General features: G+C 71.6%; 85 protein-coding genes, 2 tRNA genes and 2 pseudogenes (1 of these 89 running past the window's edge). 68 read left to right on the top strand and 21 right to left on the bottom strand.

The features are described 5' to 3' along the window. Window positions 1-358 precede the first annotated feature (358 nt). The 8 genes from rplU to ACH47Z_RS04350 all read left to right on the top strand — a co-directional run bounded on the left by rplU (window position 359) and on the right by ACH47Z_RS04350 (window position 7,818). Window positions 359-679, top strand: a complete 321-nt coding sequence (gene rplU, locus ACH47Z_RS04385; protein ID WP_009188585.1) for a 50S ribosomal protein L21 — start codon at window positions 359-361, stop codon at window positions 677-679. A gap of 14 nt (window positions 680-693) precedes the next feature. Next, window positions 694-948, top strand: a complete 255-nt coding sequence (gene rpmA / locus ACH47Z_RS04380) for a 50S ribosomal protein L27 (protein WP_023550764.1) — start codon at window positions 694-696, stop codon at window positions 946-948. 152 nt (window positions 949-1,100) lie between these two features. Continuing rightward, window positions 1,101-2,549, top strand: coding sequence for a GTPase ObgE (gene obgE / locus ACH47Z_RS04375; RefSeq protein WP_399070322.1), 1,449 nt, complete (start codon window positions 1,101-1,103; stop codon window positions 2,547-2,549). Between the two features lie 329 nt (window positions 2,550-2,878). After that, window positions 2,879-3,985: a glutamate 5-kinase gene (proB, locus tag ACH47Z_RS04370; RefSeq protein ID WP_399070382.1), complete on the top strand. Its 1,107-nt coding sequence runs from the start codon at window positions 2,879-2,881 to the stop codon at window positions 3,983-3,985. Window positions 3,986-4,106: 121 nt separating this feature from the next. After that, window positions 4,107-4,532, top strand: a complete 426-nt coding sequence (locus ACH47Z_RS04365) for a hypothetical protein (protein WP_399070319.1) — start codon at window positions 4,107-4,109, stop codon at window positions 4,530-4,532. Between the two features lie 99 nt (window positions 4,533-4,631). Continuing rightward, window positions 4,632-5,918, top strand: a complete 1,287-nt coding sequence (locus tag ACH47Z_RS04360; protein ID WP_399070317.1) for a glutamate-5-semialdehyde dehydrogenase — start codon at window positions 4,632-4,634, stop codon at window positions 5,916-5,918. 139 nt (window positions 5,919-6,057) lie between these two features. Continuing rightward, entirely contained in the window at window positions 6,058-6,657 is a 600-nt protein-coding gene (locus tag ACH47Z_RS04355) for a hypothetical protein (protein ID WP_399070315.1), read from the top strand. Window positions 6,658-6,747: 90 nt separating this feature from the next. Next, entirely contained in the window at window positions 6,748-7,818 is a 1,071-nt protein-coding gene (locus tag ACH47Z_RS04350) for a hypothetical protein (protein WP_399070314.1), read from the top strand. A gap of 21 nt (window positions 7,819-7,839) precedes the next feature. On the opposite strand, the gene ACH47Z_RS04345 is transcribed toward ACH47Z_RS04350, so the two are convergent. Continuing rightward, on the bottom strand, window positions 7,840-8,922 hold the full coding sequence (locus ACH47Z_RS04345; protein ID WP_399070312.1) for a M48 family metallopeptidase: 1,083 nt from the start codon (window positions 8,920-8,922) through the stop codon (window positions 7,840-7,842). 101 nt (window positions 8,923-9,023) lie between these two features. Between ACH47Z_RS04345 and ACH47Z_RS04340 the strand changes: the two genes are divergently transcribed. The 10 genes from ACH47Z_RS04340 to ACH47Z_RS04295 all read left to right on the top strand — a co-directional run bounded on the left by ACH47Z_RS04340 (window position 9,024) and on the right by ACH47Z_RS04295 (window position 14,217). Beyond that, window positions 9,024-9,188: a hypothetical protein gene (locus ACH47Z_RS04340; RefSeq protein ID WP_399070310.1), complete on the top strand. Its 165-nt coding sequence runs from the start codon at window positions 9,024-9,026 to the stop codon at window positions 9,186-9,188. Between the two features lie 142 nt (window positions 9,189-9,330). Next, window positions 9,331-9,486 (top strand): hypothetical protein, encoded by a 156-nt coding sequence (locus ACH47Z_RS04335; RefSeq protein ID WP_399070308.1) that lies wholly within the window; start codon window positions 9,331-9,333, stop codon window positions 9,484-9,486. 56 nt (window positions 9,487-9,542) lie between these two features. Next, window positions 9,543-10,238, top strand: coding sequence for a nicotinate-nucleotide adenylyltransferase (gene nadD, locus ACH47Z_RS04330; RefSeq protein WP_399070306.1), 696 nt, complete (start codon window positions 9,543-9,545; stop codon window positions 10,236-10,238). Window positions 10,239-10,254: 16 nt separating this feature from the next. Then, the gene (locus tag ACH47Z_RS04325; RefSeq protein ID WP_399070304.1) at window positions 10,255-11,988 is read left to right on the top strand and encodes an LCP family protein; all 1,734 of its coding nucleotides are present in this window, start codon (window positions 10,255-10,257) and stop codon (window positions 11,986-11,988) included. Window positions 11,989-12,089: 101 nt separating this feature from the next. Continuing rightward, the gene (gene rsfS / locus ACH47Z_RS04320; RefSeq protein WP_399070302.1) at window positions 12,090-12,533 is read left to right on the top strand and encodes a ribosome silencing factor; all 444 of its coding nucleotides are present in this window, start codon (window positions 12,090-12,092) and stop codon (window positions 12,531-12,533) included. Then, on the top strand, window positions 12,533-13,201 hold the full coding sequence (locus tag ACH47Z_RS04315) for a histidine phosphatase family protein (protein WP_399070300.1): 669 nt from the start codon (window positions 12,533-12,535) through the stop codon (window positions 13,199-13,201). Before rsfS ends, ACH47Z_RS04315 begins: the two co-directional genes overlap by 1 nt. Window positions 13,202-13,296: 95 nt before the next feature. After that, window positions 13,297-13,369 (top strand) — tRNA-Ala (locus tag ACH47Z_RS04310). A gap of 237 nt (window positions 13,370-13,606) precedes the next feature. After that, on the top strand, window positions 13,607-13,780 hold the full coding sequence (locus ACH47Z_RS04305; protein ID WP_399070298.1) for a hypothetical protein: 174 nt from the start codon (window positions 13,607-13,609) through the stop codon (window positions 13,778-13,780). Between the two features lie 3 nt (window positions 13,781-13,783). Then, on the top strand, window positions 13,784-14,017 hold the full coding sequence (locus ACH47Z_RS04300; protein WP_006136074.1) for a hypothetical protein: 234 nt from the start codon (window positions 13,784-13,786) through the stop codon (window positions 14,015-14,017). Between the two features lie 127 nt (window positions 14,018-14,144). Next, window positions 14,145-14,217 (top strand) — tRNA-Ala (locus ACH47Z_RS04295). A gap of 108 nt (window positions 14,218-14,325) precedes the next feature. Here ACH47Z_RS04295 and ACH47Z_RS04290 read toward each other — a convergent pair. Both ACH47Z_RS04290 and ACH47Z_RS04285 read right to left on the bottom strand, forming a co-directional pair. Beyond that, window positions 14,326-15,936, bottom strand: coding sequence for an NADH-ubiquinone oxidoreductase-F iron-sulfur binding region domain-containing protein (locus ACH47Z_RS04290; RefSeq protein WP_399070296.1), 1,611 nt, complete (start codon window positions 15,934-15,936; stop codon window positions 14,326-14,328). Continuing rightward, window positions 15,933-17,213, bottom strand: coding sequence for a cytochrome b/b6 domain-containing protein (locus tag ACH47Z_RS04285; RefSeq protein ID WP_399070293.1), 1,281 nt, complete (start codon window positions 17,211-17,213; stop codon window positions 15,933-15,935). Before ACH47Z_RS04285 ends, ACH47Z_RS04290 begins: the two co-directional genes overlap by 4 nt. A gap of 439 nt (window positions 17,214-17,652) precedes the next feature. Between ACH47Z_RS04285 and leuS the strand changes: the two genes are divergently transcribed. The 9 genes from leuS to holA all read left to right on the top strand — a co-directional run bounded on the left by leuS (window position 17,653) and on the right by holA (window position 29,351). Next, window positions 17,653-20,526 carry a leucine--tRNA ligase gene (gene leuS / locus ACH47Z_RS04280; protein WP_399070291.1) on the top strand — a complete coding sequence of 958 codons (2,874 nt, stop codon included), beginning with the start codon at window positions 17,653-17,655 and terminating at the stop codon, window positions 20,524-20,526. Between the two features lie 181 nt (window positions 20,527-20,707). Next, a complete protein-coding gene (locus ACH47Z_RS04275; protein WP_399070289.1) occupies window positions 20,708-21,364 on the top strand; it encodes a hypothetical protein in 657 nt (218 codons plus the stop codon). A gap of 72 nt (window positions 21,365-21,436) precedes the next feature. Continuing rightward, complete coding sequence (locus ACH47Z_RS04270) at window positions 21,437-22,282, top strand: DegV family protein (protein ID WP_399070286.1); 846 nt, start codon at window positions 21,437-21,439, stop codon at window positions 22,280-22,282. Between the two features lie 102 nt (window positions 22,283-22,384). Next, a complete protein-coding gene (locus tag ACH47Z_RS04265) occupies window positions 22,385-23,470 on the top strand; it encodes a helix-hairpin-helix domain-containing protein (protein ID WP_399070284.1) in 1,086 nt (361 codons plus the stop codon). Continuing rightward, complete coding sequence (locus ACH47Z_RS04260) at window positions 23,467-26,112, top strand: ComEC/Rec2 family competence protein (RefSeq protein WP_399070281.1); 2,646 nt, start codon at window positions 23,467-23,469, stop codon at window positions 26,110-26,112. Before ACH47Z_RS04265 ends, ACH47Z_RS04260 begins: the two co-directional genes overlap by 4 nt. A gap of 4 nt (window positions 26,113-26,116) precedes the next feature. Continuing rightward, window positions 26,117-26,953 (top strand): arylamine N-acetyltransferase, encoded by an 837-nt coding sequence (locus tag ACH47Z_RS04255; RefSeq protein ID WP_399070278.1) that lies wholly within the window; start codon window positions 26,117-26,119, stop codon window positions 26,951-26,953. Between the two features lie 126 nt (window positions 26,954-27,079). Further along, complete coding sequence (locus tag ACH47Z_RS04250; protein WP_399070276.1) at window positions 27,080-27,961, top strand: YceI family protein; 882 nt, start codon at window positions 27,080-27,082, stop codon at window positions 27,959-27,961. Between the two features lie 41 nt (window positions 27,962-28,002). Further along, entirely contained in the window at window positions 28,003-28,248 is a 246-nt protein-coding gene (locus ACH47Z_RS04245) for a hypothetical protein (protein ID WP_399070274.1), read from the top strand. 113 nt (window positions 28,249-28,361) lie between these two features. Beyond that, window positions 28,362-29,351, top strand: a complete 990-nt coding sequence (holA, locus tag ACH47Z_RS04240) for a DNA polymerase III subunit delta (RefSeq protein WP_399070272.1) — start codon at window positions 28,362-28,364, stop codon at window positions 29,349-29,351. Between the two features lie 190 nt (window positions 29,352-29,541). On the opposite strand, the gene rpsT is transcribed toward holA, so the two are convergent. Continuing rightward, window positions 29,542-29,808 carry a 30S ribosomal protein S20 gene (gene rpsT / locus ACH47Z_RS04235; protein ID WP_067006864.1) on the bottom strand — a complete coding sequence of 89 codons (267 nt, stop codon included), beginning with the start codon at window positions 29,806-29,808 and terminating at the stop codon, window positions 29,542-29,544. A gap of 226 nt (window positions 29,809-30,034) precedes the next feature. On the opposite strand from rpsT, the gene lepA reads away from it, so the two are divergent. The 5 genes from lepA to ACH47Z_RS04210 all read left to right on the top strand — a co-directional run bounded on the left by lepA (window position 30,035) and on the right by ACH47Z_RS04210 (window position 37,912). Beyond that, window positions 30,035-31,909 carry a translation elongation factor 4 gene (gene lepA / locus ACH47Z_RS04230; RefSeq protein ID WP_399070269.1) on the top strand — a complete coding sequence of 625 codons (1,875 nt, stop codon included), beginning with the start codon at window positions 30,035-30,037 and terminating at the stop codon, window positions 31,907-31,909. Between the two features lie 272 nt (window positions 31,910-32,181). Continuing rightward, a complete protein-coding gene (locus ACH47Z_RS04225; protein ID WP_399070267.1) occupies window positions 32,182-34,056 on the top strand; it encodes an AMP-dependent synthetase/ligase in 1,875 nt (624 codons plus the stop codon). A gap of 98 nt (window positions 34,057-34,154) precedes the next feature. Next, the gene (locus tag ACH47Z_RS04220) at window positions 34,155-35,975 is read left to right on the top strand and encodes a SpoIIE family protein phosphatase (protein ID WP_399070380.1); all 1,821 of its coding nucleotides are present in this window, start codon (window positions 34,155-34,157) and stop codon (window positions 35,973-35,975) included. A 26-nt stretch (window positions 35,976-36,001) separates the two neighbouring features. Beyond that, entirely contained in the window at window positions 36,002-37,234 is a 1,233-nt protein-coding gene (gene hemW, locus ACH47Z_RS04215; RefSeq protein ID WP_399070265.1) for a radical SAM family heme chaperone HemW, read from the top strand. A gap of 99 nt (window positions 37,235-37,333) precedes the next feature. Beyond that, window positions 37,334-37,912, top strand: a complete 579-nt coding sequence (locus ACH47Z_RS04210; protein WP_399070263.1) for a Uma2 family endonuclease — start codon at window positions 37,334-37,336, stop codon at window positions 37,910-37,912. Here ACH47Z_RS04210 and ACH47Z_RS04205 read toward each other — a convergent pair. Together ACH47Z_RS04205 and ACH47Z_RS04200 are read right to left on the bottom strand one after the other, a co-directional pair. After that, entirely contained in the window at window positions 37,890-38,705 is an 816-nt protein-coding gene (locus ACH47Z_RS04205) for a DUF3097 domain-containing protein (RefSeq protein WP_399070260.1), read from the bottom strand. The two genes, ACH47Z_RS04210 and ACH47Z_RS04205, sit on opposite strands and share 23 nt — an antisense overlap. A 34-nt stretch (window positions 38,706-38,739) precedes the next feature. Continuing rightward, on the bottom strand, window positions 38,740-39,462 hold the full coding sequence (locus tag ACH47Z_RS04200; RefSeq protein WP_399070258.1) for an MBL fold metallo-hydrolase: 723 nt from the start codon (window positions 39,460-39,462) through the stop codon (window positions 38,740-38,742). A gap of 170 nt (window positions 39,463-39,632) precedes the next feature. Between ACH47Z_RS04200 and hrcA the strand changes: the two genes are divergently transcribed. The 10 genes from hrcA (at window position 39,633) to ACH47Z_RS04150 (ending at window position 50,363) form a co-directional block, all read left to right on the top strand. Continuing rightward, window positions 39,633-40,649 carry a heat-inducible transcriptional repressor HrcA gene (gene hrcA / locus ACH47Z_RS04195; RefSeq protein ID WP_399070257.1) on the top strand — a complete coding sequence of 339 codons (1,017 nt, stop codon included), beginning with the start codon at window positions 39,633-39,635 and terminating at the stop codon, window positions 40,647-40,649. After that, complete coding sequence (gene dnaJ, locus ACH47Z_RS04190) at window positions 40,650-41,786, top strand: molecular chaperone DnaJ (RefSeq protein WP_399070255.1); 1,137 nt, start codon at window positions 40,650-40,652, stop codon at window positions 41,784-41,786. 226 nt (window positions 41,787-42,012) lie between these two features. After that, on the top strand, window positions 42,013-43,089 hold the full coding sequence (locus ACH47Z_RS04185) for a nitronate monooxygenase (protein ID WP_399070253.1): 1,077 nt from the start codon (window positions 42,013-42,015) through the stop codon (window positions 43,087-43,089). After that, entirely contained in the window at window positions 43,086-43,823 is a 738-nt protein-coding gene (locus tag ACH47Z_RS04180) for a 16S rRNA (uracil(1498)-N(3))-methyltransferase (RefSeq protein ID WP_399070251.1), read from the top strand. The genes ACH47Z_RS04185 and ACH47Z_RS04180 overlap by 4 nt, the downstream gene beginning before the upstream one ends. Window positions 43,824-43,843: 20 nt before the next feature. After that, a complete protein-coding gene (locus ACH47Z_RS04175) occupies window positions 43,844-44,236 on the top strand; it encodes a VOC family protein (RefSeq protein WP_399070249.1) in 393 nt (130 codons plus the stop codon). A gap of 42 nt (window positions 44,237-44,278) precedes the next feature. Continuing rightward, a complete protein-coding gene (locus ACH47Z_RS04170; protein ID WP_399070247.1) occupies window positions 44,279-44,734 on the top strand; it encodes a hypothetical protein in 456 nt (151 codons plus the stop codon). Between the two features lie 45 nt (window positions 44,735-44,779). Beyond that, window positions 44,780-48,022, top strand: coding sequence for a S41 family peptidase (locus ACH47Z_RS04165; protein ID WP_399070245.1), 3,243 nt, complete (start codon window positions 44,780-44,782; stop codon window positions 48,020-48,022). A gap of 50 nt (window positions 48,023-48,072) precedes the next feature. Then, window positions 48,073-48,426: a histidine triad nucleotide-binding protein gene (locus ACH47Z_RS04160; protein WP_399070243.1), complete on the top strand. Its 354-nt coding sequence runs from the start codon at window positions 48,073-48,075 to the stop codon at window positions 48,424-48,426. A 6-nt stretch (window positions 48,427-48,432) separates the two neighbouring features. Further along, a complete protein-coding gene (locus ACH47Z_RS04155; RefSeq protein ID WP_399070241.1) occupies window positions 48,433-49,338 on the top strand; it encodes a ribonuclease Z in 906 nt (301 codons plus the stop codon). A 20-nt stretch (window positions 49,339-49,358) separates the two neighbouring features. After that, window positions 49,359-50,363, top strand: a complete 1,005-nt coding sequence (locus tag ACH47Z_RS04150; RefSeq protein WP_399070239.1) for an adenosine deaminase — start codon at window positions 49,359-49,361, stop codon at window positions 50,361-50,363. On the opposite strand, the gene ACH47Z_RS04145 is transcribed toward ACH47Z_RS04150, so the two are convergent. Next, window positions 50,315-51,544: an MFS transporter gene (locus ACH47Z_RS04145; RefSeq protein WP_399070237.1), complete on the bottom strand. Its 1,230-nt coding sequence runs from the start codon at window positions 51,542-51,544 to the stop codon at window positions 50,315-50,317. The two genes, ACH47Z_RS04150 and ACH47Z_RS04145, sit on opposite strands and share 49 nt — an antisense overlap. Window positions 51,545-51,810: 266 nt before the next feature. Here ACH47Z_RS04145 and ACH47Z_RS04140 point away from each other — a divergent pair. From ACH47Z_RS04140 to ACH47Z_RS04110, 7 genes and pseudogenes are all read left to right on the top strand, one after another. Next, window positions 51,811-52,263: pseudogene (locus ACH47Z_RS04140) on the top strand (hypothetical protein); the annotation flags it as partial. Then, window positions 52,260-53,552 (top strand): glucarate dehydratase family protein, encoded by a 1,293-nt coding sequence (locus ACH47Z_RS04135; protein WP_399070235.1) that lies wholly within the window; start codon window positions 52,260-52,262, stop codon window positions 53,550-53,552. The pseudogene ACH47Z_RS04140 and the gene ACH47Z_RS04135, both read left to right, overlap by 4 nt. Before the next feature lie 75 nt (window positions 53,553-53,627). Next, a complete protein-coding gene (locus tag ACH47Z_RS04130; RefSeq protein ID WP_399070233.1) occupies window positions 53,628-54,785 on the top strand; it encodes a carbohydrate kinase family protein in 1,158 nt (385 codons plus the stop codon). 145 nt (window positions 54,786-54,930) lie between these two features. After that, window positions 54,931-55,998 (top strand): PhoH family protein, encoded by a 1,068-nt coding sequence (locus ACH47Z_RS04125; RefSeq protein WP_399070231.1) that lies wholly within the window; start codon window positions 54,931-54,933, stop codon window positions 55,996-55,998. A gap of 12 nt (window positions 55,999-56,010) precedes the next feature. Next, window positions 56,011-56,508 (top strand): rRNA maturation RNase YbeY, encoded by a 498-nt coding sequence (gene ybeY / locus ACH47Z_RS04120; protein WP_399070229.1) that lies wholly within the window; start codon window positions 56,011-56,013, stop codon window positions 56,506-56,508. Between the two features lie 16 nt (window positions 56,509-56,524). Next, window positions 56,525-57,811, top strand: coding sequence for a hemolysin family protein (locus tag ACH47Z_RS04115; protein WP_399070227.1), 1,287 nt, complete (start codon window positions 56,525-56,527; stop codon window positions 57,809-57,811). Then, window positions 57,808-58,167, top strand: a complete 360-nt coding sequence (locus ACH47Z_RS04110; protein WP_399070226.1) for an MmcQ/YjbR family DNA-binding protein — start codon at window positions 57,808-57,810, stop codon at window positions 58,165-58,167. The genes ACH47Z_RS04115 and ACH47Z_RS04110 overlap by 4 nt, the downstream gene beginning before the upstream one ends. Here ACH47Z_RS04110 and ACH47Z_RS04105 read toward each other — a convergent pair. Next, window positions 58,129-59,589 carry an MFS transporter gene (locus tag ACH47Z_RS04105; protein ID WP_399070224.1) on the bottom strand — a complete coding sequence of 487 codons (1,461 nt, stop codon included), beginning with the start codon at window positions 59,587-59,589 and terminating at the stop codon, window positions 58,129-58,131. The two genes, ACH47Z_RS04110 and ACH47Z_RS04105, sit on opposite strands and share 39 nt — an antisense overlap. 114 nt (window positions 59,590-59,703) lie before the next feature. Between ACH47Z_RS04105 and ACH47Z_RS04100 the strand changes: the two genes are divergently transcribed. Further along, the gene (locus ACH47Z_RS04100; protein WP_399070378.1) at window positions 59,704-60,564 is read left to right on the top strand and encodes a helix-turn-helix transcriptional regulator; all 861 of its coding nucleotides are present in this window, start codon (window positions 59,704-59,706) and stop codon (window positions 60,562-60,564) included. Between the two features lie 28 nt (window positions 60,565-60,592). Then, window positions 60,593-60,946, top strand: coding sequence for a cytidine deaminase (locus ACH47Z_RS04095; RefSeq protein WP_399070222.1), 354 nt, complete (start codon window positions 60,593-60,595; stop codon window positions 60,944-60,946). 52 nt (window positions 60,947-60,998) lie between these two features. Here ACH47Z_RS04095 and ACH47Z_RS04090 read toward each other — a convergent pair whose 3' ends face one another. Beyond that, complete coding sequence (locus ACH47Z_RS04090; RefSeq protein ID WP_399070220.1) at window positions 60,999-61,547, bottom strand: RBBP9/YdeN family alpha/beta hydrolase; 549 nt, start codon at window positions 61,545-61,547, stop codon at window positions 60,999-61,001. A gap of 123 nt (window positions 61,548-61,670) precedes the next feature. Between ACH47Z_RS04090 and ACH47Z_RS04085 the strand changes: the two genes are divergently transcribed. Then, window positions 61,671-62,126: an Lrp/AsnC family transcriptional regulator gene (locus ACH47Z_RS04085; RefSeq protein ID WP_399070218.1), complete on the top strand. Its 456-nt coding sequence runs from the start codon at window positions 61,671-61,673 to the stop codon at window positions 62,124-62,126. A gap of 16 nt (window positions 62,127-62,142) precedes the next feature. Here ACH47Z_RS04085 and ACH47Z_RS04080 read toward each other — a convergent pair whose 3' ends face one another. Beyond that, window positions 62,143-64,278 (bottom strand): hypothetical protein, encoded by a 2,136-nt coding sequence (locus tag ACH47Z_RS04080; protein ID WP_399070216.1) that lies wholly within the window; start codon window positions 64,276-64,278, stop codon window positions 62,143-62,145. A 324-nt stretch (window positions 64,279-64,602) separates the two neighbouring features. On the opposite strand from ACH47Z_RS04080, the gene ACH47Z_RS04075 reads away from it, so the two are divergent. The 3 genes from ACH47Z_RS04075 (at window position 64,603) to ACH47Z_RS04065 (ending at window position 67,699) form a co-directional block, all read left to right on the top strand. Then, window positions 64,603-65,079, top strand: a complete 477-nt coding sequence (locus ACH47Z_RS04075) for a hypothetical protein (RefSeq protein ID WP_399070215.1) — start codon at window positions 64,603-64,605, stop codon at window positions 65,077-65,079. 164 nt (window positions 65,080-65,243) lie between these two features. Continuing rightward, window positions 65,244-66,581: a beta-xylosidase gene (locus ACH47Z_RS04070; RefSeq protein WP_399070213.1), complete on the top strand. Its 1,338-nt coding sequence runs from the start codon at window positions 65,244-65,246 to the stop codon at window positions 66,579-66,581. Window positions 66,582-66,643: 62 nt separating this feature from the next. Continuing rightward, window positions 66,644-67,699: a WxL protein peptidoglycan domain-containing protein gene (locus ACH47Z_RS04065; protein ID WP_399070211.1), complete on the top strand. Its 1,056-nt coding sequence runs from the start codon at window positions 66,644-66,646 to the stop codon at window positions 67,697-67,699. On the opposite strand, the gene ACH47Z_RS04060 is transcribed toward ACH47Z_RS04065, so the two are convergent. Together ACH47Z_RS04060 and ACH47Z_RS04055 are read right to left on the bottom strand one after the other, a co-directional pair. Further along, complete coding sequence (locus ACH47Z_RS04060; protein WP_399070209.1) at window positions 67,593-67,931, bottom strand: P-II family nitrogen regulator; 339 nt, start codon at window positions 67,929-67,931, stop codon at window positions 67,593-67,595. The two genes, ACH47Z_RS04065 and ACH47Z_RS04060, sit on opposite strands and share 107 nt — an antisense overlap. After that, a complete protein-coding gene (locus ACH47Z_RS04055; RefSeq protein WP_399070208.1) occupies window positions 67,928-69,241 on the bottom strand; it encodes an ammonium transporter in 1,314 nt (437 codons plus the stop codon). The genes ACH47Z_RS04060 and ACH47Z_RS04055 overlap by 4 nt, the downstream gene beginning before the upstream one ends. Before the next feature lie 152 nt (window positions 69,242-69,393). Between ACH47Z_RS04055 and era the strand changes: the two genes are divergently transcribed. Next, window positions 69,394-70,347, top strand: a complete 954-nt coding sequence (gene era / locus ACH47Z_RS04050; RefSeq protein WP_399070207.1) for a GTPase Era — start codon at window positions 69,394-69,396, stop codon at window positions 70,345-70,347. Between the two features lie 170 nt (window positions 70,348-70,517). Here the strand turns inward: era and ACH47Z_RS04045 are convergent, their stop codons facing one another. Next, window positions 70,518-71,372: a helix-turn-helix transcriptional regulator gene (locus ACH47Z_RS04045; RefSeq protein ID WP_399070204.1), complete on the bottom strand. Its 855-nt coding sequence runs from the start codon at window positions 71,370-71,372 to the stop codon at window positions 70,518-70,520. Window positions 71,373-71,496: 124 nt separating this feature from the next. Here ACH47Z_RS04045 and ACH47Z_RS04040 point away from each other — a divergent pair, with 124 nt between their 5' ends. After that, window positions 71,497-72,354, top strand: coding sequence for an NAD-dependent epimerase/dehydratase family protein (locus ACH47Z_RS04040; RefSeq protein WP_399070202.1), 858 nt, complete (start codon window positions 71,497-71,499; stop codon window positions 72,352-72,354). Between the two features lie 18 nt (window positions 72,355-72,372). Here ACH47Z_RS04040 and ACH47Z_RS04035 read toward each other — a convergent pair whose 3' ends face one another. Genes ACH47Z_RS04035 through ACH47Z_RS04020 form a run of 4 tightly spaced genes read right to left on the bottom strand, consistent with a single transcriptional unit; the run spans window position 72,373 to window position 76,369 of the window. Further along, window positions 72,373-73,626, bottom strand: coding sequence for an MFS transporter (locus ACH47Z_RS04035; RefSeq protein WP_399070200.1), 1,254 nt, complete (start codon window positions 73,624-73,626; stop codon window positions 72,373-72,375). Further along, a complete protein-coding gene (locus tag ACH47Z_RS04030; RefSeq protein ID WP_399070198.1) occupies window positions 73,623-74,954 on the bottom strand; it encodes a GH1 family beta-glucosidase in 1,332 nt (443 codons plus the stop codon). Before ACH47Z_RS04030 ends, ACH47Z_RS04035 begins: the two co-directional genes overlap by 4 nt. Window positions 74,955-75,013: 59 nt before the next feature. Next, on the bottom strand, window positions 75,014-75,280 hold the full coding sequence (locus ACH47Z_RS04025) for a protealysin inhibitor emfourin (RefSeq protein ID WP_399070196.1): 267 nt from the start codon (window positions 75,278-75,280) through the stop codon (window positions 75,014-75,016). 21 nt (window positions 75,281-75,301) lie between these two features. Next, window positions 75,302-76,369, bottom strand: coding sequence for a M4 family metallopeptidase (locus tag ACH47Z_RS04020; RefSeq protein WP_399070193.1), 1,068 nt, complete (start codon window positions 76,367-76,369; stop codon window positions 75,302-75,304). 334 nt (window positions 76,370-76,703) lie between these two features. On the opposite strand from ACH47Z_RS04020, the gene leuA reads away from it, so the two are divergent. Together leuA and ACH47Z_RS04010 are read left to right on the top strand one after the other, a co-directional pair. Further along, complete coding sequence (gene leuA, locus ACH47Z_RS04015) at window positions 76,704-78,425, top strand: 2-isopropylmalate synthase (protein WP_399070191.1); 1,722 nt, start codon at window positions 76,704-76,706, stop codon at window positions 78,423-78,425. A 184-nt stretch (window positions 78,426-78,609) separates the two neighbouring features. Beyond that, on the top strand, window positions 78,610-79,302 hold the full coding sequence (locus tag ACH47Z_RS04010; protein WP_399070189.1) for a TerB family tellurite resistance protein: 693 nt from the start codon (window positions 78,610-78,612) through the stop codon (window positions 79,300-79,302). On the opposite strand, the gene ACH47Z_RS04005 is transcribed toward ACH47Z_RS04010, so the two are convergent. Together ACH47Z_RS04005 and ACH47Z_RS04000 are read right to left on the bottom strand one after the other, a co-directional pair. After that, window positions 79,289-79,942, bottom strand: a complete 654-nt coding sequence (locus ACH47Z_RS04005; protein WP_399070187.1) for a response regulator — start codon at window positions 79,940-79,942, stop codon at window positions 79,289-79,291. The two genes, ACH47Z_RS04010 and ACH47Z_RS04005, sit on opposite strands and share 14 nt — an antisense overlap. Continuing rightward, on the bottom strand, window positions 79,939-81,213 hold the full coding sequence (locus ACH47Z_RS04000; protein ID WP_399070184.1) for a sensor histidine kinase: 1,275 nt from the start codon (window positions 81,211-81,213) through the stop codon (window positions 79,939-79,941). Before ACH47Z_RS04000 ends, ACH47Z_RS04005 begins: the two co-directional genes overlap by 4 nt. Window positions 81,214-81,383: 170 nt before the next feature. On the opposite strand from ACH47Z_RS04000, the gene ACH47Z_RS03995 reads away from it, so the two are divergent. The 3 genes from ACH47Z_RS03995 (at window position 81,384) to ACH47Z_RS03985 (ending at window position 84,512) form a co-directional block, all read left to right on the top strand. Continuing rightward, entirely contained in the window at window positions 81,384-82,475 is a 1,092-nt protein-coding gene (locus ACH47Z_RS03995) for an ABC transporter permease (protein ID WP_399070182.1), read from the top strand. Beyond that, window positions 82,472-83,155, top strand: coding sequence for an ABC transporter ATP-binding protein (locus ACH47Z_RS03990; protein WP_399070180.1), 684 nt, complete (start codon window positions 82,472-82,474; stop codon window positions 83,153-83,155). Before ACH47Z_RS03995 ends, ACH47Z_RS03990 begins: the two co-directional genes overlap by 4 nt. A gap of 193 nt (window positions 83,156-83,348) precedes the next feature. Continuing rightward, the gene (locus tag ACH47Z_RS03985; protein WP_399070178.1) at window positions 83,349-84,512 is read left to right on the top strand and encodes an exo-alpha-sialidase; all 1,164 of its coding nucleotides are present in this window, start codon (window positions 83,349-83,351) and stop codon (window positions 84,510-84,512) included. On the opposite strand, the gene ACH47Z_RS03980 is transcribed toward ACH47Z_RS03985, so the two are convergent. Together ACH47Z_RS03980 and ACH47Z_RS03975 are read right to left on the bottom strand one after the other, a co-directional pair. Further along, entirely contained in the window at window positions 84,509-85,435 is a 927-nt protein-coding gene (locus ACH47Z_RS03980) for a dihydrodipicolinate synthase family protein (protein WP_399070176.1), read from the bottom strand. The genes ACH47Z_RS03985 and ACH47Z_RS03980 overlap by 4 nt on opposite strands. Continuing rightward, window positions 85,436-85,573, bottom strand: a pseudogene (locus ACH47Z_RS03975) (peptide ABC transporter ATP-binding protein); the annotation flags it as partial. 124 nt (window positions 85,574-85,697) lie between these two features. Here ACH47Z_RS03975 and ACH47Z_RS03970 point away from each other — a divergent pair. The 6 genes from ACH47Z_RS03970 to ACH47Z_RS03945 form a co-directional block, all read left to right on the top strand. Further along, on the top strand, window positions 85,698-86,339 hold the full coding sequence (locus ACH47Z_RS03970; protein WP_399070174.1) for a ScbR family autoregulator-binding transcription factor: 642 nt from the start codon (window positions 85,698-85,700) through the stop codon (window positions 86,337-86,339). 24 nt (window positions 86,340-86,363) lie between these two features. Beyond that, window positions 86,364-87,110, top strand: a complete 747-nt coding sequence (gene recO, locus ACH47Z_RS03965) for a DNA repair protein RecO (RefSeq protein WP_399070171.1) — start codon at window positions 86,364-86,366, stop codon at window positions 87,108-87,110. Window positions 87,111-87,128: 18 nt separating this feature from the next. Continuing rightward, window positions 87,129-87,989 (top strand): isoprenyl transferase, encoded by an 861-nt coding sequence (locus tag ACH47Z_RS03960; RefSeq protein WP_399070169.1) that lies wholly within the window; start codon window positions 87,129-87,131, stop codon window positions 87,987-87,989. Between the two features lie 54 nt (window positions 87,990-88,043). Next, complete coding sequence (locus tag ACH47Z_RS03955; protein WP_399070167.1) at window positions 88,044-88,553, top strand: hypothetical protein; 510 nt, start codon at window positions 88,044-88,046, stop codon at window positions 88,551-88,553. Window positions 88,554-88,693: 140 nt separating this feature from the next. After that, a complete protein-coding gene (locus tag ACH47Z_RS03950; protein WP_399070165.1) occupies window positions 88,694-89,065 on the top strand; it encodes a hypothetical protein in 372 nt (123 codons plus the stop codon). Window positions 89,066-89,088: 23 nt separating this feature from the next. Further along, window positions 89,089-89,097: the 5' portion of a hypothetical protein gene (locus ACH47Z_RS03945; protein WP_399070162.1), read on the top strand. Its footprint extends 126 nt past the window's final position; only the first 9 of its 135 coding nucleotides appear in the window; its start codon is at window positions 89,089-89,091; its stop codon lies off the right edge, out of view.

The raw sequence follows: 89,097 nt of genomic DNA, 5'->3' as shown, positions 1-89,097 counted from the left end.
ACCCCCCCCAGCCGGCGGCGCCGGCCCGGGCGGGGCCACAACCCCCCCCGGGGCCCCCCCCCCCCCGGGGGGGGGGGGGGGCCCCGGGGGGGGGGGGGGGGGGGGGGGGGCCCCGCCCCCACAGCGGTGGGGCCGGCCGTGCGCCGTTCCCGCGTGACCGCCCCCACACCCCCCAGGCCCGGTTTGACCCCCTCGGCCGGGCCCCGTAACCTTGACCGTCGGCGTGTCACTGAGCGCGCCACATCCCCGTAAACCTCTTCCTCCCGGACGCAAGGCTGGCCGGGAGAGGTCGCCCCGTGTGTTGTGGGCGGCTGGCCTGCGGGGGTGCCGGTTCTGAACGAGCGAAAGAGAGATCCGCGTGTACGCCATCGTGCGCAGCGGTGGTCGCCAGCACAAAGTTGCTGTCGGCGACATCGTTGAGGTTGACAAGATTTCCACTGCCAAGGTTGGCGACACGGTCGAGCTCTCGACCCTGCTCGTTGTCGACGGCGACGCCGTGACGAGCGACCCGTGGGTGCTCGCCGGCATCAAGGTCCAGGCCGAGGTCGTGGACCACCACAAGGGCCAGAAGATCGACATTCTGCGCTACAAGAACAAGACCGGCTACCGCCGTCGCCAGGGTCACCGTCAGCAGTACACGGCGATCAAGGTCACGTCCATCCCGACGGCCGCGAAGTAAAGAGGGACTGAGCAATGGCACACAAGAAGGGCGCATCGTCCACCCGGAACGGTCGCGACTCCAACGCCCAGCGGCTCGGCGTGAAGCGCTTCGGCGGTCAGGTCGTCAACGCGGGTGAGATCCTGGTCCGCCAGCGCGGCACCCACTTCCACCCTGGCGCCGGTGTCGGCCGTGGCGGCGACGACACGCTGTTCGCCCTCCAGGCCGGTGCGGTGGAGTTCGGTACCCACCGCGGCCGCAAGGTCGTGAACATCGTTCCGGTCGCCTGATCAAGGCTTAGACCGAACGTTCACTTCGCGAGGCGGACCTCACTTCCCGGTCGGGAAGGCGGGTCCGCCTCTCGCGTGTTAAGCGTGTTGAAGAGAAACACCCGTAACTCCCCCGGCCTTCGGCCGGGGGGACCCTCAGGAGGCACTGAACCATGACCACCTTCGTGGACCGCGTCGAACTGCACGTCGCCGCGGGTAACGGAGGCCACGGCTGTGCCTCCGTCCACCGTGAGAAGTTCAAGCCGCTCGGCGGCCCGGACGGCGGCAACGGCGGGCGCGGCGGCGACGTCATCCTCACCGTCGACCAGTCCGTGACCACGCTGCTCGACTACCACTACTCGCCGCACCGCAAAGCCACCAACGGCAAGCCCGGCGAGGGCGGCAACCGCTCCGGCAAGGACGGCGAGGACCTGGTCCTGCCGGTGCCGGACGGCACGGTCGTCCTCGACAAGGCGGGCAACGTGCTCGCCGACCTCGTCGGCCACGGCACGTCGTACATCGCCGCGCAGGGCGGCCGCGGCGGCCTCGGCAACGCGGCGCTCGCCTCCGCCCGCCGCAAGGCGCCCGGCTTCGCACTGCTGGGCGTGCCCGGGGACCTGCAGGACATCGTCCTGGAGCTGAAGACGGTCGCCGACGTGGCCCTGGTGGGCTACCCGAGCGCCGGCAAGTCCTCGCTGATCTCCGTGCTCAGCGCGGCCAAGCCGAAGATCGCCGACTACCCGTTCACGACCCTCGTGCCCAACCTCGGTGTCGTCACGGCCGGTTCGACCGTGTACACCATCGCCGACGTGCCCGGTCTGATCCCGGGCGCCAGCCAGGGCAAGGGCCTGGGGCTGGAGTTCCTGCGGCACGTGGAGCGGTGCAGTGTGCTGGTGCACGTGCTGGACACCGCGACCCTGGAGTCCGACCGTGACCCGCTCTCCGACCTCGACGTCATCGAGGAGGAGCTGCGCCAGTACGGCGGCCTCGGCAACCGGCCCCGGATCGTCGTCCTGAACAAGGTCGACGTGCCGGACGGCAAGGATCTCGCCGAGATGGTGCGCCCCGACCTGGAGGCGCGCGGCTACCGCGTCTTCGAGGTGTCGGCCGTCGCCCACATCGGGCTGCGCGAGCTGTCCTTCGCGCTCGGTGAGCTGGTCGGCACGGCGCGTGCCGCGAAGCCGAAGGAGGAGGCGACGCGGATCGTCATCCGGCCCAAGGCCGTGGACGACGCGGGCTTCACCGTCACCCGCGAGGAGGTCGGCGGCGAGCCGCTGTTCCGGGTGCGCGGCGAGAAGCCCGAACGCTGGGTCCGGCAGACCGACTTCAACAACGACGAGGCCGTCGGCTACCTCGCCGACCGGCTCAACCGCCTCGGTGTGGAAGAGCGGTTGATGAAGGCGGGCGCCCGGTCCGGCGACGGCGTCGCCATCGGTCCCGAGGAGAACGCGGTCGTCTTCGACTGGGAGCCGTCGGTCATGGCCGGCGCCGAGATGCTCGGCCGCCGTGGCGAGGACCACCGCTTCGACGCGCCCCGGCCGGCGACGCAGCGCCGCAAGGACAAGCAGGCCGAGCGGGACGAGGCGTCCCGCGAGTACGACGAGTTCGACCCGTTCGAGTAAGGCCCGGTCCGCCGCTGTCACGGTCTGGGGGCCACCGCCCCCGGACCCCCGCCTCGCCCTCGAACCGTGGGACTCGTCCCCGTCCCACCGCCGCGCGGTGCCCAGGCGCGGCGGCCCCCGCAACGTCGGCCGCGGCCGTACCGACGCCCGCTCTGCACCGGCGAGGACGCCTTCTTCATTCCGTGAGCGAATGGCTACCCTGCGCCTGTCCGGAGGCTGGACCGGGGCGCGCGGGGTGCGGTGCTTCGCGTAGATTGCCTGGCAGGCAGCCGGAACCGTGCGTGGGACCAGAGGGAACAGAGGGCAAGGTGGCAAGGGCAAGGCAGGCCGTGGGCGAGGCCCGCAGGATCGTCGTCAAGGTGGGCTCCTCGTCGCTGACCACCGCCGCCGGCGGCCTGGACGCCGACCGTGTCGACGCGCTGGTGGACGTACTCGCCAAGATCCGCAGCGGGGGAGAGCGGGAGATCGTCCTCGTCTCCTCCGGCGCCATCGCCGCCGGCCTCGCGCCGCTCGGTCTGCGCCGTCGGCCGAAGGACCTGGCCCGCCAGCAGGCCGCCGCCAGCGTCGGCCAGGGCCTGCTCGTCGCCCGCTACACCGCCTCCTTCGCCCGCTACGGCGTCCGCGTCGGCCAAGTCCTGCTGACGTCCGACGACATGAGCCGCCGCGCCCACCACCGCAACGCCTCCCGCACCCTCGACAAACTGCTCGCGATGGGCGCCTTCCCGATCGTCAACGAGAACGACACCGTCGCCACCGACGAGATCCGCTTCGGCGACAACGACCGCCTGGCCGCCCTCGTCGCCCACCTCGTCCACGCCGACCTGCTGGTTCTGCTGTCCGACATCGACGGTGTCTACGACGGCGACCCCAGCAAGCCCGGCACCTCGCGGATAGCGGAGGTGAAGGGTCCGCAGGACCTCGCGGGCGTGGAGATCGGCAGCGCGGGCAAGGCCGGCGTCGGCACCGGCGGCATGGTCACCAAGGTCGAGGCCGCCCGGATCGCGGCCGCCGCCGGCATCCCCGTCGTCCTCACCAGCGCCGTGCACGCGGCGGAGGCCCTGAGCGGCGGCGACACCGGCACCTTCTTCCACCCCACCGGCAAACGCTCCGGCGGCCGGCTGCTCTGGCTCCAGCACGCCTCCGCCCCGCAGGGCGCGCTGACCCTGGACGACGGCGCTGTCGAGGCCGTGGTCAAGGGCCGCAAGTCGCTGCTGCCTGCCGGGATCGCCGCCGTGGAGGGCGAGTTCAGCGCCGGTGACCCCGTCGAGCTGCGCGACACGGCGGGCCGCGCGGTGGCCCGGGGACTCGTCAACTTCGACGCCAAGGAGATCCCCCGGCTGATCGGGCGTTCGACCCGGGAGCTGGCCCGCGACCTGGGCCCGGCGTACGAACGCGAGGTCGTACACAGGGACGACCTGGTGCTGCTGCACTCGTAAAACAGGGCAGAACGACAGCCCCCGGTGGGGGACGTTCCGTAAAACCGCCCCGCAGAGCGATACGGCCTGCTCAACTTTGTCTCGGAGGCATGTTTTCGAGCGCTGGGTGAAGGAGGCCGTCGTGAGACGAGTGCGCCCTGGGGTGACAACCCGCGGTGCTCTGACGAGCGTCGCGGCCGGGGACGCCTACGAGGAGCCCAAGGACCTGCCCCGGCTGTGGCATGTCACCCTCAGCGTCTCCGGGCAGCAGGTCCCCCTGCCCGATCTGCGCCGGGCCCTGGAACAGCTGGCCCACGACCACCCCTTCCTTCTGACCAGCAGATACGCGACCGACCACGCCGAGATCCGGTACTGGGAGGAGGCCCGCGACCTGCACGACGCCGCGGCCGTCGCCCTGCGGCTGTGGGGCGAGCACCGGCAGAGCGCGGGCCTGCCGCCCTGGGAGATCGTCGGCCTGGAGGTCATCGACCGCGAGACCTACCACCACCGCATCGCCGAGGGCTACGGTCCGCCGCCCGCGACACCCGTAGGGGTCCACCCCTTCTGATCCCTCACAGGGATCCCTTATGGGTGTCTCTGTGGGCGTTTCATCTCGCGGTGTGGGACGTACGCTGAACCGCTCCGCACCGCGCACTACCCTTCCTGCATGACCACGCTCTCGCCGTACGACTCGATGTCCCCGGTCACCCAGGCCGCCTACCGGGCCAAGGCCGCCGCCGCCGACCTCGCGCCGCTGCCGCGCGCCGTGAAGGACGACGCGCTGCTCGCCATCGCCGACGCCCTGGAGGTCCGGACCGCCGAGATCGTCGAGGCCAACGCCAAGGACGTGGCCAAGGCCCGCGAGAACGGCACCAGCGAGTCCGTCGTCGACCGGCTCACCCTCACCCCCGAGCGGGTCCGCGCCATCGCCTCCGACGTCCGCGACGTCGCGAAGCTGCCCGACCCGGTCGGCGAGATCGTCCGCGGTTCCACCCTCCCCAACGGCATCGACCTGCGCCAGGTCCGCGTCCCGCTCGGCGTCGTCGGCATCATCTACGAGGCCCGGCCGAACGTGACCGTCGACGCCGCCGCCCTCTGCCTGAAGTCCGGCAACGCGGTGCTGCTGCGCGGCTCCGCCTCCGCCTACGAGTCCAACACCGCCCTCGTCCGCGTCATCCGCGACGCCGTCGGCGGCGCCGGGCTGCCCGCCGACGCCGTACAGCTCGTGCCCGGCGAGAGCCGCGACTCCGTGCGCGAGCTGATGCGCGCCCGCGGCCTGGTCGACGTCCTCATCCCGCGCGGCGGCGCCTCCCTGATCCAGACCGTGGTCAGCGAGTCCACCGTGCCCGTCATCGAGACCGGCACCGGCAACTGCCACGTCTACGTCGACGCCCACGCCGACATCGACATGGCGATCGACATCCTGATCAACTCCAAGGCCCAGCGGGTCAGCGTCTGCAACGCCGCCGAGACCCTCCTGGTCCACCAGGACATCGCCGCCGAGTTCCTGCCGCGCGCCCTGGACGCCCTCGCCGAGGCCGGCGTCACCGTGCACGCCGACGAGCGGGTCATGGCCTATGCCAAGGACTCCAAGGCGACGATCGTGGAGGCCGTGGCCGAGGACTGGGAGACCGAGTACCTCTCGTACGACATCGCCGCCGCCGTCGTCGACTCCCTCGACAAGGCCGTCGAGCACATCCGGCTGTGGACCTCCGGCCACACCGAGGCGATCGTCACCACCTCCCAGCAGGCCGCCCGCCGCTTCACCCAGCTGGTCGACTCCACCACCGTCGCCGTGAACGCCTCAACCCGCTTCACCGACGGCGGCCAGTTCGGCTTCGGCGCCGAGATCGGCATCTCCACCCAGAAGCTGCACGCCCGCGGCCCGATGGGCCTGCCGGAGCTGACCAGCACGAAGTACATCGTCACCGGCGACGGGCACGTACGCCCCTGAGACCGCCTCCAAGGTTCACCCGTTCGGCTGAACACCCCGGCTGCGGCCGTGTGTTCGGAACAGCCTCCTGAAGCGACGTCCGGACGGCGTCCGGAAACCGTCTCAACAGGCGGATGAATTTCCATACCGTCTGCCCAAATTGACCCCCCAGGTCTACTCTGGATGCGTGCCGGAGGACGTGGGGGGCACGCCGTTCCCTGACGGCTGGGAGCCCGACGACGACCACGACCACGGGGTGTCGGACGAAGAGTTCGCCTCCGTGGTCTTCGACGAGGCCTTCGTACAGGCGGCCACGGTCCATGAACCGACCGCCGTGGAACGCCTCCTGGCGGCCGCACAGGCCAGAGCCGAGGCCTCCGAGGCGGAGGCCCGCCGCGCCCGCGCCCGAGGCGAGCGCTACGACGACAAGTACGCCCCCGAGGGGACCGATCTCGGCCAAGATCGGGACGGCGACGAGCTGGACGGCACCTACGTCCTCGACGACGGTCACGGCCCCTTCGGCGGCCACGGCAGACAGGTCCGCTGGCACCGCCCCGTGGCCTGGGTGCTCGCCGTCGTGATGGGCATAGGCATGGTCGCCCTCGCCTTCGCCGCCGTCTACCGCGGCGGTTCCTCCGGCACCCGCGACCGAGTGCCCGCACCCGCCTCGACCGGCGTGGAACAGGGCAGCTCCGCCGTCCCCTCCCTCTCCGCCGACACGGCCCAGCCGGTCGCCTCCGCCGTCCCGCGCACCCCCTGAACGCGCCCGCCCGCGTCTTGGTGAGCACCTGTCAGAAGTTGTCGTGTACCAGGGCGTTTACCTGAGGCCCCTGAGACCTACTCTGAAAGTATGGGCGGGCCAGGAGACCCACCGGAGGGGACACCCGAGGGCGGCCCCGCAGGTGGCGAGGACGAGTACCGATCCGTCGTGTTCGACGAGTCGTTCGTCCGCGCTGCCCGTCTCCAGGAGTACTCCGCCGAGGAGCGGATGGCCGACCACGCGCCGGCCGTACGCCGCCGCCCCTCCGTGCAGCGCGGACTGACCCGGCAACTGCTGGTCCTCGTCGTGCTGTTCGCCGTCGCCCTGGGCACCGCGGTCTATCTGAGCGTCCACCACCCCTACGACACCCCGCAGGCCCGGCGCCCCGTGGACCCTCTGCGGATGACGGTGATCCCGCTCACCCCGACCGGCGCCGTGCCCGGCGCCGCCGACGCCGAGAGCCTGTACGCGCACAGCCCCGCCGCCCAGTTCGACATCGGCGCCGAGGGGATACCGCTGCCGGCGGCGCGCGGCACCGAGCACTTCTCCGACAGCCAGGTCGTGACCGCGCTCACCACCGCCAAGGACTACATCGTCCGCTCCGCGCTCTACCCCGAGGTGCTGACCGGCCGCCAGCTCAGCCCCGCCCGGGCGCTTCTCGACGCCGCCCAGCTCGACCAGTTCGACCAGAGCTTCGCCCACCCGGCGGCCGACGGCCGGCACGCCCCCACCGGCTGGCTGGTCCGCCTCGACCCCGCCCACGCCCAGCTCGCCGACGACCGCATCCGCGTCCAGGGCGACCTGCAGGCCGTCGAGACGGACCCGGACGCGCTGGAGGTCACCGCCGACCACACCCTGGTCTACGCCCTGCGCCCCGCCGGCAGCCCGTCCGGCGCGCAGATCTCCCTCTTCACCGTCCGCCGCGAGCTGACCTTCCGCTTCACCCACGACGACCTGCGCATCCACCAGGTCCAGTTGCTCACGTCCTACGTCCAGGCAGGGCCTCTCACCTGCGCCGAGGACTCCACGTCGTACCTGCGGCCGCTGCTGGCCGGGCAGACGGCCCGCAGCGGCGGACCGGCGGGCACCGATCCGTTCGCCACGGACAGCCCGGCCGCGCTGTGCGGGACGCTGGCCATGGGGGCTCAGCCCAAGGTGTGAGGGGCCGACGACTCGGGGCACCTACTCCGTGTCCTGCGGCCCCTCATGCGCCGGAGGCGGGCCGCTCCTGAAGCCGTCGAAGCCGCGCCGCACCCGGCCGCCCAGGTCGCCCGCGCCGCCCGCGAGGTCCGAGACCAGCTTCATCAGCGGGTCCTTGGAGCTCTTCACATCGCTGGCGTAGCTGGACGCCGACTCGCGGAAGGAGTCGCTGACCGAGGTGTCCTTGTCCTCGTCGCGCCGCGGATAGTGGCCGTCCATGATCCGCTGGAAGTCCCGGGACTCGGACCACTTCTTCAGCTCGGCCGCCCGGATCGCCGCGAAGGGGTGCGAGCGGGGCAGCACGTTCAGGATCTTCAGCACCGAGTCGCGCAGATCGCCCGCGGCGTCGTACTCCTCGGCCTGCTCCAGGAAGGCGTCCACGTTCATCTCGTGCAGATGGTTGCCACCCGCGATCTTCATCAGGCCGCGCATCGAGGCCTGCGCGTCCTGGCCCACCAGCAGACCCGCGCGGTCCGCGGACAGCTCCGACTTGCGGAACCACTCCCGCAGCGCCGTGATGATCGCCATGATCGCGAAGTTGCCCAGCGGGATCCAGGCGACCTTCAGCGCGAGGCTGGTCAGGAACAGCAGGATCGTGCGGTACACCGCGTGGCCGGACAGCGCGTGGCCCACCTCGTGGCCGACGACCGCGCGCATCTCCTCCTCGTCGAGGAGTTCCACGAGGCCCGTGGTGACCACGATGATCGGCTCGTCCAGGCCGATGCACATCGCGTTGGGCTGCGGGTCCTGGTTGACGTACATCGGCGGGACCTTCTCCAGGTCCAGGATGTAACAGGCGTCCAGGAGCATGTCGTGCAGGTGCTGGAACTGCCGCTCGGAGACGCGCACCGAGTCGGACAGGAACAGCAGCCTCAGGCTGCGCTCCGGAAGCAGCCCGCTGAGCGCCTTGAAGACCGTGTCGAATCCGCTCAGCTTGCGCAGCGCGACCAGGGCGGAGCGGTCGGCCGGATGCTCATAGGCACGCGAGGAGATCCCCGGGAAGCGCCTGCGCTGCCTGCTCGGCACGCGCTCGTGCCCCGTGTCCTGCTGGCCGTCGTCGGACATGTCTTCCCCCATGTACGTGTGAGTGCCACTGTGCCCCCGAGGCAGGGCCCAGCCTAGGCGGAGATACGGTGGACGGGCAGTACAGCCGAAGGAGTCCACCGATGGATCACCACCCCGCAGCCGCCTGGCTGACCGAGGCCGCCGCGAGCGCCGTCCAGCAGCACGGGTCGGGGAATCTGCTCCGCATCGTGCTGGTCGTGATGGTGCTGGGCTGCGCGCTGACCGCCTGGTTCCTGCTGCGCGGCTACAAGCGGAAGGACGACTGACGGCCGGCGAAAGTTCCCCGCCGGGCCCCGACGGACCTTCCCCCCGACCCCAACGGCGGAGTCGGCGTGATCGCCGCCGGGCCGCCCGCATACGATGAGCCGACATCTTTATCCCGCCCACACGCGTTAGGTCCTGCCGAAGATGAGCCTTCACAGCGCCGCAGCCCAGATGGTCACCCTCGCCGAAGCCGAGGGCGGCCACCACGACAGCCTCAACCCGCTGGTCACCGGCGGCGGCGCCTTCATCATCCTGCTGCTCCTGCTGTGGATCACCACCCGCTTCAACCGCGACCGCTGAGCCCGGACCCCGTCCCCGGCGGGAGGCTCCAGGCCGGGCCGGTAGGGTCTGCACGCATGGGAGAGCAGGACATGCCTACCGGTCCGGCGCACAAGAGCGACGAGAGCACCGGCGACACGGTGCAGCACCCGTCGTACCGGCCCTTCGGCGGCCCCGTGCGCACGGGCAAGCGACGCCTGGGCGTCATGGGCGGAACGTTTGACCCGATCCACCACGGGCACCTCGTGGCGGCCAGTGAGGTCGCCGCGCAGTTCCAGCTGGACGAGGTGGTGTTCGTGCCCACCGGCCAGCCGTGGCAGAAGTCCCACCGCAAGGTCTCCCCGGCCGAGGACCGCTATCTGATGACGGTCATCGCGACCGCCGAGAACCCCCAGTTCTCCGTCAGCCGCATCGACATCGACCGCGGCGGCCCCACCTACACTGTGGACACCCTGCGCGACCTGCGGGCCCTCAACCCCGACACCGACCTGTTCTTCATCACCGGCGCCGACGCCCTGGCCCAGCTGCTGACCTGGCGCGACAGCGAGGAGCTGTTCTCGCTCGCGCACTTCATCGGCGTCACCCGGCCCGGCCACCACTTGACCGACCCCGGCCTGCCGGAGGGCGGTGTCTCACTGGTCGAGGTGCCGGCGCTCGCCATCTCCTCCACGGACTGCCGCGCGAGAGTCGCCAAGGGAGACCCCATCTGGTACATGGTGCCGGACGGAGTCGTGCGCTACATCGACAAGCGCGAGCTGTACCGCGGCGAGTGAGCCGAGAGGGGCACCGGTGAACGACCGATACGACGCGGGTGACACCGGCTACGGTGCCGGCCCGTACGAGATCGTCGGCTACGACGAGTACGGCCGGCCCGTGTACCGGCAGATACCGGCACAGCCGTCTCCACAGTCACAGCAGTCACAGCAGGCTTCGCAGGCGACCTACGACCCGTACGCCCAGCAGCAGGGCTACGGCTACGACCCGTACGCCACCGGCCAGCAGCCGCCGGTGCCCTCCTACGACTCCGGGCAGCAGCAGGCGTACGACCCCTACGCCGCCCAGACCCCGTACGACCCCTACGGGACGACCGGCACCCAGCCCGTCGTCGGCTACGACCCCTACGGGCAGGCCGCGACCAGCGGGCAGCAGCCCCGGGTCGCCGGGCAGACCGCCTACATCCCGCAGCAGGCCGGCCCGGCGCAGCAGCCGAAGGCGGCCGACGAGCCCCGGGACGAGGGCGAACGGGACTACCGCACCGAGCAGTTCGCCTTCGTCGAGGACCCGGAGGGCGACTCCGAGGACGTCATCGACTGGCTGAACTTCACCGAGAACCGCACCGAGCGCCGCGAGGAGGCCAAACGCCGCGCCCGCAGCCGGCTGATCGCCCTGGTCGTCGTCCTCGCACTGGTCGCCGTCGGCGGCGTCGGCTACCTCTGGTACGCCGGAAAGCTGCCCGGCCTGTCCTCCGCCGGCTCCAAGCCCGGCGCGGCCACGCCCGTCGGCGCCCAGAAACGCGACGTGATCGTCGTCCACCTGCACAACACCGGCAAGGGCGGCACCTCCACGGCACTGCTGGTCGACAACACCACCACCAAGCAGGGCAGCACCGTGCTGCTGCCCAACAACCTCGCCCTGAGCGGCGACTCGGGCGCCACCACGACCCTCGCCAAGTCGGTGGACGGCGACGGCTCCTCGGGCACCCGCGACCAGCTCGGCACCGTGCTCGGCACCAACATCCAGGGCACCTGGCGCCTCGACACCCCCTATCTGCAGAACCTCGTCGACCTGGTCGGCAACATCGACATCGACACCAACGCCGACGTGCCCGACCCGGACGCCAAGAAGAAGGGCACCGAGCCGCTCGTCCACAAGGGCAGCCAGCAGACCCTCAGCGGCAAGATGGCCGTCGCCTACGCCACCTACCGCGCCTCCGGAGAGTCCGAGAACGCCCAGCTGGAGCGGTTCGGGCAGGTCATGCAGGGCGTGCTGCGCAAGCTGTCCTCCGACCCGTCGTCGGCGATCACCACCGTGCAGACCCTGGCGCAGATCCTCGACCCGCCGCTCACCGACAAGGACCTCGGGACCTTCCTCGCCAGGCTCGCCGACCTCGCCAAGAGCGGCGAGTACAAGACCGCCCTGCTGCCCGTGCAGACCGACGGCACGCTGAGCGCGCAGACCAGTGGCAGCGTGGTGAAGGACATCCTCGGCGGCACCGCGAAGAGCCCCGACGCCGGATCCGCGGTCCGGGTCTCGGTGCAGAACGCCACCGGTGTGAAGGACGACACCGAGAAGGCCCGCGTGGTGCTCCTCAACGGCGGCTTCACCTTCCTGGAGGGCGGCACCGCCGCCGGCACCCAGGCCGTCTCGAAGGTGCTCTACGCGGACGCCTCCGACAAGGAGAACGCCACCGAGGTCGCCAAGACCCTCGGTCTGCCGGCCGGCTCCGTGGCCAAGGGCACGGTCTCCTCGGGCGCCGACGTCTCGGTGGTCCTCGGCCAGGACTACAAGCCGTCCGCCTCCTGACTTCGGCGGGGGCACCCTGCGCGATCCGATAATCACGTGGGGTGCTCCGGGCGGTCCGTGAGACCCTTGATGTCAAACGACCGCCGAAGGAAAGCCGCGTAGTGACCGCCACCGACCGTTCCCTTGAGCTCATCAACAGCGCCGCCCAGGCGGCGGCCGACAAGCTCGCCCACGATGTCATCGCCTACGACGTCAGCGACGTGCTGTCGATCACGGACGCCTTCCTGCTGGCCTCCGCCCCGAACGACCGCCAGGTCAAGGCCATCGTCGACGAGATCGAGGAGCGCCTGCTGAAGGAACTCGGCGCCAAGCCGGTGCGCCGCGAGGGCGACCGCGAGGCCCGCTGGGTGCTGCTCGACTACGTCGACATCGTCGTCCACGTCCAGCACAGCGAGGAGCGGGTCTTCTACGCCCTGGAGCGGCTGTGGAAGGACTGCCCCGAGCTCGAGCTGCCCGCCGACGCCAGGGCCACCCGCGGCAAGGCCGAGGAGCACGCCAAGCTGCAGGCCGAGGAGGCCGCCGTGGAGCCGGGCGGGGAGTGGTGATGAGCGCCACCGGTGAGGTGACCGACCGCAGGAGCCGGGGCCGGCGCGTCATCCTGTGGCGGCACGGCCAGACGGCCTGGAACGTCGAGCGGCGCTTCCAGGGCAGCACGGACGTCGCGCTGACCGAGACCGGCCTCGGCCAGGCCCGCCGCGCCGCCCGGCTGCTGGCCTCCCTGAAGCCGGACGCGATCGTCTCCTCCGACCTGCGGCGGGCGGCGGACACGGCCGCCGAGCTGGCCACCCTCACCGGCCTCGACATCACCCGCGAGGAGGCCCTGCGCGAGACGTACGCGGGCGTGTGGCAAGGACTGACGCACGAGGAGATCATCGCCCGCCACGGCGAGGAGTACGCCGCCTGGAAGCGCGGCGAGCCGGTCCGCCGCGGCGGCGGCGAGCTGGAGACCGAGGTCGCCGACCGCGCCGCACCCGTCGTCCTGCGGCACGCCGAGAAGCTGCCCGAGGACGGCACGCTCGTCGTCGTCAGCCACGGCGGCACCATCCGCACCACCATCGGCCGGCTCCTCGGCCTGGAGGCCCAGCACTGGGAGAGCCTCGGCGGTCTGTCCAACTGCTGCTGGTCCGTGCTCGGCGAGGGCGCCCGCGGCTGGCGCCTGCTGGAGCACAACGCGGGCACCCTTCCGGAGCCCGTGCTCGGCGACGACACCTGAGCCGCCGTCGCCCCACCCCGACCCCGGATTTCACTTTCTGGCAGGTCACAGGCTAGAGTTCTTCTTGTTCGCCCCGCCGAGCGGGAAGAACGTAAGGGGCTATAGCTCAGTTGGTAGAGCGCCTGCATGGCATGCAGGAGGTCAGGAGTTCAATTCTCCTTAGCTCCACTGATCGACACTCTGTCGAGTGATCAAGATCGGTGATGAAGATCCCGTCCCCACCAGGGGGCGGGATCTTCTGCGTGCGGCTTGAGTCAGTCGGGGTCCCGCGCGCGTATACCTCTGCGGAGGCGCATCTCGGCAGCCGTGTCCGGACTGGTACTGAGGCGTCGCTGACCGTATTGCTCCAGCCGTGGCAGAATCAAACGGCCGGAAGGGGACGCGGCCCGACGGGAGGGAGTAGCGATGCCTGCGAGCATCCTCGAGGAGGGCGGCCACCTCCTCGGTGCGGCGTTGATACGGAACACGACCACCCGGCTCCTCTGCCCTTCCTGCGGTTCCGCGCATGTGGCCCAGGTCCTCGGCGACAACGGCGGAATCTCCTACGTGTGCACGGCCTGCGGCCACAGCTGGAGCTGATCGATGGGTGCACACAGGCGAAAGTGCGACTGGTGCGGGAGCGGTACGCCGATCGTCCGCGACATGGAGCCGATCAATCCCGACTACCAGTACTGGTGCGAGGAATGCGCGCGGGCGCTGATCATAAAAGGCGACCCGATCGAGACGTACCGGGAATTGGAGGGCGAGCCGATCTACGGCCGCCTTCTCGAAGAACACTGCACGCTCAAGCGGTTCTACTCCTTCGTGACGGCCTGACAGCTCCAGTGTCAAAACCGGACATAAGTACGCGTACGGGTGTGAACCTGAAACCGATTTTGCGCTACGGCCCTGGCCCTGTAATGTTTACGACGTCGCCGGGGAACCGGGCGAAACAACAAAACAAGGGGCTATAGCTCAGTTGGTAGAGCGCCTGCATGGCATGCAGGAGGTCAGGAGTTCAATTCTCCTTAGCTCCACAGAAGTCGAAGGCGGATCATCCGAAGGATGGTCCGCCTTCGGCGTGTTGTGCCGAACGCAGGGGGCGCCCCCACCCGGTCACAGGTGGGGGCGCCCCCTGCGTGTGCTCAGCGGCCGAGCGCCCGCCGGCCGCGGCCCTGGGAGAGGACCGGCAGGTTGCGCGACGGCGCCTGCCCGCGCGTGTCCTCCTCGAGGCGCAGGGCCAGCGCCGGGCAGCGGCGCACCGCGCGCAGCGCCTTGGCCTCCGCGTAACGCGGCACATTCGCCTGGGCGACGGTCGGGAAACCGTCGGCGCCGAGCTCGAACACCTCCGGCAGGATGTCGGCGCACAGCCCGTGGCCCCGGCACAGCGTCCAGTCGACGTAGATCTTCTGGCGGCTGCCGCCGGTCTCCTCGGGCTCCGCGCCGCCCGGGATGCCCGTAGGGGCCCTGCCCCCCTCGAAGAGCGGCAGAACGCCCTCCACGGGCCGTCCGCAGCCGTTTCCGAGCACATGGGCGGCCAGGTCGTCGGTGAACGCCTTGATGGTCGACTCCAGGAACATCGCCGAGCCGTCCGGATGTGAACAGGCGCCCCGGCGCTTGACGTTCTTCGCGACCTGCTTCAGCGCCTCCAGGGCGGCCGGCCCGCCGCCGTTGAGGATGTCCTCCATGCCGCGCGCGGCGGCGGGCAGTCCGAGGTAGCAGGGGCCGCACTGGCCGGCGCTCTCCTCGGCCAGCCACTGCGCCACCCGCAGCGACTCACCCAGCGGGCAGGTCTCCTGGCTGATCGGCAGGATCGCGCCCGCGCCCAGCGAACCGCCCACCGCGTCCAGCGAGTTGCGCGAGACGATCGCCTCGTTGACGGTCGCCGCGTCGATCCACTTGCCGTGGTAGCCGCCGGTCAGCACGCCCTGCGGCACCGGCGGGGCGCCCGCCAGCTGCAGCACGTAGCGCAGCGGCACGCCCGTGGGGACCTCGATCACCATCGGGCGGGCCACCGCGCCGGACACGGTGAGCATGACGGTGCCCGGCTCGTCGTACAGGCCGGTGTTGCCGTAGCGCTCGGGGCCGATGCGGGCGGCGATGGCCAGCTGCGCGAACGTCTCCGCGTTCGACAGCAGCGTGGGCGCGCCGCCGACACCGCTCTGCGAGGCGCTGATCTTGCGGCCGGGCGGGATCGCGGGGCCGCCGTCGACCGAGCGGATCAGCGACGCGGCGGCGCCGGTGACCATGCGCACCGGGTTGCGCTGCACCCACGCGCGTAGCGCCGATCTACGGCTGTTGCTCAGCCCGCGTTCGGCGAGCGCGGCCTCCATGGAGCGCTGCGTGGACTCGCGCGTGACGCCGATCACGAGGGTGCGCGCGCCGAGCGCCTCCGCGCACAGCAGCGCGCCGTCCAGGATCAGGTGCGGGGCGCGGTTGATCAGCACCGTGTCCTTGCGGCAGGCCGGTTCGTCCTCGCTGCCGTTGACCACGACGACCGGCCGCACCCCACGCTTGATCGCCGCCTCGGCGACCGAGCGCAGCTTCTTGTGGAAGGGGAAGCCGGCGCCGCCGCGGCCCTTGAGGTTGATGTTCTCGGCGAGCTGTGCGAGCTGTTCGCCGCCCAGAGGGTCGAGCGGCCCGTGCACCTTCAGGTGCATGGGCAGGTCGAGTCGTTCCACAAGGTCGAAGCCCGACGTGAGCTGGGGAAGGCCGACGACGCGGACTTCGGGGACGTCGGGCAGGGCCTCGTTCACTTAAAGCCTCCGGACGGCGTGTTCCAGGACTCGCCCGAACCCGGTGCGTCGAAGGACGCGCCGGGCAGCGTTTCGGTAGCGGGACCGTTGTTGTACGTGTCACTGGCGTTGTACGTGGCATAGCGGCCGTTTGTCTCACCGGTGTCGTACATGTCACTTCCGCCGTATCCGGACGTGCCGGGATTGCCATAGACGGGGATGGTGTGTCCGGTGTCCTGGAGCGGGTCGTACGCGGACGGTGGGGCCTCGCCGACCGGCGGCGGGGACGGGATCGGCCAGCTGCCCGAGGTGCTGGACGGGCCGTCCATGCGCGGGATGGCCTCCGTGGCCTGCAGGTCGAGGGGCAGGTCCATGCGGGCGGTCTGGCCGGCCGCGAACGGCTGCTGGGCGCCGCCGCGCGGGGACACCGCGCGGTAGGCGGCGGCGAAGCCGGACGCGGGCTGTGCGGCGGGGGCCGCGGGGGACTGGTACAGCGGCGCGGTGGGGGCGGCGGCCGCCTCGGGTTCGCGCCGGCGCTCGAAGCCCGGGAGCGTCGACTCGGCCACCCGGGAGCGGCTCGCGTCCAGTTCGTCGAGTCCGGGCCGCTCCGAGCTGCCGAACAGCGATACCAGGCGGTCGGCGACCCTGCGCTTGACCGGGCGCGGGGCGGAGCGCAGGGCGAGGGCCGCCATGACCCCGATCAGTGACAGCGCGTACAGGTAGGTGAAGAGCGGGCTCTTCACCGAGCGGCCCGCGTACAGGCCGTGGATCAGCGCCGCGCACCAGGACGGGTAGGCCAGCATGTGCATCGCGCGCCAGCGGGCGGCGACCGGGGCCGGGGTGGCGAAATTGCTGCGCAGGGCGCCGGTGACACCCACGAAGATCATCAGCAGGCCCGCCAGCGAGCCCAGTCCGATCAGGCCGCCGATTCCGGTGACACCGAGCGAAAACGGGATGATCGCGGCGATCAGCTGCGTGTGGCCGAGGGCGACCTTCGTGGTGATGTGCAGCAGGAGGAACGCGATCGAGGCGATGCCCAGCGTGCGGTGTACCGCCTGGCCGACGATCCGCTGGCGGATGTTCAGGAAGATCCGGTCCTGGGCGAACAGGCCCCAGATCACCGAGCAGCTGAGCGAGACCAGGGACATCACGCCCGCGCCGAAGTTCAGGAAATCTACGTACTGGTTGCCTCCGACCAGCACGCTCACGGGTATCAGCAGCAGGACGACGGCGGTCGCCACCCCATAGGCCGAGCGGCCCGGTTTGGGGAGGGAGCTGGTACTACGACGAGGGTTCATGGGGGCAACTCCGAGCAGTTTCGGGAAAGCGGTCCCGCTGCCGAACTCTAAGTGGTGCCATACCGATCGGTACGGGGTTTGAGTTATTGCGTTGTTATCAACCGGCAATATGACTTGGGCGGTGTCCCTTAGGGGACAGTACGCGATGTATTTTCTTGACCTTGGTTCAGTTTCGGCGGGCTTCCTGGCATGTCCACTAGGGATACGGACGCGCGTCGCGGCTTGCTCAAGGCCGTCGCGGCTCGCTCAGGGCCTGCGGTACCCTAGCGCCATGCGTGCCGTACGCCTTCTGCTTAGCGGGCCGCGCTGATCAGTACCGACCCCGGTCGAACCCCGTGGGGTCGGCATCGGCGCGGCGTCCCCTCCTGTGTGAGGGGTTTTTTCGTTTCTTTGGATGTCACAGCCGCAGGCAGAGACGATCGATGGAGCTTTGAGGATCATGAGCGAGACGAACCCCGCTGCCACGTCCGAGGTGGCAGCGCCGCACCGCTACACGGCCGCCCTGGCGGCCGAGATCGAGGCACGCTGGCAGGACTTCTGGGACGCCGACGGCACCTACGCGGCGCCGAACCCCGAGGGTGACCTGGCGGGCGACCCCGAGGTGGTCGCCCGGCCCAAGAAGTTCATCATGGACATGTTCCCGTACCCCTCCGGCGCGGGCCTGCACGTCGGCCACCCGCTGGGCTACATCGCGACCGACGTCTTCGCCCGCTTCCAGCGCATGACCGGGCACAACGTCCTGCACACCCTGGGCTTCGACGCCTTCGGCCTGCCTGCCGAGCAGTACGCCGTGCAGACCGGCACGCACCCGCGTGTCTCCACCGAGGCCAACATCGAGAACATGAAGGCCCAGCTGCGCCGGCTGGGCCTGGGCCACGACAAGCGCCGGTCCTTCGCCACGATCGACCCGGACTACTACAAGTGGACCCAGTGGATCTTCCTGCAGATCTTCAACTCCTGGTACGACGACGAGGCCCGCAAGGCCCGGCCGATCTCCGAGCTGATCGCCCGGTTCGAGTCCGGTGAGCGCGCGATTCCGGGCACCACGCGCGCGTGGAGCGAGCTGAGCGCCGCCGAGCGTGCCGACGTCCTGAGCGAGTACCGCCTGGCCTACGCCTCCGACGCGCCCGTCAACTGGTGCCCCGGCCTGGGCACCGTGCTGGCCAACGAGGAGGTCACCGCCGACGGCCGCTCCGAGCGCGGCAACTTCCCGGTCTTCAAGGCCAAGCTGCGTCAGTGGAACATGCGCATCACCGCCTACGCCGACCGGCTGCTGGAGGACCTGGAGGAGCTGGACTGGCCCGAGGCCATCAAGCTGCAGCAGCGCAACTGGATCGGCCGCAGCGAGGGCGCCCGCGTCGACTTCCCGATCGACGGCGAGAAGATCACGGTCTTCACCACCCGCCCCGACACCCTGTTCGGCGCGACCTACATGGTGCTGGCGCCCGAGCACCCGCTGGTCGAGAAGTTCACCCCGGCCGCCTGGCCCGAGGGCACGCACGCGGTGTGGACCGGCGGCCACGCGACCCCGGCCGAGGCCGTCGCCGCGTACCGCGCGCAGGCCGGCGCCAAGTCCGACGTGGAGCGGCAGGCCGAGGCCAAGGACAAGACCGGCGTGTTCACGGGCGCGTACGCGACCAACCCGGTCAACGGCGAGCGGATCCCGGTCTTCATCGCCGACTACGTGCTGATGGGCTACGGCACCGGCGCGATCATGGCCGTCCCCGCGGGCGACCAGCGCGACTTCGAGTTCGCGCGCGCCTTCGAGCTGCCGGTCCACTGCATCGTCGAGCCGACCGACGGCCGCGGCACCGACACCTCGACCTGGGAGACCGCCTTCGGGTCGTACGACGCGAAGATCATCAACTCCGCCAACGACGCCATCTCCCTGGACGGCCTGGGCGTCGCCGAGGCCAAGGCCCGCATCGCCGAGTGGCTGGCGGCGAACGGCATCGGCGAGGGCACCGTCAACTTCCGCCTGCGCGACTGGCTGTTCAGCCGCCAGCGCTACTGGGGCGAACCCTTCCCGATCGTCTACGACGAGGACGGCGTCGCCCACGCGCTGCCCGAGTCGATGCTGCCGCTGGAGCTGCCCGAGGTCGAGGACTACAGCCCGCGCACCTTCGACCCGGACGACGCGAACACCCAGCCCGAGACGCCGCTGTCGCGCAACGAGGAATGGGTCAACGTCACGCTGGACCTGGGCGACGGACCGAAGAAGTACCGCCGCGAGACCAACACGATGCCCAACTGGGCCGGTTCCTGCTGGTACGAGTTCCGCTACCTGGACCCGCACAACGACGGGCAGCTGGTCGCCCCCGGGATCGAGCAGTACTGGATGGGCCCGCGTGAGGGCCGCCCGCACGGCGGTGTCGACCTGTACGTCGGCGGCGCCGAGCACGCCGTGCTGCACCTGCTGTACGCGCGCTTCTGGTCCAAGGTCCTGTACGACCTGGGGCACGTCTCCTCCGCGGAGCCGTTCCACAAGCTGTTCAACCAGGGCATGATCCAGGCCTACGTCTACCGCGACAGTCGCGGCTTCCCGGTGCCCGCCGCCGAGGTCGAGGAGCTGGGCGGCGAGTACTTCTACCAGGGCGAGAAGGTCAGCCGCCTGCTGGGCAAGATGGGCAAGTCCCTGAAGAACGCGGTGACCCCGGACGAGATCTGCGCCGAGTACGGCGCCGACACCCTGCGCCTGTACGAGATGGCCATGGGCCCGCTGGACGTGTCCCGCCCGTGGGACACGCGCGCGGTGGTCGGCCAGTTCCGGCTGCTGCAGCGGCTGTGGCGCAACATCGTCGACGAGAACACCGGCGGGGTGACCGTGGTGGACGCGGCGCCCGACGAGGACACGCTGCGTGCCCTGCACAAGGCCATCGACGGCGTCCGCCAGGACCTGGAGAGCCTGCGCTTCAACACCGCCATCGCCAAGGTCACCGAGCTGAACAACCACCTGACCAAGGCCGGCACAGCGCTGCCGCGTTCGGTGGCCGAGCCGCTGGTGCTGATGGTGGCTCCGCTGGCCCCGCACATCGCCGAGGAGCTGTGGCGCAAGCTGGGCCACACCGACTCCGTCGTGCACCGGGACTTCCCGGTCGCCGACCCGGCCTACGTCGTGGACGAGACCGTGACCTGCGTCGTGCAGATCAAGGGCAAGGTCAAGGCCCGCCTGGAGGTGCCGCCGGCCATCTCCGAGGAGGAGCTGGAGAAGGTGGCGCTGGCCGACGAGGGCGTCGTCCGGGCGCTGGGCGGCGCGGACATCCGCAAGGTGATCGTGCGCGCGCCGAAGCTGGTGAACATCGTCACGGTGTGAATGACCACGGTCTGACGGCCACGGCCTGACGACCGGATGCCTGCCGTGGCGGGCATCGGCGTGGTCCCCTACGGGCAGACTCGGGGCAGGCTCGGGGTTCTTCCGGAACTCCGGGCCTGCCCGCTGCGTTTACCGTGGAAAGCGCAGCGGCGAGTGCCGCACCGGCCCGAGGAGGAGCGTCGTGGAAGCAGTCATCGCCGTGTTCGCCCTGCTCTTCCTGCTGTTCGTCGGCTTCGGCGTGTACGCCACGGTGAAGGCGGTCGGCGCGGCCAAGCGTGGAGTGGACCGCACGATCGAGCAGGCCCGGCGCACGGTCGAGGACCACACCCTGCGCGCGAAGTCCTTCGCCAAGGTAGGCCCCGCCGCCGAGATCGCCCAGCTGAGGCTCTCGCTGCGCACATCGATGCGCGCCACCCAGGAAGCGCTGCACACCGGTGTTGCCGAGGACGAGTCGCTGAAGGAGTCCCTCGGCCTCTTCGAGCGGCTCAGCGCCCACGGACACCAGTTGGACGCCGACCTCAGGCGCCTGGAGTCCGAGCCCGACCGGGCCGAGGTCAGAGAGCGGCTGGCCGAGCTGCGCAGCCGCACCGAGCGCATCACCAAGTCCGCCGACTCCCTGCGCTGGGCCGTCCGCGACCGGGCCCGCCGTTTCAACGACGACGACCTCGGCGCGCTCAGCGACCAGATCGGCATCGAGGCGGACGCCCTGCGTCACTGGACCCCGGCCGGTCCCGCCCCCGCCCCCGCCGAGGAGCCCGCTCCGCAGGCGATCACCCCGCCGTCGCCGCGCCCCGCCTACCCCTGGCAGAAGAAGCCCCGCCCCGAGAGCACCGCCTGAGCGGACCGCTCCGCTGCCGGACCTCAGGGGCCGGGCTGCCGCGCGCGAGCTACGGCAGGTAACCTCCAGCTCATGTCCCGCCATGTCGCGATCGTGACCGATTCAACGGCCTACCTGCCGCCACGGACGATGGAGCGTCATGACATCACCGCGGTACCGCTGACCGTGGTCCTCGGCGACGAGGCGCTCGAAGAGGGCACCGAGATCTCCACCCGCTCGCTGGCCCAGGCGTTGCAGAAGCGCCGTCCCGTCACAACGTCCCGGCCGAGCCCCGAGATGTTCGCGGAGACCTACCGCAGGGTCGCCGAGTCCGGCGCGAGCGGCATCGTCTCGCTGCATCTGTCCGCCGAGTTGTCCGGCACCTACGACGCGGCGGTCCTCGCGGCGCGCGAGGCACCGGTGCCGGTGCGGGTCGTGGACACCGGGATGGTCGCGATGGCCCTCGGCTTCTGCGCGCTCGCCGCGGCCGAGACGGCGGAGGCCGGCGGCACGGTGGACGAGGCCGTCACGGCCGCCGAGAAGCGCGCCGCGGGCACCTCCGCCTACTTCTACGTCGACACCCTCGACTATCTGCGCCGCGGCGGCCGCATCGGAGCCGCCCAGGCCCTCCTCGGCTCCGCACTCGCCGTCAAACCCCTGCTTCAGCTGGACGGTGGCCGTATCGAGCTGCTGGAGAAGGTCCGTACGGCGTCCAAGGCCATCGCACGCCTGGAGGAGCTGACGGCCGAACGGGCGGGCAGCGCCGAGGTCGACATCGCCGTCCACCATCTCGCCGCCCCCGAGCGCGCGGGCGCACTTGCCGACCGGCTGCGGGCACGGGTGCCGGGCCTGGCCGAGCTGCATGTGAGCGAGGTCGGAGCGGTGATCGGGGCGCACACGGGGCCGGGGCTGCTGGGAGCGGTGGTTTCGCCGCGCTGAGTCCTCACTCGTGTGGGTGGCGGAGTTTTCCACAACCGGGCGGTAGTACCCGGGAATTGACCGAGATCATCACGAATCGGCGAGGCGTTCCATCCTCGTCGCATGGCACTTCGATCACGTACACGCATTGCCTCCGCAAGCAGTGGCCCCGGGCGTGGGCCGGCCTCGGACGGACGCGTCCGGGGCCGTCGCGGCACGGAACACGACCGGGCCCGTCGTCGCCCGCCCGCGCAGGCCGAGGAACTGCGCCGGCGGGCGGAACTCCTCTTCGGTGAACGAGGCGTTCGGCGGCGGGAGTCGGACAACGGGCCGCCGGAGGCGGAGCGGTGCGCCGCGATGGCGACGGCGGCCACGGCTGCGACCGCGACGGTCACGGGTCCGGCGCACGGGCTGAGCCCGGCGAGCATCACCACGGCCGCCGACCCCGAACCGACCGTTTCCGCAGGCCCGTTGGAGCCGCCGGGCGGCGGCCCTGTCAGTACCGGCCGGCGGGAACGGGCCGGGCTGGCGTTGCGGGAGCGGATGCCGGTGTGGCTGCAGGCGCGGTGCGGGGTGGAACGGCGGGGAGTCGTGGCGCTCGCCGTGGTGCTCGTGATCGCCGCCGTGTTCGCGGTACAGCACTTCTGGGCGGGGCGGACCGAGTCCCTGAAGGCTCCTCAAGTGGTGCGTGCCGAGGCACCGTACGCCAAGAAGGGGCAGGACGCGAAGGCCGGGGCGAGTGCGCGTGCCTCGGCGCCGCCGGGCGGGGAGATCGTCGTGGACGTCAGCGGCAAGGTCCGCGCACCGGGGATCCGGCGGCTGCCGGCCGGTTCCCGGGTGGCCGACGCGCTGCGTGCCGCCGGCGGTGTCCGTCCGGGCGTGAGCACCGAGGGCCTCAACCGGGCCCGCTTCCTGGTCGACGGCGAACAGGTCGTCGTCGGCGCACCCGCCGGAGCGCCGGTCCCACCCGGGTCGGCGGACGGCACGGCCTCCGGGGCGGTGGGCGCGGGCCCCCGGGCCCCGGTCTCCCTCAACACGGCCACGGTGGACCAGCTCGACGCCCTGCCCGGAGTCGGTCCGGTGCTGGCCCGGCACATCATCGACTACCGCACGCAGCACGGCGGTTTCCGCTCGGTGGACGAGCTGCGTGAGGTCAACGGCATCGGTGACCGCCGCTTCGGCGATCTGCGCGAGCTGGTACGGCCATGAGCCACGCGACCGACCTGGGACCGCCCGGGGCTGCCGCAGGCGGTGGGCCCGAGGGGCGGGAGGCTTCGCGCGAGGTGCGGGGGACTTCGCACGGCGACCGCGCGGGACCGCTGGACCTGCGCCTGGTGCCACCCGCGCTCGCGGCCTGGGCCACGGCGGCCCTTACGCTGGACACACCGGCCGGCTGGACCGCCGCGTTGGCGGTGGTCTGCCTGGTGGGCGGGGTTGTGCTGCTGTCGGTACGGAAGTTCGGACGGGGCACCCGGGCCGGAGGGCCGGGACGGTCCGCGCGGGTGCTCGGGCGGTTCGCGTGGGCGCGGGCTTCGGTCGCCGCCGTGCTGCTCTGTGTCGCGGCGGCCGCCGCCTCCGCCGGGCTGCACGGGGCTGATGTGCGGCGCGGGCCGGTGCCCGAGCTGGCCCGGCGGTTCGCGACCGTGACCGCTGAGGTCGAGGTGAGCGATGATCCCTGGCTCAGCCGGCCGCGGGTGCGCGGCGATCACTCGGCGCCCGTGGCGGTGCTGGCACGGGCGGAGGTGCGGAGCGTCGAGGAGAGAGACGGCAGCCGGGTGCGGACGCGGAGCCCGGTGCTGCTGGTGGTCGACGGGGACGTCCCGGCACCGGAGGGAGCCGCCACACCGAACGGGGCTGCCCGTGCGGGCTCGGCGCGGAGCGCCTGGCTCGGGCTGTTGCCGTCCACACGGCTTCGGGTGGAGGGGCGGCTGGCGCCCGCGCTGACGGGTGGTGACCGGACCGCGGCCGTGTTGCGGGTGCGGCGGCGGCCGGGGCCGCGGGTCGTGGCGGGGCCCAGCGGGCCGCAGCGACTGGCGGGGCGGCTCAGGGCCGGGCTGCGGGAGGCGACGGACGGCCTGCCGGGGGACGCGCGGGCGCTGCTGCCCGGGCTGGTCGTCGGGGACACCGCGCGGATCACCCCCGAGCTGGACGAGGCGTTCAAGGAGACGGACCTGGCGCACACGCTCGCGGTGTCCGGCAGCAACCTCACGGTGCTGCTCGCGCTGCTCATCGGGCCGCCCGGGCTGGCCCAGCGGGCCGAGCGGCGCGGTCTGGCCCCGCGCCTCGGGCTCTCGCTGCGGGCGACCGCACTGACCGCCGGGGTGCTCACGCTGGGGTTCGTGATCGTCTGCCGGCCCGACCCCAGTGTGCTGCGGGCCGCCGCCTGTGGCGCGGTCGCGCTGCTCGCGCTGGCCACCGGGCGCCGCAGATCCCTGGTCCCGGCCCTGGCCACGGCCGTCCTGCTGCTGGTGCTTTACGACCCGTGGCTCGCCCGGAGTTACGGCTTCCTGCTCTCCGTGCTGGCCACCGGCGCGCTGCTCCTCCTGGCGCCGGGCTGGTGCGAGGCGCTGCACCGGCGCGGGCTGCCGCCGAGGCTCGCGGAGGGGCTGGCGGCCGCCGCCGCGGCGCAGGCGGTGTGCGCGCCGGTCGTGGCGGTGCTGTCGGCCCGGGTGAGCCTGGTCGCGGTGCCGTGCAACCTGCTGGCCGAGGCGGCGGTGGCACCGGCGACGGTGCTGGGATTCGCTGCGCTGGTGACGGCGCCCGTGGTGATGCCGGTGGCCAAGATGCTGGCCTGGTGCGCGAGTTGGCCCGCGGGGTGGATCGCCGGGGTCGCCCGGACCGGGGCGGCGCTGCCGGGTGCGGGCGTGGACTGGCCGGGAAGCTGGCCGGGCGCGCTGCTGCTCGCGACGGTCACCGTGGCCGTCGTTCTGGCCGGGCGGCGGTTGTCGCGGCACCCGTGGTGGTGCGGGCTGCTCGGGCTGCTGCTTCTGCTGGCGGTGGTGCGGCCGGCGCCGCTGACCCGGGTGATCACGGGCTGGCCGCCGCCGGGCTGGCGGTTCGCGATGTGCGATGTCGGGCAGGGCGACGCGACCGTGCTCGCGGCGGGCGACGGCGCCGGGGTGGTCGTGGACGCCGGACCCGATCCGGCGCCGGTCGACCGCTGTCTGCGGCAACTGGGCATCACACGCATCCCGCTGCTCGTCCTGACCCACTTCCACGCCGACCATGTGGCGGGACTGCCCGGTGTGCTGCGGGGCCGTTCGGTGGCCGCGATCGAGACGACCGGCTTCGAAGAGCCCGCCGACGAGGCCGAGTTCGTCAGAAAGGAGGCGGCGGCGCGGCACATCCCGGTCACCCGGGCCGTGGCCGGGGAGGAACGGCGTACCGGACCGCTCGCCTGGCGGGTGCTGTGGCCCCCACCGAGCGGCGGGGTGCCGTCGCCCCCGGGCGTCCCGGCGTGGCCGGGCCCGGCGCCGGAGCCGGACGGTCCGAACGACGCCAGCGTGGCGATGCTGGTCCGCACGGGCGGGCTGCGGCTGCTGCTGCTCGGCGACCTCGAACCCCCGGCTCAGCAGGCGCTGTTGCGGTCCCCGGCAGCGGCCGAGCTGGCCGGGGTGGACGTGCTGAAGGTGGCCCACCATGGCTCGGCCTACCAGGACCCGGAGCTGATCCGGCTCGCCGCTCCCCGGGTGGCCCTGATCTCCGTCGGCGCCGGCAACACCTACGGCCACCCGGCACCGGCGACCGTGGCCGCGCTGCGGGCGGGCGGCGCGCTGGTGCTGCGCACCGACCGGGACGGCGGGCTGGCGGTCGGCGGGACAGGCGGGGAGATGCGGGTGACGAGAGACTGAACGCATGAACCCACGCCAGGTCGACGCCTACCTCGACCGGATCGGGGCCGCGCGCCCACAGAGGCCCACCAGCGAGGCGCTGCGCGAGCTGCACCTGTGTCATCTGCGGACCGTCCCCTTCGAGAACCTGTCCATCCACCTCGGCGAGGAGATCGTGCTGGCGGAGGACCGGCTGCTGGACAAGGTGATCGGGGCCCGCCGGGGCGGCTTCTGCTACGAACTCAACGGCAGCTTCGGCGCGTTGCTCGCCGCGCTCGGCTACGAGGTCAAGCTCCTCGCGGCACGCGTCTACGGCGACGAGGGGCGGCTCGGCATCCCGTACGACCATCTCGCGCTGCGAGTGCGGACGGTGGAGGGGGACACCTGGCTCGTCGACGTCGGGTTCGGGGCGAACAGCCACTGTCCGCTGAGGTACGGGGAGCGCGGGGAGCAGGCCGACCCGGCCGGGGTGTTCCGGATCGTGGTCGCCGGACCGGATGCGGCGGGGGTGCGCGGCGACGGCCCGGCGGACGCCGGGGACCTGGACGTCGTACGCGACGGCGCACCGCAGTACCGGCTGGAGCCGCGGCCCCGGGTGCTCGGGGACTTCAGGGCCGGTGCCTGGTGGCACAGCACCTCGCCGCTGTCGCACTTCACAGGGTCGCTGGTGTGCTCACGGGTCGCCGAGGACGGAGGGAGGATCACGCTCAGCGGGCGCGCGCTGACGACGACGGCCGCCGACGGTACGCGCGAGACACGGGAGTTGGAGACGGACGAGGAGGTGCTGTCCGCGTACCGGGAGCGGTTCGGGATCGAGCTGGGCTGTGTTCCGACTGTGCGAAACCGGAACGCGGCCCGCTAATTCGACTCAGTTCCGGCGCATGTGCTGGATTCCCGCGATGTGGTCCCGTGTTGCCTCGAAAGCCGCATCGGTGATCGAATGAATCTTCGGCAACGGATGATGTCGAGACGTACAGGGGTGTCGTAGATGTTCGGCCGCTGGCTGGGTAACCGGACGAACCAGAAGCAACGGACGAGTTCCCTGGTGGCGGTCCAGACGCCCCCCGGTGCCGGAGTGCTCAGCTGCCGGGTGGTCGATCCGGTCAACGAGCCGGTCTCGGGCGCCGAGTGCACCGTCAGCGACACCATGGGCCGCAAGGTCATGTGCGGTGGCACGGACCCCTACGGGACGTTCATGGCGACGGTTCCGGCGGGGGAGTACCGGCTCGCCCTGTCGGCCGAGGGCTACACCCCCTACCGGACCACCGCGCTGGTCGGCGAGAACTCCCTCTCCTCGCTGGGCGACGTGACCCTCCAGGTGTCCCAGCCGCCCGAGCCGCCGGCGCCGGGCGACTGGGAGATCGAGCCCACGCACTCCTCGATCGGCTTCACCGCGCGGCACATCGGACTGGCCCGGATCCACGGACAGTTCACCTCCTTCGCCGGAGCGGTGCGGATCGGTGAGCGGGTGGAGCGGTCGGCGATGCACGTCGTGATCGACGCCGCGTCCATCGACACCGGGGTGCGGATGCGGGACGACCATCTGCGCTCGGCGGACTTCCTGGACGTGGAGCGGTTCCCGACGCTGGAGTTCTACAGCGACCGGTTCGTGCACAAGGGCGGCACCCGGTGGGCGGTCACCGGTGCGCTGTCGCTGCACGGGGTGACGCGCACGGTCACGCTCGACACCGAGTACCTCGGGCTCGGCAACGGCATGGAGGGCGAGGTCCGGGCCGCCTGCCGGGCCACCACCGAACTGCACCGGGACGACTTCACGGTCAGCTGGCAGTCCATGCTGGCGCGCGGCATCGCGGTCGTCGGGTCGAGCGTCCGGGTCGACCTCGACGTGCAGCTCGTGGCCAAGGGCTGACCTGGCGGTTCGCTTCCCGTGCGGTGCCGGAGAATGGCCGCGTGAGCGATGTGAGACATGTGCTGGTGCTGCCCGACCGGGATGCCGCCGAGGAGGCGGCCGAGGCGCTCGGCGAGCGGTTCGGCCTGGCCGAGGAGCCCCAGCTGGTCCGGGACGCCCTGGCCGGCGAGGACGACGCCGAGGACGCCCAGTGGCTGGTGGTCGTGCGGGACGAGGACGACCGGCTGGACCCGGCCGAACTGGACGCGTTCGCCGGGGAGTGGGACGGCTGGCGCGAGGAGCCGTGACCCCGACACCGATTCCGAGCCCCTGACCCCGAGACGGGCTCCGGGTCGGTTCGGGGACCGCTCAGGGTGCGCGGGACGCTTCGGTGTCAGTGCCGCGTGGGATGCTGTAAGCGATGGCCAGGAAGACTGCGAATGACGACCCTCTCGCCCCGGTGACCCTTGCCGTGGGCCAGGAGGACCTCCTGCTCGACCGTGCCGTGCAGGAGGTGGTGGCCGCCGCCAGGGCCGCCGACGCCGACACGGACGTACGCGACCTCACCCCGGACCAGTTGCAGCCCGGCACGCTTGCCGAGCTGACCAGTCCGTCGCTCTTCGCGGAGCGGAAAGTCGTGGTCGTACGCAACGCACAGGATCTTTCGGCCGACACCGTCAAGGACGTGAAGGCCTATCTGGGGTCCCCGGCCGAGGAGATCACGCTCGTGCTGCTGCACGCGGGCGGGGCCAAGGGCAAGGGCCTGCTGGACGCCGCGCGCAAGGCGGGGGCGCGGGAGGTGGCCTGCCCGAAGATGACCAAGCCGGCGGACCGGCTGGCCTTCGTGCGGCAGGAGTTCCGGGCGGTCGGGCGGTCGGCGACGCCCGAGGCGTGCCAGGTGCTGTGCGACGCCATCGGCAGCGATCTGCGCGAGCTGGCCTCGGCGGTGTCCCAGTTGGTCGCCGACGTGGAGGGGACGATCGACGAGGCGGTCGTCGGGCGGTACTACACCGGGCGGGCCGAGGCCTCCAGCTTCACGGTCGCCGACCGGGCCGTGGAGGGGCGTACGGCGGAGGCACTGGAGGCGCTGCGCTGGTCGCTGGCGACCGGGGTGGCGCCGGTGATGATCACCAGCGCGCTGGCGCAGGGCGTGCGGGCCATCGGAAAGCTCTCCTCCGCACGCGGGGGGCGGCCGGCGGACCTGGCTCGTGAGCTGGGGATGCCGCCGTGGAAGATCGACCGGGTGCGGCAGCAGATGAGGGGGTGGACGCCGGATGGAGTGGCCGTCGCGATGCGGGCTGTCGCCGAGGCCGACGCCGGGGTGAAGGGGGGCGGGGACGATCCCGAGTACGCGCTGGAGAAAGCGGTCGTGACCATCGCGCGTGCCGCCCGGTCGCGCGGGCGCGGGTAGGCGCCCGACACACCAAGAACCCCGCCACCCGCCCTGGGGAAGGGAAAGGTGTCGGGGTCCTGGGTTCAATCTGGTGAGCCCGTACCCGCGTGGCGAACGCAGGCCGCGTACAGGCTCGGGAGTGCCGGACGGGAGCGGATGAGAGAGGGCCCGCTCTGGGTCCTTCCGGCGGTCAGATCAAAGGGAAAGCTCAGCCCTTGAGGGACGTGACCTTGGAAGCAAGCGCCGACTTCTTGTTGGCGGCCTGGTTCTTGTGGATGACGCCCTTGGAGACGGCCTTGTCGAGCGCACGCGCGGCAGCGCGCTGCAGCTCGGTGGCCTTCTCGACGTCACCCGCGGCAGCGGCCTCGCGGGCCTTGCGGATCGCGGTCTTCAGGGAGGACTTGACGGCCTTGTTGCGCAGCCGAGCCTTCTCGTTGGTCTTGATCCGCTTGATCTGGGACTTGATGTTCGCCACGAAGGAGCCTTTTCAGGTTCTGGTGCGGGGCCGCACGGGTCCCGTACCGGTGATCCAAAATTTCTCTGACGTGCCTCGCGCCGAGAGGGCATGAGGCACAGCCATCTACAGTACCAGCGGCCCTGGTGGCGGCCCAAAACGGTCCCCGGTCCCTCCGCGTGGGACCATGGAGACTACGTATCGATCCGACCCGAGGCATAAGGCGCCTCAAGAGACAGGACCCTGCGTGCCCGCGACCCCTAACCATGTGCCCGAGCCGAGCCGTACCGCCCCGGCTCTGATCCGCAATTTCTGCATCATCGCGCACATCGACCACGGCAAGTCCACGCTCGCCGACCGGATGCTCCAGCTGACCGGTGTGGTCGAGCAGCGGCAGATGCGTGCTCAGTACCTCGACCGGATGGACATCGAGCGCGAGCGCGGCATCACGATCAAGTCCCAGGCGGTGCGTCTGCCCTGGGCCCCCACCGAGGGCCCCGACCAGGGCACGACCCACATCCTCAACATGATCGACACCCCGGGGCACGTCGACTTCACCTACGAGGTCTCGCGGTCGCTGGCCGCCTGCGAGGGGACCATCCTCCTCGTCGACGCCGCCCAGGGCATCGAGGCGCAGACCCTCGCCAACCTCTACCTGGCGATGGAGAACGACCTCACGATCATCCCCGTGCTGAACAAGATCGACCTCCCGGCCGCCCAGCCGGAGAAGTTCGCCGAGGAGCTGGCGAACCTGGTCGGCTGCGACCCGGAGGACGTCCTCAAGGTCTCCGCCAAGACCGGTCTCGGCGTCGACGCGCTGCTGAACAAGGTCGTCAAGGAGATCCCGGCGCCGGTCGGTGTCGCCGACGCGCCCGCCCGCGCGATGATCTTCGACTCCGTCTACGACTCCTACCGCGGTGTCGTGACGTACGTCCGTGTCATCGACGGCCAGCTCAACAAGCGCGAGCGCATCAAGATGATGTCCACCGGCGCCACCCACGAACTGCTGGAGATCGGCACCAACTCGCCCGAGATGCTCCCGGCCGACGGCCTCGGCGTCGGCGAGGTGGGCTACCTGATCACCGGCGTGAAGGACGTCCGCCAGTCCAAGGTCGGTGACACCGTCACCAGCCAGGTCAAGGGCGCCACGGAGGCCCTCGGCGGCTACAAGGACCCGAAGCCGATGGTCTTCTCGGGTCTGTATCCGCTCGACGGCTCCGACTACCCGGAGCTGCGCGAGGCCCTCGACAAGCTGCAGCTCAACGACGCCGCGCTGGTCTACGAGCCGGAGACCTCCGCCGCCCTCGGCTTCGGCTTCCGCGTCGGCTTCCTCGGCCTGCTGCACCTGGACGTGATCCGGGAGCGGCTGGAGCGCGAGTTCGGGCTCGACCTCATCGCCACCGCGCCCAACGTGGTCTACCGCGTGGTCATGGAGGACCGCAGCGAGCACATCGTCACCAACCCGAGCGAGTTCCCCGAGGGGAAGATCGGCGAGGTGTACGAGCCGGTCGTGCGCGCCACCATCCTGGCGCCCACCGAGTTCATCGGTTCGATCATGGAGCTGTGCCAGACCCGGCGCGGCACCCTGCTCGGCATGGACTACCTCTCCGAGGACCGGGTCGAGATCCGCTACACCCTCCCGCTCGCGGAGATCGTCTTCGACTTCTTCGACCAGCTGAAGTCCAAGACGCGCGGCTACGCCTCCCTCGACTACGAGCCCACCGGCGAGCAGACCTCCAGCCTGGTCAAGGTCGACATCCTGCTGCACGGTGACAAGGTGGACGCCTTCTCGGCGATCACCCACAAGGACGCCGCGTACGCGTACGGGGTGCGGCTCGTCGCCAAGCTGCGCGAGCTCATCCCGCGGCAGGCCTTCGAGGTGCCGATCCAGGCCGCCATCGGCTCCCGGGTCATCGCCCGCGAGACCATCCGCGCCATCCGCAAGGACGTCCTCGCCAAGTGCTACGGCGGTGACATCTCCCGTAAGCGGAAGCTGCTGGAGAAGCAGAAGGAAGGCAAGAAGCGGATGAAGATGGTGGGTTCCGTGGAGGTTCCGCAGGAGGCCTTCATCGCCGTCCTCTCCAGCGATGACAGCGCGGGGTCGGCCAAGGGCAAGAAGTAACCAGCGGTAACAACGGGTTACGTCCGCAAACCGGGCATGAAGGGGCTCGCCGTGCGAAAGCGCGGCGGGCCCCTACGCGTGCGTAGCGTCGCTCTGCGTGGACCGTCCCGGGAAACAGACAGGCCGATGCCCCTTACGCAGCGGCCGGTCGCGGCTTACTCTGATCCCTGCTCGATAGTTACTCGCGAGTTAAACAACAAGCGTGAGCCCCACCGTGAGTCAACCCAGCCGCACGTGAGCCAGCCGCACCGTCGCGGGCCCCGGAGGATGTCGTGAGCGACACACAGACCCTGATCGAGAACCGTCCGCCGTCCGTGGCGGCCCTCTTCCTGGAGCGCGTGGCGGCCACACCGGAGGCCGAGGCCTACCGCTATCCGGTGCCCGCCGCCTCCGGTCAGGGCCCCGACGAATGGAAGTCGCTGAGCTGGGCCCAGGCGGCCGAGCGGGTGTACGCGATCGCGGCCGGACTCATCGAACTGGGCCTGGAGCCCGAGCAGCGGGTGGCGCTCGCCTCGTCCACCCGCGCCGAGTGGATCCTCGCCGACCTCGGCATCATGTGCGCGGGCGGTGCGACGACCACCATCTACCCGCAGACCAACGCCGACGAGTCGGCCTTCATCCTCTCCGACTCCGAGAGCCGGGTGCTGATCGCCGAGGACGCCGCCCAGGTCGCCAAGGCCGTCGAGAAGCGCGCCGAGCTGCCCGAGCTGACCAAGGTCGTCGTCATCGACCCGGCCGGCGTCGAGACGGACGACTGGGTGACCACCCTCGCCGAGCTGGAGCAGCGCGGCGCCGCCTACCTGGAGACCCACCCCGAGCTGATCAAGGAGCGGGTCGGCGCGATCACCAAGGGCCAGCTCGCCACCCTCATCTACACCTCCGGCACCACTGGCCGCCCCAAGGGCGTCAGGCTCCCGCACGACAACTGGGCGTACATGGCGAAGGCGATCGCCGCGACCGGCCTGATCAGCGGCGAGGACGTGCAGTACCTGTGGCTGCCGCTCGCCCACGTTTTCGGCAAGGTCCTCACCTCCGGGCAGATCGAGGTCGGGCACGTCACCGCCGTCGACGGCCGCGTGGACAAGATCATCGAGAACCTGCCAGTGGTGCAGCCGACGTACATGGCGGCCGTGCCGCGCATCTTCGAGAAGGTCTACAACGGCGTCGCCGCCAAGGCCCGCGAGGGCGGCCCGGCCAAGTACAAGATCTTCCAGTGGGCCGCCGAGGTCTCCCGCGAGTACGCCAAGGTCAGCCAGGACAACTTCCGTCGCACCGGCAACCACGCCGTGCCCTTCGGCCTGGCCGCCAAGCACAAGGTCGCCGACACCCTCGTCTACGCCAAGCTCCGCGAGGCCTTCGGCGGCCGGCTGCGCGCCTGCGTCTCCGGCGCCTCCGCGCTCTCCCCCGAGATCGGCTACTTCTTCGCCGGCGCCGGCATCCACATCCTGGAGGGCTACGGCCTCACCGAGTCCTCCGCGGCCTCCTTCGTCAACCCCGGCGAGGCCTACCGCACCGGCACGGTCGGCAAGCCGCTGCCCGGCACCGAGGTGCGCATCGCCGACGACGGCGAGATCCTGCTGCGCGGCCCCGGGATCATGGAGGGCTACCACGGGCTGCCCGAGAAGAGCGCCGAGGTGCTGGAGTCCGACGGCTGGTTCCACACCGGCGACATCGGCGAGCTGTCGCCCGACGGCTATCTGCGCATCACCGACCGCAAGAAGGACCTCATCAAGACCTCCGGCGGCAAGTACGTCGCCCCGGCCGAGGTCGAGGGCCAGTTCAAGGCGGTCTGCCCGTACGTCTCCAACATCCTGGTGCACGGCGCCGACCGGAACTACTGCACCGCCCTCATCGCCCTCGACGAGATCGCCATCCTGGACTGGGCGAAGGAGAACGGGCTGGAGGGCAAGCCGTACGCCGAGATCGTCGCGGCGCCGCAGACCGTCGAGATGGTCGACGGGTATGTGCGGCAGCTCAACTCCGGGCTCCAGAAGTGGCAGACGATCAAGAAGTTCCGGCTGCTGCCCAGGGATCTCGACGTCGAGCACGGTGAGATCACGCCGAGCCTGAAGCTGAAGCGGCCCGTCGTGGAGCGGGAGTACAAGCACCTCATCGACGAGATGTACGCCGGGACGAGGGAGAAGTAGCGCGACAGTCACGGGCGTTCAAAAGTCGCCCCATTCTGGCCACTTCGATAACCCAGCGCGTCTGATCGCCCCCTGTCTGTCACCCTGGCCGCATGGACATGGCGGCCATACCCACGCAGCGGGAGAGCGAGCCCCGGCCCCGGGAGGGGCGGGGGCGGGCCGTGCTGCCCGGGAGTCCGCTGGCGCCCGGGGCGGCCCGGGCGCTGGTGCGGACCGCGCTGGGGCAGGTGCCCGAGGTCTCGCCCCGGCTGGTCGACGATGCCATGGCCGTCGTCAGTGAGCTGGTCACCAACGCCGTCGTGCACGCCGGTACGGATGTGGAGGTCGACTGGCGGACGGAGGAGACCGGCGCGTTCGTCGTGGAGGTGCGCGACCGGCATCCCTCGCGCCCCCCGCGCGACTCCGTCCGCGGCGAGGGGTCGTACGACGCGCACGAGCACGGGCGCGGGCTGCGGCTGGTCGCCACCCTCGCCGAGTCCTGGGGCGTGACGTACCGCGCCGGGACCAAGACCGTCTGGGCGCGGCTGCCCCCGGGCGGTGTCGACGACCCCGACGGACCGGCCCCCGGTCCCGCCCTGGAGGTCGCCGAGGATCTGGCCCCGCAGCCGCTGCGGGGCGACGGCGACGCCGACTGGCTCGGCCGGGGCGCGCTGTCCTTCCTGGCCGAGGCCTCCGACCTGCTCGCCGGACAGCTGGACGAGGGCCTCGTCACCGCCCTCACCGGCCAGCTCCTCGTGCCCCGGCTCGCCGACTGGTGCGCGGTGTGGCTGGAGGACGAGGCGAGCGCGCGCGGCGGCGCCGGCGGCGGGCCCGCCCGGGTCTGGCACACCTGCGAGGCCCGCGTCGAGGAACTGCACCGCACCCTCGAGAAGGAGCCGCCCGCCCGGAGCGACGGACCGCGCTCCGGCCCCGTGCCGTACCCCTGGCCCGGCGACGCGCTCGGCCCGCGCGGCGCCGACGGCACGGCGCTGGCGTACCGGCTGATCGCGGGCGGCCGGCCGCTCGGCACGCTGGTCATCGGCCGGTGCGGGCCCGCCGGGTTCCCCGACGAGGTCACCGGGCTCGTCGAGGACCTCGGCCGACGGGTGGCGCTCGCCATCGGCGCGGCCCGCCAGTACGCCCGCCAGGCCACGATCAGCGCCGTACTGCAACGCGGTCTGCTGCCCGGCGCGGTCGCCGAGATCCCCGGGATGACCAGCGCCCTCGTCTACGAGCCCTGCGACACGGGCGGACCCAGCGGCGACTTCTACGACGTGTTCCCCGCGGGTGACGGCCGCTGGTGCTTCGCCGTGGGCGACGTCCAGGGCAAGGGCCCGGAGGCGGCGGTCGTGATCGGCCTCGCCCGGCCCTGGCTCCGCCTCCTCGCCCGCGAGGGCTACCGCGTCGCCGACGTCCTCGACCGCCTCAACCAGCTCCTCCTGGACGACGCCACCGAGGCCGCCGACGCCGCCGCCCGCGCGCTGGTGGCGGTGGGCGGCCGCCCCGTGGCCGCAGGGGACGGCCCGCAGACCCGCTTCCTGTCCCTTCTGTACGGCGAGCTCACCCCCCACGAGGCCGGGGTCCGCTGCACGCTCGCCTCCGCCGGGCATCCGCTGCCGCTCGTCCTCGCCCCCGACGGCACGGTGCGTACGGCGGCCCGGCCGCAGACCCTGCTCGGCGTGATCGAGGACGAGACCTACACCAGCGAGACCCTCGAGCTGCGGCCCGGCGACAGCCTGCTGTGCGTCACCGACGGGGTGACCGAGCGGCGCTGCGGCTCCCGCCAGTTCGACGACGGCGACGGGCTCGCCCACGCCCTGTCCGGCTGCGCGGGCCTGAGCGCCGAGCGGATCGCGGACAGGATCCGCCGCCTGGTGCACGACTTCGGCGGCGGCCAGCCCGAGGACGATCTGGCGCTGCTGGTGCTCCAGGCCGAGTAACCGTCGTCGTACGGGACAATGGGGACATGCCTTCCGCACTCCCCGACGGCGAGCCCGTCCCCGCCGACGGCGCGCTTCCCGCGTCCGCGCTCGCCGGGGCCGCCGAGCGCCCCCTCGGCTTCTATCTGCACGTGCCGTACTGCGCGACCCGTTGCGGTTACTGCGACTTCAACACCTACACCGCGACCGAGCTGCGCGGCACGGGCGGGGTGCTGGCGTCCCGCGACAACTACGCGGACACCCTGACGGACGAGATCCGCCTCGCCCGGAAGGTGCTCGGCGACGACCCGCGCGAGGTCCGTACGGTCTTCGTCGGGGGCGGTACGCCGACGCTGCTGGCCGCCGAGGATCTCGTACGGATGCTGGGCGCGATCCGCGACGAGTTCGGCCTGGCGGCGGACGCGGAGGTGACGACGGAGGCGAACCCGGAGTCGGTGGACCCCGCGTACCTGTCGACGCTCCGGGAGGGCGGCTTCAACCGGATCTCCTTCGGCATGCAGAGCGCCAGGCAGCACGTGCTGAGGATCCTCGACCGGACCCACACCCCGGGCCGCCCCGAGGCGTGTGTGGCGGAGGCGAAGGCCGCGGGCTTCGAGCACGTCAACCTCGACCTGATCTACGGCACGCCGGGGGAGAGCGACGACGACTGGCGGGCCTCGCTGGAGGCGGCGATCGGCGCCGGGCCGGATCACATCAGCGCGTATGCCCTGATCGTCGAGGAGGGCACGCAGCTGGCTCGTCGTATCCGCCGGGGCGAGGTCCCGATGACCGACGACGACGTGCACGCCGACCGCTACCTGATCGCGGAGTCGGCGCTGTCGGAGGCGGGCTTCGACTGGTACGAGGTCTCCAACTGGGCCACCTCGGAGGCGGGCCGCTGCCTGCACAACGAGCTGTACTGGCGGGGGGCCGACTGGTGGGGGGCCGGTCCCGGGGCGCACTCGCACGTGGGTGGGGTGCGCTGGTGGAACGTCAAGCATCCCGGGGCGTACGCGGCGGCTCTCGCCTCCGGCCGCTCACCGGGGGCTGGCCGCGAGCTGCTGTCGGAGGAGGACCGGCGGGTGGAGCGGATCCTGCTGGAGCTGCGGCTGCGGGAGGGGGTTCCGCTGTCCCTGCTGAAGGAGGAGGGTCTGGCGGCTTCCCGGCGGGCGCTGGGGGAGGGGCTGCTCCAGGAAGGGCCGTACGAGGAGGGTCGGGCCGTGCTGACGCTGCGGGGGCGGTTGTTGGCGGATGCGGTGGTACGGGACCTGGTGGACTGATCACTCCGGCGAGTGCATCGCCCCGGAACTCCGGTTCGGTCCCTAACCTGGTTCGTAGGCTGCCGCTGACAGGACGCGGTGGACGTGGAGGCCACGGAGATGACCGTTGTGGACGAGCGTGGAATGGCTAAGTACCTCGACCAGTTCGAGCCTCCCGAGGGCGTCAAAGCTGAGCTTCTCCGGGGGGTAATCGTGATGATGGCCAGCCCCGATCTGGTGCACAACCTGATCGTGCTGCACACCGTACGGCAGATTCCGATGGACCGCTGGTATCCCATCCAGACCCAGGACGTCGACATTGTCGGAGAGGAGAGTGTGCCTATCCCGGACCTGATTGTCGCGGCGCCGGACGTGCTGCCCACCTCGGGGCATCTGCTGCCGTCAGGATTGGTCACGGCGGTCGTCGAGGTCGTCTCCAAGTCCAGCGTCCACCAGGACTACGTGGTCAAGCGCTCCATCTACGCGGCAGGAAAGATCCCCGCCTACCTCATCCTGGACCCGATCATGGCGCACTGCGTCCTGCTGACGAAGCCTGCGGGCCAGGGCGAGGACGCCGACTATCAGAGCCAGGAGATCGTCAAGTTCGGCGATCCGATCCCGCTGGAGATTCTGGGACTCGAACTGGACACCACCGAGTTCGGAACCTTCCCCAACGTCAGGCCCCACCGCTACCCGTGACGAAGTCGATCAGCTCCTCCACCCGCCCCAGCAGCTCCGGCTCCAGGTCCTTGTAGGAGCCCACCCGCTTCAGGATCGCCTGCCACACCGCCCCGGTGTTCTCAGAGGGCCAGCCCAGGGCGCGGCACACGCCCGTCTTCCAGTCCTGGCCGTGCGGGACCCTGGGCCACCCCGCGATCCCCAGGGACGACGGCTTCACCGCCGCCCAGATGTCGATGTACGGGTGGCCGACGACCAGCGCGTGTTCGCTCGTCACCGACTCGGCGATCCGCCACTCCTTCGTGCCCGGCACCAGGTGGTCCACGAGCACTCCCAACCGCGCGTCCGGTCCCGGCGCGAAGTCCGCGACGATCGACGGCAGATCGTCCACGCCCTCCAGGTACTCCACCACCACGCCCTCGACGCGCAGGTCGTCGCCCCAGACCTTCTCGACCAGTTCGGCGTCGTGCCGGCCCTCGACATAAATGCGGCCGGCGCGAGCTACACGCGCGCGTGCGCCGGGGACGGCGAGCGAGCCGGAGGCGGTACGGGCGGGTCGTACCGGACCAGCGGACGACGGTCGTACGAGCGTCACGACCCTGCCCTCCAGCAGGAAGCCGCGTGGCTCCAGTGGGAACACCCTGTGCTTGCCGAAGCGGTCCTCCAGGGTCACCGTGCCCGCCTCGCAGCGGATCACCGCCCCGCAGAAGCCGGTGCCGGGCTCCTCCACCACCAGGCCCGGCTCCGCCGGTACCTCCGGCGCAGGCTGCTGCTTCTTCCACGGCGGGGTCAGATCGGCGGAGTACTGGCGCATTCGGATGACCATAGGAGAAGTCACCTCCCCTCGCTCACGACACGCCGAAACGGGTCGCCAGCCGATCGCGTTGCCGGCGTACGAACCCCGCGTCCACCACCGCTCCGTGACCCGGCACGTACAGAGCGTCCTCACCGCCCAGCGACAGGAGCCGGTCGAGGGCGTCGGGCCAGCGGGACGGGACCGCGTCCGGGCCCGCCTGGGGTTCGCCGGACTCCTCGACCAGGTCGCCGCAGAAGACCACCTCCCGGTCGCCGGGGACGAGGACCGCCAGGTCGTTCGCCGTGTGACCCGGGCCCACGTTGGCCAGCAGGGCCTGGCGGGCGCCGCCCAGGTCCAGCGTCCACTCGCCGGAGACCTGGTGGCCGGGCGGCACCAGGGCGTCCGCCGCCTCGTCGGCCTCCCGCACCGGCAGACCGTTTCTGATCGCGTCCAGGCGCAGCTCCTCGCGCTCGTGGGTGATCACCGCGTCCACACCGACCGCCGCGTAGATCTCCGTCCCGGCGAACGCCGGCGCCCCGAAGACGTGGTCGAAATGGGGGTGTGTGAGCGCGAGATGGGTCACACGGCCGCCGGCCAGTTCCTCCGCCTGCGCCCGCAGCCGCGCGCCTTCGGCCAGACTCGAGCCGGCGTCCACCATGAGCGCCGTACCCTCGCCGAGGACCAGTCCCACAGTGCAGTCCCAGCCGGGCAGCCGACACCGGCCCACCCCGGCGGCCAGCCGCTCCCAGCCCAGCTCTTCCCAAGTCACCGTCATACCGCGACGCTAGCCTCACGAGCTGCCGGGACCGCACCGACCTTGCCCTGGGTGTACCCGACAGCCGTACACTGGGGCCGGGAATGCTGGCACTCGCATGGGAAGAGTGCCAGGCGGCCGGCCCGACGGACGAGCGGGGCGAGGGGACGACGTGCTGGAGGTGCGCGCGCATGCTGAGTGAACGCAGGCTTCAGGTGCTGCGCGCCATCGTCCAGGACTACGTCGGGACCGAGGAGCCGGTCGGGTCGAAGGCCCTGACCGAGCGGCACAACCTCGGGGTGTCCCCGGCGACCGTCCGCAACGACATGGCGGCCCTGGAGGACGAGGGGTTCATCGCCCAGCCGCACACCAGCGCCGGGCGGATCCCCACCGACAAGGGCTACCGGCTGTTCGTCGACAAGCTCGCGGGCGTGAAGCCGATGACGGCCCCCGAGCGACGGGCCATCCAGAACTTCCTCGAGGGCGCCGTCGATCTCGACGACGTCGTGGCCCGTACCGTACGGCTGCTCGCGCAGCTCACGCGGCAGGTCGCCGTCGTGCAGTACCCGTCCCTGACCCGGTCCACCGTCCGGCACGTGGAGCTGCTCTCGCTCGCCCCGGCGCGCGTGATGCTCGTGCTGATCACGGACACCGGCCGGGTCGAGCAGCGGATGGTGGACTGCCCGGCGCCGTTCGGCGAGGCCTCGCTGGCGGATCTGCGGGCGCGGCTGAACAGCAGGGTCGCGGGCCGCCGGTTCACGGACGTGCCGAGGCTGGTCGAGGACCTGCCGGAGGCTTTCGACCCCGAGGACCGCGGTACGGTCTCTATTGTGCTCTCCACTCTGCTGGAGACACTGGTCGAGGAGAACGAGGAGCGGCTGATGATCGGCGGCACCGCCAATCTCACCCGCTTCGGGCATGACTTTCCCCTCATGATCCGGCCGGTGCTCGAGGCGCTGGAGGAGCAGGTCGTGCTCCTCAAGCTGCTCGGCGAGGCGAAGGATCCGGGCGTGACCGTGCGCATCGGGCACGAGAACGCCCACGAGGGACTCAACTCCACCTCCGTCGTGTCGGTCGGCTACGGTTCGGGCGGCGAGGCGGTTGCCAAGCTCGGCGTGGTCGGACCGACCCGCATGGACTACCCGGGAACGATGGGAGCGGTACGCGCAGTGGCACGGTACGTCGGACAGATCCTGGCGGAGTCGTAAGTGGCCACGGACTACTACGCCGTTCTCGGCGTGCGCCGCGACGCGTCGCAGGATGAGATCAAGAAGGCGTTCCGTCGGCTCGCGCGCGAGCTGCACCCGGACGTCAACCCGGATCCGAAGACCCAGGAGCGGTTCAAGGAGATCAACGCCGCTTACGAGGTGCTGTCGGACCCGCAGAAGAAGCAGGTCTACGACCTCGGCGGCGACCCGCTCTCCGCGGCGGGCGGTGCGGGCGCGGGCGGTTTCGGGGCCGGTGGCTTCGGCAACTTCTCCGACATCATGGACGCGTTCTTCGGTACGGCGTCGCAGCGCGGGCCGCGCTCGCGCACCCGGCGCGGCCAGGACGCGATGATCCGCATCGAGGTCGAGCTGGACGAGGCGGCCTTCGGGACCACCAAGGACATCCAGGTCGACACCGCGGTCGTCTGCAACACCTGTAACGGTGAGGGCGCGGCGCCCGGTACGACCGCTCAGACGTGTGACATGTGCCGCGGCCGCGGTGAGGTGTCCCAGGTCACGCGGTCCTTCCTCGGTCAGGTCATGACCTCGCGGCCCTGCCCCCAGTGCCAGGGCTTCGGCACCGTCGTGCCGACCCCGTGCCCGGAGTGCGCCGGAGACGGCCGGGTCCGCTCACGGCGGACGCTGACCGTGAAGATCCCGGCCGGTGTCGACAACGGCACCCGGATCCAGCTCGCCGGTGAGGGCGAGGTCGGGCCGGGCGGCGGTCCCGCCGGTGACCTGTACGTCGAGATCCACGAGCTGCCGCACCCGATGTTCCAGCGGCGTGGTGACGACCTGCACTGCACGGTCACGATCCCGATGACCGCGGCCGCGCTCGGTACGAAGGTCCCGCTGGAGACCCTGGACGGCATGGAGGAGGTCGACATCCGGCCCGGCACCCAGTCCGGCCAGTCGATCCCGCTGCACAACCGGGGCGTCACGCATCTGCGCGGCGGCGGCCGGGGCGACCTGATCGTCCACGTCGAGGTACAGACCCCGACCAAGCTGGACCCCGAGCAGGAGCGGCTGCTGCGCGAGCTGGCCAAGCTGCGCGGCGAGGAGCGACCGCAGGGGCAGTTCCAGCCGGGGCAGCAGGGGTTGTTCTCGCGGCTGAAGGACGCGTTCAACGGGCGCTGACGCGCGGTGCTGCGGGGCGGCCGGGGGTCCGGGGGTTGGCCCCCCGGGCAGACACAGTCAGCCGGGGCAGCAGGGGTTGTTCTCGCGGCTGAAGGACGCGTTCAACGGGCGCTGAGCCATCGGCGGACAGGGGCGTACGGGGTGCACCGACACCCTGTATGCCCCTGTCCTATGCCATGGGAAGCCCGGATTCGGACTTGTTCGGAGGACGTGACAACATGCGGTCATGTCCTCCGCGCTGACCGATCTCTTCCCCCACCCGATCGTGCAGGCCCCCATGGCGGGCGGTGTCTCCGTCCCGCAGCTCGCCGCCGCCGTCTCCGAGGCCGGTGGTCTCGGGTTCCTCGCCGCCGGTTACAAGACCGCCGACGGGATGTACCAGGAGATCAAGCAGCTGAGGGGGCTCACGAGCCGGCCGTTCGGCGTGAACGTGTTCATGCCGCAGCCCGAGTACGCCGAGTCGGGCGCCGTCGAGATCTACGCCCACCAGCTGGCCGGCGAGGCCGCCTGGTACGAGACCGAGCTGGGCGACCCCGACAGCGGCCGGGACGACGGCTACGACGCCAAGCTCGCCGTACTCCTCGACAACCCGGTGCCGGTCGTCTCCTTCCACTTCGGCGTGCCGGGCCGCGACGTCCTCGACCGGCTGCGCCGGGCCGGCACCGTCACCCTGGTCACCGCCACCACCGCCGAGGAGGCCCGCGCGGTCGAGCGGGCCGGGGCGGACGCGGTGATCGCGCAGGGCGTGGAGGCCGGCGGTCATCAGGGGACGCACCGGGACCTGCCCGAGAACGACGGCTCCGGAACAGGCCTGCTGTCGCTGGTCGCGCAGCTCCGCGAGGCCGTGGGCATCCCGATCGTCGCCGCCGGCGGCATCATGCGCGGCAGTCAGATCGCCGCCGTCCTCGCGGCGGGCGCGAGCGCGGCCCAGCTGGGCACCGCCTTCCTCGCCACCCCCGAGTCCGGCGCCCACGCCCTGCACAAGCAGGCGCTGACCAACCCCCTGTTCGCACGCACCGAGTTGACCCGCGCCTTCTCCGGCCGGCCGGCGCGCGGACTGGTCAACCGCTTCCTGCGCGAGCACGGCCCGTACGCCCCCGCCGCCTACCCGGAGATCCACCACCTCACCTCGCCGCTGCGCAAGGCCGCCGCCAAGGCCGGGGACGCGCAGGGCATGGCACTGTGGGCGGGCCAGGGCCACCGGCTCGCCCGGGAGCAGCCGGCCGGGGAGCTGGTGGAGGTACTGGCGGCCGAACTCGCCGCCGCCCGGACAGCGTTGTCGGCCGGGGGTGACGGGCGATGACGGCACCGGTCTTCGTCGTCGACCAACTCGAGCGCGTGGGGCCGGAGTTCGTGCTCGAGGGCGCCGAGGGGCGGCACGCCGTGTCCGTGAAGCGGCTGCGCCCGGGTGAGGACGTGGTCCTCACCGACGGATACGGCCGCTGGGCCGAGGGCGTCGTCAAGGCCGCCGAGGGCAAGGACCGCCTCGTCGTGACGGTGGCGTCGGTCCACGAGGAGCCGGCCGTGGCCCCGCGTATCACCGTCGTCCAGGCCCTCCCCAAGGGTGACCGGGGCGAGGTCGCCGTCGAGACGATGACCGAGGTCGGCGTCGACGCGATCGTGCCCTGGCAGGCGTCGCGCTGCATCACCCAGTGGAAGGGCGAGCGCGGGCTGAAGGCGCTCGGCAAGTGGCGGGCCACCGCCCGCGAGGCCGGCAAGCAGTCCCGCCGGGTCCGCTTCCCGGAGGTCGCGGACGCGGCAACGACCAAGCAGGTCGGGGCACTTCTGGCCACGGCCGACTTCGCCGCCGTACTCCACGAGAGCGGCGAGGAGCGCCTCGCCACCGCCGAACTCCCCACGGACGGCGAGATCGTGCTGGTCGTCGGTCCCGAAGGGGGCGTCTCCCCGGAGGAGTTGGCGCTGTTCGCGGGGGCGGGTGCGAAGCCGTACGTCCTCGGCCCTACTGTGTTGCGTACATCCACCGCCGGTACCGCCGCCGCGGCCCTGCTGCTGGGCCGCACCGGCCGCTGGTCCTGACACACCTGGGGGGGAACACCGTGGAACTCGCCCAAGTCCGGCTCCTGGTCACCGACTTCGCCGCGTGCTACCGCTTCTACGCCGACGTCCTCGGCCTGAAGCCGCAGTCCGGCGCGACCGAGGGCCCGTACGAGAAGTTCAGCCCCCACGTGGGCTCCGCCGGGATCGCCCTGCAGGACCGGGTGATGATGGCCGAGATCCTGGACGAGCTGGGCGAGACGGCAACCGGCCACCGCTCCCTGGTCGTCCTGCGGGTCGACGACCTCGACGCCTACGTCTCGGAGATCACCTCCCGAGGCGCGGTCCTGGTTCACGGCCCGGCCCCCATGACCGAGCGCATGCGCGTGGCCCACCTCAAGGACCCGGAGGGCAACCTGGTGGAACTCCAGCAGTGGCTGCTGCTGCGGGGCTGACGGCTGAGCACCTCGCGGCGCCGGCCGCACATCAAACACGCCTTGGTCGGCTGTCAGCCCAGCGATCTCAACTCCTCCACCGCCGCCTGCACCACCGGTACGACCGCGACCGCCGCGCTGAAACGGCAGCATGTGGACGTCGGTTGGCTCTCCTGTACCGGCGGATGCGGCAAGGGGGCCTCGGCCGGCGGGACGCCGTCGCCGACCGAGACCACCGTCGTCTCCGTCCACTGTCAGGGGGAGACCAAGGACCGGCGGAAGATCGTCGTCGCCGGGGTGGTCACCAAGGCCGTCGACGGGGCCTGTGTGCGGGGGGACTTGACCGGCAGGGTCGGCGGGCGGCAGGTGTTCCATGTCAGCGGGCTCGGCGACTGCGATGCGACGGCCGTGCCCGGGCCCACCCACGAGCAGCCCACCGTCACGGTCACCGTCACACCAACCAGAGCCTCCCCTCCCCGCAAGGGCGACCCCACCTGCTGGCCCGCCCGGGGCAAGTGATCGAAACCCGGGCGGGGCGCGCCGGTCGCTGCGTACAGTGATGGGGTGACTCAGGGTGCTTCGACGGGCTATCTCCGATTCCCCCATCTGCGCGGCGACTTGATCGCGTTCGTCGCCGAGGACGACGTATGGCTCGCGCCCCTCGACGGCGGCCGCGCCTGGCGGGTCAGTGCCGACAACCGGCCCGTGACCCAGCCCCGGATATCCCCGGACGGGCGGTTCCTCGCCTGGACCTCCACCCGGGACGGCGCGCCCGAGGTGCATGTCGCCCCCGTCGACGGCGGCCCCGCCGAGCGGCTGACGTACTGGGGCAACCGCGCCACCGAGGTGCGCGGTTGGACCGCCGACGGACGCGTGCTCGCGCTCGGTGCGCAGGGCCGACCCAGTTCCCGTCACACCTGGGCGTACGCCGTCCCGCTGGACGGCGGCCCCGCCGAGATGCTGCCGTACGGCCCGGTCGGCGACGTGGCGTTCGGGCCGGCCACCGTGCTGCTGTCCGCGCCGATGGGCCTCGAGGCCGCGTACTGGAAGCGCTACCGGGGCGGTACGGCGGGCAAGCTGTGGATCGACCGGGAGGGGAGCGGGGAGTTCGTCCGGCTGCACGAGGACGTCGACGGGAACATCGAGTGTCCGGTGTGGGCGGGGACGGGGGTCCCCCCGCTCGAGCGAAGCCGAGAGTGGGGGAGGATCGCCTTTCTCTCCGACCACGAGGGCACCGGCGCCCTGTACTCCTCCCTCGCCGACGGCTCCGACCTGCGCCGCCACACGCCCCTCGAAGGCTTCTACGCCCGGCACGCGGCCGGTGACGGCACCCGGGTCGTCTACAGCGCGGCCGGTGAACTGTGGCTCCTGGACGACCTGGAGGGCGCCGAGCCGCGCCGGCTGGACGTGCGACTCGGCGGGCCTCGCGTCGATCTGCGGCCCCGTCCGGTCGACGCCACCCGTTGGTTCGGCGCGGCCTCCCCCGATCACACCGCGCGCGGCAGCGCCGTGTGCGTACGCGGCGGGATCCACTGGGTCACCCACCGCTCCGGTCCCGCCCGCGCCCTCGCCGCCACCCCCGGCGTCCGCTCCCGGAAGCCGCGCACCTTCCGTGCCGAGGGCGAGCAGTGGGTGGTGTGGGTGACGGACGCCGAGGGCGACGACGCCCTGGAGTTCGCCCCCGCGTCCGGCAACGTCCCCGGCGCCACCCCGCGCCGCCTCGCCGCCGGACAGCTCGGCCGGGTGCTGGAGCTGGCCGTGGCACCCGACGGCAGCCGGGCCGCCGTGGCCGCGCACGACGGCCGGCTGCTGCTGGTCGAGCGGGAGACCGGCGAGGTCCGCGAGGTCGACCGCTGCGACGACGGCGAGGTGGGCGGCCTCGCCTTCTCGCCCGACTCCGCCTGGCTCGCCTGGTCCCACCCCGGCCCCCGCCCGCTCTCCCAGCTCCGCCTCGCCCACACCACCGACCTGTCCGTCACCGAGGCGACCCCGCTCCGCTTCATGGACTACGCCCCCGCCTTCACCCTCGACGGCAAACACCTGGCGTTCCTGTCCAACCGCGCCTTCGACCCGGTCTACGACGAGCACGTCTTCGACCTGGCCTTCGTGGTCGGCGCCCGCCCGCACCTGATCACCCTGGCCGCCACCACCCCCTCGCCGTTCGGCCCGCAACGCCACGGCCGCCCCTTCGAGACCCCGGACAAGGACGAGACCCCCGACAGCGAGGGCACCCCCGCCACCCGCATCGACCTCGAGGGCCTCGCCGACCGCATCGTCCCCTTCCCGGTGGAAGCCGGCCGGTACGACACCCTCCGCGCCGCCAAGGACGGCGTCCTCTGGCTGCGCCACCCCGTGCACGGCGTCCTCGGCAGCGCCCGCGCCCACCCCGAGGACCCCGACCCGCACACCGAGCTGGAGCGCTACGACCTCGCCCAGCGGCGCCTGGAGCATCTCGCCTCCGACGCGGACCACTTCGAGGTCAGCGGCGACGGCAAACGCGTCCTGCTGTGGAGCGACGGCCGGCTCCGGGTCGTCCCCAGCGACCGCCGTACCGGCACCGACGACGACGGCGACAACAGCGTCACCGTCGACCTCGCCCGCGTCCGGCAGACCCTCGACCCGGCCGCCGAGTGGCGCCAGATGTACGACGAGACCGGCCGCCTCATGCGCGACCACTTCTGGCGCCCCGACCTGGGCGGCGCCGACTGGACGGGCGTCCTCGCCCGCTACCGCCCCCTCCTCTCCCGCCTGGCCACCCACAGCGACCTGACCGACCTCCTGTGGGAGGTGCAGGGCGAACTCGGCACCTCGCACGCCTACGTCGTCCCCTCCGGCGGCCGCGGCCGCGGCCGCGGCGCCCGGCACGGACTGCTCGGCGCCGACATCTCCCGCCATCCGGACGGCAGTTGGCGCGTCGACCGCATCCTCCCTTCGGAGACCTCCGACCCCGAAGCCCGCTCCCCGCTCGCCGCCCCCGGCGTCGCCGTCCGCCCGGGAGACGCGATCATCGCGGTGGCCGGCCACTCCGTCGACCCGGTCACGGGCCCCGGCCCGCTCCTCGTCGGCACGGCGGGCCACCCGGTGGAACTGACCATCTCCCCGGCGGGCGGCGGCGAACCCCGCCACACGGTCGTCGTCCCCATCGCCGACGAGGAACCCCTGCGCTACCACGACTGGGTCACAGGCCGCCGCGCCCACGTCCACACGGCCTCCGGCGGCCGCCTCGGCTACCTCCACATCCCCGACATGCAGGCCCCCGGCTGGGCCCAGATCCACCGGGACCTGCGTGTCGAGGTCGCCCGCGAGGGCCTGGTGGTCGACGTCCGCGAGAACCGCGGCGGCCACACCTCCCAGCTCGTGGTCGAGAAACTGGCCCGCCGTGTCATCGGCTGGGACGTCCCCCGCGGCATGCGCCCCACCAGCTACCCCCTCGACGCCCCGCGCGGCCCGGTCGTCGCCGTCGCCGACGAGTTCTCCGGCTCCGACGGCGACATCGTCAACGCGGCGATCAAGGCCCTCGGCATCGGCCCGGTCGTCGGCACCCGTACCTGGGGCGGAGTGATCGGCATCGACAGCCGCTACCACCTGATCGACGGCACCCTCGTCACTCAGCCGAAGTACGCGATGTGGCTGGAGGGTTACGGCTGGGACGTGGAGAACCGCGGGGTGGAGCCGGATGTGGAGGTCGTGCAGAGGCCACAGGACTGGGTGGCGGGGAGGGACGTCCAGCTGGACGAGGCGATCCGACTCGCGCTGGAGGCACTCGAGGAGCGGCCCGCGAAAACTCCGCCGGGAATGCGCACCTGATACGACTACGATGCACCGGTACTGATCACCAGCGTGGAGGAGGCACACGCATGGCCGGCGAACCGCAGGACGACTGCCTGTTCTGCAAGATCGTCGAAGGGCACATCCCCGCGACGATCGTCCGCGAGACGGAGACAACTGTCGCCTTCCGGGACATAAACCCCCAGGCGCCGACCCACATCCTGGTGATCCCCAAGGTTCACTACAAGAACGCGGCCGAGCTCGCCGCAGGCGCCCCGCAGGTGGCGGCCGATGTCCTGGCCGAGACCCAGGCCGTCGCCGACGAGGAAAAGCTCGAGAGCTACCGCGTCGTCTTCAACACCGGCAGCGGCGCCGGCCAGACCGTCTGGCACGCCCACGCGCACGTCCTCGGCGGCCGTGGCATGGAATGGCCTCCCGGGTAAACCACCGTGTCCGTACGTGAATTGGTGGTCCTCGGCACCGCCAGCCAGGTCCCGACCCGGCACCGCAACCACAACGGCTACCTGCTGCGGTGGGACGGCGAGGGCATCCTGTTCGACCCCGGCGAGGGCACACAGCGCCAGATGGTGCGCGCCGGGGTCGCCGCCCACGACCTGAACCGGATCTGCGTCACGCACTTCCACGGCGACCACTCCCTCGGCCTCGCCGGAGTCATCCAGCGGATCAACCTCGACCAGGTGCCGCACGAGGTCACCGCGCACTACCCGCGCTCCGGCCGGCGCTTCTTCGACCGCCTGCGGTACGCGACGGCCTACCGGGAGACGGTCGGCATCACCGAGGCACCGGTCGCCGCCGACGGCATCCTCGCGGTGACCCCGTCGTACACCCTGGAGGCCCGCAGGCTGTCGCACCCCGTGGAGTCCTACGGCTATCGCCTCATCGAGCCCGACGGCCGCCGCATGCTGCCCGACCGGCTCGCCGCGCACGGGATCAAGGGGCCGGACGTCGGCCGGCTGCAGCGCGACGGGCGGCTCGGGAGCGTGACGCTGGAGGACGTCAGCGAGGTCCGGCGCGGGCAGCGGTTCGCGTTCGTCATGGACACCCGGCTCTGCGACGGCGTCCACGCGCTCGCGGAGGGCTGCGACCTGCTCGTCATCGAGTCCACCTTCCTGGACGAGGACATCGAACTGGCCGTGGAACACGGTCACCTGACCGCCGGACAGGCCGCCGCCGTCGCCCGGGACGCGGGGGTGCGACACCTCGTGCTCACCCACTTCAGCCAGCGCTACTCCGAGCCGGAGGAGTTCGAGCGGCAGGCGCGGGCGGCAGGATTCGAGGGCGAGCTGACCGTGGCGCACGATCTGCTGCGGGTGCCGGTTCCGAAACGACGATAAAACCCCCGTACGATGCTTCGATGCCCCTCCCGAAAGCAGAACTGCACCTCCACATCGAAGGCACCCTGGAGCCGGAGCTGGCGTTCGAGCTCGCCGCCCGCAACGGTGTGACCCTCCCGTACGCGGACACGGACGAGCTTCGCAAGGCGTACGACTTCGAGGATCTCCAGTCCTTCCTGAACCTGTACTACGAGCTGATGGCCGTCCTGCGCACCGAGCAGGACTTCGCGGACCTGGCGAACGCCTACCTGGCCCGCGCCGCCGCGCAGGGCGTCCGGCACGCGGAGATCTTCTTCGACCCGCAGGCCCATCTCGCCCGGGGCGTGTCCATGGGCACGGTCGTGGAGGGGCTGTGGCGGGCGCTCGGCGACAGCGAGCGGAACCACGGGATCTCGACCAAGCTGATCCTGTGCTTCCTGCGTGACGAGTCCGCCGAGTCGGCCCTGGAGACACTGGAAGCCGCGGGGCCGTACCTCGACCGGATCACCGGCGTCGGGCTCGACTCCGCCGAGGTCGGGCATCCGCCGGTGAAGTTCCGCGAGGTGTACGAGGCGGCCGCCGCGCTCGGGCTGCGCCGCGTGGCGCACGCCGGTGAGGAGGGGCCGGCGGAGTACATCACCGAGGCGCTGGACGTGCTCGGCGTCGAGCGCGTCGACCACGGGCTGCGCTGCATGGAGGACCCGGCGCTGGTCGAGCGGCTGGTCCGGGAGCGGATCCCGCTCACCCTGTGCCCGCTGTCCAACGTCCGCCTGCGCACCGTCGGCACACTGGCCGACCACCCGCTGCCGGCCATGCTCGACGCCGGCCTCATGTGCACGGTCAACTCCGACGACCCGGCCTACTTCGGCGGCTACGCGGGCGACAACTTCACCGCCGTGCACCGGACCCTGGGCCTCACCGAGGACCGGCTGCGCGAGCTGGCCCGCAACTCCTTCCTCGCCTCCTTCCTGGAGGACGACGAGGAGCGCCGGGCCCGCTACCTCGCCGAGGTCGACGCGTACGAGTTCGGCGACGCGGTGTCGTAAGCGCGCTGTGCGGGTACGGCGGGCGTCTCCACCGGGAGTTCCACGACCGGCAGGGGGCGCCTGCCCGTCCGCAGCGCGACCGCCGTCATCGGTACGGCGATCAGCAGCAGCCCGGCGGCCAGCAGCTCGCCCATGACCGGGAAGCCGACCCCGGACGCCAGCACGCTCCCGGTCAGCGGGCCCGCCGCCGTGCCCAGCGAGGACGCCGAGCCGACCAGGACCGCCCAGCGGCCGCGCGGGTCGAGGGAGGCGGCGAGGCCGAGGACGTACGACAGCACGACCGGGTAGAGCAGGTTCCAGGAGATCTCGCCGGCCGCGAAGGACGGCAGGTCCCGCGCCGACGCGCTGAGCGCGACACAGCCCGCGATCAGGGCCGTACCGGCACCGATGGGCAGCGCCCGGCCCAGGCGCTGTCCGAGCACGCCCGCGCCCAGCACCCCGAGCAGCCCGACACCGAGCGCGACCGCGAACACCGCGCCGACGGTGACCTCGCTCAGGTGGGCCTGGGCGAGGCCGATACGGCCGCTCACGCCCCACAGGGAGTTCTGGACCAGGGACCAGCAGGGCATGGCGGCGGCCAGCAGCAGTCCGGCGCGGAGGTGGGGGAGCCGGCCGTACCCGGGGGCGGACGTGCGGGCCGGGGCCGTACGACCGGACAGGCGGCCGGTGAGCGGCCAGACGGCGAGCGCGGTGAGTGCGATCGCGGCCGGCGGCAGGCCGTGGCCGGCGCCGAGGTGGGGGATCGTCAGATACAGGGCGCCGGCGAGCGCGGAGACGCCGAGCAGGCCGAGCGTGGTGACCCGGTGCGGATCGCGTTGGGCCGCGATGCCGCTCGCCGCGACCGCGGTGATCGTGCCCGAGCCGAAGCCGCCGACCACCGCGCCCGCGACGACGGCCGGTACGACGCCGGTGAGGGCGGCGCCGCCGTAGCCGAGGAAGGCGAGCGCGAGGCCCGCGCGGGCGAGGGTGCGGGCGCCGATCCGCTCGACCCGGGACGCCAGCAGGAAGCCCGCCGCCGCCGAACTCAGCAGCAGAGCACTGCCGATGGCCCCGGCCTGGGTGGTGGTGAGCGGAAGCCCGCTGTTCAGTCTGCCGACGGTGGTCGGCAGCAGATAGGGGGCGAGATACCCCGCCGTGAACAGGGCGACGAGGGGCGGGGTGCGGCGGGCGGACACGGGCATTCCAGGCAGGAGGACAGGAGGAGAGAGGGGAGGCGAGCCAAGTTGTATCAAGCGGAAGGTTCGCGAAGAAAAGCGAGGTCGCGTGATCCGAGTCACTCTTTGGTTTGCCGGGTGTCGACGGGGGTAGCTGCTTTCTTCGGTAGCTGTTCTCATATGTAGACAGCATTCAGAAGGGGAGATGATGGCCATGGATGGCGATTCCGGTCCGCAGAACGGGGCACGGCGGCTGCGCGAGGGTATGGCGCAGGGTGTGCTGTCCATGTCGCCGGACGGTCGTCTCCATCGCCGTCGAAGAGGCGGCCGGGAAGGTGCCCGTCGTGGCCGGGACCGGGTACGGCTGGGCGCACGGCTTCCTCTTCTTCAACGGCGCCGCCACCGCCGAGATCCAGGCCCGCTCCCCCACGCTCGAACACGCTCGCGCGGGGGGACCCCCATCGCCACCGTCGGCGTCCCCGCCTACTCCTCCGCCGTCCACGCCTTCGCCCCCGAGATCGCCGGCGCCTTCTTCACCGCGCTCCAGGGCGAAGACCAGGGAACGGTTGAGAAACTGCTGCGGGAGTTCTACGTCCCCTTCATCGAACTGCGCGACCGCGTGCCCGGGTACGCCGTGTCCCTGGTGACCCGTCCGTGCCCCGCTCACCGACCCCGCGCCCGCCGACCTCGCCGACCTCAAGGCCCTGCTCACCGCCGGACTCGACCTCGTAGGAGCCGCCCTGTGACGACCCGTGACCTGACCATCACCGAGGTACGCCTGACACCGATCCTCGTGGCCGACCCGCCGCTGCTCAACACCCAGGGGGTGCACCAGCCGTACACCCCTCGCCTGATCGTGGAGATCGTCACCGCCGACGGGATCACCGGGCTCGGCGAGACCTACGGCGACACCAAGTACCTGGAACTGGCCCGCCCGCTGGCCGAGCGGCTCCCCGGCCGGTCGGTCATGGATGTGAACGGGCTGTTCACCCTCGACCTCGGTGTGGACGCGTCCAGGGTCGAGGGGCAGGTGGACGCGGGCGGACTGCGCGGGGTGCAGAGCGCCGACAAACTGCGGCTGTCCGTGCTCTCCGCCTTCGAGGTCGCCTGCCTCGATGCCCAGGGCAAGGCGCTCGGGCTGCCCGTGCACGCGCTGCTCGGCGGCAGGCTGCGCGACTCCGTCGAGTACAGCGCCTACCTGTTCTACAAGTGGGCCGGGCACCCGGCGGGCGTCCCGGCCGAGCCCGACGACTGGGGAGCCGCCCTCGACCCGGCCGGGGTGGTGGAGCAGGCCCGGCGGTTCAAGGAGCGCTACGGGTTCACCTCCTTCAAGCTCAAGGGCGGTGTCTTCCCGCCCGACGAGGAGATCGCGGCCGTACGCGCCCTCGCGGAGGCCTTCCCCGGACACCCGCTGCGCCTCGACCCCAACGGCGCCTGGTCCGTCGAGACCTCGCTGAAGGTGGCGAAGGAACTCGGCGACGTCCTCGAGTACCTGGAGGACCCGACGCTGGGCACCCCGGCGATGGCCGAGGTGTCCGCGGGGACGGACATTCCGCTGGCCACCAACATGTGCGTGACCACCTTCGGGGAGATCAAGGAGGCGTTCACGAAGGACGCCGTCCAGGTGGTCCTCTCCGACCACCACTACTGGGGCGGGCTGCGCAACACCCAGAAGCTCGCCGCGATCTGCGCGGCCTTCGGGGTCGGGGTGTCCATGCACTCCAACACCCACCTCGGCATCAGCCTCGCCGCGATGACCCAGGTCGCCGCCACCGTCCCGGGCCTGCACCACGCCTGCGACTCCCACTACCCGTGGCAGTCCGAGGACGTCCTCACCGAGCGGCCCGTCTTCGACGGCGGCCGGGTCGCGGTGACCGACGCGCCCGGACTCGGCGTCGAACTCGACCGGGACGAACTGGCCCGGCTGCACCGCCGGTGGGCCGAGGACGACGGCGCGCTGCGCGACCGGGACGACGCGGCGGCGATGCGCGTGGGTGAACCGGGGTGGCGGCAACCGGTGATGCCACGCTGGTAAGCCCTCGTACGCCCCTTGTACGGAGCGCTCCCTGGTGCACACTGGCCAGATCCGCACCACGTCAGGGAGCGCACCGTGACCGCCTCGCACACCCTCACCGGAGAGGAACCGGAACACCTCACCAGGGCAGCGCGCTGTCAGGCCCAGGTCGACCCGCTCGCCGGGCTGCGCACACCCGGCGACCCGCCCTGGGACGTCTACCTCACGGGCACGGTCTTCCTCGACATCATCTTCACCGGCCTGGACTCGGCGCCCGTGCGCGGCACCGAGTCCTGGGCCCGGGGCATGGGCTCCAGCCCCGGCGGGGTCGCCAACATGGCCACCGCGCTGGCCCGGCTCGGGCTGCGGACCTCCCTCGCCGCGGCCTTCGGTGACGACCACTACGGCGAGTACTGCTGGGACGCGCTCGCCCAGGGCGAGGGCATCGACCTGTCGGCCTCACGGACCGTGCCCGGCTGGCACTCGCCGGTGACGGTGTCGATGGCGTACGAGGGTGAGCGGACGATGGTGTCCCACGGGCACGAGCCGCCCCCCGAGGCCGCATTGATCCAAGAGGGCGCACCGGACTGCCCGCCTCACGCGCGTGCCGCCGTCGCCTCGCTGACGCCGGGTACGCGCGCGCCCTGGATCGCGCAGGCCGCCCGGAAGGGCACCCGGATCTTCGCCGACGTCGGCTGGGACGACACCGGGGCGTGGGATCTGGCGGGCCTCGCCGATCTGGAGCACTGCGAGGCGTTCCTGCCGAACGCGGAGGAGGCGAAGCGGTACACCGGGGCCGACTGTCCGCGGCTCGCCGCGCACGCCCTGACCGAGTACGTGCCGGTGGCCGTCGTGACGCTCGGGTCGGAGGGGGCGTACGCGGTGGACCGGCGGACCGGGGAGGCGGCCGAGGTGCCCGCGATCGCCGTGGAGGCGCTGGATCCGACCGGGGCGGGGGACGTCTTCGTCGCCGGGTTCGTGACCGGATCCCTGGCGGGGTGGCCGCTGGCCGACCGGCTGGCCTTCGCGGGGCTCACGGCGGCCCTGTCGGTGCAGGAGTTCGGGGGGTCCCTGTCGGCGCCGGGGTGGTCGGAGATCGGGGCGTGGTGGCGGCGCGTACAGGCCCTGCCGGGGCAGGACCCGGCGGCCTTGGAGAGGTACGCGTTTCTCGAGGGCCTGGTGCCGGAGGAGCTGGACCGGGCCTGGCCGCTGCGGCGGGCGGTGCCGACGATCGGGTTCCGTCGCTCGGGGTGACGGACGGGTGGGGTTGCCGCCGGCCGTGGAGGTCTGTGAAAAGCCCTACGGGCTTGTCAGCCCCCCGTCGTACCCTTGAATCGCGAGGCCGCCCTCAGCCAGGTGGCCGTGACGAGGAGGAAGCGCAGGCCTTCAGCGCCGGCCCATGACACAGACATCCACAGCTCACACCCCTTCGCAGGAGCAGGCGAGAGCGCAGTTCACGGTCCCCGCCCAGCACCCCATGGTGACCGTGCTGGGTTCCGGCGACTCTCTCCTGCGTGTGATCGAGAGGGCCTTCCCGGGGGCCGACATACACGTCCGGGGCAATGAGATCAGCGCGGCCGGCGACCCCAGCGACGTCGCCCTCATTTCGCGCGTGTTCGACGAGATGATGCTGGTGCTCCGCACCGGGCAGCCGATGACGGAGGACGCAGTGGAACGCTCGATCGCCATGCTCAAGGCGAGCGAGAACGGGACGAGCGACGGCCCGGAGACCCCGGCCCAGGTGCTGACGCAGAACATCCTGTCCTCGCGAGGCCGCACGATCCGCCCGAAGACCCTCAACCAGAAGCGGTACGTCGACGCGATCGACAAGCACACGATCGTCTTCGGCATCGGCCCCGCCGGTACCGGAAAGACCTACCTGGCCATGGCCAAGGCCGTCCAGGCCCTGCAGTCCAAGCAGGTGAACCGGATCATCCTGACCCGTCCCGCGGTCGAGGCCGGCGAGCGCCTCGGCTTCCTGCCGGGCACGCTCTACGAGAAGATCGACCCCTATCTGCGCCCGCTGTACGACGCGCTGCACGACATGCTCGACCCGGACTCCATCCCGCGGCTCATGGCCGCCGGGACCATCGAGGTCGCGCCGCTCGCGTACATGCGTGGTCGCACGCTCAACGACGCCTTCATCATCCTGGACGAGGCCCAGAACACGAGCCCCGAGCAGATGAAGATGTTCCTCACCCGCCTCGGCTTCGACTCGAAGATCGTCATCACCGGTGACGTGACCCAGGTCGACCTGCCGAACGGCACCAGGTCCGGTCTGCGGCAGGTGCAGGAGATCCTCGACGGCGTCGAGGACGTCCACTTCTCCCGGCTGTCCTCGCAGGACGTCGTACGGCACAAGCTGGTGGGCCGTATCGTCGACGCGTACGAGAAGTACGACGACTCGCACGGGACCCAGAACGGCATGCAGAAGAGCCGGGGCAAGTCCGGGCACAAGGGGAAGTAGACCAGCACGACCATGTCGATCGACGTCAACAACGAGTCCGGTACCGAGGTCGACGAGCAGGCGATCCTCGACATCGCCCGCTACGCGCTCGCGCGGATGCGCATCCACCCGCTCTCCGAGCTCTCGGTGATCGTCGTGGACGCCGACGCCATGGAGCAGCTGCACATCCAGTGGATGGACCTGCCGGGTCCGACCGATGTCATGTCGTTCCCGATGGACGAGCTGCGGCCGCCGTCGAAGGACGACGAGGAGCCGCCGCAGGGGCTGCTCGGCGACATCGTGCTGTGCCCGGAGGTCGCCGCCAAGCAGGGGGCGGAAGCCCCGACGCAGCACTCCATGGACGAGGAGCTCCAACTGCTCACCGTCCATGGCGTGCTGCACCTGCTCGGGTACGACCACGAGGAGCCCGACGAGAAGGCCGAGATGTTCGGGCTCCAGGCCGCCATCGTCGACGGATGGCGGGCCGAGCACGGGTTGACCGGCCCGTCGCCGGCGCCGACGGTCTCGTAAGCGGATCGGTCGTCCCATGTCCCCGCAGATCGTGATCGGCGCGATCGCGCTGGTCGTCGTCGCCTGGCTCGCCGCCTGCGCGGAGGCGGGCCTCGCGCGGGTGTCCACCTTCCGCGCCGAGGAGGCCGTCAAGTCCGGCCGGCGCGGCAGCGGCAAGCTCGCCCAGGTCGCCGCCGACCCCACCCGCTATCTCAACGTCGCCCTGCTGGTCCGCGTCGCCTGCGAGATGGCGGCCGCCGCCCTGGTGACGTACGCCTGCCTCCAGGAGTTCACCGCCACCTGGGAGGCGCTGCTGGTCGCCATCGGGGTCATGGTGCTCGTGTCGTACGTCGCCGTCGGCGTGTCGCCCCGCACCATCGGCCGCCAGCACCCCCTCAACACGGCGACCGTGGCGGCGTACGTGCTGCTGCCGCTCGCCCGCGTGATGGGCCCGATCCCGTCCCTGCTCATCCTCCTCGGTAACGCGCTGACGCCCGGCAAGGGCTTCCGGCGCGGCCCGTTCGCCTCCGAGGCGGAGCTGCGCGCGCTGGTCGACCTCGCCGAGAAGGAGTCGCTGATCGAGGACGAGGAGCGCCGCATGGTGCACTCGGTCTTCGAGCTCGGCGACACGCTCGTGCGCGAGGTGATGGTGCCGAGGACGGACCTCGTCGTCATCGAGCGGTACAAGACCATCCGGCAGGCGCTGACGCTGGCCCTGCGCTCGGGCTTCTCCCGGATACCGGTCACCGGCGAGAGCGAGGACGACATCGTCGGGATCGTGTACCTGAAGGACCTGGTCCGCAAGACGCACATCAGCCGGGACACCGAGAGCGACCTGGTCTCCACCGCCATGCGGCCCGCCGTCTTCGTGCCCGACACCAAGAACGCCGGCGACCTGCTGCGCGAGATGCAGAAGGAACGCAACCACGTCGCCGTCGTCATCGACGAGTACGGCGGCACCGCCGGCATCGTCACCATCGAGGACATCCTCGAGGAGATCGTCGGCGAGATCACCGACGAGTACGACCGTGAACTCCCGCCGGTCGAGGACCTCGGCGACGACCGCTTCCGGGTGACGGCCCGCCTCGACATCACCGACCTCGGCGAGCTGTACGGCCTGGAGGAGTACGACGACGAGGACGTGGAGACCGTCGGCGGACTGCTCGCCAAGGCCCTCGGCCGCGTCCCCATCGCGGGCGCGTCCGCGATGGTCGAACTGCCCGACGAACGCCGCCTGAAGCTCACCGCGGAGGCCGCCGCCGGCCGCCGGAACAAGATCGTGACGGTCCTGGTCGAGCCCACCGAGGAGGAGAAGTCCGAGTGAGCCCCGAGCAGTTGCGTGCCTTCTGTCTGTCCTTCAACGCGGCCGTGGAGGACTTCCCGTTCAACCCGGAGACCTCGGTGTTCAAGGTGCTGGGCAAGATGTTCGCGCTGACGAACCTGGGCGCGCGGCCCCTGACGATCAATCTCAAGTGCGACCCCGAGGACGCCGTACGGCTGCGGGACGAGCACGAGGGGCTGATCGTCCCCGGGTGGCACATGAACAAGCGGCACTGGAACACCGTGACGGTCGACGGGAAGCTCCCGGACCGGCTGGTCCGGGAGCTGATCGAGGACTCGTACGACCTGGTCGTCGCCGGTCTACCGCGAGCCGAGCGGCTGCGGCTCGACCGTCCGTGACCCGGTCCGTGACCTGAGGCCCAGGCCGACCAGGACGGCGGCCGCGAGGACCACGCCCGCGTCCAGGGCCAGGACCGTGTGGACGCCGCTCAGCAGGTCGTGGGACGTGGTGGCCAGCACGCCCAGCAGCGGGATGCCGATCGTGATGCCGACCTGCTGGGTGGAGGTCACCAGACCCGTGGCCAGGCCCTGCTCCTCGTCCGGGACGCCGGAGGTGACGGTCAGGCCGTACGAGATGATCGCGCCCAGGTGGAACATGCTGGCCAGGGACACCGCGGCCGTGGCCAGCCACACCGACCAGACGTGGGAGTTGAGCGGGAGCAGCGCCGCGATCAGCGCGCCCTGGCCGGTCAGCGAGCCCACCAGGGTACGGCGGGCGCCGAAACGGCCGATCACCTTCGGGGCGAGCGCGCCGGCGACGGCCGACAGCACGCCCTGGACACCGAAGACCAGGCCCGTCTCGAACGCCGACAGGCGCAGGATGTCCTGGAGGTACAGGGTCAGCACGAAGATCACCGTCGACATCATCGAGAAGGTGACCAGACCGCCCGCGTTGCCCCACGCCACCGTGCGCCGGCGCAGCATCGGCAGCGAGACCAGGGGCGACTGGCTGCGGGATTCGACGACCGTGAACGCGGCCAGCAGGAGCACACCCGCGATCAGCGTCGTGATGACGTCCGGGCGGGCGAAGCCGTGGTCGGCGGCCGTGGACAGGGCGTAGATCAGCGACAGCAGACCGGTGGTGACGGTGACCGCGCCGGGCACGTCCAGGCGCGGCCGCTGCGGGGTGCGCGACTCCGGCAGCAGACCCGGCGCCAGCGGCAGCACGACCAGCGCGGACAGGGTGAGCAGGGCCATCGTGGAGCGCCAGCCGAGTGCGTCGGTCAGCATCCCGCCCGCGACCATGCCGACCGTGTAGCCCAGCGACATCACCGTGCCGGCGATACCGAGGGCACGGTCGCGGGCCGGACCCTCCGGGAAGGTGGTGGTCAGCAGGGACATCGCGGTCGGGACGATCGCCGCGGCGCCGAGGCCCTGCAGGGCGCGTCCGGCGAGGAACGACGCCGGGTCCCAGGCCAGGGTCGCCAGCAGCGAGGCCGCGCCGAACACGGCGAGGCCGGTCAGGAACAGCTTGCGGCGGCCGTACAGGTCGCCGATCCGGCCGAAGAGGAGAAGGAAACCGCCGGACGGCAGCGCGAACGCGGTGACCGCCCACTGCAGCGCCGAGCGGCTCATGCCGAGGTCGGTGCCGAGCTCGGGCAGGGCCACGTTCAGGACGGAGAAGTCCAGCGCGACCATGAACTGGGCCGCGCACAGCACGAACAGGACGAGCTTGTCACGCGTCGACAACCGGGGCGGCCGGGGGGTGTCGAGCGGAGTGCCCGTGGTGGAGGTGGGTTGGGTGGTGGTGTCGATCGCCATGCCTAGAGCTTCGGGCCGGCGGAATACGGGTGGGGAGTCGGAACTTATGGTGGTGGTGGCACCACCAGACACGACGTGACGGGGGAGTGGCCGTACGTGCCTGCTGTTGAGGCGATGAGGAGTCATCGGCGCGACGAACTGCGGGAGTTCCTGATGAGCCGGCGCGCCCGGGTCAGCCCCGAGGAGGCCGGGCTGCCGGCGGGCGGGGGCCGGCGCCGTACGCCCGGACTGCGCCGCGAGGAGGTCGCCGTACTGGCCGGGGTGGGCGCCTCCTGGTACCAGTGGCTGGAGCAGGGGCGGGAGATCTCCGTCTCGCCGTCGGTGCTCGACGCCGTGGCCCGGGTGCTGCGGCTGAGCGACGCCGAGCGCCGGCATCTGTACCTGCTGGCCGGGATGAACCCGCCGACGCCCGAAGTGGCGCCGGAGAAGCGGCACATGTGCGACGGGCTGCGGCGGCTGATCGACGCCTGGATGCCATTCCCGGCGCACATCATGGACCTGTACTACAACTGCGTGATGTACAACGACGCGGCCGCGATCGTGCTCGGCATGCGGTCGGACATCACACAGAACTGCCTCATCGACTTCTTCACCGACCCGCTGTACCGCTCGCGCAGCCACAGCTGGGAGCGGAACGCGCGTACGGTCGTGGCGCAGTTCCGGGCCGCGTGTGCGGCGCGGCCGGACGATGAGGGGTTCCAGGCGGTGCTGGCCGAGGTGAGCGCGGCGAGCCCGGAGTTCGTGGCGCTGTGGGCCGAGCGGGACATCGAGGACCAGGGGCAGATCCGCAAGGAGCTGGACCATCCGCTGGCCGGGCTGCTGGTCGTGGAGTCCACGGCGCTGAAGGTCCCGGTCCGCCCGGATCTGTCGATCGTCCTGCACACCCCGCTGGACGAGGCGAACACCGCGGAGAAGCTGGAGTGGCTGGCGTCTCCGGAGGGGCGGCGGGGCGCGATGTACCCCGTGGCGGGGTGAACGGGGCCCGGCTTCGTATGCTCTGGGCATGACCGAGAGCAACGCGCTTGACCCCGAGGACCGCAAGATCGTCACCCTGGCCCGTTCCGCACGGGCCCGCAACGGTGTGCCGGAGGGGGCGGCCGTACGGGACGAGACGGGGCGTACCTATGTCGCCGGGTCGGTGGAACTGGCCTCGCTGCGGCTGAGCGCGCTGCGTACCGCCGTGGCCATGGCGGTGGCGTCCGGGGCCACGTCGCTGGAGGCGGCGGCGGTCGTGAGCGAGGCGGAGTCCGTGCCGACGGAGGATCTCGCCGCCGTTTCCGACCTCGGTGGGCCGCAGACGCCGGTGCTGCTCGCCGGGCTGGACGGCGAGGTCCGACGGACGGTCTCCGCAGGCTGAACCACCCACTTCGCCCAGCCGCCCACCCGACTCGGCCGGCCGTGGTGGTTGATCACTTCCGGGTCAGCGAGTCCAGGAGTTCACGGCCGTACTGCCACGCCCCCAGGCCGCTGGCGGAGTTGATGTGTCCGCACGTGCCCGCCAGGTGCCACTGTGCCGCCCACCGCGCGGCAAAGCCGGCGGCTGCCTCGGGGGTGCAGTACGGGTCGTCGGTGCTGCCCACCACCAGAGCCGGGCACGGCAAGGGCTGTGCGGAGACCTCCAGGAACGTCGCGGCCGCCTGCCGCGGGAACGCCGGTCCGTGCGGGTCGGGCGGCGCGACCAGGAACGCGCCGCCCGCCGGGCTCGAGGGGTTCCTGTTCAGCCAGGCGGACACCGCCCAGCAGCCCAGGCTGTGGGCCACCAGCACCACACGGCTGTCCTGCCGGCAAGCGTCGTCGTACGCCTCCTGGACGGCGTCGACCCAGTCATCCAGGTCGGGGGCGGACCACGAGGCGGGGGAGATCCGCAGCGCCGAGGCACCCCACTGCCGCTCCCACAAGGACTGCCAGTGCTGCCCGTCCGAGCCGTCGATACCGGGGATGACGACGTACGCGACCACTGCCCACCACCTTTTCACTCGTCGCTCCCCGCGATCACGGGGGCGCCCGGCACAGATTCTGTGGGAAGCATCAGGACCGCGGCAGAGGGACAAGTGATCTCAAAGAAAGTGGTGCGGACAACGATGGAATCACTCGACCGAACGGACCGGGACATCCTGGCCCTGCTCCAGACCGACGGCCGGCTGACCGGCGCGGAGGTGGGGCGCCGCGTCGGACTCTCGCAGCCCGCGGCCGCCGCGCGCATCCAACGGCTGGAGAAGAACGGCGTCATCACCGGCTACCGAGCCGTGGTCGACCCCGCGGCCCTCGGGCTGAACATCCACGCGGTCATCCGGCTGCGCACCACACACGCCCAGCTCGCGCGCGCCCTGGACCTCGCCTCCCGGACCCCCGAGATCGTCTCCACGCTCAGAGTCACCGGGGAGGACTGCCTGATCTTCGACGTCCACTGCCCGCAGGCAGGACGACTCGAGGAAGTCGTCGACGCACTCGCCCGTTACGGCCCTGTCACCACGTCCCTCGTGCTCCGCGCCTACCCGCGGAAGCCGCTGACCGACGCCACGTCGGCAACGTCATGACCCGCGAGCAGCACCATCACGCCAACAACTCGCCGAACTCCGACGCCGTCTCCCCGTACCGGACGTTCCAGCCCTCGACCACGGCCGCCTCCAGGACGGCCGTGTCCACGTCCTCCAGGAGACGCGGCGACGGCTTCCCCGGCGAGTTCTCGTAGTTGAACGCGATGACGTCCAGGAACACCGGACGCTTCAACCGTGTGCTGTCCAGCCTCAGCAGCAGCGACTGGGCGAACGCCGGGTAAGGGGTGAACCCGGGGTTCCGGAGCCAGTCGGTGAGGTCCGCCTCCGGCACGCTGTAGTCGACGGCCGCCTCCCCCAGCGCGTCGATGAACGCGGTGGGCGGCGCCTGCACCTGGAGGAGCCGGCTCAGCGCGCCACGGCCGGTGGCGTCGAGGTCCGGCGGCTCGGCGATCAGCCGGAACGCCTGCCTCAGCCAGGCCTCTTCGGCCAGCCGACGCGTCGCCAGGTCGCTCCACGGCGGCTCGGGCGTCGGCCTGCGGAACGGCGCGGGCATCCGCCGGAACCGCTGCGTGATCCGGAGCAGGCAGTCACCGAACTTCTGCGCGTCGTCGGGATCGATTCCCTCGACCCACCCCTGCGCCGTGAACACGGCGGTGGCGGACGCCGTCGTCCCGTCCCCGCTGACCGTCACCACCGCGGGCGTCTCGTAGCGCTCCCCGCCCCGGGAGGTGAGCGTGAGCTCGAACATGACCGGGTCGATCGTGTAGTCGAGCGTGAACGCCGTCCCGTCCGCTTGAACTCCGACGTTCCCGCTCGGCGCGCTCAGCGGCACGCCTCCGACGGTCCAGGCGATCGAGGGCTGCGGGTCGACGGGCTCGCCGCTGCCGCCGAAGCCCGTGCTGCGCACACCGAGGCGGGCGGTCGTCGAGGTGGCGAAGGTCCCCCGGCGGACGGTGTCGCCGCACGGTGTCGTGGTCTCCTGGACCTCACCGACGGGGCCGACCACGTCGTCGGTCTGGAGTCCCCGGACGATCTCGACCGCCTTCGCCGCGCCCGCCGTGACCGACAGGTCCACCCACTGCCGCTCGGGATCGACGGCTACGGCGCGTACGACGAGCGGTGTCATGGCGACGGCGACATCGGTGTCCGGCGACTCCGTCGGTACCGATCCCCGGTACCACGCGCGCGGCCCCTTGTTGGCGACGTCGACGATCGAGTGGACGACCACCCCTTCCCGCGAAAGGCTCGGCCCCAGTGGGTCCATGCCGGCGTCCCAGCCCGCCGGGACGCGGTACTCGACGTAGACCCGGCCCACCCCGTTGGCCGGCTCGCCGGGCGGGTGCAGCGCGAGCAGGCACGTGCCGTTCGACGCGGACGCCGGCACGATGCGTGCGGTGACCGGTGCGCCCGGCTGCGGGAAGGACGCCTCGGCCACCCGGCCGGCCAGCGCGTCCGGCATGAACAGGTGCAGGTTCGCGCGCGCGAGGTGCGGGCCCATGCCGTAGGCGCCGGCGTACGGCCAGTCGGTGACCGTCGGCCCGGTGAAGGTCGGCTGGCCGGAGTAGAACGGCCCCGGGCCGAGGAAGAGGGCCGCGAAGGTGGCCGACGACATCAGGTCGTAGGGGGAGCCGTACTCCTGGCCGACGATGATGGTGGCGTCGGTCGGATCCCAGTCGGTGCCGTTGTTGTCGAGCCCGAAGGTGTGGTCCAGGCCGAGGCCGTGGCCGACCTCGTGGCACATGAAGGTGAGGTCGCTCGACATCACCGGAAGCACGGCGACCGGCAACCCGTCGACACCGGACGAGCCGCCGTCGAAGGTCTGTGTGACCGTGGCAGGCTGGCCCGGCTGCCCCGCCTTGGGGTTCGGCATGGTCCGCCGTCCCGGGTGGGTGACGACGATCAGGCCGTTGAGGCCGGGCCACTCCGGGGGGTTGGGGAACCGGGCGCGCAGCGCGTCGACGGCGGCGCGGGCCTGGGCGCCCCGGGAGGTGTCGGCCCCGATGGTCATGTCGACCCACGGGAACATCGTCGAGTCGACGAAGTCGAGGTAACCCCGGGTGGTCTCCTCCCAGAACCGCAGCAGGGCGTGGTCGCCGGTCATGAGCATGGCGATGCAGGCGGGATCGGGGATGACGGGCACGGTGGTGTCGTGCCGGGCCCGGATGATGCCGAGGCGGACGGACTTGGGCATGATGTTCGGCTCCTTGTCGAGAGGGCCGACGCGCCTGTACCCGGTGGAAATCCGCCACCACGCCCGTTCCTCAATTTACCGCCCGGCCCCGCACCTCGCAGCCGCGCACAGACCGGTGGGCGGGCCGACACCGCCGAACGAAAGGTCGGCCGGATTTCAACCTTGTTGGGTTCTCGCCCTTGCGCGTCAATGGAGCCGTAACTTTCCGACGGACCGTCAGATCCGCACCGCCGCGCAGTGTGCCCGCACCCGCCTGCTCAGGCCTCCTCGTCCGTCGGCCCCCCACATGGCACTCCCCACCATAGGGAAGGGAAGCGGATCTCCATGAGAGGCAAGCGCACGGCAATGGGTGCGGCACTGGCCGCCGGGGCCCTCGCGGTCACCGGTCTCGCCTTCGCGCCCTCCGCGGCCGCCGTCACCCCACAGTCGGCGACCATCACCGCGAGCTGCGGCATCTTCGGCGGCGGTTCGGCCACGCTCACCGCCACCCAGAGCGGCACCTCGGCCACCATCACCCTCACCTCCTCCGCGATCACGGCGCCGGTCGCGGTCGCCAAGGACTCCATCTCCTCCACCCTCACCCTGGCCAAGTCCGGTGGCGGATCAGTGGCGTTCAGCGGGACGAAGAACCCCGCCATGAACACCGGCGACGCCGTCAGCGTCGGCCCGCTCCCCGGCACCGTCGCCTCCGGTGACAGCCTCGACGCCTACGGCGGCTCCCTGAAGATGGTCATCTTCGGGATCACCGTGACCTGTACCGCCAGTGGTCCGCAGTCGCCCGGCCCCTTCGTCTTCGACTGATCCGTCCAACTGACCGAGCTGAGCGATCTGTTCCGGATGCCGCAGAAACTGATGATCCGTCAGATTTCTGCGGCATCTCCATTGACTTCTCACCCCCGCTCCACATCAATGCCCCCTGTCGGCGCAGACGAGCCGCTGCGCCCGCGACCCTCAGGAGGGGGCCCATGGGTGCCACACCCCCAAGACCACGGAGATCCCTACGGTGGCGCTGGATCTCACTGTTCGGGGCGACCGCCCTCGCGGTCACCGCGGGCGGCGCGCTGGCCTGTCCGGCCGGTGCCGCCGGTACGAACGTGAACTTCGCCACGCACTGCATCCCGCCCGCCGTCGCCGGCATCCCGCCGATCGACGGCACCACGACCGCCGGCATCTCGGTGGACAACGTCAGTCCGAAGGTCGGCGACACCGTCACCGTGACCTACACCGTGGTCACCGCGGCCGCGAGCAACCCCACCGACCTCGCCCTGCCCGCCGACATCATGACCCCGACCGGCAAGGTCACCCTCGGCGGGGCCCAGACCGGGGACGTCACCGTCGCGGGGCCCAAGAAGAATCCGCCGGTCCCCGGGAAGGCCGCCTTCCCGTCCTTCTCCATGACCGGCACGTTCACCGTCACCAAGCCCGGCCAGATCACCCTCTCGCCCGGTGACTACAACATCCACACCAGCTACATCCTGGAGCTGGACACCCCCTGCACGGTCACCAGTCCGCCCGCCCCGGTGTCCGAGACCGTCACGGCGACCTCCGGCACCCCGGCCAACACCCGTACCATCACGCTGAGTTCGGCCTCCGGTAACCCGGGTGCCGGTGTCACCGTCAGCGGCGGCAACTTCACTCCGGGGGCGACCGTCACCCTCGCCGGACGGTCCGGGGACAAGCAGACCGCCGACACCGCCACCGTCACCGCCAACGCGCAGGGCTCCTTCAGCGGTTCCCTCGTCGTCAACGACAAGACGACCACCGGGATCGTGGCCTACGAGGGCGGCTCCTGGAGCGCGGACAAGGGGGCCGGGCCCGCCGCCTACGTCGTCAACGACACGACGCCCGTTCCACCGGGCAGTCAGAAGCTGACGACCACCGTCAAGGCGGGCACGCTGTCCATGTCCCAGGCCGGGGACTCCGTCGCGCTGTCGTCGGTCGACTTCGGCCAGGGCGGGGCCTCCACCGGCAAGCTCCAGACCGTCACCGTCAAGGACTTCCGTGGCGGACCGGCCGGCTGGTCGCTCACCGGCAAGGTCACCGACATCTCCGGTCCCGGCGCCAAGATCGACGCCGGGAAGCTCGGCTGGACTCCCGCCTGCGCGACCAAGGCGGGCAGCCCCAGCACCTGCAAGGCCGGTTCGGCGGGCACCGTGGGCAGCTCGGGAGCGACCCTCGCGTCGACGTCCGACGGCACGCTCACCGGCGGTGAGTTCACCGTCGACGCCGGACTCTCCCTGGACGTACCGGCGTTCACGCCTCCGGGCTCGTACTCCGGTGTGCTCACGCTGACGCTCACCTGAATCCGAGCGTACGGGCGTCCGCACCCGCCCGTCTCCCCTTCTCTCACCGGGGGTCCGCACCCATGCGCAAGCCGTACGCCCTCCTCCTGAGCCTCCTCGGCCTCCTGCTCGCCTGGCAGGCCACGCCCGCGCACGCCGCCGACAACGGCAGCTGGTCCGTCTACCCCGTCGCCTCGAAGATCGCGGCGCGCCCGTACTTCTATCTCTCCGCCGACCCCGGCCAGACCCTCACCGACCAGGTCGCCGTCCAGAACAAGACCGGCGGCCCGCTCACCTTCCGCCTCTACGCCGCCGACGCCTACAACACCGCCCGCGACGGCGGCTTCGCCGTGCGCGGCCTGACGGAACGGATGAGCGGCGTGGGCGCCTGGGCGAAGCCCGCGAAGTCCCGGATCACCGTGCCGGGGCACACGACCGTCACCGTGCCCTTCACCCTGCGGGTGCCCGACGGGGCCGAACCCGGTGACCATCCCGGTGCCGTCGTCGCCCTCGACGTGGGGGTCCACCCGCTCGAGCGAAGCCGAGAGTGGGGGAGGATCGACCCCGGCAGCGGCTCGCTCGCCCTCGGTGTGCAGCGGGCCGTCGGCGCCCGCGTCTATCTCCGGGTCAGCGGGCCCACGCTCCCGGCGGTCTCGGTCGAGCACGTGCGGATCAGCCATCATCAGCCGCTGATTCCCGGCCTCGGCGCCAGTACGGCGACCATCTCGTACACCCTGCGCAACACCGGCAACGTCACCGTCGACCCGAAGGTGGAGCTGAAGGCACGCGGGCTGTTCGGCCGTACGCTGCTCGACCGCACCCTCACCCGGGTCCCCTCCCAGCTGCTGCCGGGACAGCGGGTACGCCTCACCGAGACATGGTCCGGGGCGCCCCAACTCGACTGGGGGGACGTGACGTTGACCGCCCGCGCGCCCGGCACCCGGCAGTCGGCGAGCGCCTCGTTCCTCGCGCTGCCGTGGCTGTTCGCCGGGCTCGTGTTCGCGGCGGGCCTGACGGCCGGGGTGCTGCTGGTCAGAGCGCGTCGGGGCCGTGCTCGCCGGTCCGCACCCGTACGACCGTCTCCACGGGCACGGACCACACCTTCCCGTCCCCGATCTTCCCCGTCCGCGCGGCCCTGACGATCGCGTCGATCACGGCGTCGGCGTCCGCGTCCTCCACGACGACCTCGATGCGCACCTTCGGCACCAGGTCGACCCGGTACTCGGCGCCCCGGTACACCTCGGTGTGGCCGCGCTGCCGGCCGTAGCCGCTGGCCTCGGTCACGGTCAGCCCGTGCACGCCCAGCTCCTGCAGGGAGGTCTTGACCTCGTCGAGGCGGTACGGCTTGACGATGGCGGTGATGAGCTTCATGCCTGCGGCTTGACCTTCTGGACGGAGGGGACGACGGACGCGCTGACCGGGGCGCCGTGGCCCAGGACGCCGTGATCGTATGCCGTCTCCGCGTGCACCGTAAGGTCCAGGCCGGTGTGCTCCTGCTCCTCGCTCGCCCGGAAGCCCATAGCCTTGTCGAGCAGCTTGCCCAGGCCGTACGTCACCGCGAAGGCGTACGCCGCCACGACGACCACGGCCAGCGCCTGCCTGCCGAGCGGGGCGAGTCCGCCGCCGTAGAAGAGGCCCTCGGTGCCGCCGGTCATCGCCTTCTCGGCGAACAGGCCGATCAGCAGGGTGCCGATGACGCCGCCGACCAGGTGGACGCCGACGACGTCCAGGGAGTCGTCGTAGTTCAGCCTGAACTTCCAGCTCACCGCGTAACTGCAGACGACACCGGCCGCCAGGCCCACGACGAGGGCGCCGAGCAGGGAGACCGTGCCGCAGGACGGGGTGATCGCGACCAGGCCGGCGACCGCGCCGGAGGCGGCGCCGAGCGTGGTGGGGTGGCCGTCCCTCTTCTGCTCCACGAAGAGCCAGCCGAGCAGTCCGGTGCAGCCGGCGGCCATGGTGTTGAGGAAGGCGGCCGCGGCGAGGCCGTTCGCGCCGAGGGCGCTGCCCGCGTTGAAACCGAACCAGCCGAACCAGAGCAGACCGGCGCCGAGGATCACCATGGGGAGGTTGTGGGGCCGCATGGCGTCCTTCTTGAACCCGAGCCGGGGCCCGAGGACCAGGCAGAGGGCGAGACCGGAGGCGCCGGAGGTGATCTCGACGGGCAGACCGCCCGCGAAGTCGAGCGCGCCGAGCTTGTCCAGAATCCAGCCACCGGGGCCCCACACCCAGTGGGTGACGGGGACGTATACGACCAGGGTCCACACCGGGACGAAGACCAGCCACGCCGAGAACTTCGTACGGTCGGCGACCGCGCCGCTGATCAGGGCGGCCGTGATGATCGCGAAGGTCAGCTGGAAGGTGGCGAAGAGGAGGGTCGGGACCGTGCCGTGGACGCTGCTCGGCGTGATGTGCGCCATGCCGGCGTGGCCGAGGCCGCCGATCAGTCCGCCGCCGATGTCGTCGCCGAAGGCGAGGGAGTAGCCGGCGGCCAGCCAGACCACCGTGACCAGGGCGATCGACACGAAGCTCATCATCAGCATGTTGAGGACGCTCTTCGTGCGGACCATGCCGCCGTAGAACAGGGCCAGGCCCGGCGTCATCAGCAGGACGAGGGCGGTCGCGGCGAGGAGCCAGGCGGTGTCGCCGGTGTTCACTCGGGGCGCGGCGGCGAGGGTCACGGGCGTCTCCAACGGTGTCAGGGCTGCGTCAGAGAGTCACCGGTGTGCGTTTCCGGTTGCGTACGGGTGTGTTTCCGTGACGTTTCATTGCCTGAGGGTTACCGAAAACTCACGGTGCGGCCGGGGGTCGTGGATCAGGGACAATGAACGGCATGAGCGTGCGTACCCAGTCATCCGAGCAGTCGGCCGAGGCCGTCCACCGTGCCGGCTTCGCCTGCTTCGTGGGCCGTCCCAACGCGGGCAAGTCCACCCTCACGAACGCTCTGGTCGGGCAGAAGGTGGCGATCACCGCGGACCAGCCGCAGACGACGCGGCACACGGTACGCGGGATCGTGCACCGGCCCGACGCGCAGTTGATCCTCGTGGACACCCCCGGGCTCCACAAGCCGCGCACGCTGCTCGGCGAGCGGCTCAACGACGTCGTACGGACGACGTGGGCCGAGGTCGACGTGATCGGCTTCTGCCTCCCGGCGAACGAGAAGATCGGCCCCGGTGACCGCTTCATCGCGAAGGAGCTGGCCGGGATCAGGAAGGCCCCGAAGGTCGCGATCGTCACCAAGACCGACCTGGTCGACTCCAAGGCCCTCGCCGCGCAGCTGATCGCGATCGACCAGCTGGGCAAGGAGCTGGGTATCGAGTGGGCGGAGATCGTCCCGGTGTCGGCGGTGGGGGCCAAGCAGGTGGATCTGCTGGCCGACCTCCTGATCCCGCTCCTCCCCGAGGGCCCGGCCCTCTACCCCGAGGGCGACCTCACGGACGAGCCCGAGCAGGTCATGATCGCGGAACTCATCCGCGAGGCGGCGCTGGAGGGCGTCCGCGACGAGCTGCCGCACTCCATCGCCGTGGTCGTCGAGGAGATGCTCCCGCGCGAGGACCGCCCGGCGGACCGCCCTCTGCTGGACATCCACGCCAATGTCTACATCGAGCGCCCCAGCCAGAAGGGCATCATCATCGGCCCCAAGGGCAAGCGCCTGAAGGAGGTCGGCATCAAGTCCCGCAAGCAGATCGAGGCCCTTCTGGGTACGCCCGTCTTCCTCGACCTGCACGTGAAGGTGGCCAAGGACTGGCAGCGCGACCCCAAGCAGCTGAGGAAGCTCGGCTTCTGAGGGCTGGGCTCCGGCCCTGGACGTGGGTATCAAGTCCCGCAAGCGGATCGAGGCCCCTCTGGGCACGCCGGCCGCGCGGCGGTAGCCGCATGTCGATGCAGCCTCGACCTGCACGTGAAGGTGGCCAAGGACTGGCAGCGCGACCCCAAGCAGCTCCGCAAGCTCGGGTTCTAGCCGAGGGTCCTCTGCGGGGTCATGTCCTGCAAGCCCACCACTCTCAGCAGCTGAAGCCGTTCGTAGGACTCCGTTCCCGGGCGGGCCGTGTGGACGATGAGGAGGTGGTGGTGTTCGTGGCTGAGCATGACCTCGCAGTCCAGTTCCAGGAGGCCGACCAGCGGGTGCTGGAAGCGCTTGGTCGCCCGGTGGCGCAGGGACACCTCGTGTTCGTCCCACAGGAGCGCGAACTCCTCGCTCAGTGAACGGAGTTCGGCGACCAGCCCGGCCGGTTCCGGGTCGCCGGGGCGGGCGGCGGTCACCGCGCGCAGGTTGGCCACGTGGGCGCGCGCGTGCGGCTCGTGGTCGTTCTCCGGGAAGAGCGAGCGCGCGGTCGGGTCCAGGAAGAAGCGGCGGACCAGGTTCCGTTCGTGCCGGGGGCGGGACATCACGTCGCCGACCAGCGCCTTGGCCATCGCGTTCTGGGCCAGGACCTCACCGCAGTCGTTCACCAGCTGCGCCGGAGTGTCGTACAGGCGGTCCAGGATCAGCAGTAGACCGGGCCGGACATGCGCCGACGCCGTCTCGCGGCGCGGCGGCTCCTCGCCGGCCAGGTGGAACAGGTGGTCGTGTTCGGCGTCGGTGAGGCGCAGCGCACGCGCCAGCGCCGTCAGCATCTGGCGGGACGGGCGCGGACCCCGGGACTGTTCCAGCCGCGTGTAGTAGTCCACCGACATGCCCGCCAGCGCCGCCACCTCCTCCCGGCGCAGGCCCGGTGTACGGCGGCGCGCGCCGGGCGCGAGGCCCACGTCGGCGGGGTCCAGGCGGGCACGGCCACGGCGAAGGAAGTCGGCGAGTTCGGTCCGGTTCACCCCCCAAGCCTGTGCCATCACGCCCGGCTTATCCAGGGACTGCCGATCCCCCGATCGGGAGGTCTCTCCCGGTCCCCTCCGCCCTGGCCGAGGGTGGTGTCGGACAGACCGTGAGGAGAAGATCATGCTGACACTGGTGACAGGGACGACCGGGCAGGTCGGGCGGCGCTTCGTGCCGAGGCTCATCGCACAGGCCCAGCCGGGCGAGGACGTGCGGGTGCTCGTCCGGGACGCGTCACGCGGGGAACCGTTCGCCGCGCTGGGCGCCGAGGTCGTCACAGGCGATCTCCGGGACGAGGACGCGCTCGGCAAGGCCGTCGCCGGGGTGGACGCCGTCGTGAACGTCGCCGCCTCCTTCCGCGGGGTGCCCGACGAGGAGGCCTGGGCCGTCAACCACGACGCGGCCGTGGCCCTGGGCCGGGCCGCGCTGGCATCCGGCGTACGGCGGTTCGTGCAGGTCAGCACGGGCATCGTGTACGGCACCGGGCGCGGCCGCCCACTGGTCGAGGAGGACGAGATCCGGCCGGGCGGGGCGATGTGGGGCGCCTACGGCGAGTCCAAGGCGGCGGCCGAGCGCGAACTGCTCGCACTGGACGGGGACATGGAGGTGCGCATCGCCCGCCTCCCCTTCGTCTACGGCGAAGGCGACCCGCACCTCGCCGATTCCCTGCGCTGGGCCACGCACTGGGCCTCGACCCAGCGGTTGCACATGGGCCACCACGCCGACGTCGCCCAGGGACTCCTGCGCCTGCTGTACGCACCGGCGGTGAACGGCCCCCTCCACAACATCGCCGACGACGCCCCCGTCACGGCCGTCGAACTGCACCAGCTCAACGGCGTCGAGGTGCCCGCCGACATGCACACCCGCACCGACCCCGACCCGTGGTTCGGCATCATGTCCACCCAGAAGATCCGCCGGGACCTCGGCTTCCGGCCGATCTACCCGACCGTCTGGTCCGCCCGCGACGCCGGCGCGCTGTAACCGACAACCGGCAACCGGCTAGTCCACGCCCCTGATCCGCCCCACCAGCACCGCCCCCGCCAGCCCGATCACCGCCGCCACCAGGTACAGCACCCGGTAGCCGCCCAGGTAGGTCACGATCGGCGCGGCCAACGCCGGAGCGGCCACCTGGGGCAGGGCGTTGGCCACGTTGATGACGCCCAGGTCCTTGCCCCGGTCCAGCGCCGTCGGCAGGACGTCCGTCATCAGCGCGAAGTCGACCGAGGTGAACACGCCGAAGCCGACCCCGAGGACCGCCGACGCGACGATCGCGCCCGGCCAGGTCTGCCACCCGGCGAGCGCCGCCGTCGCCACCGCCATCAGCACCCCGGACCAGACCACGAACGGCTTGCGCCGGCCCAGCCGGTCCGACCACACCCCGCCCGCCACGACGGTCGCCACCAGCGTCAGGCTGTTGACGGCCGTCAGGATCAGCACCCCCTGGTCGGGGTCGTGATAGCGCAGGCGGTCCCGCAGGTAGTAGAGGAGGTACAGCAGCACCAGCGAGTTGCTGAGGTTGATCAGGAACCGGGTCAGCCACGCCCAGCCGAGATCCGGATAGCGGCGCGGGCTCAGCCAGAAGCCCGCCAGAAACGCCCGCCAGGACCACGGCGGGCGGTCCTCCCGCGCCAGCCGCAGATCCGGATACCTCAGCACGTACGGCAGCACCCCCGCCACCGTGCACACCGCGCACGCCACATACCCGGCGCCGACCCCGCCTGCCGCCGTCGCCAGGCCCGTGCCGCCGACCACGCCCAGGATCTGCGCGGCCCCCAACCAGCCGCCCACCGCGCCCCGTTGGCGCCTCGGCACCCGGTCCGGCACGGCCGCCGTCACCGCCGCGAACGCCGCGTTCAGCGTGAGCTGCACCAGGCACCAGCCCGCCGCCATGGACCACACCCCGCCCGCCCGCGCGAGCAGCAGCAGGGACAGCGCGCCGCCGGCCGTCCCGGCCACGATCCACGGCGTACGGCGGCCCCGACGGGAGGCCGTACGGTCCGACAGGGCGCCGAAGACCGGGTTCGCCGCCAACGACACCACCGCACCGGCTCCCGTGACCCAGGCCAGCATGGTCTCCTTGGACATCCCGGAGCCGGGCGCGAAGTCCTTGGCCTGGGAGGCGAGCAGGATCTGCAGCGGGCCGAACCAGCCCACCCAGATCGCCCCGTTGGCCAGCGACAACGCGACCGTCCAGCCCCGGCCGACCGGTTCGACCGGCTCGGACAGCGCGGCCGGGGGCCGAACCGTGGTCATCTCTGGGCCCGGAGCATGTCCCGGAACCAGTGGTAGGAGGCCTTCGGGGTGCGCTCCAGGGTGGCGGGGTCGTCGAAGTTCACGTGCACCAGCCCGAAGCGGCGCGCGTAGCCCTCGGCCCACTCGAAGTTGTCCAGCAGGGACCACACGAAGTAGCCGCGCACGTCCACCCCGGCCGCCATGGCCGCGTGCAGGGCGCGGACATGGGCGTCCAGGTAGGCGATGCGGTCCTGGTCGTCCAGGCCCTCGTACGAGCAGCCGTTCTCGGTGATGACGATCGGCGGGAGCTTCTCGCCGTACCGTTCGCGGAAGCCGGTCAGCAGCTCGGTCAGGCCCTCCGGGACGACCGGCCAGCCGAAGTCGGTCGTCGGCCTGCCCTCGATCTCCCTTACGGAGAAGGGGAGTTCGGCGGGAAGGGTCAGACCGCCGTACTCGCTGTCCGTGCCGCCGGGCGCGCCCACCCGGGTCGGCGCGTAGTAGTTGATCCCGTACCAGTCGACGGGCTCCCCGATGACCTTCAGGTCGGCCGAGACGTCCCCGGGCATCAACTCGCCCATTCCCTCCGGGTATTCGCCGAGGATGACCGGCTCGGCGAACAGGCGGTTGAGGAGGAGGTCGTAGAAGCCCGCTGCCTCCGCGTCCGCCGGTTCGCCGGACGCGGGCCAGGTGGGGCCGTGGGAGTTGGCGATGCCGATGTCCGCCGCCCCGGCCGCACGCAGGGCCCGTACCGCGAGACCGTGGCCGAGGAGCTGGTGGTGGGCGACCGGGAGCGCGTCGAAGAGGAGCTGCTTGCCGGGGGCGTGGGCGCCGAGGGCGTGCCCCAACAGGGTGTGTTCGGCGGGCTCGTTGAGGGTGATCCACTTCTTCACCCGGTCGCCCAGGCGCTCGGCCACCACCGTCACATGGTCTGCGAACCGGGCCGCCGTGTCCCGCTGGAGCCAGTCCAGGGAGGCCGGCAGGTCCCAGTGGAAGAGAGTCGGCACGGGGCGTACGCCCGCCGCGCACAGCTCGTCCACCAGGCGGTCGTAGAAGTCCAGTCCGCCGGGGGAGTTCACCCGGGGCCAGGAGACGGAGAAGCGGTACGCGTCGACGCCGAGGCCGGCGAGGAGGGCCACGTCCTCCCGGTAGCGGTGGTAGTGGTCGCAGGCCACCGCCGCCGTCGAGCCGTCCTTCACCCGCCCCGGTTCGGCCGTGAACACGTCCCACACGGATGCCTCGCGCTCGTCGGCCGCGCCCTCGATCTGATGGGCGGAGGTCGAGACACCCCACAGGAAGCCGTCCGGGAACCGGGGTGTCGGGGGCGCCGGGTCGCCTGCGTCAGTCGCCATGGCCGGGATCATCCTTACCCCCGGTAACGGAAGTCAATGCCCCGGCGGCAAACCGGTGGTCAGGCACCCTCCTTCAGGACTCGGGAGATCAACTCCCTTTGCTCCTCGGTGAGTCGGGGATCCGCCGCGTACACCGTGCGGCCGTCCACCGTGATCTCGTACGCGAAGCCGTCCGGGACGCCTGGCGGCGCTGTGCCCTGGCCGGACGCGAGGACGCGTTCGGCCAGGGCCTGCAGGGACGGGGCGTCGGGCCGGGCCGAGGTGTCCACCTCGGCCCGGCGCTCGATCCCCGCGAAACCGCCCGTACGCCGTACCTGAATCCGCATGGGTCCCTGTCTAGTACGGAACTACGACGTCCGCACCCCGACCTGTTCCCACGCCTTCCGCACGGCCTCGGACTCGGCCCCGCCGCCGTACCGCGTCTGGGCCGCCTTCGCCGTCAGCGTGGCGAACGCCGCGAAGTCCGCGTCCGACGGGAGCTCGCCGCCGGTGAGCACGTCGTACCAGATCTGCCCGGCCCGCTCCCAGGCGTGCCCGCCGATGGCCGAGGCCACCAGGTAGAAGGCGTGGTTCGGGATGCCGGAGTTGGTGTGCACGCCGCCGTTGTCGCGGTTGGTGTGCACGTAGTGCGCCATGGTCGCGGGCTGCGGGTCCTTGCCGAGCCGGGGGTCGTCGTACGCCGTGCCCGGGGCCTTCATCGAGCGCAGCGCGGTGCCGTGGACGCCGGGGGCGAGCAGGCCCTGGCCGATCAGCCAGTCGGCCTGGTCGGCGGTCTGGCCGAGCGAGTACTGCTTGATCAGGGAGCCGAACACGTCGGAGACCGACTCGTTGAGGGCGCCGGACTGGCCGTAGTACTCCAGGTTCGCGGTGTACTGGGTGACGCCGTGGGTGAGTTCGTGGCCGATGACGTCGACGGAGCTGGTGAAGTCGACGAAGATCTGGCCGTCGCCGTCCCCGAAGACCATCTGCTCGCCGTTCCAGAAGGCGTTGTCGTAGTTGGTCTCGTAGTGCACGGACGCGTTGAGCGGCAGCCCGTTGCCGTCGATGGAGTCCCGCTCGTACGCCTTCAGGTACAGCTCGAAGGTGGCGCCGAGGCCGGCGTAGGCGTGGTTGACGCTGGTGTCCTGGACCGGGTCCTGGGCCTCGGTGAGGACCTCGGTGCCGGGCAGGTCGCTGCCGTGCTGGGCGTCGTAGATCGTGCGCTTCGGCTGGCTGGTGGCGGGCGCCGCGGCGGCGAGGGCGGCCTGGGTGCGGACCGCGGTGACGCGGCGGCGCGTGCGCAGCGCGGCGTCGTGCTGGAGGGTGCGCAGTGCGGAGTCGGCGATCGCGGAGTCCTCGTGCTGGGCGAGCCGGTCGAGGATGTGCGGCGGCACGATCGTGCAGAAGACGGGCTTCAAGCCCCCGTTGGTCGTCATGGCTCAGCACCATGGCACTGTGTGATGACGGTGTCACCACCCGCAACCGTGATTGGTGAAATACGGTGACAATAGGGTGACGTCTCCCGTGCGCTCCGTAGTCAAAGTGGTATAGCGCACTTTTTGTCCCTTTTGTTCTCGCGGTCCCGCATACTGATACAGGCCCTCGTGCCCGGCGCGGCTCGGCTAGGCTGCGCAGCATCATGCGTTTCGGGCTGCTTCTTCTTAGCTGCCGCGGCGAGGGCCTGTAGTCGAGGCCGACTCCCTCCCCGCGGAGCTTGGCGTTGCGTCGTCGGCCGTCCTTCCGGACATCTTCCAAGGAGCCCACGCCATCATGGCCAACCGCCAGCAGCCCAGCACCATGCCGATCCACAAGTACGGCCGCTACGAGCAGGTCGACATCCCGGACCGCACCTGGCCCCAGAAGCGGATCACCGCCGCCCCCCGCTGGCTCTCCACCGACCTGCGCGACGGCAACCAGGCCCTGATCGACCCGATGTCGCCCGAGCGCAAGCGCCGGATGTTCGACCAGCTGGTCAAGATGGGCTACAAGGAGATCGAGGTCGGCTTCCCCGCCTCCGGCCAGACCGACTTCGACTTCGTGCGCTCGATCATCGAGGAGGAGGGCGCGATCCCCGAGGACGTGACCATCTCCGTGCTGACCCAGGCCCGCGAGGACCTGATCGAGCGGACGGTCGAGTCCCTGAAGGGCGCCCGCCGGGCCACCGTCCACCTGTACAACGCCACCGCGCCCGTCTTCCGGCGCGTGGTCTTCCGCGGCTCCAAGGACGACATCAAGCAGATCGCCGTCGACGGCACCCGCCTGGTGATGGAGTACGCCGAGAAGCTGCTGGGCCCGGAGACGGAGTTCGGCTACCAGTACAGCCCCGAGATCTTCACCGACACCGAGCTGGACTTCGCGCTGGAGGTCTGCGAGGCGGTCATGGACGTCTACCAGCCCGGCCCGGGCCGCGAGATCATCCTCAACCTGCCCGCCACGGTGGAGCGTTCGACCCCGTCCACCCACGCGGACCGCTTCGAGTGGATGCACCGCAACCTCTCCCGCCGCGAGCACGTCTGCATCTCCGTCCACCCGCACAACGACCGCGGTACGGCCGTGGCGGCGGCCGAGCTGGCGCTGATGGCCGGCGCTGACCGCGTCGAGGGCTGCCTGTTCGGGCAGGGCGAGCGCACCGGCAACGTCGACCTGGTCACCCTGGGCATGAACCTGTTCTCCCAGGGCGTCGACCCGCAGATCGACTTCTCCGACATCGACGAGATCCGTCGTACGTGGGAGTACTGCAACCAGATGGAGGTCCACCCGCGCCACCCGTACGTGGGCGACCTGGTCTACACGTCCTTCTCCGGCTCCCACCAGGACGCCATCAAGAAGGGCTTCGACGCCATGGAGGCCGACGCCAAGGCCAAGGGCGTCACCGTCGACGACATCGAGTGGGCGGTGCCGTACCTGCCGATCGACCCGAAGGACGTCGGCCGCTCCTACGAGGCCGTCATCCGCGTCAACTCGCAGTCCGGCAAGGGCGGTATCTCCTACGTCCTGAAGAACGACCACAAGCTGGACCTGCCGCGCCGGATGCAGATCGAGTTCTCGAAGCTCATCCAGGCGAAGACGGACGCCGAGGGCGGCGAGATCACGCCGAAGGAGATCTGGGCGGTCTTCCAGGACGAGTACCTGCCGAACCCCGAGAACCCCTGGGGTCGTATTCAGGTCAAGACCGGCCAGTCGACCACGGACACGGACGGCGTCGACGCCCTGACCGTCGAGGCGACGGTGGACGGCGAGGACACGGTCCTGACCGGTACCGGCAACGGTCCGATCTCGGCCTTCTTCGACGCCCTGGAGTCCGTCGGCATCGACGTACGCCTGCTGGACTACCAGGAGCACACGATGAGCGAGGGTGCCTCCGCGCAGGCCGCCTCCTACATCGAATGCGCGATCGACGGCAAGGTCCTGTGGGGGATCGGCATCGACGCGAACACGACGCGTGCGTCGCTGAAGGCGGTCGTCTCGGCCGTCAACCGCGCGGCCCGCTGACCATCCTGACCGGGCGTTTCGGGGCCCCGACCGCTGTATACGGCGGCCGGGGCCCCGTCGTTTATCGGCCATGACGCCGGTCAGGTCACAGAAAGGTCTCTTCCGGGGTACTGACTCAGCCTCACCGATGTGGCTAACATCACGCCAGCGCTGCGATGTTGCCGCGCGGTTACGGAGGTGCGACGTGCTGCCAGTACGGGGACGAAACGGCCGGGCCCTGCGTTTTCTGGGTGCGCGCACCGCATGGACACCCGTGGGCGACGGAGAGTTCTACTGCCCCGGCTGCGGCGGGGACCGCAACTACCAGCGGCTCACCGGCCGCCGCCGGCTCACCCTGCTCGGGGTGCCCCTGCTGCGGCGCGGGACGGCCGGACCGGTCGTGGAGTGCGCCGCCTGCCGCCACCACTACGGCACCGACGTCCTCGACCACCCCACCACCCGCCGCTTCGCCGCGATGGTCCGCGACGCCGTGCACACCATCGCCCTCGCCGTGCTCGCCGCGGGCGGCACGTGTTCCCGTACGGCCCTGGAGACGGCCGCCACCGCGGTCCGCGCGGCCGGCTTCGACGACTGCACCGAGGAGCAGCTCGCCGCGCTGGTCGAGGCCCTGGCCGCCGACACCGGGCGGGTCTTCGAGCAGCCGTGCGGCGCGAGCCTGACGATAGAGCTGCACGAGGCTCTGGACCCGCTCGCCCCGCACCTCGCCCCCGCCGGCCGCGAGTCCCTCCTCCTCCAGGCCGCCCGCATCGCCCTCGCCGACGGCCCCTACACCCCCGCCGAACGCGACGCGCTCACCACGGTCGGCGCGGCGCTGACGATCTCCGCCGCCGATGTCACCCGCCTGCTGGCGGCGGCCCGCACCGTCAGCGGCGGATGAGCCCGAGGTCGGTGGCGGCGGCGACGGCGGCGGTACGGGAGTCGACGCCGAGCTTGGCGTAGACACGGGCCAGGTGGGACTTCACGGTGCCCTCGGTGAGGTGGAGCCGCCGGCCGACGGCCTGGTTGGACAGCCCCTCGGCGACCAGGGCGAGCACCTCGGTCTCACGCCGGGTCAGTGAGGTACCCGGGGCACGCAGTCTGCTCATCAGCCGGTCCGCGACCGCGGGCGCCAACGTGGTACGCCCGCCGGCCGCCGAGCGCACGGCCGCGGCCAGCTCCTCCGGAGGGGCGTCCTTGAGCAGGTAACCGGTGGCACCGGCCTCGATGGCCGGGAGGGTGTCGGCGTCGGAGTCGTAGGTGGTGACGACCACGACCCGAGGGGCACCCGGCCGCGCGGTGATCGCGGCCGTGGCCTCGGCACCGCCCATCCCCTTGCCGAACTGCAGATCCATCAGCACGACGTCGATCCCGCCCGCGGCGGCGAGGGCGACGGCATCCTCGGCCGTGGCCGCCTCGGCCACGACGACCAGCCCCGGCTCGGTCTCCAGCACGGCCCGCAACCCGGCGCGGACCACGGGGTGGTCGTCGGCGAGGAGGAGACGGATGGGGTGATCGGGGTGGTCGGGGTGGTGGGTCACGGGTGGGCCTTCGTTGTGGTGGGGAGGGGTGGCGGGGGCTTGACGGGGGTGGGCAGGGGCCCGGTGTCGGCCGGTGAGGTGAGGGGGAGTCGGGCGGTCAGGGTGGTGCCGTGGGTGGGGGCCGAGTCGATGGTCAGGGTGCCGCCCAGGGCGCGGATGCGGGCCTGCATGGCGGGCAGGCCGAAGCCGCCGGTCTCCGGGTCGGGCAGCGGCAGGCGGCCGGGGTCGAAGCCGGTGCCGTCGTCGGCCACCGTGAGGGTGACCTGGTCGGCGACGCGGCCGAGGGTGACCTCCACCGTCGTAGCCCGTGCGTGGCGGACGGTGTTGGCCAGCGCGGACTGGGCGACGCGCAGCAGGGCGACCTCGTGCGCGGTCGGCAGGGCGGCCGGGTCGCCGGTGCGGTGGAAGCGGGCCGTGAGGTGGTGCCGGGTGCCGGTGGTGGTGCACAGGCGCTCCAGCGCGTCCGCCAGGGTGCTGCCCTCCAGGGCGGGCGGGGCGAGGGCGGCGACGAAGCGGCGGGCCTCGGCGAGGCTGTCGACGGCGGCCTGGCGGGCCTGGCCGACATGGCGCGCGGCGTTCTCCGGGGCGCCGGGCAGGGTCCGTTCGGCGGCGCGCAGCAGCAGCTGGATGCTGGACAGACCCTGCGCGAGCGTGTCGTGGATCTCGCGGGCCAGCCGCTCGCGTTCGGCCAGCACCCCCGCCGTGTGCTGGGCCTCGGCCAGGTCGGCGCGGGTGGCGGTGAGTTCCTCGATCAGGCGCCGGCGCCGCTCGCTCTCCCGGTACAGCGCCTGGTACCCCCACACCACCGCGACCGCGACGGCGCCCCCGAGCGCCGGCCCGATCGCCATGGCCGGGCTGAAGGAGCCCTGATGGGCGGCGAACGCGACGACCGCCGCGAGCGCGGTCGCGGCCACGGCGGCCGGTCCGGCCCGGCGGGGCAGCAGATGGAGCTGGAGGAAGTACAGCGGGAAGGCCACCCACACCCCGTCGGCGGACAGCGCCAGCAGCACCAGCCACACCGCGCCGACGGCGGCCAGCCACCACCAGGCGGCCCGCCGGTCGCCGCGGATCCGGGGCAGCAGCGGACCCACCGCGTACACCAGCCCGCACCCGGCCGCCACGGCGACGGTCGCCCCGGCATGAGGCTCGGGGCCGGTCACGGCCCGTACGGCGGCCAGCGCGAGCAGGCCGACGACCAGCAGGTGCAGACACCAGGACAGGGCCCGGGTGGTCGAGGTCAGGGCGGGAGCGGCGGTTCCAGGGGCGTTCACAGTCCTCCCAGCCTAAGGAAACGATCCACGGCCCGGCCTCTGCCGAAAGGTGCAATCCGTGCGCCGTCCTTCGATCCGCGAAGTGCCCTCGGCCGCCAGATGCCCGGGCGGGGCAAGGACGGCGACCGTGGAGGCACTCACCTTCACCTTCGCAGGAAGCAGCCGAAGCCGTGTTCGTCGCCTGGAGAGACCTGAGGTTCGCCAAGGGCAGGTTCGCCCTGATGGGAACCGTCATCACCCTGATCACCCTGCTGGTCGGCCTGTTGTCCGGGCTGACCGCCGGTCTGGGCCGGCAGAACATCTCCGCGATCACCGGCCTGCCCGCCGACAGGATCGCCTTCGCCGCGCCGGGCCACGGGCAGAGCCTGTCGTACGCCGACTCGACCGTCACCGCCCGGCAGTGGGAACGGTGGGCCGAGATGCCCGGCGTCACCCGTGCCGAACCGCTCGGGATCACCACCACCAAGGCCACCGCGGGCGACCGGAGCACCGCGGTCTCCGCCTTCGGCGTCCGGCCCGGCTCCCGCCTGGCCCCCGACGGCGGCACGATCCACGGACGTACGGCGGTGCTGTCCACCACGGCCGCCCACGACCTCGGCGGCCTCGAGCCGGGCGACACCTTCGCCCTCGCCGGCCGCAAGCTGACGGTGGCCGCCGTGCGCGGGGACGCCTCCTTCAGCCACACCCCGGTGATCTGGACCAGCCTCACCGCCTGGCAACAACTGGCACCTCCCACCGGCAGCGGCGACGCCCCGACGGCGACCGTGATCGCCCTGGACACCACCGCCGGCGCCGATGTCCCGGCCGCCGACCGGGCCCTCGGCACCAGGACCGTCGCCAAGGACGCCTCGCTGTCCGCGATCGGCTCCTACACCTCCGAGAACGGCTCGCTGCAGCTGATGCGCGGCTTCCTGTTCGCCATCTCAGCGCTCGTCGTCGGCGCCTTCTTCACCGTCTGGACCATCCAGCGCGCCGGCGACATCGCCGTACTCAAGGCGCTCGGCGCGTCCACCGCGCACCTGCTCAGGGACGCCCTCGGCCAGGCCGCCGTGCTGCTCGTCGGGGGCACTCTCCTCGGCACCGGCATCGCCGCCGCACTCGGCGCGCTCGTCGGCAAGGGTGCGGTGCCGTTCCTCCTCACCCCCGCCACCGTCCTCGTTCCCGCCGCCGTGCTGGTCCTGCTCGGCACGCTCGGGGCGGCCCTGTCCGTCCGCCGTATCACCTCCGTGGACCCGCTGACCGCCCTGGGGAGCGCCCGATGAGCCTCAACCTGTCCGAGATCACCCTCACCTACCCCGACGGCGAGGGCCGCCTGACCGCCCTCGACCGGGTCGGCCTCGACGTGCCCCGGGGCACGCTGACCGCCGTGGTCGGCCCCTCCGGCTCCGGCAAGTCCAGCCTCCTCGCCGTCGCCGCCACGCTCGTCACCCCCGACGCCGGCACGGTCACCGTCGACGGCGTCACCACGACCGGCATGAGCCGCGCGGAACTGACCGAGCTGCGCCGCCGCAGGATCGGCATCGTCTTCCAGCAGCCCCATCTGCTGCCCGCTCTCACCGCGGCCGAGCAGCTGCAGCTCATGGCCTCGATCGACGGGCGCTCACCGGGCAGGGCCCGCGCCCGGGCCATGGAACTGCTCGACGCGGTGGGCCTGGCCGACCGGGCCGGACGGCGCCCCCACCAGCTCTCCGGCGGCCAGCGCCAGCGGATCGGCATCGCCCGCGCCCTGATGAACGACCCCACCCTCCTCCTGGTCGACGAGCCGACCAGTGCCCTCGACCACGAACGCGGCGCCGCCGTCATCGACCTGATCACCCGTCTGACCCACGAACGGGCCACCGCCACCGTCCTGGTCACGCACGACCGCACCCACCTCACCGCCGCCGACCGCATCGCCGAGGTCCACGACGGCCGCCTCCGCCTCCCCGTGCCGGCCCCTTGACGGGCCGGGTCAGGTGCTGGGGGCGGGTGCGTGGGCGTGGGCCGGGTGCCGAGGCGGGCGGGTGGTCGTGCCGGCGGAGCCCCGGCCGTCCGCGCCGCCGGTGTCACCCGCCTGCCCGGCCGTGACGTGGACGCCGTCCCGGACACTCCGGACGGAGTAAGGGCGCCCCGGTGATTCCGGGCAGCATCACGGCGTGACCCCGCTCCACCGCACCCTGCTCACCACCCTGGCCCTCCTCACCTCCCTCACCACCCCGCTGCCGGCCCACGCGACCCCCGGCTGTGTCTCCTCCGTGCCGTACGTCTCGGGCCAGGGCGGCTACCACACGTACCGGATCCCCGCGGTCGTCCGCACCCGGCACGGCGCGGTGCTCGCCTTCGCCGAGGGACGGCGGAACGGTGCCGGGGACTCGGGCGCCATCGATGTGGTCCTGCGCCGGTCGGGCGACGGCGGCTGCACCTGGGGCCCGCTGACCGTCGTGGCCGCCGGGCACGGGGACACCCGGGGCAACCCGGCGCCGGTCGTGGATCCGCGCACCGGGGCTGTCGTCCTGGTGACCTGCGGCAACAGCGGCAAGGCGACGGAGGAGCAGATCACGCGCGGCGAGGCGGACCGCAGGGTGTACGTGCAGCGCAGCTGGGACGAGGGCCGCCACTTCTCACCCCCGGCGGACATCACGGCCCAGGTGAAGCGGCCCGGCTGGCACTGGTACGCCACCGGCCCCGGCCACGCGCCGGCCCTCACCCGGGGCCCGCACCAGGGCCGTCTCCTCATCCCCGCGAACCACTCCGCCACCCCGCCCGCCGGCTCCTCCGGCCCCGCCCCCCGGTGCGACGGCGGCCACGCGCTCTACAGCGACGACGGCGGCCACACCTGGCACCTGGGCTTCGTGACGGCCGCCCACGACGGCGCGACCCACGTCAACGAGACGACGGCGGCCCAACTCCCCGACGGCAGGCTCTACTTCAACGCCCGCAACCAGTACGGCACCGCCCCCGGCCACCGCCTGGACACCTACTCCGGGGACGGCGGCCAGTCCCTCGACCGCCCCTACGCCGCGCAGCCCACCCTGAACGACGTCCCCGTGGTCCAGGGCAGCGTTCTCCAACTCCTGGGCAAGGGAACCCCGTTGCTCTTCTCGGCCCCCTCCGTGCCGACCGCCCGCCGCGCCCTGGCGCTCTGGTCGAGCACGGACGCCGGCCGCACCTTCACCAGGCTCCTCACCCTCACGAACCACCCGTCCGCCTACTCCGACCTGGTCCAACTGGGCCCCACGACGGTCGGCGTCCTGTACGAGACGGGCGCCGAACACAGCTATGACACCCTGGAGTTCCGCAGACTCACCCTGGCGCGCTAGAGAAGCCCCGCCGCCGCGAGGTACTTGGCGACCTTCTCGGTCTCCTCGCCGGACAGCGGCACCTGCGGCTCGGCCGTCACCGGGCAGTCGATGATGCCGCGCAGATGCAGTGCCGCCTTGAACGCGCCCAGCGCCGAGGAGCTTCCGCCCATCCGCGCCGGGTCGCCGACGCCGACCATGCCGAACAGGGCGCACAGCCGCTCCTGTTCGGCCCGCGCCCCTTCCCGGTCGCCCGCCCGGCACAGGCGGTAGAGGCGGACGTAGCCGTGCGGGTCGACGTTGCCCAGTCCCGGCACGCAGCCGTCGGCGCCCAGGGCCAGCGCGGAGTCCACGATCAGCTCGGAGCCGGTCAGCACGCTGAACCCGGGGTGCGCGCGGGCCCCGGTGACGACCTCACGGAAGGCCCCCAGGTCCCCGCTGGAGTCCTTGAGCCCCGCCAGCACCCCGTCGCCGGCCAGACCCAGCACCACATCGGCGGGGAGCTTGGTGTGCACGGCCATCGGGATGTCGTACGCGATGACCGGCACCGGGCTCGCGGCCGCGATCCGGCGGTAGTGGTGGACGATCTCCGAGCGGTGGGTGCGGGCGTAGAAGGGGGCGGTGACGACCACGGCCTCCGCGCCGGCCGCCGTCACCGCCGCGACGTGGTCCAGGACGCGGGGCGTGGTCATGTCGATCGCGCCGACCAGCAGGGGCAGTTGACCGCCCACATGACCGACGACCGCCTCCACCACCAGCCGGCGCTGCCGGTCCGTCAGAAACGCCGCCTCGGAGGTGGACCCGAGCAGGAACAGCCCGTGCACCCCGCCCTCCACCAGATGGTCGACGAGCCTGAGCAGCGAGGGAACGTCCACCTCGCGGTCCGGCGGCAGGGGCGTGCAGACGGGCGGAACGACACCGGTGAGCGGGGCGGGGAACGTCATTCAGGGCTCCTGAGGCAGGCTCTGTCGGGCCGGATCGCGGGTCGGCTGATCCTCCTGCACAGGATGGTGGCAGCGGTAGCGGTGTCCAGGGCGTGACGCGGCCGAGAAATCCGGCATCGACTCGGCGCACACCCCGTCACCAGCGCCTGACACGACTCGAGGAGTTGCTCTGAACGCCTGATTGGCCCGCCGTCAGGTCCGGGCGCCGTAAGATAGAGAAAGTTCTTTATTGTTGGGGTGCGTTGACTTCGGAGGGCTGTCGATGGCCGAGCTGACGGGCATGCGGGAGGTCAAGCAGGAGCGTGCGCTCCGGACCCGGGCGCTCGTCGCGCGTGCCGCCGCCGAGGTGTTCGCGGAGTGCGGCTTCGCCGGTGCGAGCGTCACGAAGATCACGCAGCGCGCCGGGCTGACGCTGGGGGCGATGTACTTCCACTTCGAGAACAAGGAGGCCCTGGCGCGGGAGGTCGTGCGCAGCCAGCCGGCGCGTGTGTCGCCGCCGCGCGAGTCCCGGGGCCTTCAGCGGGCGATCGACATCACCCTCACGTGGGCTCATCAGCTCCTCGACGACCCCTTCCTGCTGGCCGGCGCTCGCCTGGTCATGGAACAGTGCCTGTTCATCGGTCCGGAGGAGAGCTCCCACCAGCAGTGGACCGAGGCGATGGCACAGGACCTGGCCCTCGCCCAGAGCGAGCGTGAGGTGCGCGCCGGCGTCGACGTCGACGCGGTGGCACGGCTGATCGTCAACGCGAGTACCGGTGCGCAGATGCACGCCCATCTGGAGAGCGGCCGTCGCGACCTGCCGCACCAGGTGATGGAGATGTGGAACGTGCTGCTGCCCACCATCGCCACGCCGAGCGCGCTGAACCGGGTGGTGATCGACGCCTCGCGAGGGAAGTCCGCATGACCGCGCATGGGTGAGAATGGCTCCATGAGTCTGTTCCGCGACGACGGCATCGTGCTGCGCACCCAGAAGCTGGGTGAGGCGGACCGGATCATCACCATCCTCACGCGCGGTCACGGGCGGGTACGGGCCGTGGCGCGCGGGGTGCGGCGGACCAAGTCGAAGTTCGGGGCGCGGCTGGAGCCCTTCTCCCATGTCGACGTGCAGTTCTTCGCGCGCGGGAGTGAGCTGGTCGGGCGCGGGCTGCCGCTGTGCACGCAGAGTGAGACCATCGCCGCCTACGGTGGCGGCATCGTCACCGACTACGCCCGCTACACCGCCGGTACGGCCATGCTGGAGACCGCCGAGCGGTTCACCGATCATGAGGGCGAGCCCGCCGTACAGCAGTATCTGCTGCTGGTCGGGGCCCTGCGGACGCTCGCCCGGGGTGAGCACGCGCCCCATCTCGTCCTCGACGCCTTCCTGCTGCGGTCCCTCGCCGTCAACGGGTACGCGCCCAGCTTCGGCGATTGCGCGAAGTGCGGTATGCCCGGTCCCAACCGGTTCTTCTCCGTGGCCTCCGGCGGCTCCGTCTGCGTCGACTGCCGGGTGCCCGGCAGCGTCGTACCCTCGCCGCAGACCCTGGTTCTGCTGGGGGCGCTTCTTACGGGAGACTGGGAGACGGCCGACGCGTGCGAGGCGCGGTACGTCCGCGAGGGCAGCGGGCTGGTGTCCGCCTACCTGCACTGGCACCTGGAGCGCGGACTGCGGTCGCTGCGGTACGTGGAAAAGTAAGAGGGAAGCGAGAAGCACATGGTCGTACGCGGGATCCTGGGGCGTCAGCGCCGCGAGTACAGGGCGCCGGAGCCGCACCCGTCGGGTGCCCGCGCGCCGAAGCTCCCCGGCGAGCTGGTCCCGAACCACGTGGCCATCGTCATGGACGGCAACGGCCGGTGGGCGAAGGAGCGGGGGCTGCCGCGCACCGAGGGGCACAAGGTCGGCGCCGAGCGGGTGCTGGACGTGCTGCAGGGCTCCATCGAGATCGGTGTCCGCAACATCTCCCTGTACGCCTTCTCGACGGAGAACTGGAAGCGCTCGCCCGACGAGGTCCGCTTCCTGATGAACTTCAACCGCGACTTCATCCGGAAGACGAGGGACCAGCTCGACGCGCTCGGGATCCGGGTGCGCTGGGTGGGGCGTATGCCCAAGCTGTGGAAGTCGGTCGCCAAGGAGCTCCAGGTCGCCCAGGAGCAGACCAAGGACAACGACCTGCTCACGCTGTACTTCTGCATGAACTACGGCGGCCGTGCCGAACTGGCCGATGCGGCGAAGGCGATGGCGGAGGACGTACGGGCGGGGCGCCTCGACCCGGCCAAGGTCAGCGAGAAGACCATCCAGAAGTACCTGTACTACCCCGACATGCCGGACGTGGACCTCTTCCTGCGGCCCAGCGGCGAGCAGCGCACCTCCAACTACCTGCTCTGGCAGAGCGCTTACGCCGAGATGGTCTTCCAGCACGTGCTGTGGCCGGACTTCGACCGGCGCGACCTGTGGCGGGCCTGCATCGAGTTCGCCTCCCGCGACCGCCGCTTCGGCGGGGCCGTCCCGAACGAGCAACTCCTCGCCATGGAAGCCGCCATGGAGGGCTCCATGGAGGGCGAGTCCCACTCCTAGACATCCAGCTCCTGGACACCGGCGGTTCACACGGGCTGCCGAGGATGCGGGACCATGAGACGCCTCACCCCCCTCCTCGCCCTCGGCGCCCTGCTGCTCACCGCGCTGCCCGCGCACGCCGCCAACGGGCCCGCGCGCCTTGGGAGTTACGGCACGAAGGCGCCGTACGCGCCACAGCGGAACCCGCGCGGCTACGAGCAGCCCCCGGCCGGCTTCGAGCCCGTCTTCACCGAGAACGTCTCCCGGCACGGCTCCCGCGCCGCCACGGACGGCGAGGACGGTGAGCTGATCCTCGCCCTGTGGGACAAGGCCCGGGCCGAGGGTCAACTCACCAGCAGGGGTGAGGAGTTCGGGCCGACCGTGCGCGCACTGACGGCAGCCATGGCCAAGGTCGGGTACGGCAACCTCAGCGGGCGCGGCCGGCAGGAGATGCGGGACACCGCCACGCGCATGGAGCAGCGGCTGCCGTCCCTCTTCGCGAAGATCGCCGTACAGCAGGTCCTTGTCGGTGCGCGTCGGACCGATCAGGGGCTTCAGCGCCGGCCCGGCCCTGCCCGGAGCTGACCACGTCGTCCTCCCTCACCGACCGGCCCCGGACGCACCAGGCCGCCCACAGCGTCCTGCGCACGCTCTTCAAGGAGCCGTTCGTCGACCGGATCGGCGACAGCGACCAGGTCGCCGCCTGGTTCGGCTATCTGTCGGACGTGGCGGACTTCTACGAGAAGGGCCCCGGCTTCTCCGACAGCGACATCACCTACGAGATGGCGGGCGTGCTGCTGGACGACTTCTTCCGGCAGGTCGAGGCCAAGCGGGCCGGCACCAGCGACCTCGGCGCCGAGCTGCGCTTCACCCACGCCGAGGAGATCATCCCGCTGGCCGCGCTGCTGCGACTCCCGGGCAGCACGAGGCCGACGACCCCGGGAGAGCCGTACACCTACGCCGACAACCCCTGGCGCGGCGCGCAGGTGGCTCCCCTCGGCGTGAACATCCAGTGGGACGCGACCTGGACGAACTGGAACGCTGCTTCGGGCGGGCATGAGCGCGGGCGCCCGGTGATCAGGGCCTGTTCCGGGTGACGGTGACCGAGTCCGGTGTCACGGTGGCAACC

The sequence above is a fragment of the Streptomyces sp. NPDC020192 genome, assembly GCF_044388685.1.
GTDB lineage: Bacteria > Actinomycetota > Actinomycetes > Streptomycetales > Streptomycetaceae > Streptomyces.
Note: the sequence above shows the minus strand (reverse complement) of the source record. Positions and strands in the feature narration are given on the sequence as shown.

What these genes read in the sequence shown, in the direction of transcription:
- rpmA (WP_023550764.1), top strand. Translation starts at nt 694, where the DNA reads ATGGCACACAAGAAGGGCGCATCGTCCACCCGGAACGGTCGCGACTCC.
- obgE (WP_399070322.1), top strand. Translation starts at nt 1,101, where the DNA reads ATGACCACCTTCGTGGACCGCGTCGAACTGCACGTCGCCGCGGGTAAC.
- ACH47Z_RS04360 (WP_399070317.1), top strand. Translation starts at nt 4,632, where the DNA reads ATGACCACGCTCTCGCCGTACGACTCGATGTCCCCGGTCACCCAGGCC.
- ACH47Z_RS04350 (WP_399070314.1), top strand. Translation starts at nt 6,748, where the DNA reads ATGGGCGGGCCAGGAGACCCACCGGAGGGGACACCCGAGGGCGGCCCC.
- ACH47Z_RS04345 (WP_399070312.1), bottom strand. Translation starts at nt 8,922, where the DNA reads ATGTCCGACGACGGCCAGCAGGACACGGGGCACGAGCGCGTGCCGAGC.
- ACH47Z_RS04340 (WP_399070310.1), top strand. Translation starts at nt 9,024, where the DNA reads ATGGATCACCACCCCGCAGCCGCCTGGCTGACCGAGGCCGCCGCGAGC.
- ACH47Z_RS04335 (WP_399070308.1), top strand. Translation starts at nt 9,331, where the DNA reads ATGAGCCTTCACAGCGCCGCAGCCCAGATGGTCACCCTCGCCGAAGCC.
- nadD (WP_399070306.1), top strand. Translation starts at nt 9,543, where the DNA reads ATGGGAGAGCAGGACATGCCTACCGGTCCGGCGCACAAGAGCGACGAG.
- ACH47Z_RS04315 (WP_399070300.1), top strand. Translation starts at nt 12,533, where the DNA reads ATGAGCGCCACCGGTGAGGTGACCGACCGCAGGAGCCGGGGCCGGCGC.
- ACH47Z_RS04305 (WP_399070298.1), top strand. Translation starts at nt 13,607, where the DNA reads ATGCCTGCGAGCATCCTCGAGGAGGGCGGCCACCTCCTCGGTGCGGCG.
- ACH47Z_RS04300 (WP_006136074.1), top strand. Translation starts at nt 13,784, where the DNA reads ATGGGTGCACACAGGCGAAAGTGCGACTGGTGCGGGAGCGGTACGCCG.
- ACH47Z_RS04285 (WP_399070293.1), bottom strand. Translation starts at nt 17,213, where the DNA reads ATGAACCCTCGTCGTAGTACCAGCTCCCTCCCCAAACCGGGCCGCTCG.
- leuS (WP_399070291.1), top strand. Translation starts at nt 17,653, where the DNA reads ATGAGCGAGACGAACCCCGCTGCCACGTCCGAGGTGGCAGCGCCGCAC.
- ACH47Z_RS04270 (WP_399070286.1), top strand. Translation starts at nt 21,437, where the DNA reads ATGTCCCGCCATGTCGCGATCGTGACCGATTCAACGGCCTACCTGCCG.
- ACH47Z_RS04265 (WP_399070284.1), top strand. Translation starts at nt 22,385, where the DNA reads ATGGCACTTCGATCACGTACACGCATTGCCTCCGCAAGCAGTGGCCCC.
- ACH47Z_RS04260 (WP_399070281.1), top strand. Translation starts at nt 23,467, where the DNA reads ATGAGCCACGCGACCGACCTGGGACCGCCCGGGGCTGCCGCAGGCGGT.
- ACH47Z_RS04255 (WP_399070278.1), top strand. Translation starts at nt 26,117, where the DNA reads ATGAACCCACGCCAGGTCGACGCCTACCTCGACCGGATCGGGGCCGCG.
- ACH47Z_RS04250 (WP_399070276.1), top strand. Translation starts at nt 27,080, where the DNA reads ATGTTCGGCCGCTGGCTGGGTAACCGGACGAACCAGAAGCAACGGACG.
- holA (WP_399070272.1), top strand. Translation starts at nt 28,362, where the DNA reads ATGGCCAGGAAGACTGCGAATGACGACCCTCTCGCCCCGGTGACCCTT.
- ACH47Z_RS04220 (WP_399070380.1), top strand. Translation starts at nt 34,155, where the DNA reads ATGGCGGCCATACCCACGCAGCGGGAGAGCGAGCCCCGGCCCCGGGAG.
- hemW (WP_399070265.1), top strand. Translation starts at nt 36,002, where the DNA reads ATGCCTTCCGCACTCCCCGACGGCGAGCCCGTCCCCGCCGACGGCGCG.
- ACH47Z_RS04210 (WP_399070263.1), top strand. Translation starts at nt 37,334, where the DNA reads ATGACCGTTGTGGACGAGCGTGGAATGGCTAAGTACCTCGACCAGTTC.
- ACH47Z_RS04205 (WP_399070260.1), bottom strand. Translation starts at nt 38,705, where the DNA reads ATGCGCCAGTACTCCGCCGATCTGACCCCGCCGTGGAAGAAGCAGCAG.
- ACH47Z_RS04200 (WP_399070258.1), bottom strand. Translation starts at nt 39,462, where the DNA reads ATGACGGTGACTTGGGAAGAGCTGGGCTGGGAGCGGCTGGCCGCCGGG.
- hrcA (WP_399070257.1), top strand. Translation starts at nt 39,633, where the DNA reads ATGCTGAGTGAACGCAGGCTTCAGGTGCTGCGCGCCATCGTCCAGGAC.
- ACH47Z_RS04185 (WP_399070253.1), top strand. Translation starts at nt 42,013, where the DNA reads ATGTCCTCCGCGCTGACCGATCTCTTCCCCCACCCGATCGTGCAGGCC.
- ACH47Z_RS04180 (WP_399070251.1), top strand. Translation starts at nt 43,086, where the DNA reads ATGACGGCACCGGTCTTCGTCGTCGACCAACTCGAGCGCGTGGGGCCG.
- ACH47Z_RS04160 (WP_399070243.1), top strand. Translation starts at nt 48,073, where the DNA reads ATGGCCGGCGAACCGCAGGACGACTGCCTGTTCTGCAAGATCGTCGAA.
- ACH47Z_RS04150 (WP_399070239.1), top strand. Translation starts at nt 49,359, where the DNA reads ATGCCCCTCCCGAAAGCAGAACTGCACCTCCACATCGAAGGCACCCTG.
- ACH47Z_RS04145 (WP_399070237.1), bottom strand. Translation starts at nt 51,544, where the DNA reads ATGCCCGTGTCCGCCCGCCGCACCCCGCCCCTCGTCGCCCTGTTCACG.
- ACH47Z_RS04125 (WP_399070231.1), top strand. Translation starts at nt 54,931, where the DNA reads ATGACACAGACATCCACAGCTCACACCCCTTCGCAGGAGCAGGCGAGA.
- ybeY (WP_399070229.1), top strand. Translation starts at nt 56,011, where the DNA reads ATGTCGATCGACGTCAACAACGAGTCCGGTACCGAGGTCGACGAGCAG.
- ACH47Z_RS04115 (WP_399070227.1), top strand. Translation starts at nt 56,525, where the DNA reads ATGTCCCCGCAGATCGTGATCGGCGCGATCGCGCTGGTCGTCGTCGCC.
- ACH47Z_RS04105 (WP_399070224.1), bottom strand. Translation starts at nt 59,589, where the DNA reads ATGGCGATCGACACCACCACCCAACCCACCTCCACCACGGGCACTCCG.
- ACH47Z_RS04100 (WP_399070378.1), top strand. Translation starts at nt 59,704, where the DNA reads ATGAGGAGTCATCGGCGCGACGAACTGCGGGAGTTCCTGATGAGCCGG.
- ACH47Z_RS04095 (WP_399070222.1), top strand. Translation starts at nt 60,593, where the DNA reads ATGACCGAGAGCAACGCGCTTGACCCCGAGGACCGCAAGATCGTCACC.
- ACH47Z_RS04085 (WP_399070218.1), top strand. Translation starts at nt 61,671, where the DNA reads ATGGAATCACTCGACCGAACGGACCGGGACATCCTGGCCCTGCTCCAG.
- ACH47Z_RS04080 (WP_399070216.1), bottom strand. Translation starts at nt 64,278, where the DNA reads ATGCCCAAGTCCGTCCGCCTCGGCATCATCCGGGCCCGGCACGACACC.
- ACH47Z_RS04075 (WP_399070215.1), top strand. Translation starts at nt 64,603, where the DNA reads ATGAGAGGCAAGCGCACGGCAATGGGTGCGGCACTGGCCGCCGGGGCC.
- ACH47Z_RS04070 (WP_399070213.1), top strand. Translation starts at nt 65,244, where the DNA reads ATGGGTGCCACACCCCCAAGACCACGGAGATCCCTACGGTGGCGCTGG.
- ACH47Z_RS04065 (WP_399070211.1), top strand. Translation starts at nt 66,644, where the DNA reads ATGCGCAAGCCGTACGCCCTCCTCCTGAGCCTCCTCGGCCTCCTGCTC.
- ACH47Z_RS04060 (WP_399070209.1), bottom strand. Translation starts at nt 67,931, where the DNA reads ATGAAGCTCATCACCGCCATCGTCAAGCCGTACCGCCTCGACGAGGTC.
- era (WP_399070207.1), top strand. Translation starts at nt 69,394, where the DNA reads ATGAGCGTGCGTACCCAGTCATCCGAGCAGTCGGCCGAGGCCGTCCAC.
- ACH47Z_RS04040 (WP_399070202.1), top strand. Translation starts at nt 71,497, where the DNA reads ATGCTGACACTGGTGACAGGGACGACCGGGCAGGTCGGGCGGCGCTTC.
- ACH47Z_RS04035 (WP_399070200.1), bottom strand. Translation starts at nt 73,626, where the DNA reads ATGACCACGGTTCGGCCCCCGGCCGCGCTGTCCGAGCCGGTCGAACCG.
- ACH47Z_RS04030 (WP_399070198.1), bottom strand. Translation starts at nt 74,954, where the DNA reads ATGGCGACTGACGCAGGCGACCCGGCGCCCCCGACACCCCGGTTCCCG.
- ACH47Z_RS04025 (WP_399070196.1), bottom strand. Translation starts at nt 75,280, where the DNA reads ATGCGGATTCAGGTACGGCGTACGGGCGGTTTCGCGGGGATCGAGCGC.
- ACH47Z_RS04020 (WP_399070193.1), bottom strand. Translation starts at nt 76,369, where the DNA reads ATGACGACCAACGGGGGCTTGAAGCCCGTCTTCTGCACGATCGTGCCG.
- leuA (WP_399070191.1), top strand. Translation starts at nt 76,704, where the DNA reads ATGGCCAACCGCCAGCAGCCCAGCACCATGCCGATCCACAAGTACGGC.
- ACH47Z_RS03990 (WP_399070180.1), top strand. Translation starts at nt 82,472, where the DNA reads ATGAGCCTCAACCTGTCCGAGATCACCCTCACCTACCCCGACGGCGAG.
- ACH47Z_RS03980 (WP_399070176.1), bottom strand. Translation starts at nt 85,435, where the DNA reads ATGACGTTCCCCGCCCCGCTCACCGGTGTCGTTCCGCCCGTCTGCACG.
- ACH47Z_RS03970 (WP_399070174.1), top strand. Translation starts at nt 85,698, where the DNA reads ATGGCCGAGCTGACGGGCATGCGGGAGGTCAAGCAGGAGCGTGCGCTC.
- recO (WP_399070171.1), top strand. Translation starts at nt 86,364, where the DNA reads ATGAGTCTGTTCCGCGACGACGGCATCGTGCTGCGCACCCAGAAGCTG.
- ACH47Z_RS03960 (WP_399070169.1), top strand. Translation starts at nt 87,129, where the DNA reads ATGGTCGTACGCGGGATCCTGGGGCGTCAGCGCCGCGAGTACAGGGCG.
- ACH47Z_RS03955 (WP_399070167.1), top strand. Translation starts at nt 88,044, where the DNA reads ATGAGACGCCTCACCCCCCTCCTCGCCCTCGGCGCCCTGCTGCTCACC.